Genomic DNA, 112,489 nt, shown 5'->3' with positions numbered 1-112,489 from the left:
TTCGGCCACCAGCAGGCGTATCACGAGTGCCGTCCCCCCTGTGTCATCGTCCGCGCCCGCCCCCCGTACCGCCAGCCCACACTACTCCGCGCCAGTGGATCACCGGGGTCGACTATCGGCCAAACCAATGCAGCAGAGTAAGAGTTCGGCCGGTGCCGTCACCGAGTACGCCTCGAGGGGGCCTCGACCGGGCGCTCCCACGCTGAGGCGCTTCCCATTCCCACGGATACCGAACGCTGAAGTGGAGAGGGTTTGATGCGAACCGTCAGGACTGCCCCTCATGCGGATACCGGCGGCGCCGGGGGGCACAGCAGAATTCTCGGAATCGGCGGATACCGCCCCCGGCGGGTGGTCGGCAACGCCGAGCTGTGCGAGGCGATCGACTCCACCGAGGAGTGGATCGAGACCCGCTCCGGGATCCGCGAACGCCGCTTCGCGGCGGCGGACGAGACGCTGCACTCGATGGCCGTCGCGGCCGCCGGGAAGGCCCTCGCCGCGGCCGGCGTCGACCCGATGCGGATCGACCTCGTCCTCCTCGCCAGCATGTCCCAACTCGACCAGACACCACCGCTGTCGGCGCGGGTCGCCCACGCACTCGGCGCCCGGGCGGCCGCGGCGATCGACCTGTCGGCCGCATGCGCCGGCTTCTGCCACGCCCTCGCCCTCGCCTCGGACGCGGTACGCGCGGGCAGCGCCCGGCACGTCCTGGTCATCGGCGCGGAGCGGATGACCGACATCGTGGAGCGCACCGACCGGGGCAGCGCCTTCCTCTTCGCGGACGGCGCCGGAGCCGTGGTCGTCGCAGGCGCGGACGCACCCGGCATCGGACCGGTCGTGCGGCGCGCGGACGGCGCCTACAGCGAGGCCCTGCGGATGACCGCCCCGTGGGGCGACAGCACGGGCGTGCGGCCCTGGATGAGGATGGACGGCCGCAGGATCTTCCGCTGGGCGATGGACGAGGTGGCGCCGGCGGCGGCCGAGGCGTTGCGGGCGGCGGGCGTGACACCCGACGGGCTCGGCGCCTTCGTCCCGCACCAGGCGAACCTGCGGATCATCGACCTCATGGCGGAGCGCCTGGGCCTGGGCTCCCGTACGGCGGTCGCCCGCGACGTCGTCCGGATGGGCAACACCTCCGCCGCCTCGATCCCCCTCGCCCTGGAGGCCCTGCTCGCCGAAGGACGGGCGGTCGGCGGCGACACGGCTCTCCTCGTCGGCTTCGGCGCCGGGCTCAACTACGCGGCCCAGGTGGTGGTCCTGCCGTGACCGAGAGGAACGCGACCGTACGTCCGACGGCGTCCGACAGCTTCCGCTCCGCGATGGCGCGCTGCGCGGCCGGAGTGGTGGTGGCGACCACCCGGGACGCGGCCGGCAGGCCGTGGGGGTTCACCGCCACCTCGTTCTGCTCCGTCTCCCTCGAACCGCCGCTGATCCTGGTGTGCGTGGCGCAGAGCGCCAGCGGTTACGGGGCGTTCATCGAGTGCGCTGAGTTCGCGGTGAGCGTCCTGCGCGAGGACCAACAAGAGGTCGCCACCCGCTTCGCCCGCAGCGGCGCCGACAAGTTCCTGCCCGCGCAGACCACGACAACTCCGGCGCTGCTACCGGCGGTTGCCGACGCACTGTGCGGGCTGGACTGCCGGGTGCACGCCCGGTACGAAGCGGGTGACCACCTGATCCTGGTGGGCCGGGTCACGGACGTACGCGTACGGAACGGCGCGCCCCTGATCCACCACGACCGCGCGTTCCGTACGCTGCGCCCCTAGGAACGGTGGAGCGCCCGTGCGTGCCACTCCTGGAGTGCGCGCACGGGCGCACCGTCCAGTGACCACCGGAGGGCGTCGATGCCTTGGACGGCGGCTGCGAGGGCCTGGACGGTGGTCAGGCACGGGACGCTGCGCGCCACCGCCGCGGTGCGGATTTCGTAGCCGTCGAGGCGGCCGCCGGTGCCGTAGGGGGTGTTGACGATGAGGTCGACCTGACCGTCGTGGATGAGCTGGACGATCGTCTTCTCACCGCCCGGGCCTTCACCCTCGGACTGCTTGCGCACGACGGTGGCGTTGATGCCGTTGCGCTTGAGGACCTCCGCGGTACCCGAGGTGGCGAGGAGTTCGAAGCCGTGAGCGACGAGCTCACGCGCCGGGAAGATCATCGAGCGCTTGTCACGGTTGGCGACCGAGATGAACGCACGCCCCTTCGTCGGCAGCGGGCCGTAGGCGCCTGCCTGGGACTTGGCGTAGGCGGTGCCGAAGACCGAGTCGATGCCCATGACCTCGCCGGTGGAGCGCATCTCCGGCCCGAGCACGGTGTCGACACCACGGCCGTGGATGTCGCGGAAGCGGCTCCAGGGCATCACCGCCTCCTTCACCGAGATCGGCGCGTCCAGCGGCAGCGTGCCGCCGTCGCCGTTCTTCGGCAGCAGGCCCTCCGCTCGCAGCTCGGCGATGGTGGCGCCCAGCGAGATGCGGGCGGCGGCCTTGGCGAGCGGCACCGCGGTCGCCTTCGAGGTGAAGGGGACCGTGCGCGAGGCGCGCGGGTTGGCCTCCAGGACGTAGAGGATGTCGCCTGCCATCGCGAACTGGATGTTGATCAGGCCGCGCACGCCGACGCCCTTGGCGATGGCCTCGGTGGAGGCGCGCAGGCGCTTGATGTCGTGGCCGCCGAGGGTGATGGGGGGCAGGGCGCAGGCGGAGTCGCCGGAGTGGATGCCGGCTTCCTCGATGTGCTCCATGACGCCGCCGAGGTAGAGCTCTTCGCCGTCGTAGAGGGCATCGACGTCGATCTCGATGGCGTCGTCCAGGAAACGGTCGACCAGGACCGGGCGGGTCGGGGAGATCTCGGTGGACTCCGCGATATACGCCTCAAGGCGGGTCTCGTCGTAGACGATCTCCATGCCGCGGCCGCCGAGCACGTACGAGGGGCGCACCAGCACGGGGTAGCCGATCTCGTCCGCGATGGCCTTCGCACCCGCGAAGGTGGTGGCGGTGCCGTGCTTGGGGGCGGGCAGCCCCGCCTCGGCCAGGACCTGGCCGAAGGCGCCGCGGTCCTCGGCGGCGTGGATGGCCTCCGGCGGGGTGCCGACGACCGGGACGCCGTTGTCCTTGAGCGCCTGGGCCAGGCCCAGCGGGGTCTGACCGCCCAGCTGCACCACCACGCCCGCGACGGGACCGGCCAGCGTCTCGGCGTGGACGATCTCCAGGACGTCTTCGAGGGTGAGCGGCTCGAAGTAGAGGCGGTCGGAGGTGTCGTAGTCGGTGGAGACGGTCTCCGGGTTGCAGTTGACCATCACCGTCTCGTAGCCCGCGTCGCTCAGCGCGAAGGAGGCGTGCACACAGGAGTAGTCGAACTCGATGCCCTGCCCGATACGGTTCGGGCCCGAGCCCAGGATGATCACCGCGGGCTTCTCGCGCGGTGCGACCTCGGACTCCTCGTCGTAGGAGGAGTAGAAGTACGGGGTCTTCGCGGCGAACTCGGCGGCGCAGGTGTCGACCGTCTTGTAGACGGGGCGCACCCCCAGGGCGTGGCGCACCTCGCGCACCACGTCCTCGCGCAGGCCCCGGATCTCGGCGATCTGGGCGTCCGAGAAGCCGTGCCGCTTGGCCTCGGCCAGCAGCTCGGGCTCCAGCTTGGCGGCGTCCGCGAGCCCGTCCGCGATCTCCTTGATCAGGAAGAGCTGGTCCACGAACCACGGGTCGATCTTCGTGGCGTCGAAGACCTCCTCGGGCGTGGCCCCGGCGCGGATGGCCTGCATGACCGTGTTGATCCGGCCGTCGGTCGGGCGCACCGCCTCTTCGAGAAGGAGCTTCTTGTCACCGGGCTCGCCGGTGAAGGTGAACTGCGAGCCCTTCTTCTCCAGCGAGCGCAGCGCCTTCTGCAAAGCCTCGGTGAAGTTCCGGCCGATCGCCATGGCCTCGCCCACCGACTTCATGGTGGTGGTCAGCGTGGAGTCGGCGGAGGGGAACTTCTCGAAGGCGAAGCGGGGGGCCTTGACCACGACGTAGTCGAGGGTCGGCTCGAAGGAGGCCGGGGTCTTCTCGGTGATGTCGTTCGGGATCTCGTCCAGCGTGTAACCCACGGCCAGCTTCGCCGCGATCTTCGCGATCGGGAAACCGGTCGCCTTCGAGGCGAGTGCGGAGGAGCGCGAGACACGCGGGTTCATCTCGATCACAATGATCCGGCCGTCATCCGGGTTCACCGCGAACTGGATGTTGCAGCCACCCGTATCCACACCCACCTCACGGATGATCGCGATACCGATGTCACGCAGCCGCTGATACTCACGGTCGGTCAGCGTCATCGACGGCGCCACCGTGATCGAATCACCCGTGTGCACACCCATCGGGTCGAAGTTCTCAATCGAACAGACGACCACGACGTTGTCGTGCTTGTCCCGCATCAGCTCCAGCTCGTACTCCTTCCAGCCGAGGATGGACTCCTCCAGGAGCACCTCGGTGGTCGGGGAGAGCGTGAGGCCCTGCCCGGCGATGCGGCGCAGCTCCTCCTCATCATGCGCGAAGCCGGAACCGGCGCCGCCCATCGTGAACGAGGGCCGCACCACGACGGGGTAGCCGCCGAGGGTCTCGACGCCCGCGATGACGTCGTCCATCGAGTGGCAGATCACCGAACGGGCCGACTCGCCGTAGCCGATCTTCGCCTTGACGGCCTCGACGACGCCCTTGAACAGGTCGCGGTCCTCACCCTTGTTGATCGCCTCGACGTTCGCGCCGATCAGCTCGACGCCGTACTTCTCCAGCACCCCCTGCTCGTGCATGGAGATCGCGGTGTTCAGCGCGGTCTGGCCGCCCAGCGTCGGCAGCAGCGCGTCGGGGCGCTCCTTCGCGATGATCTTCTCGACGAACTCCGGGGTGATCGGCTCGACATACGTGGCGTCGGCGATCTCCGGATCCGTCATGATCGTGGCCGGGTTGGAGTTGACCAGGATCACCCGCAGGCCCTCGGCCTTCAGCACACGGCAGGCCTGGGTGCCGGAGTAGTCGAACTCCGCTGCCTGGCCGATGACGATCGGGCCGGAGCCGATGACCAGGACGGACTGGATATCGGTGCGCTTAGGCACGGCGGTGGTTCCAGTAGGTCCGGACCGACGGGTCGGGCCTGCGCTTCAGGGGGTCGCGCAACAGCCGTACCGCCAGGCCGACCGGTGTGACGACCAGCAGATAGACGAGGGCGAGCAGCGTCGAGACGAACACCCGGTGTGCGGGAGCCATGGGGAGAACCCTTTCGTTCGGTCTTCTATCAGCGGAGTCCGTGAACCGTCGCGCGGAGTCGGTGAACCGTCAGTCCAGCGGGATCAGCTCGCGCCAGTCCTCCTTCTCGGACCACTCGGGCTGAGCGGTCTTCTCCAGCAGGAAGTCACCCATGGCCAAGGTGTCGATGTTGGTACGCATGAAGCACCGGTACGCGTCCTCCGGGGTGGCAACGATGGGCTCGCCCCGTACGTTGAAGGAGGTGTTGACCAGCACCGGGCACCCGGTCGTCGCGTGGAAGTCCCGCAGCAGCCGGTGCAGCCGCGCGTCCTGCTCGGCGGTGACCGTCTGGACCCGCGCCGAGTGGTCGACGTGGGTGACCGCCGGGATGGTGGAGCGGGGGATGCGGAGCCGGTCCAGGCCCTGGGCGGCTTCCGGCGCACTGTCCGGTTCGGCGGTGTGTACGCGCTGTTGTTCGGCGATGGGGGCGACGATCAGCATGTACGGGCTCGGCTGGTTCAACTGGAAGTAGTCCCGGGCGTGTTCGGCGAGCACGATGGGAGCGAACGGGCGGAAGGACTCCCGGAACTTGATCTTCTGGTTCATCACGGACTGCATCGCGGGGTTGCGCGGGTCGCCGAGGATGGAGCGTGCGCCGAGGGCTCGTGGGCCGAACTCCATGCGCCCCTGGAACCATCCGACCACCTTGCCCTCCGCCAACTGCTCGGCCACCCGGCGCGAGAGCTCGTCGGGGCTCAGCCGGGTGTGCGGGATCGCGAGGGCGTCGAGATACGCCTGGACGCGGTCGTTGTCGAAACCGGGGCCGAGGCGTGAACCGCGCATCGCATCACTTGAGGCGCGGGTCAGGGTCCGGTCCCGGGGCCTTCCGCGCTGGGCCAGCAGGGCCGCACCGAGCGCGCCGCCGGCGTCCCCCGCCGCGGGCTGCACCCATACCTCGTCGAAGATCTCGCGTTCCACGATGCGCCCGTTGGCCACGCAGTTCAGGGCCACCCCGCCCGCCATGCACAACCTGGACTCCCCCGTGAGCTCGCGGGCCGTCCGGGCCAGCTTGAGCATGATCTCCTCGGTGACCAGCTGCACCGACGCCGCGAGGTCGAACTCCCGCTGGGTGAGCGGCCCTTCGGGCTCGCGACGCGGCCCGCCGAACAGCTCCTCGAACGCCCGGCCCGTCATCACCTGCCCGTACAGGAACTCGAAGTAGCGGGTGTCGAGCCGGAACGAGCCGTCGTCCTTCACGTCGACGAGGTTCTCGCGGATCACTCCGGCGTGGACGGGCCTGCCGTACGGGGCGAGGCCCATCAGCTTGTACTCACCGGAGTCCACCTTGAATCCGCAGAAGTACGTGAACGCCGAGTACAGCATTCCGAGGGAGTGCGGGAAGGAGAGGTCGGCGACCGGTGCGACCAGGTCGCCCCGGCCGTGCCAGATGGACGTCGTGGTCCATTCGCCCACCCCGTCCACACAGAGCACGGCCGCCGACTCGTACGGGCTGGGCAGGAACGCCGAGGCCGCGTGGGACTCGTGGTGTTCGAAGGACTCGATCTCCGGTACGGGGCCGAGGCCCAGCCCCGCCAGCTGGTCCTTGACCGTGCTGATCGTCCGCATCTTCCAGCTCAGCCAGCCCGGCATGACGTCGCGGAAGGAGGTGAGGGAGCGCGGCGCGGTGCCCAAGTATGTGGCCAGTACCCGGCGGAACTTCCGGGAGGGGCGCTCGTAGTAGGCGATGCGGTCGAGGTCACCGAGGGTCAGCCCGCCCTCGTCCAGGCAGTAGCGCAGGGCGAGTTCGGGGAAGGCGGAGTCGTGGCGGCGTCGGCTGAAGCGCTCCTCCTGGGCCGCCGCAGTGATGCCGTCGCCGGTGACCAGGGCGGCGGCGCTGTCGTGGTAGAAGGCCGAAAGGCCCAGAACGGTGGTGGCCGGTGCGTTGGTGGCCATGCAGAGGTCAGCTCCTCATATCCGAGAGGTGCGGGTTGGACGGCGTGTGCGGTGGGCGCGGCGGCCGCGGAGCGTCGCGTACAGCTCGGCGGCCGTGCCATCGGGTGGGTTGAGCGAGCGATAGCCCACCCTGATCCGGTCCCAGACGGCCTCCTGCTGGCCGGGCCCGAGCACTGCGGGGAGATCGCCGAGATAGGCGTCGATGGCGTCGGCCGCCCAGGCCGAGTGGCCGGTGGCCACGTTGTCGATCGTGTTGTGCAGGTCCACGAACTGGGTGCTGAATCCGTGGTGGCGCAGCGCCACGCGCGCGTCGCGGTAGCTGCCGCCGACTCCGGAGAGCTCCATGGCGAGGTTCAGGCCGAGGATCTCCGGCATGAAGGTCTCGGGGAAGCGGGAGACGCTCAGCCAGAAGGCCGGCATGGCGAAGGCCTCGTCGCGGAATCCGGGCCAGGCGCTGAACTCCCGTGACGCGGTGGGCGGAAGGTCGATGCCCATGTCGCGCAGCAGCGCGCGGTAGATGCGCGGATGGTTGAGCTCCGACTCGCCGTTGCCGAGCTCGTCCCAGTAGGTACGGAAGAGGAAGTGGCCCGAGCGGGACGAGGCGTGCTGGTAGTCGGTGAACCCCTGGAGCCAGCCGCCGTCGATCATGATGAGCGGGGCGAGTTGGAGCGTCGAGTCGATGAGCTCCGCGCGGGTGGGCAGCACGGCCTCGCCCCGCCGGAAGCTCTCCGCGTGCCGGTCGTGCGCGCGGGCCAGCCACTCCCGTAACCCGTTCTCCGGGTCCCAGCGGGGCGGCAGCTGTTCCGGCGCGCGGTCCATGGCGTAGCGGGAGCGGGCGAGCCAGCGGGTCGCGTACCCGTGGGCGAAACCGCGCAGCTCGGCCGAGTCCTCGCGGCCGAGGAGGGCGCGGTAGGCCGCGCGGGCCGCGGCGGTGGTCAAGGAGCGCGGCGGCGCGGCTGGGAGCGCGGTCGCCCTCGCCGACTCGGCCGCGAGGTCGCTTCCCTGGGTGTGCCAGGAGTCCTGGGCGCGGTGCAGGTCCCGGTGGGTGGCGGACTCGGCACCCGGCAGCGGATGAAGGACCGATCCCTCCTCGGGCAGGAGGGCGATCCACCGGTGGAGCGTGGCGATCTCCTCCTCGGTGAAGATGCGGAACATCGGTCCCTTCGGTCCGATGAGCCGCCCGAGCAGAGGGCTCGCCTCCGGTTTTCCGGGGCGTACGAGACGGCTCTTGGCGAGCGCCGTCAGGAACGGCCGCGGCCCCGCTTCCACATCCGCGAACCACTCGGAGAGCGGGCGCCCGGCGAGTTTGAAGCGGGAGTGATAGACGGCGGCCTGCCGGGCCCGGGCGTGAATCAGCCGCCAGACCCCGTAGTCGGGGTGCCGGGACAGCGCCGCCTCGCGGTGCAACTCCTCGCTCCACAGCCGTATTTCGCGCTGGGCCCAGCGGAAGCCGCCGAGGAGCCGGCGTGTTGCGGCCTCGCCGCCGGCCGGCCCTTCGACGGCGTACCGGTCCTCCCGGTACGCGCGCGTCGCGGCAAGCGAGAGTTCGCGGCCGGAAGCCGCGGCGCCCGGGCGCGCACCGCCCATGTCGAGGGCGTCCCGCTCCACCCCCTCGGAGCCGCCCGCGTCCAGCGCCGCCGCGAGGGGCGGCAGCAGGCCCACGGCGCGCAGGCACAGGTCGGCCCCCAGGATCTCCGGCAGGAACGTGACGGGGCGTCGGCTCATGGCGAGCAGCAGCGCGGGCAGCCGGAAGCTGAAGCCCTCGATGTACTCGCTGCTCGCCAGTTGCACACCCGGCAGCTCCTCCACGATCCCGTGCCCGCGCAGCAGTGCGCGGTATTCACTGCCCCGGTCCGCCAGCGGACGGCCCGCGCCGACGTCGGACGCGTACAGCGAGAGCACTCTGAGGACCGGTTCCGTCTCGGAGTTGCCGGGAGCGGCGATCCACTGGAGCCAGGCTCCGGCGGAGAGGGCGAGCGGAGCGCAGTTGCGCAGGACGCGGCGCACGGTCTCCTGCTGCTCGGGCCCGGCGGGCCCGGAAGCACGGGCGGCCAGGACGCCGCGGAAGCGCTCGGCCTCCTGCGCGCTCCAGCGCCCGGCCGCCTCGATCAGCGTGGGCAGCTCCTGCCCGTGGTCCCCCGTGTCCCCGTCGTCCGCCGCCAGGGCCGTGCGTACGTGGCGGAGGTCGTCGGTGCCGAGCGACAGCGGGCCCTCGGGGGCAAGGGCGCGCAGATAGAGGCTGCGGTAGCGGGAAGACATGACGGTGGCAGACCTTCCCCTCAGAACATCGGGTAGATGGAACTGTCGTTGCGGCGCTTCTTCTTGCGTCGTTTGAACAGCGCGGCGAGCTTTCGGAGCATGGCTGATCACCTCGCTTTCGAGGGGGCGGGTGGGGACTGGTGCCGGGATTCAGCGGTCGAGCCCGAACTCGTCCTGGATGAGGCCGGTGACCACGCGGTTTCCCTCGTCGGTGAGGTGCGTCTGGTCGAGGAAGAGCCAGCGGTCGCGGTCCGGCGACGCGTTCAACGCCCGGGCGGCGTCCAGGAACGGCACCCCGCGCTGCTTGCAGGCGGCTTCCACCTGCTCGGCGTAGGCGGAGTGGACGGCGGGGTCGAGGATCTGCTTGAAGAGGTCCCACATCCGGGCGCGCTCGGTGTCGTTCTCCTCGATGAGGAGCCGCTCCTGCTCGGTGAGGCGCTTCCCGGTCCAGGACGCGGTGGGTTGGAGTACGTACCGGACCCGGGCGCCGGTCGGCGCGGCCAGTTCGAGGAGCCGGTCGAGATCGCGTGCCGTGTTGCGCAGCGCGATGGCGATCCGCTCCTCGGGGTCCGCGAGCTCCGGCTTCTCCTCCTCCACCACGCCGCCGCGGCCGATGCGGCGGGCCGCCTGGACCAGCTTTCCGCGTGCCCAGCCGGGCTGACCGCCCTGGTCCACGCCGGAGGAGCCGAGCTGGCGGAAGAATTCGCCGGAGAAGAAGAACTGCCCGTAACCGGAAGCGGCCATGGGCAGTCCCGCCACGACCAGGTTGTTGAGCCCGGAGAAGACGATGATGTCGCGAATGTCGGGGAGCAGATCGCGGTGCATCAGGAAGATCAGGAGTTCCTGGGCCGAATTGAAGGCGGGTGCCGCGAGATTGAGCCAGGTGGCCGAGGACGGCCCCTGCGAAAGCAGCGAGGAGAGGGTGGTGGCGTCGCTGGTGGCCCCGAAACCAAATGCCGGGGAGGCGCCGAGAAGGACGCTCACATCTCCCTTGGGCAGCGTTCCCCTCAGCGAGAACGACCCCGATTTCCCCGCCGACATACGGAAACCGCCCGCATCGGTGTTCACCACCGGGGAGCGGAAGTCGGGGCGGTTGAAGAACATGACGTACGGCATCCAGCGGATGTCACCCGTGGCGAATTCCTCGTAATGCCTCATGTGCGGAGTCAGCTTCTTCTGCTGTTCCACTGGTTCCCCTTAGAGCCGATGGGAGCCAACGGTGGGACCGAATACGTCCGGGCATTCGGTCCCACTAATTCCGTTCGCTCGGCTGTCGACTCTCGGGACCGGGGCTCGAGCACGGCTCGAAAGCCGTCGGAGCAGAGGTGGGCTCTTGCTGCAGCAGGGGGCATTCGGCCTCGAGGCGGAACCAGTCGCCCTCCACCGAGGTGCGCAGGCTGCCGCCGACGGCCTCCAGCCGAGCCGCCATGTTGTCGAGTCCGCTGCCCCGGCGCTCCGAGACAAGGGGCGCGCGCTCGGCGGACGCGCCGTCATTGGCGACACTGAGCCGGATCGTGCGGCCGCGCAGCGTGGAGTGGCGCTTGAGGTGGATGTGGCACTGCGATGCCTGGCTGTGCCGCAGCAGATTGGTGACGGCCTCGCGCAGTACGACGGCGAGCGCAGCGCTGACGCGGGGCTCCACCTTGTCGAACTCGCCCTGCACGCTCACCGTGAGCCCGGCGGAGTCCAGCACCCGGGAGGCGAGTTCGAGCTCCTTGGGCAGCAGCATTCTGCGGTTGCCGTGTACCACCGACCGGACCTCGGCGAGCGTTCTGCGGGTGATCTCCAGCGACTCGGAGAGCTCGCGCCTCGCCCGCTCGTCGTTGGTGCCGATCAGCCGGTACGAGAGCTCGCTCTTCAGGGTGATCGCGGAGAGGCTGTAGCTCAGTACGTCGTGCAGATCCTGGGTGAACCGCAGGCGCTCCTTCGACACCGCCACCCAAGCCGTCTCCGCACGCCGCCGGTGCAGATCGAAGACCAGATCCCCAAGTCTGCTCAGCGCGAAGGTGATCAGACCCACGGCACAGGTGGCCAGCGCCATGAAGAGGGTGGTGAGGAGGTCGTCCCCTTCCGCCAGCGCGATCAGGACGACGGCACCCGTGATGAGCCCGAAGAAGAGCCAGCCCATCCGGGGGCCGAGAATGACGGTCGCGGCGCCGGCCAGGAATCCGCACATGATGCCCGACTGACGGCCGGTCTGAACGGGCGCGAAGGCGATGAACGCCTGTATCCACAGTGTCCAGCACCCGTACCGGGCCCGTAACCGCTGGGTGTACGGACTGCAGTGGAGCATCTGTATCGCATAACAACAGACCATCAGCACGACGGAACTGTACGAATCGATTGAACTGTGGGACGTCTTCAGGAGGTTGGCCGTACCGATGGCCGCGAATCCCGCGTAGACCGCTGCCATCAGGTACACCGCATACCGGGGTGCCATCATCGCGGAACGGGGAGGTCGAGCGAGTTACCCGCCAACAGCTCGATGGATTTCTCCCGCATACCAACCATCTGGGTACCTCGCGCTTCTGGGGGGTGAGCAAAAAGACACGCGATCAAGACTCCTACCCGGGGCTGTTAAACGTAAAACCGGAATCTGTGCCGCGTACACATAGGTGGCTGAAACAGCGTGGGTACGGAGGGTGGGCCCCAGGGAGGCTCCACCGCGAGTGGAGGGTCCGCGCCTGTCATGCGTGGCATGCGTGCCATGCGTGTCGCGGGTGGGACGCGGGTCAGGCACGAGGAAGCGGAGCCGCCGCGGGAGGTGCGGGAATGGCTGATCCTCATGAACTCGACGTCAGCGCAAGGGACATGCTGCTGTCTGTCTTCGAGAGCGCGCGGAGCTCACTCGTGGCACGGGTGGGGAACCGCGATACGTCCGACTGGCCGTTGACGGCCCCTTCCCGCGCGGAGCCGCCCTCGCCGACCACGGGTGATCGGGCGGCCACGGGTGATCGGGGGCGGGCCGATGCCGATGTCGATGTCGATGTCGATGTCGATGTCGATGTCGATGTCGATGTCGATGTCGACGGTGTGCTCGTCGGAGGCCGGCCCTGGCGTCGACGTCGCTGACGCTTCCCGTCTCTCACGAGGGGTAGCCAAAACTCCCCGTCTGGCAGGCGACCCATCGAGCGTCGCCGGCAAGGTCATCGTCCGTGAACCTGACGGTGGACGACGGCCCCGTCAGACGCGTCCCGCCTGCCTGCGGGTGCTCAGGTGCTCAGGTGCTCAGGTGCTCAGGTGCTCAGGTCGGTGTCACCTCGCGGCACGACCGGTCGACCTCACCACCATGATCACCATGGCCACCACGTCCAATCACGATGACTCACAATCAAACGCACCAATCAGAGAACTGCTTCAGAACAACACAGTCAAGGGTCTCGACATCCCCTCTCCGTATTACGGCACAGACGGTGAGCCGCGAGCGCCTGAGTGAGCGACACATCCCATGTATGTCCGTCCAATTGGGCGCGCGGCGCCCCTTGACCGCCCGGTTCGATCGGGGCAAGCTCTTCCACGGCCCCAGCGAGCCGGGGCCGCACTATGCGGGCCGACGGCGACTCTCGCGGCATCCATCCAATGTATTGGTTCCAGGGTCGCCGCCCTCAGCGCCGGCGTCCCGCAGACAAGCGTTGCAGCGCGGCAGGCAGAAGCGAACAAAAGCAAACACGGCAGCAGAGACATGGGGGGCTTCTCGATGAGCGCGCCCTCACCGCCGGAACTGACCGTCCCGTGCGGAACGGGAGTCTCAACTGTCGAGCCAGCCCGACAGTCCGGAGTCCTGGGTGGGTCCCGGCCGGAGCGGCACGGCATGCCGAAGAGCCGAGCGGTTCGGCAGGCGGCCACCCGTCCGGCGGCGGCAGGCACACGCGTAGGCATCTCGCAGGTCGTGGCCACACGGGCTACAACGCCAACGACCCGACGATCAGCCACCGATTCACCACCGCGATCGTCAAGGGTGATTCCAACCGCTGGGAGACCTGCGGCGGCGACGCCCGGTCCGGCGACTGTCGACCTTCTGCGACGGCGCACGTCCCAACTCCGCCGGCTACGACCCGACGAAGAAACAGGGCGTCCCCCAACCGCCTCAACCCCTCAACCCCTCAACCCCTCAACCCCCAAGGAGACTTCGTGAACGACACGACAAAGGCCCCGCTTCGCCACCGGCAACGTCCAGAGACCGCTGGACGGCCGAACGCTCCAGCCGACTCAGAAAGCCGGCAGGGTGCCTACCGTCCCGACCGCAACCGCCTCCGTACGGCCCAGCGCCTGATCGCCGGCTCGGCGGCCGCAACCCTGGCGCTGCTGGGGCTGCTGACCGGCGGCACGGCCCAGGCCGCATCACCGACGCAGGCCGCGTCACCGACGCAGGCCACCCCGGCCGCGTCGGGCACCAGCCAGTTCCGCGGAGTGAACTGGGCAGATCCCAGGGACAACTTCATCACCGGCCCGAACCTCCCCGTCGACCTGTCGGAGTCGGACGACTACGCCACCGTGTACAAGAAGTCCACGGCCATCCTCAAGGGCTTCCAGAACCTGGGGGCCAACACCGTCCGCATGGGATTCAACGCGGCGACCACCTCGGGAGCATGGTGGGGCAGCTACACCGGGACGCTGGACGCGGCCACCGCGCTGGGGATGAAGGTCATCGTCGCGCCGTGGCTGCAGAACGGGAAGGTCAGCGACACCGCGTCCTTCTACCGGATGTGGGACACGATGATCAACAAGTACGGCGCGAAGAGCAACTTCTACTTCGACATCATGAACGAGCCCTGGGCGTACAACGCCACCGACCTGCCGAACTTCGAAGCCGATTGGCTGGCGCACTACCCCAGCCTCCCCCGTGACCACGTGATCGTCCCCGGCCAGTGGAGCGACGCGAGTCTGTGCGGCATCGGCGCCGACTCCCGGCTGTCCGGCACCCTGCTGTCCATCCACACGTACAGCATGTTCGGCGTCTCGCACAGCACCGAGGCCGACTGGGTCAAGGAGTTCACCAGCAACCTGTGCGGCTACGCCGACCGCGCGATAGTGACCGAGTTCGGCGACCCGATGAACACCGGCGTCGACTACAACGGCCCCAAGGACGGCAACAACAACAGATCCTTCCTCTACGCCGTCACCGACACCGCGCGCAGCCTCGGCATCGGTACCGTCCTGTGGACCGGCGTCAAGGAAGCCAACCAGACGCAGGGCCCGGGGCCCTGCGACAACGCCTCCTGCGCCATCACCTCCCTGAACGGCAGCGGCACCAACCTGTCCCTGACCGTCACCAACCAGTCCGGCCTCGACCGCCTCCAGTGGGCCTGGGGCACCGGCACCAACCCCGGCGGCGGAAGCGGCACGGGCAATGGCAAGGCACTGCGCGGCGTGGGCTCCAACCGCTGCCTGGACGTGCCCGGAGCGAGCACCACCAACGGCGTGCAGACCGAGATCTGGGACTGCAACAGCGGCACCAACCAGCAGTGGACCCAAACCTCCGCCAAGGAGCTGCGGGTCTACGGAAACAAGTGCCTGGACGCCGACGGCTACGGGACCTCACCGGGTACCAAGGTCGCCATCTGGGACTGCAATGGCGGCACCAACCAGCAGTGGAACCTGAACAGCGACGGCACCGTCACCGGCGTCCAGTCCGGGCTCTGCCTGGACGTCAAGGGCGCCTCCACCGCCAATGGCACCCTCGTCCAGCTGTGGACCTGCAACGGCGGCACCAACCAGAAGTGGAACCGACAGTAACGAGGAAGAAGTCGTGCCGGGGGTTCGGCGGAGCCCCCGGCAACTCCTCGGCCCCGCTCTGTTCTGCATTCGCGGCTTCCGGATCGGCGCCATCACTGCGCTCGGGCAGTTCATGGCGCCGCACCTTGCGGTTCCTGACCGGACAGCTGACAGCCAGGCGGCAGGAGATCGGGACGCGGTGGCGACGCCTGCCTGCCGGACGTCAGGCCCTGCTCGCCCTGGCCCACCTGCGGTGCGGCGACACCTACCCAACTGGCTGCCGGATTCGGCATCGGGATCGCGACCGCCTTCCGCTACATACGCGAGGCCGTCGACGTCCTGGCCGCCCTCGCCCCGTCCCTGGCCGAGGCGATGAGGACGATCCGCGCGAAGGCGTTCGTCATCCTCGACGGCACCCTGCTGCCGATCGACCGGATCGCCGCCGACGCCCCGTACTACTCCGGGAAGCACAAACGCCACGGCATGAACATCCAAGTCCTCACCGATCCGTTCGGACGCCTGCTCTGGGCCTCGCCGGCTCTGCCCGGCTCAACCCACGACCTGACCGCCGCTCGACACCACGGCATCATCGAAGCCCTCGCCGACGCGGGGCTCACATGCTGGGCGGACAAGGCGTACCAAGGAGCCGGCGGATCCGTCCGGGTACCGTTTCGGGGCCGCCGCCTCAAGCGATGGAAGCGCCGCCACAACGCCACCCACGCCACGATCCGCTGCCTCGGCAAGAAGCACGCCATGGCCACCATCAAGGGCTGGCGCCTCCTGCGGAAGCTCCGCTGCAGCACCAACCGAATCACCCGCGTCGTAAAGGCCGTCTTCGTCCTTCACCACGCATCAGCGTGAGGTTGAAAAACGCTCAAGGACTTCGCCTACCGCACCCGCTGCATGGAACTCATCGACGGCTCCGGCCTCAAGGCCCTGCTATGTATCGCCCAGCAGGACACGTGCCGGGTATTGGCTTGGCTGTCTGTTTCGGCGCCTGCGAGGAGGCCAGTCGGCAGGACTGCTGTGCTGGAGTCGCACCGCCAGTGACGAGCACCAGCAGCCCGCCGCCAGTTAGGAGGAAGATCACTCGGCCTCGCAGACAGCGAAGGTGTCCGCAACGAGACGGGCAGGGCTGCCCTCGACGACGCAGAGCGGGTGCTCAAGCCCGTGGGGGATGCACACACTGGCGGCGGGCTGCCATGTCGGCCAACGCATTTCGGTTACGCCGCAGATAGTGCTGGATCTGGTCCTCGGCGACGAGACCAGCAGGAGTCACGCATGGGGGCAAGCCCATGACGACGACCCGTGATCGTGGTGCGGCTGGCAGTCATAGCGTCCAGGAGCCCCGTGAGCAGGCAAGGCAGGGACGCTAACGTGCAGGGAGCAGAGGGCACTTGCGGACAGAGGGAACTCCTCGGGGCGGCAGCGGCACGGGCGGGCCGGCAGGAAGGAAGGAAGGAAGGAAGGAAAGAAGGGGGCTGGAGGGAAGACCGGTCAGCAGTGTCCACCGACCTGTGGTTCCCGGGGTGTTGTACGTTGACATGCCCCAGCCATTCGTTCCAATCCTGTGCGGCTTGTTCCCATCTGCCGTGAGCGAAGCCCGCAGCGTCACCACCAAAATCGCGAGAAGCCCCCTGGCAGCGGCAACAGGTCTGATGGGCCTTGTATGCGCAACCCCGGGTGATGGCTCGATGACGGTTTCGTCATCGAGCGCTGGCTCAGCCGTGATGGAAGCGTGCGACGTGCTCCGCGAGAACCCCGGAGACCTCCGACAGCTCCCCGGCAGCAGGCACTGGGTATTCCGTCGCATCGCCGCTCTCGAGAGCCCACTCGCTGCTGAAGCGGATCAGGTGGGTGGCCGGAATGAGGCTGGTGCGCAGCCACAGGGCGAACTGGGCGGCTTCGGTGGCGGTGGCGCCGGTGATGGTGATGACGGCGCTGTCCTCGACGGGGGTGTTGGCGACGCCTTCGATCCACACGCCGGGGGTGATCTCGATTTCGAAGTCGACGACGGCATTGTCGCGCAGGTGGCTGGTGCGGTACTTGGTGAACGCGTCGGGGAAGGAGACGGTGACGGCGTGGACGAAGCCTTCGACGGTCATGTGCCAGGCTGACGCGTCGTCCACGGGCGGGTGGAACAGGAAGGTGGTCCTGATGTCGTCGGGGGTGCTCAATTTTCCTGGTTCTCCCTCACGGCACGTAGCGTGCTGATCCATTGACGCCGTTCATGGCCATCATGCTCTGCCAGTAGCCGACGGCACTGCGGTCGTTGGTGACGATCTCCAGGCCGCGTATCTGGGCGTTGCGCGGGTCGGCGAGGGCCGCCTTGTAGCGGAACAGCTCCCGTTCGTCGGAGCCGTACATGCCGTCGACGCGCGGGTCGAACTTCAGCTTGCCCTGCTGGTCCGCCTTGGGCGGGGTGGCCAGAGTCTTGTCGACCTCGTCGAGGCTGCGGAAGGTCTTGCGGCAGTCGGGCTCGCGCACGTGTTTGGCCTCGACCGCGTACCCGTCAAGGGGGCGTAGCCCGTCGGCCATCAGGCCGCGCCCGCTGCGGCCGGTGGCCGAGGCGGGCAGCGGCAGCTCGCGCTCCGGATATCCGGCCACCCGTAACTGGTAGGCGTTGTCGGGGTTGCCCGGCCCGCCACCGCCGGCGAAGCCTCCAGCGTTCAACGAGAGCATGTAGGCACGGAAGCTCGCCTGTTCGGCGGGGGTCAACAGGCGCGTGGTGCCGGGAACAGGAGGGAGCGGGTCGCGCGTCAGGGTCGGATCGACCGCACTCCCCAGGGGCAGCAGGCCCGGCATTTGCGTGTGGGAGGAGGCGAGCAGGAACGGCGCCGGCTCCGGGAAGGGAACCAGCGGCGCAAAAGGGAGGCCCGGCAGCCCCGGACGGGAGGCGTGCGGCAGTTTGATGCGGCCTTGGGCCGCATCGAGGGCGTGGGCGACGTCGCCGAGCTGGTGGACGTACGGGTCTGCGAGGACCGCGTCGTTCAAGCCGCCGTCGTAACCGTTGCCGCCGAACATCGGCTGGTGCCAGGGCATGTCGAAGGTGAACGGGTCACTCTTGTGCTGCGCGATCTTCTTTGTCGCCGACTCGACGTGCTCTGCGTAGCGGTCGCACGCCTTCGCCAGCTGCGTGCACGCCGCCACCAGATTGGCCACCAGCGGCTCGTCCTCCTGCGCGCGGGCGGGCGGACACCCCAAGCCCACCGAGTTCTTGAAGTAGGTGTGGAAGGATTCGGCGGCCAGCCCTGAGTGCGCCTTGCTCGCGGTCGAAGCGTATGCCTGCGCGTCCTCCAGGAACCGCAGCGCGAGCTTGGCCGCGTGCCGCCAAGATGCGGCGACGTCGCGCAGCTTCTGCGGCGAGCCGCGGAACCGGTCGCTGTGCCCGCCCGGCGCGTACCGGTCGTACCACGCGGTCTTCCCCACCACCTCGGGCAGCTCCTGGCCCAGCCCGAGGAAGTTCTCCGAGCACTCGGCACCCGGGTCACCGAAGCCGTCCGTGAGATCCGCCTGCCCTCCAAGCAGCTCCGCCACGGCGTGGTCGGTCGCCATGAACTCCCGGGCGTTGCGCAGCAGACCACGGCCCGTGGCGCCGAGCACATAGGCGCTGAAGCCAAGTTGGTCGAGGGTCGTGGCGGCGGCCTGCCGGTAGACCTTCGCGAAGTGGTGACCCGCCGCGTCATCCCCGGCCATCCCCTGCTGGCGGTCCAGTTCATGCCGCAGGGCAATCGCGGTGCCACGCGAGCCCGTCATGGTCTCGACCAGGCCCATCGCGCCGCGGATCATCCCGCCAGCGATCACCCGCAGCTCTGGCGCAAGTCCCGACACCCGGCATCCCTCCCCCAACGCGGCGCCCCCTCAGCCTGGCCGACTGATGCAGGAGACACACGTGAGAGTCCAGCCGGAATCAGGACCCCGCAGCCATAGCTGCGCTGTCTACCGTGTGATCAAGGCGTACTGGCGCGCCACGGCCGGCGTCTGTCAGAAGGCCGTACAACGGGAGCGAAGCCAAAGCAGCGCGCAGGAGAACTTGCGCGGGCGGGCAGCGCCGTATGCGTTGGCAGAGTCGGGGCTGCCCCGCATCCCCGTGGCGGCCAGAATTGCCGCATACTGGCATGCCGCGAGCAGCTACCAACGGGCGGCGGGGATAGAAGGAGGCCTTGGTCGTCAACGCCGGGGGTGGGGCGGTTCACGGAGCAGGTTGACGACGGTCCAGCGGTGTCGACGCCGGGGGACGCGGCGACTGACCCAGCGGCTGGCGGTCTTGGGGTCGACCGTGCAGCCTTCGGCAGATCAGGCTGCTGCCCACTGGGCCCGACTGTCGCCGCGCAGAAGCGTGTCGACTCGGTGCGTCAGCTGCGCGGCTGCGGCTCGCTGGCCTCGGTCCGCGCGGCGGATGTATGAGCCGAAGGTGTGGAGGTCGCGGATCTGGCACAAGCCCGGCAGTCCGTCCCAGGTTCGAATGTCGTAGCCGTACCGGGCACTGAAGCTGTCGAGTTCGCTCTCGGTGCGCCCGAAGCGGACGCCTTGAAACGTGTTGGCGAGGTCGATCTCGCGAGGGCCGAACGCTGCTTCGTCCCCGTCGCCGAGCCGCGCCAAGGCTCCGTCCCACAAGGTGTGGCCTGGGTAGGCGTCGCTGTGGAGAAGGCCCTGTCCCAGAACGAAGTCGAGGTTCTGATAGGCGTCGAGCAGCTCATGGACCCGTTGGGTCAGCCATTCCTTCTGGCTGGTTGGAAGGGCAGTGGTCTCGGCGAGGGTACGGCGCAGTGAGCGTTTTCAGCGTGGCCACTGAGCGTTTTCAGCTTCGCCACTCCAGGGTGACGCCGTGACCCTCGCTTGAGCCTGGAAGCTCCTCGGCTGGGCACGCCAGGCACAGTGGGTTGTCTGTGAAAAGTCGCGGGCGGTCACTTCGCTGACAGGCCGGTCCTGCGCTTCGGGGCGGAAGACGGTCGTGGGGAGGGACGGGCCGCATGCTCGAAGTACCATCCCTGCAAGGTTCTCCGGCCGGTACTTCCCAACCTCCGCAGTGGCGTAGTCGGACGGAGACATCCCTGTAGAGAGGGCAGAGAGCGATGAGTGTGGCTGAGAGTTGGTCGCGTGTGATGAGTCTTCTTCGGGAGCACGCGCCGACCGATCACGCGGATCTGCCAGGGCCGGCCCCGGAACAGATGATCGCGGCAGCCGAGAAACGGATGGGGATCTCCCTGCATGGGGACCTGCGGACGTGGCTGCTTCTGAACAATCTGGATCTTCCCGAGGAAGACGTCGACGACGACGTCGCCTGCTGCGGTTACGCCGGGTTCCCTGACGAGGGGAGCTTCTTTCTGGGCATCCGGGCGATAGAGAAGCTCTACGCGAATCACCCCTTGTCCGGTGGGGGCGAATGGCGCGAGGAGTGGATCCCGTTCCAGTCGGACCGGGACGGCTGGATGGGACAGTTCATCGACACGAGGGACGGACGTATCGGCAGATGGTTCGTGGGTGCGCCCACGGTCACCGGCGAGTACACGTCACTGGCTCACTACTTCGACTCCGTGGCGGAGACGCTGACGAGGATCGGCGCGGGGGACTATCCGGTCTGTTCCGTTGCCGAAGGGCGACTTGTCTGGTCGTGAGACGGATTCCAACTGGATGACGGCCATTGCCAATCCGTCCTCACCCTGGAACGGCAATGAGATGCATCAGCGTTGCCGTTCCAGGGTGAGGACGGCTGCGGCGATGACGGTCATCCGGTTGGGGCTGCAGCGGGCGGGCGCAGGATCTGCCAGGACTTGAGTCGCGCGATGCTTCGTTCGACCGGTGCTCGTGCCGCTGACAGGGCTCGGTTGATCGTCTGCTGGGTTGTGGTGAGGTCCTGGCCGGGAAGCCGTCTGATGGGCGTGGTCACCCAGGGGCCGGCCCCGATGTAGGCGCGGTCAGCGAGCACGGGGACGCCCTGGCGTTCGCAGATCCGGATGATGCGATGGGTGCGGGCCGCGGTCAGGTCATGGGTGCGGCCGGGCAGCGCGGGCGAGACCCACAGCAGGTTGCCTGTGGGATCGGCGACGACCTGCACGTTCACGCCGTGGCGGCGGTGCTTCTGGGAGTAGTCGGTCCGGCTGTCGCCGACGCGGTCGCACTCGGCGAGCGTCCCGTCGAGCAGGACGTGATCCGGATCCGTCTCGCGCAGGACCCGCAGCAGTCCGGGTGCCCGGCAGGACAGGTGGTTGACGACGGCCGTGACGTAGGCGTGGGCGGTCCCGACGGATATGCCGAAGCCGGCGGCGATCTGCGCGAGCGTCTCGTGCCGGCGCAGGTAGACCAGGCCGACGAGGGCGCGCTGGTGGGGCGGCAGCTTGCAGCGTCGGTCACCCTCACGGGTAACGATGAGCATCGATACCCACTCGACCAGAGCGTGCGGCAGGTCGAGTGCGGCAGGACGGGGGACCAACGGGGTTCCTGTGTTGATGAGTTGAGACGTCGAGCACTTCTCTCAGCGGCACGGGAGCCTCGTGAGTTGCGGGACGCTGGCCCGTCACCCGATCAGTGGCCACTCTGAAAGAGCTCAGTTACTCACCCAAGAAGCTTGGGTTCTTCTAGAGAACAGAAATCCGTTGCCTGGAGCGGGCATTGCCTCTCCAGGCAACATTGAGTCCAAGCGCAGAAGGTAATCAAACGGCAGCCATACGTGACCTCCGGACCACTTCGGAACCTTCCCCCGGACCAGTCACGGACCAAGAAGTTGGAAATCGCTCAAAGCCGAGTGGGCGAACCTGGTCGGCGGCTGCTGGATGCGCCGGCGAAGCAGCTCACTGAACCACCGGTGCTCGCTGCCGACGTGCCGCGTGAGGTCCCCGAGAGTCCAGCCGGGGCAGGTCGGCACCGGCGTGGAGGGTCGGCTCCCGTGACCGTGGCGACGAATGCGGCGGTCTCGGCTGCGAAGGCCGCTCCGTGCTGGGCGGGGTTCATGACTGCGCCCTTCCTCTGATGAGGCTGCCCCAGCTGGCGATACTCAAGGCCTACGAGGTGTGGAGCACTGTGCTGCCCTTGGCAGCCGTGACGCGATAGCCGTCGGAGTCATAGGCGAAGCCGTGACGGTTCGGGCAAGTCATCCCGGCCCTCGTTGTCGGCGGGTCGCGTGCGGTGCAGGTCGTCGAGCCTCCAGCCGGTGCCCAGGCCGCCCACAGCGCCCCGCTGCCTTGCTTGGGACACGAGTCGGCGGCATCCGCTGAACTGCGGCCGTACCTCTGGTCACGCGCTATCGGCCGACCCGTGGCCCGGCGGGTGCCGGTTCGGCGAGAGCGAGGCCGGTCCGGTCGAGCGGGCGTACTCGGTGGGAGTCTGACCGTAGTGCTTCTTGAAGGCTCGGGTGAAGTGACTGCCGTCCGCGAACTGCCAGTGTGCGGCGAGTTCCGAAATGCTCAGGCGCCCTGACGGCGAGACAAGGGCGAGCCGGGCCTCATGCAGTCGCCGGTGGCGGATGTAGGTGCTCACCTGCTCCCCCACCGCGGCGAATGCCCGGTGCAGCGTGCGGACGGAGACGTTGAGTTCACGCGCAAGCATCGCCGGAGAAAGTTCGGGATCAGCGAGCCGACGGTCGGCGAGGTCCTTGGCTGCCTGGGTGAGCGCGGGAGCCAACCGGGGCTCTACGTCGTCGAACCGGCCCTTCACCACCGCCTTGGTCAGCTCGATCAGGGTACCTTGGGCAGCTGCCACACCGGCCGGGCCGAGGTCGGCCACGGTCATGTGGATCATGTCTGCAAGGGCCGTCAGCAAGCGCACCTCGGCCGAGTCCGCCGGCCCGGTGATGACCCGGTTCCCGAGCAGGGGTTTGAGCTCGCCGGGGGGCAGGACGAGGAACTTCGCCGTGAGGTGCACCGTCGTCTCGAAGGCCGTCAGGCGCCCGAGGTGCCGGACGAGGAACTGCCCGGCCGACACGGTCTGGTCGCCGGAGCCGGACGGGCCGCCCAGAGTCCATACGCCGCTCCGCACGACATACATGGCAACCAGATCCTGATCGCCGCCCGGGACGTCCGCGGTCCGGGTTGCCGACGCGGCGTGGAGATCGGCGATCGCCGCGCCATGCACCTTGGCAACCTTGCCCTTGACCCGGAAGTCACCGATCGTGTCCGGGCTGAAGGCCGGCAGTTGGAAGACATCGTCGCCGACCTGCGTCTGCCACCCGCGCCGGAAAACGTCGAGTCCCCGCGGTGCGGAATCCGGGGCGGTCGAGTCCACTGCGAACACCCCGCGCGCGCCGTCGACCTCCGCTCCAGTACCGTGCATCCCTCTGCGATCCTCTCGTCTTCATTGCTTCAACGCCGTCCTGTGGTGGTCGTGTTCCGCAGGACGCCGCCATGACCCATGTGGACACCGTGCCAATCTTCCTATAGACGGCTCGCATTGCAGCGGCCGGGAGGCAAAGCTGATGCTTCTGATTCGGCGAGATGAACGACGCGACCCCTGACGATCAGGTCGCAGCCTGATCGTCAGGGGTCGCACTCGCGCTCGGTCCTCCCCCATGGGCTCGCGCCGGGGACGTCTTCGCCGCCTCGATCGGACCTTTCGCCGGAGGTAACGGTTAGTGGCCGGCGCGCAATTCGCCGTGTGGGCCGATGGCGTCGGCCACGCCCAGGCAGGTGCTGCCCCGGAGGCACCGAGTTCGTAGTGCACAGACCCGGTGTCGACGGAACGGACCGTGAGCGCGACCTCGTAGTTGCCCGGGTAGGTCACTCACCGAGCCGCAGCCGAATCCGGGCGTCTTCCGGCCGGCGGGCCATGCCGATCGACCTGCCAAGCCGTGTCGGCCAAGATCATCCTGTCGCGGTCGTGTCCCACCGGGAACCCATCCGTGCCGGTGCCGGTGCCGGTCACCTGCAGGTTGCGCGGCTCGACGGTCAGCGGGCGATCGAGATCGCGAAGGGGGTGAATCCGATGGACCGGATGACGTGCGGTACGAACAGTATCGCGGCCTCCGTGGCGCGGGCGGTCTGGATCCCGCCGAGGTCGGTGATCCATTCCTTGCGCCAGCCGAGGTCGATGAGCAGTTCAAGGACGGTCCGCTTGGCCTCCGGTTCCTCGCCGGAGAGGAAGGCGGTTGGCGTCTGGGTGAGCGTGGCCGGGGCGGTCATCACCGGGAAGAGCATGGTGTTGAGCGTCTTGACGACGTGCGTTTCGGGAAGCGCTGCCTGGAGTTGCTCGGCGAGGCTTGAACCGGAGTAGATCAGGGCGGCGGGCAGTCCGTCCGGTCCGTCGACGGTGGCGTTGGAGACGTCCACGAGGATCTTGCCGTGCAGCTCTTCGCGCAGGGCGGCGAGACGTTCCAGGGAGCCGGCGCCCGGGGTGGCGTTGATGACGATCCGGGCCGCCCGGGCGGCATCGGCGGCGGCGCCCGGCGCGCGGTCCGCGACGGTCACCTCGTGCCCTGCCAGGGTGAGGGCTTTCGCCAGGTTGCCGCCGACGCGGCCGTTTCCGAGAACTGCGATCGTGGTCATGATGTTCTGGTCCTTGCGTGGGTGTGGTTGTGGTGTGCGTGGTCAGCGGGAGAGCGTGGCAACGGCCTCGGCGTGGACGCCGGGCGCGGCGGCCAGGAAGCTCTCGCTCTGCGGGGTCCAGGGGCGGCCCTCGGCGTCGGAGATCTGTCCGCCGGCCTCGGTGACGAGCAGCGCGCCGGGCAGCAGGTCCGCTCGGGCGCCGGCGAACTGCCAGAAGGCGTCGATGCGGCCGGCGGCCACGTTCGTGAGGTGCAGGGTCGCGGGCACGGAGGTGCGGACGACGAGCGCGTCGAAGAGCATCGCGGTGATCGAGGAGCCGACGCGCCGTACGACCCTCTCGTCCTCGTCCGGCCGGGCCTGGCTGGTGGCCACGATGCTCAAGGCCAGGTCCGCGGTCGGGGAGACGCGCAGCGGCCGGCCGTCAAGGTAGGCGCCGGCGCCGGTGAGCGCGGTGTAGGTCTCGCCGGTCAGCGGCAGGTGGACCGCGGTGAGCACCGGCTGGTTCTCACGCACGAGGGTCGCGGTCACCGCCCACTCCGGCAGCGCGTGCAGGTGGTTGACGTTGCCTTCGGCCGGGTCCACGACCCACCACTCGCCGGGCGGCAGCGCCCCGCCGTCCAGCTCGTCCTCCACCCAGCCGGCCTCCGGGCGCAGGCTCGTGAGGCGGGGGCGCAGGATGTCCAGGGCCGTGTCGTCATTGACGGCGAGCGCACGCATCAGCTCGTCACGGGTCTCGTAACGGACCACATCGCCGAAACGCTCGCGCAGCGCCGCACCGGCGGCGCGCACGGCGGTCGCGGTGCGGTCGAGCAGGTCGGCGTCGGAGGTGACGACGTCAGTGGTCTGAAGCGTTTCGGACATGGTGGTGCTCCTGTCTGAGGAGGGGTGATGAGCCCGGTCGGGGTCGCGTTCGACGGACGACGGACGACGGACGACGGACGACGGACGACGGGGGGATGAAGCGCGTTGTGGAAGCGCCGTGGGCGCGGAAGAAGGCTCAGTCGATCAGTTCGGCGGCCCGTTCGGCGATGGCGTAAACGGTCGCGTTGGTGTTGGCCGAGGGGATGGACGGCATCACCGAGGCATCGGCGACCCGCAGTCCGGCTATTCCGTGCACGCGAAGGTTCGCAGGGTCGACGACGGCATCGGCGTCGGTTCCCATGCGGCAGGTGCCGGTGAAGTGGAAGTAGGGGCCGGTGGCCTTGCGGATGAACTCGTCCACAGATTCGCCGCTCGTCCCGGAGCCCGGCACCGCTTCCTGCTTGCGCCACTCGGCGAACGCGTCGGCCTCGCCGATGCGGCGTGCCACTTCCAGGCCCTTGCGCATGACCTCCAGGTCACGTTCGTCGCTCAGATAGCCAGGGTCGACGACGGGAGCACTGGCGGGATGGGCGTCCGCCAGGCGCACGGTGCCGCTGCTGTGCGGAGCCATCGCGGAGAAGGCTATGGAGTAGCCGGCGGCCGGCGGCCGGCCCCAAGCCGACGGGAGCGGTGCGGCGACGATGTAGACCTGAAGGTCCGGCCGGGCCGCGGCGGGATCGCTGAACAGCAGGCCCATCATTTCGGCCGGCGGGTTGGCAGGAACGAACGGTACGGGCTGGTCGGCCTCGTACACCACACCCGCCATCGGATGGTCCTGCAGATGGGATCCCACTCCCGGCAGGTCGGCGACGACGTCGATACCGTGTTCCTCAAGGTGCTGGGCCGGGCCGATCCCTGACAGCATCAGGAGGTGCGCGGAACCGATGGCGCCTGCGGTCAATATGACCTCGGCGCTGTCGATGGACAGGTGCTCCCCACCGATGGTGTACTCGACGCCGGTGCAGCGGCCCGCGGTGGTGCGCAGCCGCTGCACGGTCGCGTCCGTGACGACGTCCAGGTTCGGCCGGTCGAGGAACGGACGGATGTAGGCGTCGGCCGCGCTCTGGCGGGCGCCGCCGGGCAGATTCATGTCACTCCACCCGAACCCGGTCTCCAGCCCGCTGCCGATGTCATCGGCGCGTGCGAACCCAGCCTCCACTGCGGCGTCGACGCCCGCCGTGGCCAGGGGATGGGGTTCCGGGACCGGGGCGACCGCGACCGGCCCGTCCGTGCCCCGCACGGAGGCATCACGACTGCGAGTGCTCTCGCTGCGGCGGAAATAAGGCAGCAGATCGTCGAAACCCCAGCCCGGAGCACCGAGGCCGGGCCATTCGTCGTAACCGGACCGGTGCCCCCGCAGGTGGTAGAGGCCGTTGATGCTCGATGATCCGCCGAGCGCCTTACCGCGCAGCACGTCAGCGGCCCTGCCTGTACCGGCCTGCACGGTCGAGGCGCCCAGCCAGAGGGGTGACGGGTCAAACCCCAGGAACCCCCAAGGAGATGCCATCGCCTCGGTTGCGTCCCGGGCTCCCGCCTCCAGCAACAACACCCGCACGCCCGGGCGTTCCGAAAGCCGGGAGGCAATCACGCACCCCGCCGTCCCCGCTCCCACCACGACATAGTCATAAGGACTCTTGCCCATCATGTCTCCGCTTCCCACGGCAGCACTGTCCGACCACCGGGTTTCAGGAAAAGGCTCCTCGACGATCAAAGAGCTGATTGCTTGCACGAACTAAAGGGGCCGAGAAGTCCGAGCTCGGCGCGCAGAAGGCGTGGAACCGGCTGATCAGCAGCGAGCGGGCTCCAGTGGAGCGGGGCTGTCCGCAGGCAGGCCGCGCGCGCTGCTGGTGCTGACGGACACCGAGGTGGCCCGGCGGCAAACGATCACCTTGATCCGACGGGCCTGGGAGCGCCCGGTCCGGCCATTGCCGATCACCCCGTTGGGGATGTCCATGCCGGCGCCGGTGCCTGCGATGACGGCCTTCCGGCTGGACTTCTCTTGTTTCACGCGTTTCTTGTCCTTGGTGTGTACCCGTCCTGGAACAGCCCGGGTTTCCCTTCTGCCGTCGAATCTTAGGAATACGGACACGGCGCGTACTTGAACCTCCGCGACGTTCGTTCGGAACCTCAGCGCCATACGTGTGGCGAGACAGTCGGCGTCACACAGCACTGGGTCAGGCTGCTCGTACACGCCGACCGACTTCTTGCCCTGCCACCGGTGGCCGCCCTTTCCCACCGACGGCCGCGTGAACCTGGGTCGGCAGCAAGGACGTTAGGCGGCCGCAGTTCCGGCCACGGCGGGCCCGTGGCATCGGGGATGGGCGCCGATCCTCACGTCCGTCCACCGGGAGATCGACCTCTGGCAGCAGGTCGACGAGAACATCGGCCCGGAAGCCACCCTCCGCCTGCTCTCCTGCACGGCTCCCACACCGAGTCGATCGGCGAGTGGTGGGGCTCCGGCTGGTACGAGACGATGGTCCGCCGCGCGGTTGTCCGCGCGGCGGACGACGGAAGCCTCCCAGCAATCATTCCGAGAACTTCCCGGCCCACCCCACGCCAGGAGCGCCCGGGCAAAGATCCGGACCAGCTCCGGACCAGCCCAGACCAGGGGGCGCATCAACTGACGTTTCCGCCGGTCGCCATGGGTGTGCCTCCCGTACCACCAGCAGACGAAGAAACTGCTGACACTGATGGCCTGCTTGGCTCCAAGTCCAACGGCGAAACCCAGGGGCGGCCAATCGCCCAAGCTGGAGGTCAACTCTCGCTGGGCGTTGCGCATCGGCGGCAGGTAGACATGCCGCCAGCGTCCCCACGCCGCCTTGGCCCACTCCGGCGCACGATCCGTACCGAATGTCGAGTTCTACGCTGCGTAGTCAGCACGAAGTCAGCACGGGATAGGTGATCAGGGGTGCTGACATGCGCTTTCAGGTCAGCACCAAACCAGCACGGGAGTCAGCACCGGGCCCGCAAAACACATCGAACAGTGCAACTCAGACAGCCCTCTGTCGCCGTTCACAATGGCCCTCGAACCAGCACCGATGCGCCTCTCATAGTGCCCCCACGCACACCCACCCCCAGAACTATGGCGTCCCACCACATACGCCCCTGACCTGCCCATTCCTACGGTGTGGCGACACGCAAACGTCCCCGTCGCACACCAGGAAGTGGTGCAGATGTCCTCCCCCGCGACCGCTCCCCCACCCCCCGCCAGCCTCCCCCGCATCGTCGCCGCCAGCCTCATCGGGACGACCATCGAGTGGTACGACTTCTTCCTCTACGGGTCGGCCGCCGCGCTCGTCTTCAACAAGCTGTTCTTTCCCGGTTCCGACCCGCTCGTCGGCACACTGCTCTCGTTCCTGACGTACGCCGTCGGGTTCGCCGCCCGGCCGCTCGGGGCTTTGGTCTTCGGGCACTTCGGGGACCGGGTCGGGCGTAAGAAGCTGCTCGTGCTGAGTCTGCTCATGATGGGCGGGGCGACCTTCTCCATCGGGCTGCTGCCGACGCACGCCACGGTCGGCTCCGCCGCGCCCGTGCTGCTCACGGCCCTGCGGCTGGTGCAGGGGTTCGCGCTCGGCGGGGAGTGGGGCGGGGCCGTCCTGCTGGTGTCGGAGCACGGGGACGCGCGGCGGCGCGGGTTCTGGGCCTCCTGGCCGCAGACCGGCGCGCCGGCCGGGCAGTTGCTCGCCACCGGTGTGCTCTCGGCGCTCACCGCGCTGCTGTCCGATGACGCCTTCCTCTCGTGGGGGTGGCGGGTGCCGTTCCTGCTGTCGGGCGTGCTGGTGCTCGTCGGGCTGTGGATACGGCTGTCGGTCGATGAATCACCGCTGTTCAAGGCCGCGTTGGAGCGTGCGGAGGCGCGTCGGGCCGCCGAGCCCGACCGGGTGGCGGAGAAGCTGCCGCTCGTCGCGGTCCTGCGCGACCACTGGCGCGACGTGCTGGTCGCGATGGGTGCCCGTATGGCGGAGAACATCAGCTATTACGTGATCACCGCGTTCATCCTCGTGTACGCGACGACCTCGGCCGGGATGGCCAAGCAGACCGCGCTCAACGCCGTACTGATCGCCTCCGCCGTGCACTTCGCGGTGATCCCCGCCTGGGGCGCGCTCTCCGACCGGGTCGGGCGGCGGCCCGTCTATCTGATCGGCGCGGTGGGTGTGGGCGCATGGATGTTCCCCTTCTTCTCGCTGATCGACACGGGCGACTTCGGCAACCTCGTCCTCGCCGTCACCGTGGGACTGGTCTTCCACGGGGCGATGTACGCACCGCAAGCGGCCTTCTTCACCGAGATGTTCGCGACCCGGATGCGCTACTCGGGAGCCTCGATCGGCGCCCAGTTCGCCTCGGTCGCCGCCGGCGCGCCCGCCCCGCTCATCGCCACCGCCCTCCTGTCCGACTACGACAGCTCCACCCCCATCGCCCTCTATGTCATCGCGGCCGCCCTGCTCACGGTGATCGCCCTCATCTGCGCGCGGGAGACCCGCCACCGCGACCTGTCGGACGTGGACGCCGAGAACAGCCCCCAGGACTCGGTCAGCGTCTGACGGCCGCCGAAATCAGATGGAGCCGCAGCGCCAGCTGGATCTCCAGTGCTCGGGCCGGACACTGCCAGTCCGGCCCGAGCAGCCTGCCTATCCGCTCCAGCCGTTGGGCCACCGTGTTCACATGGACGTGCAGGTCGTCCTTGGTGCGCGCCGGGCTCATCCCGCTCGCGAAGTACGCGTCGAGGGTGCGCACCAGGTCGGTGCCGCGCCTTTCGTCGTACGCCACGACCGCGCCGAGCGTCCGCTCGACGAAGCCCTCGATGTCCCGGGTGTCGGCCAGGAGCAGCCCGAGGAAGCCGAGGTCCGGGGCGGCCGCGCCCTCGCCGGGGCGGCCGAGCAGCCGCAGCGCCTCCAGGCAGCGGCGCGCCTCCGCGTACGCCTCGGCTATCTCGCCGGGCCGGGCCGCCGGGGCGTCGACGGGGGCTGACGCGCCCACCGTGACCCGCTCGTGCAGGGCGCCGCCGAGTTGCTTGGCCAGCTGGCGGGCGACCTCGGCCGGGGTGTCGGCGGGGCCCAGCGGCAACAGCAACACCGTCCCGCCGTCGCGGGTGGCGGCCAGGCCGTGCCGGGTCGCCGCCAGATGCGCGGCGGCCGAGCCCATCCGCTGGCGGTCGGCGGTCTGGCGCTCCGCCGTGCCGTCCTCGGGGCTCTCGATGCGGGCGGCGAGCACCACGTGCGGCGCGTCGAGGTCGGCCCGCAGCCGGGCGGCCCGGTCGCGCAGCAGCCGGGGGTCGCGGCCCGGCGCGTCCAGCAGGTCGTCCAGCAGCTCGCCGCGCACGCGCTGTTCGGCCTCGCCCGCCGAGCGCCGGGCGAGCAGCAGCAGTGAGGTGACCATCGCGGCCCGCTCCAGGGTGCGGCGGTCCACCGGGTCGAGCGCCGGGTGGCCGCGCAGCACCAGCGCGCCCAGCACCTCGCCGCCCGCCGCGACCGTGGCCACCCAGTTCCTTCCGTCGCGGACCGCGTGGCCGTCCGTGCCCGTCAGCTCCAGGGCGGCGAAGGCCGCCGAGTCCGCGTCGGCGAACTCGACCGTTCCGTCCAGGACTTCGGAGACCGCGCTCGCCACGTCGTGCACCCCGCCGCCGCGCAGCACCAGTTCGGTGAGGCGGTCGTGGACCTCGGAGGCGCGCTCCAGGACCGCGCTGTGGTCCCGGATGATCTCGTTGGCCCGCTCCAGCTCGGCCAGCGCCGACCGGGTCTCGGCAAGCAGGTTGGCGGTGTCGATGGCGACGGCGGCGTGCGCGGCGAAGGAGCCGAGCAGGGCGATCTCCTCGCGCGCGAAGACCCTGCTGTGCCGGTCGGCGGCGAACAGCACGCCGATCACGCTGCTGCCGAGCATCAGCGGTACGCCGAGGATCGCCACCAGGCCCTCGTCGCGCACTCCGGTGTCGATGGTCCGGGTGTGCTGGAAGCGCTCGTCGTCGAAGTAGCTCGACGTCACGTATGGCCGCGCGGTCTGGGCGACCAGGCCGCCGAGGCCTTCGCCCATGCCGAGCCGCAGCTGCTGGAAGCGGGCGGCCACCGACCCCTCGGTGACGCGCATGTACGTGTCCCCCGCCACCGGGTCGTTGAGGCTGAGGTAGGCGACCTCGGTGCCCAGCAGGGAACGCGCGCGCTGCACGATCGCCCGCAGCACCGCGTCCAGGTCGCGCAGCCCCGCGAGGTCGTGGGCGGTCTCGAAGAGCGCGGACAGCTCGGCCTCCCTGCGCCGTCTGCCCTCCAGGTCGGCGCGGACCCGCAGGGCGAGCTGCCGGGCGGACTCCAGGACGGCCAGCGCCTCGGGTCCGGCGCCGTCGGCACGGGCGAGCAGCGCGGGCCGGTCGTACGCCTCGGCCGCCGCGCCGCGCGCCAGAAGCTCCAGGTAGGGAGCCTCCGCGTACTCGGTGGACTGCGGGTGATCGTGGGACATGTTCACAGGGATACCTGCCGTACGGGCGGCCGCGCCAGCCCTGTGGACAACTGTTGGCAGGCGCCGGTCAAGGAGTGGGGGGTGTGGTGGTGGTGCGGCGGCGGGCACCGGCCCGGGTGCGCCGGGGCGGGCGCGGGTGCGCGGTCCGTCAGTCGACGGTCGGCCATCGAGCGGCCGTCCAGGTATGGGGCCACGTCAGTGCGCGGTCCAGCCGCCGTCCAGGGCGAGCGAGATGCCGGTGATGAAGGAGGCCTGCGGGGCGCAGAGGTAGGCGACGGCCTCGGCGACCTCGTCCGGCTCGACCAGCCGTTTGAGCGCCGAGTCCTTGAGGAGCACCTCGTTCAGGACGCGCTCCTCGGGGATGCCGTGGGCGGCGGCCTGGTCGGCGATCTGCCGCTCGACGAGCGGGGTGCGGACGTAGCCGGGGCTGACGCAGTTCGAGGTGACGCCGTGCGGGGCGCCTTCCAGGGCGGCCGTCTTGGAGAGCCCTTCGAGGCCGTGCTTGGCCGCGACATAGGCCGACTTGTACGGGGAGGCCCGCAGTCCGTGCACCGAGGAGATGTTGACGATGCGGCCCCAGCCCTGCCCGTACATGTGCGGCAGCGACCCTCTGATCAGCCGGAACGGCGCTTCCAGCATCACCGTGAGCACGGTGTGGAACACCTCGGGCGGGAACTCCTCGATGGGGCGCACGAGTTGCAGCCCCGCGTTGTTCACCAGGACATCGGTCCCGGTGGCGGCCTGCTCGGCGGCTTCGAGGTCGGTCAGGTCCAGGACCAGCGGTTCTACGGAACCGGCGAGGCCCGCGCTCAGTCCGGCCAGGGCGTCAAGGCCTTCGGCGTCCCGGTCGACGGCCCGCACCTTGGCGCCGGCGGCCGCCAGGCGCAGGGCGCAGGCCCGGCCGATGCCGCCTGCGGCCCCGGTGACCAGGGCGGTGCGGCCGCCCAGGTCGAGGTCGACGGACAGGGGGACGGGACCAGGTGTGGTGGGCGTGGTCATGTTCTCGACCCTAGGCAGTGCGGCCGCCCACCACCCATGTGGTCCGGGCCCACACTTCAGTGCTCGGTCATAGGCGCGAACCATGTCGGTTCATCGGTCAGCGCCTGTTTGATCCGGAAGAGCGCGAACTCGTCCAGGGCGGGCAGCGCGTCGACGGAGAACCAGCCGACCTCCAGGGACTCGTCGTCGTTGACGCGCGCCTCGCCGCCGACGGCCCGGCACTTGAGGCAGATGTCCATGAACTGGCAGCGGTCGCCGTTGGGGTAGGTGACCGGCCGCAGGGCGTCCACCAGGACGACCCTCTCCACGACGCACCGCACGGCGGTCTCTTCGTACACCTCCCGCACAGCCGTCTCGGCGGGCTGTTCACCGGGCTCCGGGATTCCGCCGACGATCGACCACTCGCCGGTGTCCACGCGCCGCGCGAGCAGCACCCGGCCCTCGTCGTCGAAGACGACCGCGCTGACGCCCGGCAGGTACAGCAGCTGATGGCCGGCCGAGGCACGGATCTCGCGGATGAAGTCTGGTGTCGCCATGCCCTCGACCCTAACGAGACTCGGCCCTAACGGGACTCGGCGGCGTCGGTCCGCGGTTCACGACGCGCGCGTACGGTACGGCTCACCGCCCAGCCGAGGCCCGCCGCCGCGAGCGCCACCAGGGCCCATTCGGGCGCGGGGCCCAGCCGGGTCGCCGGGGTCTCGGAGGAGCGCAGCGGCACCTTGGCGACGAGCGAGTCGGGCGTGAACATCCTGGTCTTCTGGACGACTTCCCCGTCGGGCATGATCACCGCACTGACCCCGCTGGTCACCGGGACGGTGACGGTCCGGCTGTGCTCGACCGCGCGCACCCGCGACATGGCGAGCTGCTGGTAGGTCATCTCGCTGCGGTCGAAGGTCGCGTTGTTGCTCGGTACGGAGATGATCTGCGCGCCATGGGTGACGGTGTCGCGCACGGCCCAGTCGAACGCCGCCTCGTAACACGTGGCGATGCCCACCTTGGTGCCCGCCATGTCGAACACGCCGGGCTTGGTGCCGCGACTGAAGTCCTGGCGGACCATGGAGACGTACCCCGGACCGAACTGCTTGATGAGTCCGCGCAGCGGGATGTACTCGCCGAAGGGCTGGATCTGCCGCTTGTCGTAGGTGGCACCGGGGCCCGTCTTCGGGTCCCACAGCACCTGCTCGTTGAAGAGCTGTCCGTCGGGGCGCTCGACGACCGCGCCGACCGAGACGGGCGCGCCGATCGCCTTCGCGGCCCGGTCGATGTCGGTGTACGCCTGGGCGTCGGTGTACGGGTCGACGTCCGAGGAGTTCTCCGGCCAGAGCACGAAGTCGGGCTTGGCGGCCTTGCCCGCCTTGACCCGGTCGGCGAGCCGCAGGGTCTCGCGTACGTGGTAGTCGAGGACCGCGCGGCGCTGCTCGTTGAAGTCCAGGCCCAGGCGCGGCACATTGCCCTGGATCACGGCGACCGTGGCGGTGCCGTTCTCGGCGGCGTCGCTGACCAGCGGGGTGGCGGCGAAGGCGGCGACGAGCGGGGCGAGCAGGGTGACCAGGGCGGTTGCCGCGGCCGCCTTGCATACGACGCCGGTGGCGCGCAGGCGCAGTGCCTGGCGCACACACTCGTACAGTCCGAACCCGCAGAGCACGACGGCGAAGCCGAGGGCGGGCGTGCCGCCCAGGGCGGCGAGCGGCAGGAACACGCCGTCCGCCTGGCCGAAGGCGATCTTGCCCCAGGGAAAGCCGCCGAACGGCACGCGCGCGCGTGCCGCCTCGGAGGTGATCCACATCGCCGCGGCCCACACCGGCCACCCGGGCAGCCGCGAGACCACCGCGATCCCGGCGCCCGCGGCGGCGACCCCGATCGCCTCGATGGCCGCGAGGGCCAGCCACGGGCCGGGGCCGACCTCCACGCCGGTCCAGACGAGCAGCGGCAGCAGGAAGCCGAGCCCGAAGAGGTAGCCGAGGCCGAAGCCGGACTTCCAGGTCCGCCCCCGCACACACCAGCCGAAGAGCGCGAAGCCGGGCACCACCAGCCACCACAGGGGCCGGGGCGGGAAGCTCAGGTACAGGAGCACACCGGACAGCGCGGCCGTGGCGGGCCGGACGAGCCGGTGCAGCAGCCGACGGCCGCGCGAGGCGGTGGCGGGCTGCGGTTCGAGCTGTTCTGGCTCGGCTGTGGGGGTGGTGGTCGTGCTCACCCGGCGGAGTCTACGGGCGCGAGCTGTGTCTGCGTCAGGCCAGTTCGTACAGTAACCGTCCATATGCGCACGATCACCGTCGATGTGCGCCCGACGACTACTACCGCGCGCGTACGGGCAGCGGACCGCGCCCCCGGCCGAAACCCCAGCCGGAACGTTTCCGCACGATCTGTACCCAGATCGCGCCCCGCGCCACTACGGTGTGCGCAGTCCGTCAGACGGCCGGGGGGCGGGGATGAGCGCACTGACAGGCCGGTCCGCCGCACCCGAGCGCCGGGCCGGGCCGGATCTCGTCGGCGTCCTGGTACTGGGCGCCTGCGCGGGCTGGTCCCTGGTCGCGGCGGCCGGGCGGGAGGCCCGGCCGGAGGGTGTGCTCCTCGCGGTGCTCGCGGTGGCCGCCGGGTACGCGCTTGGCCGCATCAGCGGCAGCCTGGTGCCCGTGGCGGCGGCGAGCTGCGCCGCGATGGCGGGCCTTCTCCTCGCGTACGCCTCCAAGGACGGCGTTCCCGGCGCCACGGTGGACCCGCTGCCGGGGCACATCGGCGTCTCGGCCGCGCTGCCCGCGCTCGCCGCCGGCGCGGCCTGCTGCGGCGCCTGGGCGGCCCGTACGGCGGCGGCCCGCCTCGCGCTGCGGCTGCTCGCCGTGGGGTGCGCGGGCACGGCTCTGGCGCTCGGCTCGGCGGCGGGCTGCGCGGCCGCGCTCGGCGTACTGCTGTGCTCTCTGGCGGCGGCCCGGATGCGGCACCGGACGGTGGGCCTCGCGGGCCTCGCGGCAGTCGCCGCGCTCGTGGCCGTCGGGTCGGTCGCCGTGGCCGAGCACGTGCTGCCCGACGGGCTCACCGTCTCCCTGGAGGGCCAGCTGACGCCGGAGCGCGTGCTGCTGTGGCGGGACGCGGTGGATCTGACCGAGGACCATCCCCTGCGCGGAACCGGGCCCGACCGTTTCGGCAGCCTCAGCCCGGTGGCGCGGCAGTCCCCGGTCGCCGCCGGCAAGCCGCACTCCGCCCTGCTCCAGCAGGCGTCCGAGCAGGGCGCGGTGGGGGCCACGCTGTTGGGGGCCACCTATGCCTGGCTCCTGTACGCGCTGTGGCGTTCACCCCGGCCCACCCCGGTGGTACTCACGGGAGGCGCGGCGCTCACCGCGCTGGCCGCGTTCGCCTGCGTCGGCAACGCGCTGAGCTTCACCCCGGTGACGATGGGCGCGGGCCTGCTGGCGGGCCTGGCCACCGCGCGGCCGCCCGCGGACGGGCGCCGGGAGGCGGAGCGGAATGTGGACGTCGCCCACGCGCGGGGGTGAGGTGAGACGTACGCGCGCGTAGGCGACGAAAGTGGGCCGTTCGTCGTACGCGCGCGGGGGTGAGGTTCCCGTTCGCGTACGTAGGGTCTCGTTCGCGTACGTACGGATAGAGGGGAGGCGGCGAGCGTCCTCCGGAGGGGTCAGGCCTCGGCGTGCTCGGCGGCGCCCAGCAGGCGCAGGCGGTCGCGGATGACGCGGACCGCCGCCTCGGCGTCGTCCACCGTCACGGTGAAGACACGGCCGTCGCCGAGCCGCAGCACCAAGCCCTCGCCCCGGCGTACGACGACCGCGGTGCCCTTCTCGGGGCGCCAGCGGTAGCCCCAGCCGCCCCACTGGCGCGGGGTGACGCGCGGCGCGAAGTCCGCGCCCACCACGTCGTCGAGCGCGATCCGGCGGCGCGGCAGGCCGATGTGGCCGCAGCGCACTTCGAGGCAGTCGTCGTCGACCTTGACGGCCACATGGACGAAGGCGAGCGTTCCGTAGATCACCAGGAGCCCGGCGGCCACGCAGCCGATCACCGACATGAGCAGCGGGGCGACGCCGGACGTCCAATTGGAGTCCACGGCCAGCTCGACGCCGAGCGCCACGCACGCCGCGCCTGCCGCGGCGAGCAGCCACTGGACTCGATTGGTCGCGCGACCGGTCCAGATCGCCGGCCGGGGGGCGGGCGCCGGGGCACCACGGTCGTGCGCCGGAGGCTCGGGGGGAAGTTCCCTCATGCTCAGCAGAGTACTCAGAATCCACAGAACCGGCAGTGATCCCACGCTCAGTGACCGGGGCCCCGGGTCGGTGAACGTTCAGTGAGCGGGGGTGACTGCCTGTAGCAGCAGGCCTTCCGGGTAGCCCAGCGCGGTGTCCGGAAGGGCGGCGGTCCGGCCGTTGAGCAGCACGGTCACACCCCCGGTGGGGGCCGCGTCGGGGGCGGCTTCCAGGCCGCTCCGGCGCAGCGCCTGGGCGGCGACCGCCGACGCGCTGCCATAGAGGGCGGGCGCGGCCAGACCGGGCTGCCGCACCGCGGCCCGCACCCGCTCGGTGACCAGTTCGTAATGGGTGCAACCCAGGACGACGCCCCTTACATCCTGGGGGGTCCGCTCAGCCGCCGCGGCGATGGCCAGCTCGATGGCGGGCTCGTCGCCGTGCTCGATCGCGTCCGCAAGGCCGGGACAGGGCACCTCGGTGACCTCGACGCCGTCGCCGAACTCACGGATCAGCCCGCGCTGGTAGGGGCTGCCGGTGGTGGCCGGGGTGGCCCAGATGGCGACGGGTCCGCCACTGGCGGCGGCCGGCTTGATCGCCGGTACGGTCCCGATCACGGGGATCCGCGGCTCCAGTTCGGCACGCAGCGCCGCAAGCGCGTGCACAGAGGCGGTGTTGCACGCCACGATCAAGGCGTCCGGACGGAGCTCGGCGGCGGCGCGTGCCACGGCGAGCGCGCGCTCGGTGATCTCCTCGGGCGTATGAGGGCCCCACGGCATGGTGTCCGGGGCGGAGGAGAGGACGAGGTCGGCGTCCGGCCGCAGCCGGCGCACGACGGCGGCCGCCGCCAGCAGGCCGATTCCGGAGTCCATAAGCGCGATCTTCACCCGGTCACCATAGTCGACCGCCCTTGCGCACCGGCTCAGGTGGTGCAGACTGCGGCGGATGAGCGCCCTCGCATGGATCGCCGTGGTGTCACTGGCCTGCTGGCTCTGGCTGCTGCTCGGACAGGGCTTCTTCTGGCGCACCGACCAGCGTCTGCCCGCCCGTTCCGCCCCGGCGGACTGGCCGTACGTCGCCGTCGTCGTACCGGCCAGGGACGAGGCCGAGGTACTGCCGCGCAGCCTGCCCACCCTGCTCGCCCAGGACTATCCGGGCGAGGCGGAGATCTTCCTGGTCGACGACGGGAGTTCGGACGGCACGGGTGAGCTGGCACGGGCGCTGGCCGCGCGGGAGGAGTGCGCGCTGCCGCTGACGGTGGTCCACCCGGGCGAGCCGGAGCCCGGCTGGACCGGGAAGCTGTGGGCCCTGCGCCGGGGAATCGCGCTGGCCCGGGTGGGCGGGCCCGAGTATCTGCTGCTCACCGACGCCGACATCGCCCATGAGCCTGACAGCCTGCGGGAGTTGGTGGCCGCGGCCCGGTCCAACGGGCTCGACCTGGTGTCGCAGATGGCGCGGCTGCGCGTGGCGAGCGGCTGGGAGCGGCTGGTGGTGCCGGCCTTCGTCTACTTCTTCGCGCAGCTGTACCCCTTCCGCTGGATCAACCGGCCAGGGGCGCGCACGGCGGCGGCCGCGGGCGGATGCGTCCTGCTGCGGACGGACGCCGCCGAGCGGGCGCGGATTCCGGAGTCGGTGCGCCAGGCGGTCATCGACGACGTGTCGGTGGCGCGCGCGGTAAGCCGCTCGGGCGGGCGGATCTGGCTGGGGCTCGCGGAGCGCGTCGACAGCGTGCGCCCCTATCCGCGCCTAGCCGACCTGTGGCGCATGATCGCGCGCAGTGCGTACGCCCAGCTGAGGCACAGCCCAGCCCTGCTGCTCGGTACGGTCGGGGGGCTCGCGCTCATCTACCTCGCGCCCCCGGCCGCGCTCTTCGCCGGGATGGCGGGGAGGGACGCCGTCGCGGCCTGGGCGGGCGGGCTCGCGTGGCTGGTGATGGCCGGGACGTACGTACCGATGCTGCGGTACTACCGGCAGCCGCTGCTGCTCGCCCCGCTACTGCCGTTCACCGCGCTGCTGTACCTGCTGATGACGGTGGACTCCGCGGTCCAGCACTACCGGGGGCGTGGGGCCGCGTGGAAGGGGCGCACGTATGCGCGCCCAGAGGCCACACCGGAACAGTGAGCCGGGTCGGGCCGGGCCGCCGCGTCAGCCGCACCTGCACCCGCACCGGCACCGGCACCGGCACCCGGCCTCGTCGCCCTCACCGCGCCCGCCCGAACCGCGCCCACGCGCGCGTCACTTGCGGCCCGGCGTCCAGTTCATGCCCCATCCGTACGCCTGGTCGATGGTGCGCTGCGGGCTGACGCCGCGCGCGGGGACCAGATAGCGGGCTTCGCGCTGGACGACGAGGTCGCCCCCGTTGTTGGTGAGCAGCGCGAGGGCGCAGACCGTGGAGGGCACGGTGCACTCGTCGAGCGAGAAGTCGATCGCCGCCCCGTGCTGCGGCTGGAGGGTGACCGTGGCGTGCAGGTCGGCGAAGCTGCGCGCGCCCTCATAGATCGTCACGAAGATCAGCACGCGGCGGAGCTGGTCCTTGTGGTCGAGGTTGACCGTGAGGTTCTCGCCGGACGCGAGGGCGCCGGTGCGGTCGTCGCCGTCGAGGTGGATGTACGGGGGCCGGCTGAGCGAGCCGAAGGCGTTGCCGAGTGCCTGGACGACGCCCTTGCGGCCGTCCGCGAGCTCATAGAGGGCGCACAGGTCGAGGTCGAGGTCGGCGTGGTTGGCGACGGCCCGGCCGAGCTTGGCGCCCCAGCCGCTGAACTGCTTGCGCATCTGCCAGTTGAGGTTGACCCGTAGTGCCCCCGAGCTGCCGCCCTGCTTGGCCAGCGACACCGTGGGAGCCGCCTTGGTCAGGGTCACTTTGGACAGGCGTACGGGGGCGGGCGCGGGCGGCGCGGCCGGAGGCGGCGGGACCGCGGCCTGAACCGGAGCCGCAGCCGGTACCGGCGCTGGAGCCGGAGCCGCAGCCGGTACCGGCGCTGGAGCCGGAGCCGGTGCCGGAGCCGGTGCCTGGTACGCGGCCGACGGCCCCGCCGGAGCTGCCGCGCCCGGCCGGTCGACCGTGATCCCGAAGTCCGTCGCCAGCCCTTCGAGTCCCGAGTCGTACCCCTGGCCCACGGCGCGGAACTTCCACGCGCCCTGGCGCCGGTAGAGCTCGCCCAGGATGAACGCCGTCTCCACGCTCGCGTCCGCGCTGTCGAACCGGGCGAGCTCCGCGCCGCTCGCCGCGTCGAGGACCCGGACGCACAGGCCGCGGACGCGGCCAAACGTTCCGCCATCGGCGGAGGCGGCGAGGACCACGCGCTCCACGTCGGGCTCCACGCGCGCGAGGTCGACGAAGAGCGTGTCCGTGACGCCCTCGGCCGAGCTCTGCTTGCCCTCGTGCCGCACCGCGCCGGAGGCGTGCGCCGGCTGGTTGTAGAAGACGAAGTCCGCGTCGGAGCGGACCTTCCCGGTAGCCGACGCGATCAAGAGGGCGGAGGCGTCCGCGTCCGGCACCCCGGGACCGGAACGCCAGGCCAATTCGACGCGTACGGCCGGCGCCGGCACCGGAACGTTGGACCCTTTAAGCATGGACATGCTCGCCCCCATCGCGAGTCGGGGTGCCGGAAGACTTTCCGCACCGTCAACCTAAACCCCGGCAGACGTTCCGGCACCCGCCGGTAACCCCTCCCGAGCTCGGCCTTTACAGGATCCGTACGCTCCCGGGCGACCGATTTTCCCATGTTCGCTCGCATTGGGGATGGGCGGTCACTCCGAACCCGTAAAACAACCCTCTTATCGGGCTCCCCAACGACCACATCGTGGGCTTAACTTATGTGCCATGACCTCCCCCCGCTCCACCTATGGCGGCGGTTACTACTCCGCGCCGTCCTTCCCGGACACCCCCATCTACGACTCCCTCGTCGCAGAGCGGGGCACGCCTCAGATCGCCCCGATCCGAGTGCCTTCCCTGTACGACACCGGGAACAGCTATCTTCCGGCCCTTCCGGCCGCGCTCCCGGCGCTGCCCTCCGGCCCCTCTCAGCAGCCCGCCTACGCGTCCTCGTACGGCTACCAGCAGGCGCCGCAGCCGATGCCGCTCCAGCAGGCGCCCGCGCCCTACATCCCGCAGCAGACCGGCGTCCCGCGCGGCTACCCGGGCCCGCAGGCCCAGCAGCAGCGCCCGATGGGCCCGACCGGCTACGAGGCGATGCGCCCCGCGGCCCCCCGCCCCGCGCCCGCCCCGACGCCGTACGACGGCTACAACCAGCCGTACCAGAACACGGGGTACTGAGGGGAACCGAGCGGAGCGGTCCGCCGCTCCCCCGCGTTCGACCGGATGTCCGAGGCGGCTGGCAGGATTGACTCATGGAGAGTCCGATTCAGCCCGCCGTGCGCCAGATCAACGTCTACCCCGTCAAGTCGGTCGGGGGGTACCGACTCGACGAGGTGCCGGTCGAGCCCTGGGGGCCGGCCGGCGACCGCCGCTGGATGGTCGTCGACGCGGCCGGAAAGGCCGTGACCCAACGCGAGCAGGCGCGGCTCGCGTTGGCCGCCGCCCGTGCGCTGCCGGACGGCTCCGTCCGGCTGTCCGCGCCCGGCCGGGAGGATCTGACCGTCGCCGTGCCCGAGCCGATCGGCGCGAGCGCGGTGACGCTCTTCGGCAAGAAGGTCGAGGCGATAGCGGCCGACGAGGCCGCGCACGCGTGGTTCAGCGACCACCTCGGGGTGGAGGTCCGGCTGGTCCACCTCGACGATCCCGCGACCCGGCGCCCGATCGACCCGGACTTCGCGCTGCCGGGCGAGACGGTGAGCTTCGCCGACGGCTTCCCGCTGCTGGTCGCCACCACGGCCTCCCTGGACGCGCTGAACTCGCTGATCGCGCAGGGCGATCGGCCGCACGAGGGCCCGTTGCCGATGAACCGGTTCCGCCCCAATGTCGTCGTCGACGGCACCGAGGCGTGGGCCGAGGACCACTGGTCGCGGATCGCGATCGGCGAGGTCGTCTTCCGGGTCGCCAAGCCCTGCGGGCGCTGTGTCATCACCACCACGGACCAGGCGAGCGCCGAGCGCGGCCGCGAGCCGCTGCGCACCCTGGCCCGCCACCGCCGCTTCGGCACGCAGCTGGTGTTCGGACAGAACGTCGTCCCGGAGCGCCCCGGCGTCATCCGCACCGGTGATCCCGTGCGCGTTCTCGCGTAAGCCGCCCGTCCGCGGGAACTCGTGGGGACAGCGGACGCGTTGTGCGGGAGGGGGCTCGGGTGACGTTGCTCTCTCTTGGGCCCGCTCGCGCGTAGGGCGCACCGCACGGGGCCAGGACGCAAGCGGAAGGGGGTGCGATTCAGTGCGATCCGCAGTGGGGGTGTGGCGTTGGCGGCACAACCCCTTACGCCGCCGTACGGATCTCGTGGAGGCATGGGTGGCGCTGGCCGCCCTGGTCCTGATGGTGCTGGCCGCGCCGGTGCTGGGCGGTGTGTGCGGTGCGGTCACGGACCGCGCGCTGCATCGCACGGTGACCAGGGAGCAGCGCGAGCGCCACGCGACGACGGCCGTGGTGGTCCAGCAGGCGCATGAGCGCAGTGCGCTCGCCGATGCCGAAGGAGTGGGCGGCCGCGAGGGCCGGATCCGGGTCGTGGCCAACTGGACGGCGTACGACGGCACTCTTCACACGGGAACGGTCGCCGCCCCCAGGCGAGCGGCTCCCGCGGGCTCCACCTTCCGGATATGGACGGACGACCGGGGCAGGCGCACGAGCCGCCCCCTGGACTCCACCACCGCGCACGCCCACGCGGTGTTCGCCGGTCTCGGCACGGCCGTGGCGACGGCCGGCCTCGTCGAGGGCATACGAAGGCTGGTCGTATGGCGCCTGGTGCGACGGCGGTATGCCCGTCTCGACCACGCCTGGGCCGGATACGGTCCGGACTGGGGCCGTGCGGGAGCAGGCAGCTGACCGGTCAACTCACCGGCCCCGCGCGCGCTACGGTGGACCATCAGTCGCACGTACAGCGTTCGCACGCACGAGGTGGGGGCACAGCAGCGCCATGGCTCAGGGCACGGTCCAGGTAACCCACACCGGCACTTCGAGGTGGCGGCGCCGCACCGGTGAATACGCCTCGCTCGCCGCTGCCCTGGAGGCCGCCACGGACGGCGACGTCCTCACCGTCGCGCCCGGCACCTACCGCGAGAACCTGGTCCTGCGGCGGGCCGTGACCCTGCGCGGCCCGGAGGGGTCGGCGGGGTCCGTGCGGATCGCCCCGGTCGACGGCGTGCCGCTGACCGTGCGCGCCTCCGCCACCGTCCAGGACCTCCAGCTGGAGGGGCAGGACGCGGCGGCGCCCGCCCTGCTGATCGAGGACGGCGCGCCCGAGCTGTGCGATCTGCGGGTGGTGACCCGTTCGGCGGTCGGCATCGAGGTGCGGGGCGCGGCCCGGCCCACGGTCCGCCGCTGCACGGTGGACAACCCGGGCGGCGTCGGCATCGGCGTACTGGACGGCGCGGGCGGGCTGTTCGAGGAGTGCGAGGTGGTCGCGGCCGGCCAGTCGGGCGTCTCGGTCCGCGCGGGCGCCCACCCCCGTCTGGAGCGCTGCCGGGTGCACCACGCCTCGGGCGCGGGGCTCTCGGTGACCGGCGAGGGCACCGGCCTCGAGGCACTGGGCTGCGAGGTGTACGAGATCAGGGGCGCCGGCGTGCAGATCGCCGCGCGCGCCACCGCCCACCTCACCGACTGCACGGTGCACCGCACCTCGGCGGACGGGGTCACGCTCGACACGGACGCGGTGCTCACGCTCGCCGACTGCGACATCCACGACATCCCCGAGAACGCGGTGGACCTGCGCTCCCGGTCGGTCCTGACCCTCACCCGCTCGGCGGTGCGCAGCTTCGGCCGCAACGGTCTGTCGGTGTGGGACCCGGGCACCCGGGTGGACGCCAACCAGTGCGAGATCCACGACAGTACGGGCGACTACCCGGCGGTGTGGGTCAGCGACGGCGCCACGGCGGTCCTGGAGGCCTGCCGCGTCCACGACGTTCCGGACGCGTTGTTCGTCCTGGACCGGGGCTCGCGCGCCGACGTCATCGACAGCGACATCTCGCAGGTGCGCAACACCGCCGTGTCGGTGAGCGACGGCGCCACCGCGCAGCTCGACGACTGCCGGATCAGGGAGGTCTCCACCGGCGCCTGGTTCCGCGACCACGGAAGCGGCGGCACACTCGCCAACTGCACCATCGACGCGGCACAGACCGGCGTGATCGTCACCAAGGGCGCCGACCCCCGCATCGAGCGCTGTACGGTCACGGCGCCCGCCGAGGCCGGGTTCTACGTCTCGGCCGAGGGCCGGGGCACCTTCCACGGCTGCCGGGTGACCGGCAGCGGAGGCTATGGCTTCCATGTGGTGGACGGCTGCCGCACGACGCTGATCCGCTGCCGTACGGAGCGCTGCGCGCGCGGTGGGTACGAGTTCGGCGAGGACGGGCCGGTGGCCGAGGACTGCACCAGCGACGAGAGCGGTGTGCGCCCCGGATCGCCGGAGCCGGCCGCCGTCCAGACCGCCACCCAGACCATGGGCCTGCTCTCCACGGTCCCGGGACAGCGTCCCACCGAAGTCGCGGCGACGTCCGTCGAGGAGCCCGCCCGCTCCTCGCAGGACGTCCTGGGCGAACTGGACGCGCTGGTGGGCCTGGAGAGCGTCAAGCGCGAGGTGCGGGCGCTCACCGACATGATCGAGGTGGGCCGCAAGCGGCAGCGGGCCGGCCTCAAGGCCGCCTCGGTCCGCCGCCATCTGGTCTTCACCGGCTCCCCCGGCACCGGCAAGACCACGGTCGCCCGGCTCTACGGGGAGATCCTGGCGTCGCTCGGGGTCCTGGAGCGCGGGCACCTCGTCGAGGTGTCCCGGGTGGACCTGGTGGGCGAGCACATCGGGTCGACGGCGATCCGCACCCAGGAGGCGTTCGACCGGGCGCGCGGCGGAGTGCTGTTCATCGACGAGGCGTACGCGCTGTCGCCCGAGGACTCCGGCCGGGACTTCGGACGGGAGGCGATCGACACCCTGGTGAAGCTGATGGAGGACCACCGCGAGGCGGTGGTGGTGATCGTCGCGGGGTACACGGCGGAGATGGAACGCTTTCTCAGGGTCAACCCCGGGGTGGCGTCCCGTTTCTCACGGACCATCACCTTCAGCGACTACGACCCGGACGAGCTGCTGCGGATCGTGGAGCAGCAGGCGGAGGAGCACGAGTACCGGCTGGGGAGCGGGACGGCCGAGGCGCTCCTGAAGTACTTCACGGCGCTGCCCAAAGGCCCGGCGTTCGGCAACGGCCGCACCGCGCGCCAGACGTTCGAGTCGATGGTGGAGCGGCACGCGGGCCGGGTCGCCCAGTTCGCCGACGCGAGCCCGGACGATCTGAGCCTTCTCTACGCGGACGACCTGCCCGAACTCCCCTGAGGGGCAAGCTGGCTGACGAGACGTCAGCGCTGGTGCGGAAGTGCCGGTGACAGTTCGTCCAGAAGTGCGGTGCGCTCCTCGGCGAAGACCGGGTCGGCCTGATAGTCCGAATGGGCCAGGATCGGTGCGGGCAGCGGCTGCCGCTTCGTACGTCCGAAGGCGAGCGGGTCGAGGAGCGGGCCCCGGTCCACGTTCGTGCCCGGCAGCACCGGACCGCCGATCGGGTCGGTGGCCCGCCACAGGTTGCGCCAGCAGTGCAGTCCCTGGTGGAGGGCGGTCAGCTGCGGGCGTCCGAAGTACGCGGGGAACCAGCGCCCGTACAGCCGCTCCAGGGGCGAGCCGTAGGTGAGCAGCGCGACGCTGCGGCGGGTGCGGGCGGGCAGCTGCCACACGGCGGCGGCCGCGAGGACGCTGCCCTGGGAGTGGCCGGAGATGACCAGGCGGCCGCCGACGGTCCGCCCGATCCAGGTGTTCATGCGCCAGGCGAGGTCCGGCACGGCCCGCTCGGCGTAGCAGGGCGGGGCGAACGGATGGGCCGCGCGCGGCCAGAAGGTGCCCACGTCCCACAGGATGCCGATGGTGCGCCGGGCCGAGGCGTCCTTGTAGGCGCGCCGCCCCCAGGTGACGAAGAGCAGGAAGCCGAGGCCGGTGAACCAGGAGCCGAGCGCCTGGACGGTGTCGGCGGTGGAGGCGACCACTCCGGGCGCGTCGGCCGCCGCCCGCCCGGGGACCTTCCCGGTGGCCCAGGAGCCCGCGAGCGCGCCCGCCCCGAGCAGCAGGGTGGCGGCGCCGACGATGCCGAGGAAGGCGGGCGCGCGGTCGGTGAGCCCGGCCATCGCGCGGGCGGTGGCGATCCGCCGGGAGCGGACGGGGTCCGGGCGCTCGCCCGGGTAGTCCGCGAGCAGCCCCGGCTCCCCGGCGCGCGCGGTGCGCCAGATGCGGAAGGCGAAGTAGGCGACGGCCGGGACGAGGAGCGCGAGCAGGGCCGGGATCACCGAGGCCTGCCAGGTGAGCAGGGGCGGCGGGCCCTGGAAGACGTCGCGGGCCGTGCCCGGCGTGCCGGAGCCGTCCAGCCAGTCGGCCACGCGCTGGGCGACCCCGCCGGTCATCACTCCGCCGAGCGCGCACGCCAGGAGCGCGACGGCGGGGCCACCGAGGCCGGTCAGCGCGGTGCGGGAGTCGTGTGCGCGGCGCCGCAGCAGGAGCGCGACCCCGGCGAGCAGGACGACCAGGAGGCCCTGGGCGAGGGCGATGATCCCGAAGGTGCGGTCGCCCGGGAGCGTGGAGCGCGAGGCCCAGCCGGGCCGGTCCCATGACGCGTACACCAACGACAGGGCGAGCAGCCCGAGGGCGGCGGCTGGCAGGAACGTGATGACGGCCCGGTCCAGGTGCTCGTCGAGGCGCGACTCGGTGCGGCCCCGGCCGCACACCACGCCCACCACGACGACCGCCCCCACGAGGAGAGTGGCCGTCAGGAGTTGGCCCAGGACGTCGAGCGGGGTGCTCGCGCCGGCCCGGTCGTGGCCGGCGGCGGCGCTGGTGACGGCCGCGGCGACGGTGAGGAACCCGGCGGCGGTGTGCGCGGCGCGCAGCCGGGCGACCAGGCGCCGCCCGTACCAGAAGCCGGGGCGGCTCAGGGCGGGTGCGTCCGGCTCGTCGTCGTCCCCGGCGGCGCCGAGCGGCTGCTGGGACTCGTACGCGCTCCAGGTGCGGTTGGACAGGTACCAGAGCAGTCCGGTCAGGGCGGCGGGGACCAGCGCGGCCAGCGCGAGGCGGCGGCCGGGCGGGCTCCACCAGCCGTGCCGCTCGGGCGACAGGAAGCCGAGCCAGGACTTCCTGTCGGCACAGCTCGCCGAGCCCGCGCACTGCCAGGCGGCCAGATCGAGCGCGACCTCGCAGGCGGCGGCGATGAGCAGCACGGTCAGACTGAGCGCGACGAGCCGGACCAGCATCCCGTAGAGCCGCACGGGGCGCGCGGCGTCGCGGGCGGGCGGGCGCATCCAGTGCGCGAGGTTGACCACCATGAACGGCAGGAGCAGCAGCCACAGGGCGCGGGCGCCGTTGCCGGAGGTGAGGTTGGCCCAGCAGTACGCCTCGGGCACGGGCCGGTCGCGGTAACGCTCCGGGTGGTCCTCGGCGTCGGCGTCCTCGGTGCGGCGGAAGACGGCGGCGGTCTCGTCCCCGGTGACCCGCACCGTACGCGGGTCGTCGAGCATGGACTGCGGGGTGGCACCACCGACGCCGTGGACGAGCAGTTCGAGCGCGGGCCCGCCGTCGTCGGCGGCCGGTGTGGCACGGGACACTTCTGTGACTCGCTCTCATGATGGGAGGATCGGCGGCGTGACACGGCGGGGCGGTCGTGCGGATCGCGGATCGTGCGGGTCGGGCGTCGGGTCGTGCGCGGCCGGGGACCCGGGCGCGCGGGTCCCCGTGTCCGGGTTCTTCAGGATCTCGGATCGGGGGGCGGAGTGCGGTGTCCTCACGGAAACTCCCCGTGACAGGATTCGGGTGTACGGCGATGACATGCACGGCGACGCGGAAGGACCGACCCGGCAGTGAGCGACAATCAGAATCTGCTCGCGGAGCAGCGTCGCGCCCTGATCCTCGACGAGGTCAGACGGCGTGGCGGTGTCCGGGTCAATGAGCTCACCCGGAAGCTCAACGTCTCGGACATGACGGTGCGCCGGGACCTGGACGCGCTGGCCCGCCAGGGCGTCATCGAGAAGGTGCACGGCGGGGCGGTGCCGGTGGTCGAGGCCTCCACGCACGAGCCCGGCTTCGAGGCCAAGTCCGGCCTGGAGCTGAGCGCCAAGGAGGACATCGCGCGCGCGGCGGCCGCGATGGCCGTGCCGGGCAGCGCCATCGCGCTCTCGGGCGGTACGACGACGTACGCCCTGGCGCACCGGCTCCTCGACGTGCCGGATCTGACGGTGGTGACCAACTCGGTGCGGGTCGCGGACGTCTTCCACGCGGCGCAGCGGGCCGCGGGCGCCGGCGGGACCCGGCCGGGGGCGGCGACCGTGGTGCTCACCGGCGGCGTGCGCACGCCGTCGGACTCGCTCGTGGGGCCGGTCGCGGACCAGGCGATCCGCTCGCTCCACTTCGACGTGCTCTTCCTCGGGGTGCACGGCATCTCGGTGGAGGCGGGTCTGTCCACGCCGAACCTGGCGGAGGCGGAGACCAACCGCCGGTTCGTGCAGTCCGCTCGGCGGGTCGTGGTGGTCGCGGACCACACCAAGTGGGGGACGGTGGGGCTGAGTTCGTTCGCCTCGCTGGACGAGGTGCACACGCTGGTGACGGACTCGGGGCTGTCCGACGCGGCGCGCGAGGAGATGGCCGAGCATCTGCCGGGGCTGCTGGTGGCGGGCGAGGGCGACTCCGCCGAGGCGGACGTGGCACCCGCCGAAGACATCTGACGGACCGCCAGTTAGGGTGTGCGGGCTCGCTGTTGCCCTCTTGTGCGCACTGTTGGCTGTTCGCGCTCATCACTGCCCGCTCGTGCTCATTGTTGGCTGTTCGCGCTCACCGCTGCCCGCTCGTGCCCGTTCACACCGACCGCTGGAGGTGCGGCCCGATGGCTCGCCGACTCCGTCCCGTGGAGCTCGACTTCGTCGAGACCGCTCCACTGCGCCTGGTCTTCGCCGCCGACGCGGCCGCTCCGGCGGACGCCCTCTACCGCGCACTGGCCGTCGAGACCGAGGCCTGGTCCGAGTGGTTCGCGGCGGTGACGCACGCGCGGGCCACCGACGGCGGCCGGGAGATACGGCTGAAGGGCGGCACCCGGTTCGAGGAGACGGTGATGGCCGCCGAGCCCTCCGCGCGCTACGCCTACCGGGTCGACGTCACCAACGCCCCCGGCCCGCACGCCCTGGTGGAGGAGTGGCGGCTCACCCCGACCGCCCAGGGCACCCGGGTGCAGTGGACCTTCGCGGCCGCGGGCGGCGCGCCCTTCCGGTTCGCGCTGCGGATGGGCCGGGCGGGCCTGGGGAGGGCGTTCCGCGACGCGGTGACGACGCTGGACCGCCGGCTGGCCGCGCCCGGCACCGGGCCGACGGCAGCGGCCTCCTGATCCGGGCGACCTGGACCAACTGCCCGCACCCGCACCCCCTATCACCCGCGCCCGCGCTCTTGCGCCCGGCTGGCCGCTTCCAGCCGCACGCCCCGCGGCCGACCGTCCTACTCCGGCCACACTCCGTTGGCCAGGAACGCGTCGATCGCCGCCGTGTACGGCGCGATGTCCAGCCCCTGTTCGGCCAGCCAGGCGTCGGAGTAGTACTTGTCGAGGTAGCGGTCGCCCGGATCGCAGAGCAGGGTGACGACGCTGCCGGTGCGCCCGGCGGCCACCATCTCGGAGATGATCTTCAGGGCGGACCAGAGGCCGGTGCCGGTGGAGCCGCCCGCCTTGCGGCCGATGGCCGCTTCCAGGGCGCGCACGGCCGCGATGCTCGCCGCGTCCGGGACCTTCATCATCCGGTCGATGGCGCCGGGCAGGAAGCTCGGCTCCATCCGGGGCCGGCCGATGCCCTCGATGCGCGAGCCGCAGTCGCTGGTGGCGTGGGCGTCGCCGCGGGTCCAGCCGTCGAAGAAACAGGAGTTCTCCGGGTCCGGGACGCAGATGCGCGTGTCGAACTGCATGTAGTGCACATAGCGGGCGATGGTCGCCGAGGTGCCGCCGGTCCCGGCGGTGGCGACGATCCACGCGGGCTCCGGGTAGCGCTCCAGCCTCAGCTGCTGGTAAATCGATTCGGCGATGTTGTTGTTGCCGCGCCAGTCGGTGGCCCGCTCCGCGTACGTGAACTGGTCCATGTAGTGCCCGCCGGTCTCGGCGGCGAGCGCGGCGGACTCCTCGTACATCTTCATCGAGTCGTCGACGAAGTGGCACTGACCGCCGTGGAATTCGATCAGGCGGCACTTCTCGGCGCTGGTGGTGCGCGGCATGACGGCGATGAACGGCACGCCGATGAGCTTGGCGAAGTACGCCTCGGAGACGGCGGTCGAGCCGCTGGACGCCTCGATGACGGGCTTGCCGGGACGGATCCAGCCGTTGCACAGCCCGTACAGGAAGAGCGAGCGGGCGAGCCGGTGCTTGAGGCTGCCGGTGGGGTGGGTGGACTCGTCCTTGAGGTAGAGGTCGATCCCCCACCGCTCGGGCAGCGGGAAGCGCAGCAGATGCGTGTCGGCGGAGCGGTTGGCGTCGGCCTGGACCTTGCGCACGGCGTCCTTGAGCCACGCCCGGTAGGCCGCGTCGCTGCGGTCCACGTCGATGGTCTCCATGCCACTCCTCCATGTCTGGCCCGCCCCGGGGGCGAAGGCGCACGGGGCTGGAAATGTCGTGAAGCGTGTCGCCGAAGTCGGCTGGAAAACCACGGCTCCGTCACTTGACAATACCGCCCTCACCTGCACAAACATTCCCTTTGAGGATCCATAGGAGTGGCTTGTGGGACGCCTGCGCGGCAGCGTACGGCGGCGGGTGACGGCCGATCCTCCTCGCGCCCTGGTGCGCAGGGCCATCGTTGTGCAGACTGCCCAGCAGGAACGGTACGAAGGGGGCACAGCGGCCATGAGCGAGCCCGAGTTCAGCGCCAGGGGCGTGCGGATCGAACGCTGGACGCGTTCGCTGACCAGGGCGGGACAAGTCCTGATCAAGGACGGCCGGCTCGCCCTGCTCACCAGCAACGGGCGGGAGATCGACAGCGCGCCGCTGCGCGCGGTCAGCGCGGGCAAGCCGCTGCTGCCCTGGGCCGCCAAGGCCGACCGGACCGTGGCGAAGATCAACGGCCATCGCTACCGGCTGACCATGGGCCAGCAGGGCGGCAGGCCGCGCGGCGCGGAGCTCGCCCAGCGCTTCCTGCAGGCGGTGCGCCCCACGGGTGAGCCGCGCGGCTGAGGGGCTGGTGGGGCGCGAGTTGCGGAGCGCCGACCCCTGCGCCACCCTGGTCTCACATCACTCAGGGTTTACCGGCGGTCACGCTGCGATCCAGCCCGCCGGACCAGAAAGCTTCTTCCGGACCTCAATCGGGGAGTCGCAGCCGTGATCAGCCAGTCGAGCAGGCATTGCACGGTGGAGCTCCAGGCCCTGCCGTCGCGGATCGGGCAAGTCCGCAGAATCGTTTCAGCGCAGTTGCGTTACTGGCATCTCGATCCTCTGATAGACGAGGCGGCGCTGGGCGTCACCGAGTTGCTGACCAACGTCCACCGGCACGCCCAGCCGGACAAGCTCTGCACCGTGGAGATCGAGCTGTTGCGCGACCGCCTCACGGTGTCCGTCCACGACCACGACCCGCGGATGCCCACGGTCCGCAGCACCGACCCCTTCGCCACCAACGGCCGCGGCCTCGCGATGATCGCGGCGGTCAGCGAGAGCTGGGGAGTGCGCCCGCAGGGCGCCGCAGGCAAGACCGTGTGGTTCACGCTCCCCGCGCCGCCGGCGAGCCCGGCCTACGGGACGGCGGCCGCCCCCAAGGCAGCCGGCCCGTGCCTGCACAAGCGGCCCGCCCTGGTGCGCGCCGAGGGCCGCGGAGGCCATCCGCGCACCCCCGCCCGCCTGCCGGCAGCGGGCTGACCGGACACCCGGGCTCCCGTGGCCGTTCGGCGGTCATGCCGCTCCGTCCTTGCGGCGGCCGAACTCCTCGTCCAGGACGGAGAGCCGGCGCCAGTACTCGTCCTCGTCGATCTCACCGGCGGCGAAGCGGCGGCCGAGCACGGCGAGCGGCGAGCGCTCGTCGAGCGGGGGGCTCTCGTCGTAGGGCCGGCGTCCGGCGAAGGGCGGCCGCCAGGGGCCGCGCCGTCCGCGCCAGACCGTGCGCCGCAGCACGGTCACGACCGTGAGGATCACGGCCGCCCAGATCACCGGGAAGAACAGGATCCAGGGTCCGGGTCCGTCGTAGGCCAGCGTGTTCATCGTGCTCAGCTCCTCGGTCGAAGTGGTCTCGTGGTGCTTTCGAGAGTCCCGCCGTGGGGTGCTCCGGGGCGTCGTACAGGCAGCGGCACTTGACGTACCTCCCAGGGAGTAGATCGGGCGCGGGCGACTGCTCTGGATTCTGTACTTACCAGTATGTACAGTAAGGATCATGAGCACCTCAGAGCGTCTGATCGAGGCCACCCGGGAGCTGCTGTGGGAGCGGGGCTACGTCGGCACCAGCCCCAAGGCGATCCAGCATCAGGCGGGCGCGGGCCAGGGCAGCATGTACCACCACTTCACCGGCAAGCCGGACCTGGCGCTCACCGCCATCCGGCGCACCGCCGAGGAGCTGCGCGCGAGCGCCGAGGCATCCTTCGGGGCCGAGGGCACGGCGTACGAGCGGATCCGCGGCTATCTGCTGCGCGAGCGCGACGTCCTGCGCGGCTGCCCGGTGGGCCGGCTGACCATGGACCCGGACGTCATCGCGAACGACGAGCTGCGCGCGCCCGTGACCGAGACGATCGACTGGTTGCGCGGGCGGCTCTCCGAGATCGTCCAAGAGGGCCTGGACGCGGGCGAGTTCACCGCCCCCCTGGTGCCCGAGGAGATCGCTGCGGCGGTGGTCGCGACCGTTCAGGGCGGCTATGTGCTGGCCCGCGCGTCCGGCTCGCCCGCCGCCTTCGACGCGGGGGTGCGCGGTCTGCTCGCCCTGCTCGCACCCCGTACCGCCTGACCGCCACCACGAGTCGAGGAACACCCATGCACGTCAACCGTCAGCGCCCCGCCAGTGTGCGGGGCCCGGCCGAGCACTTCACGGGCACGGTCTGGCTGGACGAGATCGCTACGCCCCCGGCCCCGTCCCGGCTGCGGATGTTCAGCGTCCACTTCACTCCCGGCGCGCACACCGCCTGGCACCGCCACCCGCACGGCCAGGTCCTCCACGTGACCGAGGGCGAGGGCCTGGTGCAACGCCGGGGCGGTCCCGTCGAGCCGATCCGGGCCGGCGACACCGTCTGGATCGAGCCGGACGAATGGCACTGGCACGGCGCCGGGCCGCACACGTTCATGACCCATCTGGCGGTCGTCGAGGCGGCACAGGACGGCACCGCGGTCGACTGGGACCGCCATGTCGACGCCGACGCCTACCCGTCGCCCACTTCCTGAGGAGTACGTTCCGTGCACGCCCTGCAGTACGAGATCACCCTGCCCGCCGACTACGACATGGACATCATCCGCACCCGCGTCGCCACCCGCGGCCATCTCCTCGACGACTTCCCCGGCCTCGGCCTCAAGGCGTATCTGATCCGCGAGCGCGGCGCCGCCTCGCCGGTGAACGCCTATGCGCCCTTCTACCTCTGGAACACGCCCGAGGGCATGAACTCCTTCCTCTGGGGCCCCGGCTTCCAGGGCATTGTGGACGACTTCGGCCGCCCGGAGGTCCAGCACTGGATGGGTCTCGCGTACGAGGAGGGGCCGGCGGCCGGGGCCGCACCGCTCTGCGCGACGCGTGAGCGCCTCGCGGTGCCGGACGGGAGACGGCCCGCCGACTTCGTGGCCGAGCAGGTGGAGCAGTGGACGGCCGCCCCCGGGACGGTGGCGAGCGCACTGGCCGCCGACCCGCGCCGTTGGGAGCTGCTGCGCTTCACGCTCTGGGAGCAGGAGGCCCCGAGTGCGCCCGGCGACCGCTTCCAGGTGCTGCACCTGTCCGCGCCGGAGCGCGGCGAGCTGTCCCGGGGACGGCACTGGTGAGTGGGCTGCCCGTGGTCCGTACCGTGCTCGGCGATGTGCCCGCCGACCGGCTCGGCGTGGTGGACGCCCATGACCACCTCTTCATCCGCAGCCCGCTGCTGCCGGGCCAGGAGCTCGACGACGCCGGGGAGGCCGCCGCCCGGCTCAGCGCCTTCCGCGACCTCGGGGGCGGCACGGTGGTGCAGTGGACTCCGTACGGCATGGGCCGCCGGGCGGATCAACTGGCCGCGCTGTCACGGGAGTCGGGCGTCCGGATCGTGGCCGCCACGGGGCTGCACCAGGCGGTCCACTACGCGCCCGAGCTGCTCGGCTCCGTACGCGACTCGCTCGCCGAGCTGTTCGTGCGCGAGATCACCGAGGGCGTGGAGGGCGGCGGTGGAGTACGGGCCGGTCTGATCAAGGTCGCCGGCGGGTTCCACGGGCTCGACGCGCACGCCCGGCTCACGATGCGCGCGGCCGCCGAGGCCCATCACCGCACGGGAGCGGCCGTCGCCGTGCATCTGGAACTCGGAACCGGCGCCCTGGACGTCCTCGACCTGCTCTGCGGGGAACTGGAGGTCGCGCCGGACCGGGTGATCCTCGGCCACCTCAACCGCTCCCCCGACTTCACCGTCCACCGGCAGGCCGCCGCCGCGGGCGCCTATCTGGGCTTCGACGGGCCGTCCCGGGCCAACCACGCCACCGACTGGCGGATGCCCGAGGCCTTGAAGGCGCTGGCCGACGCCGGGTTCGCGGACCGGCTGCTGCTCGGCGGGGACACGGTCACCCCGGACACACCGGGCATGCCGTTCCTGCTGCGCCGGGTGCGGCCGGGGCTCGAACTCGCCCTGGGCGAGGAGCTGGTGGAGCGGATCCTGGTGGGGAATCCGCCAGGGGCGTTCGGGCTGCGCCGGTAGACCGCGGGCCGGGTGGCGCCGCGCCGGTGGGCCGTGCGCCGGAAGGCGCGGCGCCGGTGGGCCGTGCGCCCGGTGGCGCTGCGCCGATGGGCCCTCGGCCGGGCGGGCGCCCGTCAGCCCAGCGCCGCCAGTGGGTCGTCCAGCACCGGCTGCCAGGCCAGTTCCGCCGCGCCGACCAGGCTGTTGTGGTCGAGCGAACAGGCCAGGATCGGCACGCCGCCGCTGCGCCCCCACAGGCTGCGGTCGGCCACGACGGCCCGCAGCCGGTCGGGGTCGGCTTCGAGCAGGGCCTTGTGGAGGCCGCCGAGGATGATCCGGTCCGGGTTGAGGATGTTGACGAGCCCGGCAAGGCCGAGGCCGAGCCGGTCGATGAGCTCCTGGGCCGCCCCGCGTACGGACACGTCGTCGTACTCCGTGCGCAGCAGCTCGCGGGACTGCTCCAGGAGCGAGACCTCGGGGCCCGGGTCGCGGCCCGCCGCCACCAGGAAGGCGAGCGGGTCGGTCTCCACGTCGAGGCAGCCCCGGCCGCCGCAGTAGCAGGGGCGGCCCTCCGGGCTGACGGTGAGGTGGCCGACCTCCAGGGCGAGGCCCGAACTCCCGGTGTGCAGACGGCCGTCGAGGACGAGGGCGCCGCCGACGCCCCGGTGCCCGGTGGCCACGCAGAGCAGGTGCTGCGCGCCGCGCCCGGCGCCATGGCGGTGCTCGGCGAGGGCGGCGAGGTTGACGTCGTTGCCGGTGAAGGCGGGGCCTTCGATGCCCGCGGCCCGTACCTGCTCGGCGAAGATCTCGCGCACCGGCGCGCCCGCGGGCCAGGCCAGGTGCAGCGGGTTGAGCGCGGTGCCGTCGGGTTCGGCGACCGCCGACGGCACGGCGAGGCCCGCGCCGACGCAGCGCAGCCCGCTGCCGCGCAGCAGTTCGGCGCCCGCTTCGACGACCTCGCCCAGCACCTGCGCCGGGTCGGCGGAGACGGTGACGCAGCCGGGTGCGGTGGCGACCGTCCGGCCGCCCAGACCCACCAGCGCGGCGCGGAATCCGTCGGCGTGCACCTGGGCGGCGAGGGCGACGGGGCCCGAGTCGTTGACCGCGAGGCGGTGCGAGGGGCGGCCCTGGGAACCGGCGGCGGCGCCGGGGCGGGAGTCGACCTGGATGAGGCCGAGCGCTTCGAGTTCGGCGGCGACCGCTCCGGCCGTGGCCCGGGTGACGCCCAGCTCGGCGGTGAGGACGGCGCGGGTGGGCGCGCGGCCGGTGTGGACCAGTTCGAGCGCGGGGCCGAGTGCCCCACGGCCCCTGTCCAGCCTCGTCTTGGTGTGCGTCGCCTTGCCGTTCATGGGGGCGAGTCTCCCATGATCCAGGACGGACGCATGCCCTCCGCCTGCGGCCCCCGTTCACCCGCCGCCCACCCGGCGGTCGTCGCGCGGTACGAAGGCAGGGCGGCGAATGGGTTGTCCGCAGGGGGCACCGACCCCTATTCTGAGTTTGTGCCGCTACTAAACAAAGTGCGGACGGCCCTGCCTGCGGGACCCGGCGCGCACACCTCCGCGCCCTCCCTGCTCCGCCTCCGCACCGCTCTGACCGTGTTCTTCGCCCTCGACGGATTCCTCTTCGCCGGCTGGGTGGTCCGCATCCCGGCCATCAAGCAGCAGACCGGCTCCTCGGCCGGTGACCTCGGCCTCGCCCTGCTCGGCGTCTCGGCGGGCGCCGTGGTGACGATGGTCTTCACCGGCCGGCTCTGCCGGCGCTTCGGCAGCCACCCCGTGACCGTGGCCTGCGCCGCGCTGATGGCGCTGGCCATCGCGCTGCCGCCGCAGACGCGCTCGGCGCTCTCGCTGGGAGCGGTCCTGCTGCTCTTCGGCGCCGCGTACGGCGGGATCAACGTGGCCATGAACAGCGCGGCCGTCGATCTGGTCGCCGCCCTGCGGCGCCCGGTGATGCCCAGCTTCCACGCCGCGTTCAGCCTCGGCGGAATGCTCGGCGCGGGTGTCGGCGCGCTGGTGGCGGGCGGCCTCTCCCCCACCGCGCACCTGCTCGCGCTGACCGGGTTCGGCCTGCTGGTGACCGCCCTGGCCGGGCCGGTCCTGCTCCGCCACCCAGTCCCGGCGCACACCGCGACCCCGCACGCCCAGGGGCGGCGCCCCGACGGCCGGGCCCGCCGACTGGTGCTCCTGTTCGGCGTGATCGCGCTCTGCACGGCGTACGGGGAAGGGGCCATGGCCGACTGGGGCGCGCTCCACCTGGAGCAGGACCTCGACGCGGCGCCCGGCGTCGCGGCCATCGGCTACTCCCTGTTCGCCCTGGCCATGACGGCAGGCCGGCTCAGCGGCACCCTCCTGCTCGAACGCCTGGGCCAGACCCGGGCGCTGGTCGCGGGCGGCACGACGGCCACGGCCGGGATGCTGCTCGGCGCGCTCGCGCCGACGGCGTGGCTCGCGCTCGCCGGTTTCGCGGTGACGGGTCTGGGCCTCGCCAACATCTTCCCGGTCGCGGTGGCCCGCGCGGGCGCGCTGGCCGGACCCGGCGGAGTCGCCGCCGCGTCGACCCTCGGCTACGGCGGCATGCTGCTCGGCCCGCCCGCGATCGGCTTCCTGGCCCAGTGGTCCTCCCTGCCCGTCGCCCTGACGACGGTGGCCGCACTGTCGGCGGCGGCGGCCGTGATCGCGTACGGCTCGCGGCGCGCGACGGCGGGGGCGTGAGGGACGAACCTGAGCGGCCGAGCTTGGGGGGGACGAACCTGAGGGGACGAGGCCGACGGGACGAACCTGAGGGGGCGAGCCTGACGCGGGAGGGGTGCGCAGGGAGGCAGACCGGGACGGGGCGTGGCGGAAGGGCGTACACGCCGGTTCTGCGCGCCCCTGAGCGCCGGTACGTGGACATGATCACCACGCCCGCCGCGCCCCTGGCAGAATCCCGACATGGACACCGCTGAACTCATCAACACCCTCGATCGCGAGGGCCGGTTGCTGGCTGAGGCCGCCGGAGCGGCGGGCTCCGACGCCCCCGTGCCGACCTGCCCCGGCTGGCAGGTACGGGATCTGCTGCGGCACACCGGCACCGTGCACCGCTGGGCGACCACGTACATCACCGAGGGCCACACCGCCTTCCACCCCAGCGGTGCGGAGCCCGACCTGGACGGCGACGAGCTCCTCGACTGGTTCCGCGAGGGCCATCGCGCGCTCGTCGACGCGCTGACCGGGGCACCGAAGGACCTGGAGTGCTGGCAGTTCATGCCCGCCCCCTCCCCGCTGGCGTTCTGGGCCCGCCGCCAGGCGCACGAGACGGCGGTCCACCGGGTGGACGCGGAGTCGGCCCGGGGCGGCCGTCTCACCACGCCGGAACCGGACTTCGCCGTCGACGGCATCGACGAACTGCTCCTCGCCTTCCACGCCCGGGAGAAGAGCCGGGTGCGCACGCGCACGCCGCGCACCCTTCGCGTACGGGCGACGGACAGGGGCGCGGTGTGGACCGTGCACCTGTCGGACGGGGTGCCGCGCACGGTCCGGGACGACGACGGCCCCGCCGACTGCGAGCTGAGCGGCCCCGCGCACGAGGTGTATCTGACGCTGTGGAACCGACGGCCGCTCTCGTCCGTTGCCCTTGCGGGCGACGCGTCGCTCGCCGAGCTGTGGCGGGCGAATTCGGCGATCACCTGGAGTTAGGCAGCGGAGTCAGGCACCCGGAGTCAGGCGCCCTGACTCCGGCGCCTGGAGTTCGGCGCCTGGAGCCAGGTCCCGCGGTTCTACGAGGGCCGGTCCGCCAGCATCCGGGAGAGCACCGCGCGTTGCAGCGGTCGCACCTCGGCGTGGCGCGCCCGGCCCTTGTCCGTGATCATGACCCGGACGCCGCGCCGGTCCTCGCTGCACATCCCACGGGTGACCAGGCCCTCCTTCTCCAGCCTGCCGATCAGGCGGGAGAGGGCGCTCTGGCTCAGATGGACGCGCGAGGCGAGCTCCTGGACGCGGTACGCGGTACCGCCGTCCTCCGCACACCCCTCCACCAGCACGTCGAGCACCTCGAAGTCGCTCGCTCCGATGCCGTACCGATGCAGCTCGCGATCGAGCTCGCACGTCGTGCGCGCATGCACCGCGAGGATGCCGCGCCACTCGTCCACGAGCATGCGCTCGGACTTCTTCGCCGCCATGACCGCACGTTAGCAGAGATGACGCTCTTTGTTGCGCTGTAATTAAATGCACTTGCACTCGATGCATGCGCATGTAGTCTGCTCCGCATGACCTCTCCGCTCAACGTCCAGTCCACTCAGGAGCGTTGGAGCCCGCGACTGTGGGGCACCTTGCTGGTGCTGTGCGCCGCGATGTTCCTGGACGCGCTCGACGTCTCCATGGTCGGCGTCGCCCTGCCCTCGATCGCGACCGATCTGCACCTTTCCACCTCGACGCTCCAGTGGATCGTCAGCGGCTACATCCTGGGCTACGGCGGCCTGCTGCTCCTCGGCGGCCGCGCGGCCGACCTGATGGGCCGCCGTCAGGTGTTCCTCATCGCGCTCGGCGTCTTCGCGCTGGCCTCGCTGCTCGGCGGCCTCGTCGACTCCGGGCCGCTGCTGATCGCCAGCCGCTTCATCAAGGGCCTCAGCGCCGCGTTCACCGCGCCCGCCGGCCTCTCGATCATCACCACGACGTTCAAGGAGGGCCCGCAGCGCAACCGCGCGCTCTCCATCTACACCACCTGCGCCGCCACCGGCTTCTCCATGGGCCTGGTCCTGTCCGGCCTGCTCACCGAGCTGAGCTGGCGCTGGACCATGCTTCTCCCGGCGCCGGTCGCCGTGATCGCCCTGGTCGCGGGCCTCAAGCTCATCCCGCGCAGCGCACGCGGCGAGGGCAAGCGCCACTACGACATCCCCGGCGCCATCACCGGCACCGGCTCGATGCTGCTCCTCGTCTACACCGTCGTCCAGGCCCCCGAGGCCGGCTGGGCCTCCGCCCGTACGCTGCTCTCGTTCCTCGCCGTCGCCGTGCTGCTCACCGTCTTCGTACGGATCGAGCAGCGCACCGCGAGCCCGCTCATCCGGCTCGGCGTGCTGCGCTCCGGCACCCAGGTCCGCACCCAGCTGGGCGCCGCCGCCTTCTTCGGCTCGTACGTCGGCTTCCAGTTCATGGTCACGCAGTACATGCAGTCGGTGCTCGAATGGACCGCGCTCCAGACCGCGCTGGCGTTCCTGCCCGCCGGTGTGCTCGTCGCCCTCTCCTCGACGATGATCGGATCGGTCGTCGACCGCTTCGGCACCCCGCGCATCCTCGCCATCGGCTTCGCGGCTCTGGTCCTCGCGTACGCGCTGTTCCTGCGCATCAGCCTCACCCCGCAGTACGCCGCGGTCATCCTGCCGTCGATGCTGCTGCTCGGCGCGGCCTGCGCGCTGGTCTTCCCCTCGCTCAACATCCAGGCCACCACCGGTGTGGACGACAGCGAGCAGGGCATGGTCTCGGGTCTGCTCAACACCTCGATCCAGGTGGGCGGCGCGATCTTCCTGGCCGTGGTGACGGCCGTGATCACCGCGGGCGACCGGGGTGACTCGCCGCAGGACCTGCTCGACAGCTTCCGGCCGGGTCTGATCGTGGTGACGGGCATCGCGCTCGCCGGTCTCCTCATCACCCTGACCGGGCTGCGCACCAAGACCGACCGGCAGACGCTGGTCGTCGCGGCATCGGCCCAGGAAGCGGCCGCCGCACCGGAGCCCGCGAAGGTCGCCGTCCGCGACTGACGCCTCCACGGGGGAAGGGTGCGGCCGACGGGTGCTTCTTGCCCGTCGGCCGTATCTGCACGGAGACTGCCCCCATGGGAAACCGGAGCCAGGGCGAACGCGACGCCCTCACCGTCGAGATCATGTACGCCGTGGTGACCGCGTCGCTGGCCGCCGCGCTCGCCTTCGGAGCGGTCGCCGGTCCTGTCTTCCTCTTCGAACTGCGCCATCCCGCACGGGGGTTGCTGCTCCTGGCCGGGTCGGCCGCCGCCGTGCTCGCCTTCGTCAGCAGGACGGTGCACGTCCTGTGGCGCTTCTCGTACGCGGGCGACGAAGCCCACCGTCAGCCGAGCCAGCCGGGCCGCACCAGGCCCGACTCATAGGCCAGCACCACCAGTTGGGCCCGGTCGCGGGCGCCCAGCTTGACCATCGTGCGGCTGACGTGGGTCTTGGCGGTGAGCGGGCTGACGACCAGGCGGCGCGCGATCTCCTCGTTGGTGAGCCCGATCCCGACCAGGGCCATCACCTCCCGCTCCCGCTCGGTCAGTCCGCCCAGGCTCTCGGCCGTGGCCGGTTCCTTGGAACGGGCGGCGAACTCGGCGATCAGCCGCCGGGTCACCCCGGGCGAGAGCAGCGCGTCCCCGTCCACCACGGCCCGCACCGCCCGCAGCAGCTCCGCCGGCTCGGTGTCCTTGACCAGGAATCCGGAGGCCCCGGCGCGGATCGCCTCGAAGACGTACTCGTCGAGCTCGAAGGTGGTCAGCATCACCACCTTCACCCCGTCCAGCTCCCCCTCGCCGGTGATCCGCCGGGTGGCGGCGAGCCCGTCGAGGGTGGGCATGCGGATGTCCATCAGCACGACGTCCGGCCGCAGTTCGCGCACCAGGCGCACGGCCTCCTCGCCGTCGGCGGCCTCGCCCGCGACCTCGATGTCCGGCTGGGCATCGAGCAGCGCCCGGAAACCGGCCCGGACGAGCAACTGGTCGTCGGCCAGCACTACGCGGATCACGGGGTCTCCCTCGGTACGGCGGGTGCGGTGCGGGTGAGCGGGAGCCGGGCGACCACCCGGAAGCCGCCGTCCGGGCGCGGGCCCGCGTCGATGATGCCACCGAGCGCGGCGGCCCGCTCCCGCATGCCGATCAGGCCGTTGCCGCTGCCGCCCGCGTCCCCGGGGCCGGCCGGCCCGTCGTCGTCCACGCGCAGTTCGAGCCCGTCCGGCGCGTAGTCGAGCACCACGCGCGCGGTACGGGAGCCGGAGTGGCGCACCACGTTGGTCAGCGCCTCCTGGACGATGCGGAAGGCGGCGAGATCCGCCCCCGGCGGGAGCGGCCGGGGCGAGCCGGTCACCGCGGTCTCGACGGTGAGCCCGGCCGCCGCGGCCTGTTCGACGAGCTCGGGCAGCCGGTCCAGGCCCGGCGCGGGCGAGCGGGGCGCGTCGCCCGGGGTGCGCAGGGTGTCGAGCACCTGGCGCACCTCGCCCAGCGCCTCCTTGCTGGCGGACTTGATGGTGGTCAGCGCGGTACGGGCCTGCTCCGGGTCGGAGTCGAGCAGCGCCAGGCCCACGCCTGCCTGGACGTTGATGACCGAGATGCTGTGCGCCAGTACGTCGTGCAGCTCGCGCGCGATCCGCAGCCGCTCCTCGTCGGCGCGCCGCCGGGCGGCGGCGGCCCGCTCGGCCCCCGCCCTGGCCCACTGCTCCCTGCGGACGCGGGTGAGCTCGGCGATCGCCACGATGGCCAGCACCCAGGCGGCGACGGCCAGTTCCTGCCCCCAGGGCGCGGGCCGGTCGCCGCCCGGGGGCAGCCAGCGGTAGAGCCAGTGGGCGACCAGGACATGGCCGAGCCAGAGCATGCCGACCGCCGACCAGGCGGCCCGGCGGTGCCCGGCGACGATCGCCGCGAAACAGCCGACGGCGACCGCGAGGAAGATCGGGCCGTACGGGTATCCGGCGCCGAGGTAGACCATGGCGGCGCCCGCCGAGCCGAACGCGGCGAGCACGGGGTGGCGGCGGCGCAGCAGCAGCACCGCGCAGCTCGCGAGGAGCAGCAGCCGGGCGGAGACGTCGAGCGAGGCGCGGTCGGTCTGGTTGTGCGCGGCGAACGTGGAGCCGCCCAGCACGACCGCGGTCAGCACGAGGGTGGAGGGCCACGGCAGCCGCGAACGCCCCCGGGGATCCACGCCGCCGCCCGCGCCCGGGCCCCACATCCGCGCCCAGGGCGGGAGCGGGGGCGGGGGCGGGCCCTGTCGCGCCCAGGGGGGACCGTCGCAGCGGGCGGGGCGCGCTGACTGCTGCTCTTCCATACCGGCCACGCTAGCCCCGGGCGCGGCGCCCGGGCGTCAGCCGTGCGTGGTGATCACGGCTACTCCCCGGGGAGTACCAGGCCCACCGATGCGGCCAGCCCGGCGGCCGCGTGCGCGAAGAAGGCGTCCCGCTCCTCGACGACGCGGTGGAACTGGCCGAACAGCTCGAACGAGATCAGCCCGAAGAGCTGCGCCCACGCCGCGACCAGCGCGGGGCCGACCGCCGGGGGCAGCCCGGGCGCGAAGTCGGCGGCCATCCGCTCGGCCTCCGCCCGCAGCTCGGGGGCGAGCCGGGGCACGGCGATGCCCCTGGCCCGGTGCGCCTCGCGGACGATCCCGATGAGCACGAGCCCGACGCGCGAGGCGGGGCCGATGGTGGCCTCGGGCGCGGTGTACCCGGGCACGGGCGAGCCGTAGATCAACGCGTACTCGTGCGGGTGGGCCAGCGCCCAGGCCCGTACCGCCTGGCAGACGGCGACCCAGCGCTCGGCGGTCGCGGTGGCGGGCGCGGCCTGCGCGAGCGCCCGCTCGGCGGCCTCGCCCACGGCGTCGTAGGCGTCCACGATCAGCGCGGTCAGCAGGTCGTCGCGGCTCGGGAAGTAGCGGTAGAGGGCGGAGGAGACCATGCCGAGCTCGCGGGCGACGGCGCGCAGCGACAGCTTCGAGGCGCCTTCGGCGGCGAGCTGTCTTCTCGCCTCGTCCTTGATGACCGCGGTGATCTCGGTACGCGCGCGGGCTCGGGCGCCCTGGACGGTGCTCATGGGGACATTGTGCCACTGCCGAGAGCAGTGCCCTGGAACGAGAGCATTGATCCGGCCGACGAGCCCCAGAAAAATTCGAGAGCACTGCTCTTGCTTTGGAGCAGCAGTCGCGTGCACACTGCTCTCAAGCGAGAGCAGTGCTCTCGAAGCCATCGCAGTCACCGCAGGGAGCCCTCGATGTCGTCGCAGCCGTACTACCTCCAGGCCAGCAGCTTCGCCGTCAAGATGAACAGCGTCATCGGCTGGCTCGCCCGCCACGGCGTGAGCCTGGCCGGCACCGCCGAGCTCTCGGTGCGCGGCCGCAAGAGCGGCCAGATGCAGCGCGTGCCGGTCAACCCGCACACGTACGAGGGCGCGCAGTACCTCATCTCGGCCCGCGGGCACTCCCAGTGGGTGCGCAACATGCGGGCGGCGGGCGGCGGCGAGCTGCGGATCGGCCGCAAGCTGCGTACCTTCACCGCCGTGGAGGTCCCGGACAGCGAGAAGACCGCCGTCCTGCGCACCTACCTGGAGCGCTGGGGGTGGGAGGTGAACCAGTACTTCCAGGGCGTCACCGCGAAGTCGAGCGACGACGAACTGCTCGCCGCCGCGCCCGACCACCCGGTGTTCCGCATAACCGTCGACGCCTGAGCGGGGCCCCGGCCTCCGGGACCCCCGCCACCCGGCACCGAGCCCCACCGGACAGGCCCTAGGAGCGGCGGTCCACCATGTCCAGGACCCGCCGCGCCATCGGGTGCGTACGCACCATGCCGGCCAGGGTCGTCGAGCCACGGGTGATGTCCGCGAAGGCCTTCCAGGCCGGGCGGAAGCCGGTGATCGCGGCGTGCAGCATCGTCGGGCGCTTCTCGAAGAGCGTCAGCATCCGGCGGCCGACGCCCATCTCGACGCCGAGGCCCGCCTTGACGGCGAAGGCGTAGTTCAGCGCCTGGCGGCGGGCGTCCACCGCATCCTGGGACTCCGCGATCCGCACCGCCCACTCGCCCGCGAGGCGCCCGGAGCGCAGCGCGAACGAGATGCCCTCCCGGGTCCACGGCTCCAGCAGCCCCGCCGCGTCCCCGCACACCAGGACCCTGCCGCGCGAGAGCGGCGAGTCGTCGCTGCGGCAACGGGTCAGATGGCCCGACGAAATCGCGGGCTCGAAGCCGGCCAGGCCGAGCCGGGCGATGAAGTCCTCCAGGTACCGCTTGGTCCCGGCGCCCTCGCCACGCGCCGAGATCACCCCGACCGTGAGGGTGTCGCCCTTGGGGAAGACCCAGCCGTAACTCCCCGGCATCGGCCCCCAGTCGATGAGCACCCGGCCCGCCCAGTCCTCGGCCACCGTCGCGGGCACCGGGATCTCCGCCTCCAGGCCGAGGTCCACCTGGTCGAGCTTGACGCCGACATGGGCTCCTATCCGGCTCGCGCTGCCGTCCGCGCCGACGACCGCGCGCGCGAGGACGGTCTCGCCGCCGGCCAGGACGACCGCCACCGTGCGCCGGTCGGGCACGGCCGAGCCGTGCTGCTCGACGCGCTGGACGGTCACTCCGGTGCGCAGCTCGGCGCCCGCCTTCTGGGCCGTCTCGACCAGGGCGGCGTCGAACTCCGGCCGGTTGATCAGGCCGAAGAGCATCTGCCGGGAGCGGCGGGTGCGCGTCAGTCTGCCGTTGAGGGAGAAGGTGACCGCGTGCACCCGCTCCTTCAGGGGGAGTTCGAACCCGGGCGGCAGGGCGTCCCGCGACGGTCCGATGATGCCGCCGCCGCACGTCTTGTAGCGGGGAAGTTCGGCCTTCTCCAGGAGGAGCACCCGCCGGCCCGCGACCGCCGCCGCGTAGGCCGCCGAGGCCCCCGCGGGTCCGGCGCCGACCACGACGACATCCCACACCGACGAGGCCTGCGGCTCGTCGTGCTGCGTCCCGGCATCTGCGTTCTCGCTGCTCACGATGGGCTTCTGCTCCTGATCCGACCCGTGGTCAAGCTGACGACGGCATCCTACGGCGCGGTGGCCCCGACCCACCCTGTGGGAGGATCGGGCCCACCTTCGTCATACATTCACGTGCACTTGCGTACACGTACACGTACATCAACGTCGCACCCACGAGGAGCGTGCCCATGACCGTCAATCCGATCGCCGAGACCGTCGCCTCACTGATGCCCCGCGCACAGGCGGAGCTCACGGAACTGGTGGCGTTCCGTTCGGTGGCGGACGAGGCGGTGGCGCCGAGGAGCGAGTGCGAGGCGGCCGCCGCCTGGGTGGCCGGGGCGCTGCGCGACGAGGGCTTCCAGGACGTGGCCCTGCTCGACACCCCGGACGGCTCCCAGTCGGTCTACGGCTACCTGCCCGGCCCCGCGGACGCGCCCACCGTGCTGCTGTACGCGCACTACGACGTACAGCCGATGCTGGACGAGTCCGCGTGGCTGAGCCCGCCGTTCGAGCTGACCGAGCGCGACGGCCGCTGGTACGGACGCGGGGCCGCCGACTGCAAGGGCGGCTTCATCATGCACCTGCTGGCGCTGCGTGCCCTGAAGGCGAACGGCGGCGTCCCGGTCTCGGTGAAGGTGATCGTCGAGGGCTCCGAGGAGCAGGGCACCGGCGGCCTGGAGCGGTACGCCGAGACGCACCCCGAGCTGCTGACGGCCGACGCGATCGTCATCGGCGACACCGGCAACTTCCGGGTCGGCCTTCCGACGGTCACCGCGACCCTGCGCGGCATGACGATGATCCGGGTGCGCGTCGACACCCTCGAAGGCAACCTGCACTCGGGCCAGTTCGGCGGCGCCGCGCCCGACGCGCTGGCCGCGCTCATCCGCGTACTGGACTCGCTGCGCGACGAGAACGGGCAGACGGCCGTCGAGGGGCTGCCCGCCGACGCCTCGTGGGAGGGGCTGCAGTACCCGGAGGGCGAGTTCCGCAAGGACGCCAAGGTCCTGGACGGGGTGGGGCTGCCCGGCACCGGCACGGTCGCGGACCGCATCTGGGCGCGTCCGGCCGTCACCGTGATCGGGATCGACTGCCACCCGGTGGCGGGCGCGACCCCGTCCATCCCGGCCAGCGCGCGGGCGCAGATCAGCCTGCGGGTGCCGCCGGGTGTGGACGCGGCCGAGGCGACCAAGCTGCTGTTCGCGCACATCGAGAAGCACACGCCGTGGAACGCGCGGGTCTCCTTCGAGCAGGTCGGCCAGGGCCAGCCGTTCCGCGCGGACATCACCAGCCCCGCGTACACCTCGATGGCCGAGGCGATGCGGATCGCGTACCCGGGCGAGGAGATGCAGTCCTCCGGCATGGGCGGCTCGATCCCGCTCTGCAACACCCTCGCCGCGCTCTACCCGCACGCCGAGATCCTGCTGATCGGGCTGAGCGAGCCGGAGGCGCAGATCCACGCGGTGAACGAGAGCGTGTCGCCGCAGGAGCTGGAGCGGCTCTCGGTGGCCGAGGCGCACTTCCTGGTCAACTATGCGCGCTCCAAGCAGGCCTGACGAAACGTCACGCCTCCTCCTGGGGGTGTGACGGATCCCTCACGCTCTCGGCGGAATCGCGCAGAGCGTAGATCCATGCGGCGGACGCCGTCGCCGCCATACGTTCGCCGCATGGATCTCGTACAAGTCACTCCCGAACTGCACATGTTCCGCTTCCCGATCGGCCAGGCGTATCTGTGGCGCGACGGGGACGAGCTGACCCTGGTGGACGCGGGCGACATCAACGCCGCCGCACCGATGGAGAAGGCGATCGTCGGTCTCGGCCTCGACCCGGCCGCCATCCGCCGGATCGTCATCACCCACGGCCACCGCGACCACTACGGCGCGGCCGGGGAGCTGGCCGAGCGGTACGGAGCCGAGGTGATCGCCCACCGGCTCGACGCGCCGGTGATCCGGGGCGAGCGGCCGGTTCCGGAGCCGGATCTGCTGGAGTGGGAACTTCCGCTGTACGAGCACGCGTTGACGGTGCCGGAGGCACCCCCGACGCGGGTCGACCGCGAGGTCGAGGACGGCGAAGTGCTCGACTTCGGCGGCGGCGCGGTGGTGGTCCACTCCCCCGGCCACACCGACGGCTCGATCGGCGTCCATCTGCCGCGCCACGGCGTGCTCTTCACCGGCGACTGCGTGGCCGGGGTCGGCCAGGTGATGCTGGGCGTCTTCAACGTGGACCGCGCCCAGGCGCAGGCCTCCTTCCGCCGTCTCGCCGCGCTCGCCCCGTCGGTGGCGTGCTTCGGGCACGGGGACCCGCTGACGCGGGACACGGCGAAGGTGCTGCGGGAGACGGCGGAACAGGGCTGACGCGCGACGGCCTCAGCCCACCGGCACCGCGCCTCAGCCCACCGGCACTCCGCCTCAGCCCACGGGCACCCCCGCCTCCAGGTTGAGCACCGTCGACTTCTCCCGGGCCCGCAGTGCCCACCGCAGCCGTTCGTAACGGGCGGGCGGCAGCAGCCGGGACGCCTCCTCCTCCCCGACGAACCGCCAGTCGCGCAGCTCGGAGCCGGGCAGCAGGACCTTCCCGGCTCCGGCGCTGTCGAGCCGGCCGCCGTCGAAGAGCAGCCGCAGCCCGCCGTAGCCGGGCGGGGCGGGAGGCTCCCAGTCGACGACGAGGAGGCGGGGCACCCGGTCGAGCCGTATCCCTATCTCCTCCTCGACCTCGCGCATGCCCGCCCGGGCGGGCGCCTCGCCGCGCTCCACCACACCGCCGGGGAACTCCCAGCCCGGCTTGTACGTCGGGTCCACCAGCAGCACCCGGTCGCTCTCGTCGAAGAGCAGCACCCCGGCGGCAAGTGTCTCGGCGGTCGGCTCCGGGGTCTGGACGATCTCGCTGACGGGCGCGGCCCCGGTGCGTACGGCCTCGGCGATGCGCTCGGCGGTCTCGCGCGGGGTGAGGGCGCCGTTGTCGACGGCGTGGGCGTCGCCGGCCAGCCAGCCGAGGGCCGCCTGGTAGGGCTCGATGTGTTCGTACGCCCACTGGCGGCAGCGCTCGCTGGCCTCGGGGTCGTCGGGGACTTCGACCCGGTCGGCGATCCGGCCGCGCAGGATCGTTTCCTCATGGGTCAGGAGCACATGCCGCACCGGTATGCGACGGGCGGCGAGGCCGCCGAAGATCTCGTCGCGGTACTCCTGCCGCAGCAGCGTCATGGGCACCACGAGCACCCCGCCGACCTCGGCGAGCAGCGCGGCCGCGCCCTCCACCACCAGCCGCCGCCAGCTGGGCAGGTCCTGGTAGTCGCCGACCTCCGCGAGGCGCTTCTGCGGAAGCAGGTGCCTCAGGACGGCGCCGATCACCTCGGGGTCGTACAACGTGCTGTTCGGGATCAGGTCGACCAGTTCACGCGCGGTGCTCGTCTTGCCCGCGCCGAACGCACCGTTGATCCAGACGATCACGGTTTCCCCCCTCTTCCATAGCCCCCAGTGGATTGCCCGCAACAGAGTGCCACGGAAACGCCGGGGCGGAACCGGGCGCCCTGATCTTGTCCACAACTGTGGCGACGCTGTTGCACGTTGCGCGAGCCTTTCCGGCCGCGCGACGCGTCCTTGTCCATGAGCACCGGCCACGGGGGGCCGTAACGCATCTGATGGGAACATCGTTGTGCGAGTGCCGGAAGAGAGTGAGGGGGTGCGACGGATGCGTCGTACTGTGCTGGAGCGCTTTCCCGCGGGCGGCCCGCGCGGCAGCTGGCCCGCCGAGGAGTTCGCGCGCGAGCGCCGCGACGAGGGCGTGCCGGCGGAGGTCGTGATGGACCTGGAGTCGGACGCGTTCCTGGTGGTCGTGCGCCAGTACACGCCGGAGGCGGTCCACTGAGCCCCGCCCCCGGCCGCGCCGCCGACTACCGGTAGAAGACCGCCACACCCCGGTGGTGCGAGCAGGCGCCCCGGTGGTGGGCCGCGTACGAGTACGTGCCGTCGTTGCAGAGCGCGGTGGCACCACCGTGGTTGTCGCTGCCACCGGTACCGCCCGAGTCGTCCGAACCGTCCGAACCCCCGGACGAGCTGGAACCGCCGGACGAGCCCGAGCCACCTGTGTCGCCCGATCCGGCCACATCGCCCGAGCCGCCGGACGCGGTTCCTCCGCCGCCCGTACCGCCGCTGTCCGGCGCGGTCGTGAGCGACAGCAGCGGGGCGGGATCGCTGGGCGTGGGGGTGGGGGTCGGGGTGGGAGTCGGCGTGGGTGTCGGGCTCTCGCTGGTCGCGAGGGCCGCCGGGGCCGGTGACGACTGGCTGGGTACGGCCGTCTCCCCCGCCCTGCCGTCCCCGGAGCCGCCGCCGCAGCCGGTCAGGGCGAGCGCCGCGGCCGCGACGAATCCGGCGGCGAGGGTGGAGATACGTGCGCGATTCATGTGGCCCCCTGGGTGATGAGACGGCCATCTCATCGCTGCGGAGGGTCACCGATGGCGGTAGTTGCGCATTCGTTACCGCATGGATTCAGCCACTTGCCCGACACTTGTTCGCTTTGCGTACGGACGTGCGCTCTACCCCTTGCTCGACCCCAGCGTCAGCCCCGCGATGAAGTGTCTCTGGAGCAACAGGAACACCAGCAGTGTCGGCAGAGCCACGATGACCGAGCCCGCCGCCAGCAGGTTGTAGTCGGTGAAGAACTGGCCGCGCAGGTTGTTCAGGGCCGAGGTGACCGGGAGTTTGTCGCCGTCGGACATGAAGACCAGGGCCCACAGGAAGTCGTTGTACATCCAGGTGAACTGGAGCGTGGCCAGGGCCGCCAGGGCCGGGCGGCACAGGGGCAGAGTGATGCGCCAGTACTGGGTCCACACGCCCGCGCCGTCGACGATCGCCGCCTCCAGGATCTCCTGCGGGAGGGTGCGCATGAAATTGGCCAGGACGAAGACGCAGAAGCCGATCTGGAACCCGATGTGGACCAGGATGACGGCCCAGTACGAATCGAACATCGTCATCGAGTCGGACATCCAGTACGGCAGCGGGATGCGGTTGAACAGCACGTACAACGGGGTGACGATCACCTGTTGGGGCAGCAGGTTCCCCGCCGTGAACAGCATCAGCAGCACGATGCCGCCGCGCAGCTTGAGGCGGGAGACCGCGAAGGCCACGAACGAGGCCAGGAACAGCGTCACCAGTACGCCCGGCACCGCGATGATCAGCGTGTTGACGAAGTACTTCGTCATGCCGGAGTCGCTGAAGGCCTGCTGGTAGTAGTCGAAGGAGAGGTGCTTGGGGAGCGAGAAGTAGCCGTACTCGGCCGTCTCGTCGTACGGGCGCAGCGACGCGTACACCGCGAGCAGCAGCGGGGCGAGGAAGGCCAGCGAGACGGCCATCAGGAAGGCGTGCACGCCCAGGCGTCCGGGGCGGACACGGCGGCGCCGGGCCGGGGGCGGCGCGGGCCGGGCGGTCACGGGGGCGACGGGGGCGGTGTCCACGGTCATCTGCTCTTCTCCCCTCGGATCTCCTGAACCAGGTACGTCACGACGAACCCAAGGGAGACGGTCAGCAGCACGACGGCGATGGCGGAGCCGAAGCCGATGCGGCTGGCCTCGCCGATGATGTTGTCGGTGACGAGCACGGAGAGCACCTCGAGCCCGTTGCGGCCGTGGTTGACCGCGTACACGATGTCGAAGGCCCGCAGCGACTCGATGACGGTGATCACGCCCACGATCACGTTGACCGGGCGCAGGGTCGGCAGCACGACCCGGAAGAACGTCTGGGCCTCCCCGGCGCCGTCGATCGCCGCCGCTTCCTTGAGCGTGGGGTCCACTGCCTTCAGCCCGGCCAGGTAGAGGATCATCACATAGCCCGTGTGCCGCCAGGCCGCCGCCAGAAGGATCATCCAGATGTTGAGGTCCGGGTCGCCCAGCCAGTCGGTCGGGTTCTCCTTGTCGCCGATGAGCGCGTTCAGAGCGCCCTGGTCGCGGGAGAAGACCAGTTGGGCGATGAAGCCGACGACGGCGAGCGACAGCACGACCGGCATGTAGAGCGTCGACTGGTAGAAGCGGCTGAAGCGGACGCCCCGGTCGATCAGTACGGCGAGCAGCAGCCCGAACGGGACGGCGACGAAGCCGAGGAAGGCCAGCCACATCAGGTTGTGGCGGACCGCCGGCCAGAAGGGCGGGTAGTTGGTGAAGATGTTGGTGTAGTTCTCCGTACCGACCCACTTGATGTCGCCGATCCCGTCCCAGCTGGTGAAGGAGAGGACGACGGAGGCGAGGGTCGGGCCCCACACGATGGCGAGGTCGAGCAGGACGGGTATGCCCAGCAGCACGCCGAGGACGACGAGATCGCGTGCGGTGAACCGCCGCGGCCCTCGTCGTCCGGCGCGCCGTGCGGAGATGAGCGCCACGGCTGAGTACTCCAAGTCGGTGCGGGGGCGGGCCGGTTGGCGGACGTCCGGCGTCAGTCCGCGGCGAAGATCGTCTTCCTCTGCCGCTCGATGTCGTTGACCAGCCCGTCCACGTCGTTCGGGTTGCCGATGAACTTCTGCAGTGCCGGGATCATCACGGTGGAGGAGAAGTCCGGCCGGGTGTCGCGGTCCATGAACTGCGAGATCTGCTTGGCACCGGAGATCAGCTCCACGGACTTCTTCTGGAGCGCACTGTACTTGGAGGTGTCCGCACCGCTGTTGACCGCGATGTTGTTGGGGTCACTGGCGAGGTAGATGTCCTCGGCCTTCGGGGTCGCGAGCCACTTCAGGAAGTCCTTGGCGCTCTCCATGTTCTTCGCGTTCTTCAGGTTCTTGGAGTTCTTGGCGAGCAGGAACCCGTCGATGGGCGCCTCGACCGCGTCCAGACCGTGCTCCGGGTTGATGACGGGGAAGGGGAAGAAGTCGATGTCGTCCTGCTCGGACACCGGGAACTGCTGCCCCGCGTGGGGCAGTCCGAACACCGCCATGCCCGCCTCCTTCTTCTGCAGGCTCTGCGCGGCCTCCTGCCAGGTGCGGCCGTTGGCGCCCTTCTGGCAGTACGGCAGGATCCGGCGCCAGGTGTCGAAGACCTCCTTGACCCGCTTGTCCGTCCACGCCTCCTTGCCGGCCATCAGGTCGCGGTGGAAGTCGTAACCGTTACTGCGCATGTTGATGTAGTCGAACGTGCCCATCACGGGCCAGCCGTCCTTGTCGCAGAACGCGATCGGTACGAGCTTGTCCTTCTGCATCTGCTTGGCGAGCGCGATGTACTCGTCGAGCGTCTTGGGCGCCTGGTACCCGTGCTGCTGGAAGACGCTTTTGCGGTGGAAGACGGCCCATGGGTAGTAGTAATACGGCGTGAGGTACTGCTTGCCGTCCTCGCCCGTCGACTGCGCCTTCAGCGCCGGCGAGAAGCCCTGGAAGTTCTGCCACAGGTCGCTGATGTCGTGCAGCAGCCCCTTCTTGGCGAAGAACTGCATGCGGTTCCCGGCGAACCACATGAAGACGTCGTCGGGCTTGCCCTGGAGATAGCGGTTGATGTTCTCCTGGAAGGTGTTGTGGTCGACGGTGTTGACCTTGACCGTGCGGCCTTCCTTGGACTGCTGCCCGTACGCCTTGAAGGCCTCCGCGAACGCCTTCTTCGGCACCGCGTCCGACGAGTTGGAGCCCAGCCGGATCGTCTTGGCGTCGCCTCCGGGCCCGCTGTCGCAGGCGGAGAGCAGCGAGGGGAGGGTGACCGCCCCGGCGCCGAATGCGGCGCTCCGCAGGAGACCGCGCCGGGACATCCGATGTCCCGTCACGCTGCCGGGCACGGCAGGACTTCTGAACGATGACTGCGCCATGTTCCCCCTCCTCCAGGGTGCAACCCAACACAACCGAACGCGTGGCTTGGATCACACCCTCAAGTGATGGGGACGTCAAGGGTTTTGACGCGACCCCGGGTAACCGTTACCAGTTCTATTCCAACAGAGTCCAACAAGCTCTACCGCAAACGCGCGTCGCCGGATCAGGGGCAGAAAGGCGCACCGAATCGGTTCATCCGCCTTGGATCCGGAGGAAGGTGACGATGGGTCAGCTTCCTGTACGTACCACTCGGCGAGGAGTCGTCGGAGCGCCGGCCGCCGCGGCGGCGGCGCCGACCAGGCCCGCGTCCGTGCCCATCAGAGCCGGGGCGACCTTGAGGCCCTGGACGAAGGAGAGCGTGGCGTAGTCCTGGAGGGCGCGGCGCAGCGGCGCGAAGAGGATGTCGCCCGCTCCGGCCACTCCCCCGCCGATCACCGCGATCTCGATCTCCGTCAGGGTCGCGGTGGCCGCGATGCCCGCCGCCAGCGCCTGCGCGGCCCGCTCGAACGAGGCCAGCGCGACCGGGTGCCCGGCCCGGGCGGCGGCGGCCACGGCGGCGGCCGAGGTGTCACCGTCGGGCCCCGGCGTCCAGCCGCCCTCCAGCGCGCGGCGGGCGATGTTCGGGCCGCTGGCGATCCGCTCCACACAGCCGCGCGCCCCGCACGGACAGGCGTCGCCGTCCAGGTCGACGCTGATGTGGCCGATGTGGCCCGCGTTGCCGGTGGGGCCCGGGTGGAGCCGGCCGCCGAGGACGAGACCTCCGCCGACGCCGGTGGAGACGACCATGCACAGCGCGTTGTCGTAGCCGCGGGCCGCGCCCAGCCAATGCTCGGCGGCCGTCATCGCCACACCGTCGCCGACGAGCTCTACGGGGAGCCCGCCGGTCGCCGTCCGCACCCGCGCCACCAGCGGAAACCCGCGCCAGCCGGGGATGTTGACCGGGCTGACCGTGCCGTTGGACGCGTCGACCGGGCCCGCGCTGCCGATCCCCAGCGCCGTGACCCGCCCCCACAGCGCGGATCCGGCCAGCTCCGCGAGGACCTCGTCGACGGCTCGCGCCACCGTCTCGCCGTCCTCCCGGGCGGGGGTCGCCCGCTGGGTCCGTACGAGCAGTCGGCCACCGGGGTCCACCAGCGCTCCGGCGATCTTGGTGCCGCCGATGTCGAGCGCGGCGACGAGGTCGGTCTGCATCGGTGTCGGATCTCCTGGTGGGCGAGGGTGCCAAGCTGGTCGGATGAACAGTCTCCATTCACCTGACAACGTTGTCCAGGGCCTATGCTCGACGCCACACCACGATCCCCACGGATCCGCCCCGGACATCCCGCGCACCGCGCCCCGGGCCCGCTGAGCCCCGACGACGACAGGACACCGCACGTGGCCGAGAACGCCCGCCGCCATGAGCCCCGCTACGGCATCCGGCCCACCATGAAGGATGTCGCCGCCCGCGCCGGTGTAGGGCTGAAGACGGTCTCCCGGGTGGTCAACGGCGAGGCCGGGGTCACCCCGGACACCGAGCGCCGCGTCACGGAGGCCATCGAAGCCCTGGGGTTCCGCCGCAATGACAGCGCGCGGGTGCTGCGCAAGGGGCGCACCGCCTCCATCGGGCTCGTCCTGGAGGATCTGGCCGACCCGTTCTACGGGCCGCTCAGCCGCGCGATCGAGGAGGTCGCCCGGGCGCACGGGGCGCTGCTGATCAACGGCTCCAGCGCCGAGGACGCCGACCGCGAGCAAGAGCTGGTGCTGGCCTTCTGCGCCCGCCGGGTCGACGGGCTGATCGTGATCCCGGCGGGCGGCGACCACCGTTATCTGGAGCCCGAGATAAAGGCCGGGGTCGCGACCGTGTTCGTGGACCGTCCGGCCGGGCGGATCGACGCCGACGCGGTGCTCTCCGACAGCTTCGGCGGCGCGCGCGAGGGCGTCGCGCACCTGGTGGCGCACGGCCACCGCAGGATCGGCTTCATCGGCGACCAGCCGCGCATCCACACCGCCACCGAGCGGCTGCGCGGCTATCGGGCGGCGATGGAGGACGCCGGGCTGCCGGTCGCGGACGCGTGGGTGGCGCTCGGCTCCACCGAGCCGGAGCGCGTGCGCGCGGCGGCCGAGGAGATGCTGAGCGGCCCCGAGCCGGTCACCGCGATCTTCGCGGGCAACAACCGGGTGACCGTGACGGCGGTACGGGTCCTGGCGGGCCGGGAGCGCCCGGTCGCCCTGGTCGGCTTCGACGACATCGAGCTCGCCGATCTGCTCGGCATCACCGTCATCTCGCAGGACTCCGCGACGCTCGGCCGCACGGCGGCGGAACGGCTCTTCCGACGCCTCGACGGCGTCGACGAGGCCCCCGCGCGCGTGGTGCTGCCGACCACGCTCATCGCGCGGGGGTCGGGCGAGATCCCCCCGCCCGCCGACAGCTAGTGTCCCGATTTCGAGATTCTGCGTCACCGATCGTGTTATCGGCGGTCCGCTAGCCAGCGGCTTGGTGCTGGACGCACCTCACGTGGTGTCGCGGAAACTCAAGACCGGCTCACTAGCCCCCGCTCAGCACACCGGCAGCCCCGGCACCGGTGCGTTGTTGGCGCCGCCCTTGAGGTAGACCACGCTCACGTAGACGTTGGTGTTTCCGCTGTCGTCGTCGGTGCGGGCCCAGTACGTGTTGGTCCACTTCCCGTACGTCTCGCGGCGGCCCAGGTCGACCTGGCAGTAGAAGTAGTTGGTGCCCGCGTTGAGGACGCCCATCTCGCCGCCGTCGTGCCGGTAGCTCTTCGCGGTGCGCCACACCTGGCAGTCGAACTTGCCCGCGCCGATGGAGTGGCAGGGCGGGGCGGGCGTGGAGCCCGTGCCGCCGCCCGCGGTGCCTGCGGCGCCGCCCGGGGTCGCGGTGGCGTAGCCGCCCGTCGGGGCCTTGCCGGGGGTGGTGCCGCCCTTGTCACCCCCGGCGGGCTTGCCGTCCTTGCCGTCCTTGGCGGGGCGGGTCGCGCCGGGTGAGGCGGAGGTGCGGGCCCGGTCGCCGGTCGGGCCGGGGCTCGCGGCGCTGGGCCCGCCGCCGTCCCACGCGCCGCCCGTGCCGTCCTGGGCTCCGGACGCCGACGGACTCGCGCTGCTCGCCGAGCCGACGGCCTGTTGCCGGGCGCCGTCGTCGTCGCCGGTGCCCACCAGGGCGTACGTGACTCCGGCGCCCGTGAGGACGACGGCCGCGACGCCCGCCGCCACCATGCCCCGGGCCCTGCCGCGCCCCGGGGACGGGTCGACGGCCGCCGTCGGCTGCTGGGTGACCACCGGGCCGAAGCCCTGCGGCCGGTGCGGCAGCACGTCCCGTACGGTCGCCTCGCGCGGCGGTGCGACAGGCTGCGGCGCGGGCACGGGCGGCGCCTGCGGCGGCGGCGCGAGGCCGGGGTCCCGGCCCTCGGCCACCGCGGCCAGCATCCGGGCCGCCGTGTCCGCGTCGGGGCGGCGGGCCGGGTCCTTGTGCATCAGCTCGCGCAGGACGGGCCCGAGCGCCCCCGCCCGTACCGGCTCGGCCAGCGGCTCGGCCACGATCGCGGAGAGCGTCGACCAGGTGGAGGTGCGGCGGAACGGCGAGGAGCCCTCCACCGCCGCGTACAGCGTGGCGCCGAGCGCCCAGACGTCGGAGGCGGGGCCGGGGTCCTGGCCCTGGGCGCGCTCGGGCGCCAGGTAGTCGAGGGAGCCGACCAGTTCGCCGCTGCGGGTCAGATGCGTGGCCGCGCCGTCGCCCGGGTCCTCCATGGCGGCGATGCCGAAGTCGGTGAGCACCACCCGGCCGCCGGACTCCAGGAGGATGTTGCCGGGCTTCACATCGCGGTGCAGCACGCCCGCGCGGTGGGCCGCGCCCAACGCCTCCAGGACCCGGGCGCCGATGGCGGCCGCCTCGCGCGCGTCCAGCGCGCCGCGCGCGGCCAGTACGCCGTCGAGCGAGGGTCCCTCGACGAGCTCCATCACGATGACCGGCCGGCCCTCGTGCTCGGTGACGTCGTGGACGGCGACCACTCCGGGGTGACGCACGCGCGCGGCGGCGCGGGCCTCGCGCTGCATGCGCAGCCGGAGGTCGCCCAGCTCGGGCGCGGACGCGTCCGTGTACGTCCGCAGTTCCTTGACCGCGACCTCGCGGCCCAGCACCTCGTCGACGGCGCGCCACACGACGCCCATGCCGCCCCTGCCCAGCTGTTCGACCAGCAGGTACCGCCCCGCGAGCCGGTCGTTCTCCCCCGAAGACACCGCTGCCCCGTTCCCTGTGGTGATGGTGGTCGCGTCCAGGGTAAGGGGCAGCGGTGACAGCGCCCCGGCTACGGGGTGGTGACGGTCAGGGCCGCGCGGCGCGGGGAGGCGAAGCCGTCGAGGTCGGCGCGGGTGAGGCCGGTGAGGCGGGCGACCTCCTCGTTGTCGAGGGCGCCGCAGTCCAGGCCGCGCAGCAGGAACCCGCTGAGCGCCTTGGCGGTGGCGGGCTCGTCCATCACGTCGCCGCCCGCCTTGGCCACATAGGCGGCCAGGCGCGCCGCGGCCTGTTCCAGGCCCTCGCGGTAGAAGGCGTACACCGCCGCGTACCGGGTGGGCAGGTGGCCCGGGTGCATGTCCCAGCCCTGGTAGTAGGCGCGGGCCAGGGCCCGGCGGGTGAGGCCGTAGTGGAGCCGCCAGGCCTCGTGGACGTGGGCGGTGGAGCCGATCGGCAGGACGTTGGTGGAGCCGTCGGAGACCCGTACGCCGGTGCCCGCGGCGGCGACCTGCATCACGGCCTTGGCGTGGTCGGCGGCGGGGTGGTCGCTGGCCTGGTAGGCGGCGGAGACGCCCACGCAGGCGCTGTAGTCGAAGGTGCCGTAGTGCAGGCCGGTCGCGCGGCCCTCGGCGGCGTCGATCATGCGGGCCACGGCGGCGGTGCCGTCGGCGGCCAGGATGGACTGGCTGGTCTCGATCTGGATCTCGAAGCCGAGCCGCCCGGCGGGCAGGCCGTGGGCCTTCTCGAAGGCCTCCAGGAGCCGGACGAAGGCGGAGACCTGCTCGGGGTAGGTGACCTTCGGCAGGGTCAGGACGAGCCCGTCGGGCAGGCCGCCGTGCTCCATCAGGCCGGTGAGGAAGACGTCGGTGGTGCGGATGCCGCGGTCGCGTACCGCCGCCTCCATGCACTTCATACGGATGCCCATGTACGGGGCGGCGGTGCCCTTCGCGTACGCCTCGGCGATCAGGCGGGCGGCGCGGGCGGCGGCCGCGTCCTCCTCGGCGTCCGGGCGCGGGCCGTAGCCGTCCTCGAAGTCCACGCGCAGGTCTTCCACCGGCTCGCGCTCCAGCTTGGCGCGCACTCGCTCGTACACGGGCGCGGCGAGCTCGCCGGCGATGCCGAGGACCTTCGCGAAGGAGACGGCGTCCGGGGCGTGCTCGTCGAGGGCGGCGAGCGCCTGGTCGCCCCAGCCGCGCAGGGTGTCGGCGTCGAAGAGGTCACCGGGTACGTAGACGGTGTGCACGGGCTGGCGGGTGCCGGGGTCGCCCGGGTAGCGGCGGGCGAGCTCCTCGTCCACGGCCACCAGCGAGGCGCTGATCTCCTCGCTGACCGCGCCCGCGAGGCTCGTCGCCACCTTCTCCTGCTGACCCATCCTGCACCCTCCGCACGTTCAGTTTTTCACTGACTGTTTTCCACTGGCCGGAATCATCGATCCGCATAGCAGAATTTAGTTATGGGCTTCCTTCGCGTCAATGGTTGCCCGAAACGGCCGGGGGCCGCGCGGTGAAGATCACCACGCGGCCCCCGGGGCACAACGAACGAGCAGGTCAGCCCTTGCGCGTCTGAACCTCTTCGGTCAGCTGCGGCACGACGTCGAAAAGGTCGCCCACGACGCCGTAGTCGACGAGGTCGAAGATCGGAGCCTCGGCGTCCTTGTTGATGGCGACGATGGTCTTCGAGGTCTGCATACCGGCGCGGTGCTGGATGGCACCGGAGATGCCGGACGCGATGTAGAGCTGCGGCGAGACCGACTTGCCGGTCTGGCCGACCTGGTTGGAGTGCGGGTACCAGCCGGCGTCGACGGCGGCGCGGGAGGCGCCGACGGCGGCACCGAGCGAGTCGGCAAGCGCCTCGATGATCGCGAAGTTCTCGGCGCCGTTGACGCCACGGCCACCGGAGACCACGATCGCGGCCTCGGTCAGCTCGGGGCGGCCGGTCGACTCGCGCGGGGTGCGGGAGACGACCTTGGTGCCGGTGGCCTGCGCGGAGAAGGTGACGGCCAGGGCCTCGACGGCGCCCGCGGCCGGGGCGGCCTCCACGGCGGCCGAGTTCGGCTTGACCGTGATGACCGGGGTGCCCTTGGAGACGCGCGACTTGGTGGTGTACGAGGCGGCGAAGGCCGACTGCGTGGCCACCGGGCCGTTGTCGCCGGCCTCCAGGTCGACGGCGTCGGTGATGATGCCGGAGCCGATGCGGAGCGCGAGGCGGGCCGCGATCTCCTTGCCCTCGGCGGAGGACGGGACGAGCACGGCGGCCGGGGACACCGCTTCGTACGCGGCCTGGAGCGCGTCCACCTTCGGCACGACGAGGTAGTCGGCGAACTCGGGGGCGTCGGCGGTCAGTACGCGGGTCGCGCCGTGCTCGGCGAGGGCGGGCGCGGTGGCCTCGGCGCCGGCACCGAGGGCGACCGCGACCGGCTCGCCGATGCGGCGAGCCAGCGTCAGCAGCTCCAGGGTCGGCTTGCGGACGGCACCGTCGACGTGGTCGACGTAGACGAGAACTTCAGCCATGGGACTCAATCTCCTGCGAAGTACGAAGAATCTGGGGGCGGTTGGGCGCTGAGTCTGTCGACGAGCCCTAGATGAACTTCTGGCTCGCGAGGAACTCGGCCAGCTGCTTGCCGCCCTCGCCCTCGTCCTTGACGATCGTGCCGGCGGTACGGGCCGGACGCTCGGCGGCCGAGTCGACCGCGGTCCAGGCGCCCTCCAGGCCGACCTCGTCGGCGTCGAGGTCCAGGTCGCCCAGGTCCAGCGACTCCACCGGCTTCTTCTTGGCGGCCATGATGCCCTTGAAGGACGGGTAGCGGGCCTCGCCCGACTGGTCCGTCACGGACACGACGGCCGGCAGGGACGCCTCCAGCTGCTCCGACGCGGTGTCGCCGTCGCGGCGGCCCTTGACGACGCCGCCCTCGACCGAGACCTCGGAGAGCAGCGTGACCTGCGGAACGTTCAGACGCTCGGCGAGCAGCGCCGGCAGCACGCCCATGGTGCCGTCGGTCGAGGCCATGCCGCAGACGACCAGGTCGTAACCGGTCTTCTCGATGGCCTTGGCGAGCACCAGCGAGGTGCCGACGACGTCGGTGCCGTGCAGGTCGTCGTCCTCGACGTGGACGGCCTTGTCGGCACCCATGGAGAGCGCCTTGCGCAGCGCGTCCTTGGCGTCCTCGGGGCCGACGGTCAGCACGGTGATCTCCGCGTCATCCGCCTCGTCGGCGATCTGCAGCGCCTGCTCGACCGCGTACTCGTCGAGTTCCGAAAGGAGGCCGTCGACGTCGTCGCGGTCGACGGTCAGGTCATCGGCGAAGTGCCGGTCGCCGGTGGCGTCGGGCACGTACTTCACACAGACAACGATCCTCAAGCTCACGCCGGCTCTCCTACTGCATCGTCATTTCTGGGCTGCCTTGTTGCACGCAGCATAGGCGCCTGATGGGGCGGTTTCCGGTCGGGGCGACCGACGCTCCGAACGAAATATTACTCGCCAGTACACCCACTGTGTTCCCCGTAAGCAAGCGCTTTGAACTGTGACGTTGCCAACGCTGAGTAACCGGTGAGTACGGAGACGATTCAGTCACGCAACGCGTTGAAGCGACCCTGGTGGTAGAGGAGCGGACGGCCCGCGCCGGCGGGCTCGCCGAAGACCGCCTCGCCGACCACGATGCGGTGGTCCCCGGCCGGGATGCGCGCGACGACCCGGCACACCAGCCAGGCGAGGACGCCGTCGAGGACCGGGACGCCCTCGGGGCCCGGTTGCCAGCGGGTGGCACCGCCGAAGCGGTCGGCGCCGCTGCGGGCGAAGGTCGCGGCGAGGTCTTCCTGGTGTTCGCCGAGTATGTGGACGCCGACGTGCTCGGCCTCGGAGACGACGGGCCAGCTGGAGGAGCCGGTGCCGATGCCGAAGGAGAGCAACGGGGGCTCGGCGGCGACCGAGTTGAGGGAGGTGGCGGTGAAGCCCACGGGCCGGCCGTCACGCTGCGCGGTGATCACCGCCACACCGGCGGCGTGCTGGCGGAAGACCGCGCGGAACAACTGGGAGGAGGCGGGGCGTGCGGTGCCGAGGTCGGGGGAAGCCGTCATGGAGTTGTCCTTCTGCGGTGGCTGCGAGGGGGCTGTGGGCTGCTCAGCAGCTCGGACAGCGCGCACTTGCGTTGCGGGCGAGGTCCACGGGGACGCGCCCGAAGAGAAGGATTCTGGTCGGCACATCGTCAGATTGACGATTGCCGGTGGCCGCAGTCAAGTGCCTTCTACGATGTGGGAGATCCATCACGGCCCGCTCCACCCCGTTCACACCGCCTCCCCCAGCGCCGCGATCACATCGGCCCGGCGCGGCTGCCCGGCGGCGCGGCGCACGATCCGGCCGGCACGGTCCAGGACCAGGACGGTCGGCGTGGCCCGGATGTCCAGGGCGCGCACCAGCGCCAGGTGCTCCTCGGCGTCGATCTCCACGTGCGCGACCCCCTCCACCATCGCGGCAACGTCCGCCAGGGTGCGCCGAGTTGCCCGGCAGGGCTGGCAGAACGCACTGGAGAACTGCACCAGGGTCGCCCGCTCACCCAGCTCCGTGCCCAACTGGGCTGCTCCCAGCCTCGGCCCGTCCTCGCGCACCGCGCTCCCTCTCCTCGATCCGTCGTACCGCCTGTTCAGCGCCGAAAGCCGCCCGGAAGATTCCCCGCCCGCGCCGACCTGGGCACACGTGATGAGAATCTCCCCGTCCCAAGGCCCCAGGACTGGCCAGCACGGCGCGTATCGGGCACGATCTGCCCAATGCCGAAAACCTACGGCTGCGTAACTTCCACCGGGAGAACCCTCCCCGGGAACAGAAGGGTCACCTCCAGATGGCAGAACTCGTCTATCGGCCGGTCGTCGGCGCCGCCCTCACGATGTTCAAGGCGCTCGACCTGAAGATCGACACCCAGGGTTCGGAGAACATCCCGCGCTCCGGCGGTGCGGTGCTCGTCAGCAACCACATCAGCTATCTGGACTTCATCTTCACCGGGCTCGCCGCCCTGCCACAGAAGCGCCTGGTGCGCTTCATGGCCAAGGACTCGGTCTTTCGGCACAAGATCTCGGGCCCGCTGATGCGCGGCATGAAGCACATCCCGGTGGACCGCAAGCAGGGCGAGGACGCGTACGCGCACGCCCTGGACTCGCTGCGCTCCGGCGAGATCGTCGGTGTCTTCCCCGAGGCGACCATCTCGCAGTCGTTCACGCTGAAGAGCTTCAAGTCGGGCGCGGCCCGGCTCGCCCAGGAGGCCGGGGTCCCGCTGATCCCGATGGCGCTGTGGGGCACCCAGCGGGTGTGGACCAAGGGCCGTCCGCGCAACTTCAAGCGCAGCCACATCCCCGTCACCATCCGGGTCGGCGAGCCGGTCGAGGCCCCCGCCGACCAGTACGCGGGAGCCATCACCCGGCGGCTGCGCGAGCGGTGCCAGGAGCTCCTGGAAGCCGCCCAGCGCGCCTATCCCGTACGTCCCAAGGACGCCTCGGACACCTGGTGGATCCCGGCGCACCTCGGCGGCACCGCGCCCACGCCCGAAGAGGTGCGCGAGCGCGAGGCCAGCCGCTGAGTCCGCGCGGCGCCCGCTGAATCGTCACGCCCCGGCGGCGACCGGGGCGTGAACGGTGAGCCGCGCCCCGGGGCTCACCTTCTCCAGGAGCTCGGCGAGCTCCGCCGCCGCCTCTTCCAGGCCGCTGTAGGGGGCCATGCCCTCCAGCAGGAAGAGCGCGTTCACGGACTCCTCGGTGAGCCGGGTCCGCACGCCCTGACGCCAGTTCCAGCGGCGGCAGGTCACGCCTTCGTCGTCGCACCACACCACTTCGCCCGCGTCCGGGTGCTCGACGGCCGCCTCGCCGCCCGCGACGGTGGCGAACGGCTCGTCGCCGGTGGCCCGCACCAGCCGCATCGAGCCCGCGATGCGGTCGGCGTCCTCGCCGCCGACCGGGACGAGGTGGGCGACGCTGATCGCGTTGTAGACGTCGACGAGCCGGTTGACGCGCGGCAGACCGCCGTCGGCGAGCGCGCGCCTCGCCAGCGCCTCGGCCGAGTTGCGGGTGCGCGAGGGCTTGGCGCCGAAGGCGGTGTACGCCTCCCGCCAGGCGACCATGTGCGGGTCCTCGTGCGGGGCGAGCGGGCCCAGCCGCTCGCGCAGCCGCCGGGCGGCCTCGTCGAGCAGCGCCGAACTCACCCCGTCGCTGGGCCCGTTGACGAGTCCGCGGGCCTCCACGGCGACATGGGTGAAGCCGGGCGCGAGCGCGCGTACCTCGTCGGACACGGTGAGCGTGAGCGTCATGGTCGGTCGTGCCTCACAGTTCGGTCGGGAGCGTCCGCCAGAGGGACGGACGGTCGGGCGCGGCCTTCAGAGCGGCCGGCAGCACCGGATGCGGTACATCATAGAGTACCGGATAGTCCACCTCACTGAACTGTGGCCGCACCTTCCAGGCCCGCCGGGTGACGCGGGGGTCGCATACGAAAGCGGCCGACCGTCAGCCAATGGCTTGACGATCGACCGCATACGTATACGCATTCAGCCCGTGGGGCAGTTAGCGGGACATCTCTTCCTTGAGCGCCGTGAGGAAGCCGTCCACGTCGTCCTCGGTGGTGTCGTACGAGCACATCCAGCGGACGTCGCCGGCCGCCTCGTCCCAGAAGTAGAACCGGTAGCGCTTCTGCAGCCGCTCGCTCACGTCGTGCGGCAGCCGGGCGAAGACCGCGTTCGCCTGGACCGGGTAGAGGATCTCGACCCCGTCGACCGAGCGGACACCCTCGGCGAGGCGCTGGGCCATCGCGTTGGCGTGCCGCGCGTTGCGCAGCCACAGGTCCTTGGCGAGCAACGCCTCCAACTGCACCGAGACGAACCGCATCTTGGAGGCGAGCTGCATCGACATCTTGCGGATGTGCTTCATCCGGCGCACCGCGTCCGGGTTGAGCACGACGACGGCCTCGCCGAAGAGCATGCCGTTCTTGGTGCCGCCGTACGAGAGCACGTCGACGCCCACGGCGTTGGTGAACGCGCGCATCGGCACGTTCAGGGACGCGGCCGCGTTGGCTATCCGGGCGCCGTCCAGGTGCACCTTCATGCCGTGCTGGTGCGCGTGGTCGCAGATCGCGCGGATCTCGTCCGGCGTGTAGACCGTGCCCAGTTCGGTGTTCTGGGCGAGCGAGACGACCTGCGGCATGGCGCGGTGCTCGTCCTCCCAGCCCCAGGCCTGCCGGTCGATGAGCTCGGGGGTGAGCTTGCCGTCCGGCGTCTGCACGGTGAGCAGCTTCAGGCCCGCCATGCGCTCCGGTGCGCCGCCCTCGTCCACGTTGATGTGCGCGGACTCGGCGCAGATCACCGAGCCCCAGCGGTCGGTCAGCGCCTGGAGGGCGACGACGTTGGCGCCCGTCCCGTTGAAGACCGGGAACGCCTCGGCGCTCGCGCCGAAGTGGCTGTGGATGACGCGCTGGAGGTGGTCGGTGTAGTCGTCCTCTCCATAGGCGACCTGGTGTCCGCCGTTGGCGAGGGCGATGGCGGCCAGGACCTCGGGGTGCACGCCCGCGTAGTTGTCGCTGGCGAAGCCGCGCACCTCGGGGTCGTGGTGCCGTCGCGCGTCCGTCTTCATGGCTTGGGGGTCAGCCACAGGCGCTGTCCATTCACTTCCACGGCGGGCCGGTCCCAGACTCCGGCGATGGCCTCGGCCAGCTCCTTGACGTCGGTGAAGCCCGCGAACTTCGCATTCGGGCGCTCGGCGCGCATCGCGTCGTGCACCAGTGCCTTGATCACCAGGATGACGGCGGCGGCGTTCGGCCCGTCCTCGCCCCCCGCCTTGCGGAAGGCGTCGGCGAGCGCGAGGGTCCACGCCTCGGCCGCGGCCTTGCCCGCGTTGTACGCGGCGTTGTTCGCGGTCGGCTTGTGCGCCCCGGACTGGCTCACCAGCACGTAACGGCCGCGGTCGCTGCGCAGCAGCCCGTCGTGGAAGGCGAGCGAGGTGTGCTGCACGGTCTTGATGAGCAGCTTCTCCAGCAGCTCCCAGTCGGCGAGGTCGGTCTCCGGGAAGGAGGCGCTGCCGCGCCAGCCGCCCACGAGGTGGACCAGCCCGTCGATCCGGCCGAACTCCTTCTCGGTCCTGGCCGCCCACTCACGGGTGGCGTCCAGGTCGAGCAGGTCGACGGTGTCACCCACCACGGTCGCCCCGCCGTGGGCGTAGCGCGCCGCGTCGACGGCCTCGGCCAGCCGTGCCGGGTCCGCGTCGGACGCCACCACGGTGGCACCCGCCTCGGCGAGCCTGAGCAGGGCGGCGCGGCCCGCGGGGCCCGCCGCCCCGGCCACCGCGATCACGGCGCCGCTCAGCGGCCCGTTGCCATTCCCGTTGCCGTTCATGATCGTCTCCTCCGCACGAGTGCTCACGCGGCAGCTCGCTCGGCGTTCGCCGCGGTGATCCCCTTGGTGGAGGCAATCACGTCCTTCAGCTTCTTGGCGAGCGCCTCATAGAACATGCTCAGGGGAAACTCGTCCGCGAGCACGTCGTCGACCAGTTTGCGCGGCGGCAGCGAGAGGTCCAGGGCCTCCGGGCCCTTGGCCCAGCGGGATCCCGGGTGCGGCGCGAGGTAGGTGGAGACCAGGTCGTACGCGGCGAACCAGTGCACCAGCTTCGGGCGGTCGATGCCGTCCCGGTAGAGCTTCTCGATCTCGGCGCAGAGCTCGTTGGTGACCCGGGGGGCCTGCTCCCAGTCGATGTGCAGCTTGTTGTCGGTCCAGCGCACCACGTCGTGCTTGTGCAGGTACGCGAAGAGCAGCTGGCCGCCGAGGCCGTCGTAGTTGCGGTTGCGGTCGCCGGAGACGGGGAAGCGGAACATCCGGTCGAAGAGCACCGCGTACTGCACGTCGCGGCCGTGCTGGTTGCCCTCGGCCTCCAGCTTCACGGCCTCCTTGAAGGCGGTGAGGTCGCAGCGCAGCTCCTCCAGGCCGTACATCCAGAACGGCTGGCGCTGCTTGATCATGAAGGGGTCGAAGGGCAGGTCGCCGTGGCTGTGGGTGCGGTCGTGGACCATGTCCCAGAGCACGAAGGCCTTCTCGCAGCGCTCCTGGTCGCCGACCATCTCCCGGATGTCCTCGGGCAGTTCGAGGCCGAGGATCTCGACGGACGCCTCGGTGACGCGGCGGAAGCGGGCGGCCTCGCGGTCGCAGAAGATGCCGCCCCAGGTGAACCGCTCGGGCGCCTCGCGCACGGCGATGGTCTCGGGGAAGAGGACGGCCGAGTGGGTGTCGTACCCGGCGGTGAAGTCCTCGAAGGCGATGCCGCAGAAGAGCGGGTTGTCGTAGCGGGTGGCCTCCAGCTCGGCCAGCCAGTCCGGCCACACCATGCGCAGCACGACCGCTTCGAGGTTGCGGTCCGGGTTGCCGTTCTGCGTGTACATGGGGAAGACGACCAGACGCTGCAGCCCGTCGGCGCGGTCCGCGGCCGGGTGGAAGGCGAGCAGCGAGTCCAGGAAGTCCGGCACGTCGAAGGCGCTGTCAGCCCACTTGCGCAGGTCCGCGACGAGCGCGCGGTGGTACGCGGCGTCGTGCGGCAGCAGCGGCGAGAGCTCCTCGACCGCGCCCGCGATCCGCTCGACCACGGCCTCGGCGGCGGCGCGGGTGGGCGCGCCCTCGGCGTCGAAGTCGATGGACCCGTCCTTGGACTGCCAGGGCCGGAACTCCTCGACGGAATTCTTGAGCACGGTCCAGGCAGGGTGCTCGACCACCGGCCGGCCGGCGGTCACGCCCTCGGCCACCACGTCCTGCACAAGAATTTCCGTCATGTCACTTCCTCCACAGGAGAACCTCGCGTCAAGACACCGTATCCGTGTTCGGTTACCCCGCTCAAGAGGGATCTCAGGAAATTATCCTGTGCTCCGTCACACTGGCCGCTGTTCTTCCTGTGGAGCTCCGCCGGGGCGCTCGGTTCTGCCACGGCGCAGACGTAGTGCTCCCCCGCGTCAAGGGGCCGGGGACTCGCCCACCTCCGGGTGACCCACGAGGCCCCCGCACGCCCTGCGGCAACCGGGCGGACGCCTCCACTGCCCCGCGCGAGCCGGGGTCCAACGCGCGTCGCGGCCGTTAGGCTGCGGCACTGCCGCGTGCGCACGGGACTGCCCGCGCGCGGAAACCGCCGTCGACGGAAGCGAGGCCTGTCTTGACGTTCCTCACCATCGGTCATCGCGGGGTCATGGGTGTCGAGCCGGAGAACACCCTGCGTTCCTTCGTCCGCGCCGAACGCTCGGGCATGGACGTCATCGAACTGGATCTGCACCTCAGCAAGGACGGCGCGCTCGTCGTGCTGCACGACGCCGAGGTGGACCGCACCACGGACGGAAAGGGGCCGGTGGCCGACAAGACGGTCGCCGAGCTGCGGGAGCTCGACGCGGGTCAGGGCGAGCGCATCCCGCTGTTCGAGGAGGTCCTGGACGCGGTCGCCTCACCGCTCCAGGCCGAGATCAAGGACGTCAGGGCCGCCGACGAGCTCGCGCGCATCATCCACGCGCGCGATGTCGTCGGCCGGGTCACGGTCTCCTCGTTCCACGACGAGGCGCTCACGCGGATGTCCTCGCTGGTGCCGGGGGTACGGACGGTCCTGGTCGCGAGCCGCTGGGACACCGACATCGTGGACCGGGCCACGGCCGTGGGAGCGCACGCCCTCTCGCTCGACATCCGCCGGCTCACGCTGGAGGACGTCGAACGGGCGCACGCCCTGTCCGTACAGGTCATCGGCTGGGTGGTGAACACCCAGGACCATCTGCGGCTGGTGCGGGCACTGGGCCTGGACGGCGCGACGACCGACTACCCGGAGATCCGCCGCACGGGCCGCTTCACCGCGTGAGAACACCGGTCCGACAGCGCCCGCGAAGGCGCTAGGTGTATTGATCACGAGCGTTGTCAACGCGGGACCGGACCCACCGGGCAGGCCCTAGACCAGCTCCTTCACCAGCAGCTCGAAGGCGAGGTCCGCGCGCTGCGGGATGCCGAAGCGCTCGTCGCCGTACGGGAAGGGCGTCATCTTTCCCGTACGGCGGTAGCCGCGCCGCTCGTACCAGGCGATCAGCTCGTCCCGCACCGAGATCACCGTCATATGCATCTCCGTGACGCCCCACGCCTCGCGCGCGCTGCGCTCCGCCTCGGAGATGATCTCCTTGCCGAGGCCGCCGCCCTGGAGGTCGGGGCGGACCGCGAACATCCCGAAGTAGGCGGCGTGGCCGCGGTGTTCGAGCTGACAGCAGGCGACGATCCGGCCGTCCCGCTCCACCGTGAGCAGCCGGCTGCCGGGCGTCGTGATCACCTGGCGCACCCCCTCGGGGTCGGTGCGCTGCCCTTCGAGGATGTCCGCCTCGGTGGTCCAGCCGGCCCGGCTGGAGTCCCCGCGGTACGCCGACTCGATGAGCGGCACCAGCTCCTCGACATCGGCCTCGGTGGCGTCCCGGTAGCTCAGCTCCCCGGCGCGGGTGGTGTCCATGGCGAACGTTCTCCCAACTGCATCGTGACGTGGCGGGCGCACCCCGAGCCTAACCCCGCCCCTAAGCTGCGTCGGCATGGTGCATGTGCTGAGCAGCAGGACCCTCCTGCGCCCCACCGACCCCGACCGCTCCCGCGCCTTCTACGGCGGCCAGTTGGGGCTCGCGGTCTACCGCGAGTTCGGCACCGGGCCGGAGCGCGGCACGGTCTACTTCCTCGGCGGCGGCTTCCTTGAGCTGTCCGGCCGCGCCGAGGCGCCTCCCGCGCCCGGTCTGCGGCTGTGGCTCCAGGTGGCGGACGCGGCCCAGGCGTACGAGGAGCTGACCGGGCGCGGCGTCGAGGTCCTGCGGCCTCCGGTGCGCGAGCCGTGGGGGCTGATCGAGATGTGGCTCCAGGACCCGGACGGAGTGCGGATCGCCGTGGTCGAGGTGCCCGCCGACCATCCGCTGCGCTTTCGCCCCTGACATCCGCTCCTGGCCTCCTGCACGGCGAGCTCACCGGCACGCGTGCCGCTCGCGCGCCCCCTTGTGTGTCCTTGCGCCCGCGTGCGCGACAGCCCGTACGGGAATCGACTCCTCGGCGGGGCGACATGTCGAGCGGGGAGGTGTGCCATGCACGGAACCGCGCTGTCCGGCTGGCTGCTCGTGGCGGTGTGCGCGGCCACCGGCGCGTACTGCGTCTTACGGCTGCGCAGCGACTGCGCACGGGCGCGCAGTTCCGCCGGGGGCGAGGCGGTGATGGGCTTCGGCATGGCCGCGATGGCCGTCCCGGCGGCGTTCGCGACCCCGCCGCCTTGGATCTTCGCGGTGTACGCGGGGGTCTTCGGGGCGGCGGCCCTGCGGGCGGGCTGGCTCGCCCGCACGCGCGCGAACGGCGGCGCCCACCATCTGCACCATGTGATCGGTTCCCTCGCCATGGTCTACATGGCGCTGGCCATGAGCGCCCCGGGCGGCCACGCGGCGCACGGGGGCCACGCGGGGCCCGCGGGCGGGATCCCGCTGGTCACCGGCGCGCTGCTCGTCTACTACGTGGGCTATGTGCTCACGACGGGTGTGCGGCTGCTGCCCGCGGCGGGCCCGGCACCCGACGGCGGCCCGGCCGGCTGGGGCGCGCGGCCCGAACTGACGCTGGCGTGCCGGTTGTCGATGGGGATCGCGATGCTGGCGATGCTGCTCGCCCTGTGACGTCCGTCCCGGGCGCGCCCGGGGTCCCACCGTTCGCGCTATCTCCACCCCGCGACGGCCGTTGACCGCTCGTGATCAAAAAGTGGCGTGCGTCACTTGGCGTGCGAGGCCGTACCTATGGGGAGGGCCCCGCTCATAGGCTGAAGCCATGATGGTCTCCCTCGCGCTGCTGGCGCTCGGCGTCGTGTCCGCCGTGGTGGCCCCGCGGCTGTTCGCGCGCGCCCACTGGGCCGAGCGCGAGCCGGTGGTGGCGCTGTGGGTCTGGCAGTGCGTGGTGGCGGCGGTCCTGCTGTGCTTCACGCTGGCGATGGTCTTCAGCGCGGCGGCGGCCTGGCAGACGGTACGGGGGCAGGTGTTCGCGGCCGCCCCGCGCGCGGTGATCGACGCGTACGCGCTCGGCCCGTACGGCCCGTGGTCGGCGGCGCTGGCGGTCCTGCTCTTCTGCGGCGGCGCCTGGACGGCCGCGATGCTCACCCGGGAGGTCCGCGACGGGCGGGCGCGGCGCCTGGCGCGGCGTTCGGAGCTGCTGGTGCGCGCGCCGCTGCTGCCCGGCGAGGAGCCGGGCGGGGCGCCGCTGGTGGTCCTGGAGGCTCAGCGCCCGGACGCCTGGTGGCTGCCCGGCCCGAGCCCCCAACTGGTCATCACCACCGCGGCACTTCGGCGCCTGAAGGGCCGCCAGCTCGATGCCATGCTCGCCCATGAGCAGGGCCACGCGCGCGCCCGCCACCACTGGCTGCTGAACTGCTCGGCCGCGCTGGCCAACGGGTTCCCGAAGATCCCGGTGTTCGCGGCCTTCCGCGACGAGATGCACCGGCTGGTCGAGCTGGCCGCGGACGACGTCGCCTCGCGGCGGTACGGGCGGCTGACGATCGCGCTCGCCCTGGTGGAACTCAACGAGGACCGGGGGCTGTTCGGCCCCTGCCCGTCCCCGCACGACGAGGTCCCGCAGCGGGTGAAGCGCCTGCTCGCCGCCTCGCCCCGGCTCACCGCGGGCCACCGGCTCCGGCTGACGGCGGCGGCCGCCCTGGTCCCGGTCGTCCCACTGCTGGTGGCCTTCGTCCCGGGCCTGCGCGCCCTGGGCTAGCCCCCCCGGGGAACGACCCGTCGGCGCCTCAGCGAGGATCGAGTCCATGACCGTCGCACCCCGGCCGACACGCGCCCCCGCAACCGCCACCGGTCCGGCCCGCGCGGGCGCCGCCCTGGTGGCCCTCTCCGGCCTTCTGCTGGCCCTTGTGGCGGGCGAGTGGGGCCCGCTGATGTCCCTGGACCGTACGGTCGCCCACGGGCTCCACAGGAGAGCTGTGGCCGAGCGGGGGCTCACCCACGTCAACCGGGTGCTCACCGACTGGGTCTGGGACACCTGGACGATGCGCGCCCTGCTGGCCGTGGTGGTCCTCGCCCTCCTCGTATGCGGCGAACGGCGCCTGGCGCTGTGGGCGGCGGCGACGAGCGCGCTGGGCACGTTCGTCCAGCAGAGCATGAAGGCGGCGCTCGGGCGGGAGCGGCCGAGTTGGCCGGATCCCGTCGATTCCGCGTCCTACGCGGCCTTTCCTTCGGGTCACGCGCTCACCGTGACGGTGACATTCGGACTCCTGCTGTGGCTGTCCGTCGCCCGCGGCGCCCGCCCGGCGGTGCGGCGGGCGGTGGCGGCGGTCGGCGCGCTCTCGGTGCTCGGGATGGGCTTCACCCGGATCTATCTCGGCGTCCACTGGCTCTCGGACGTGGTCGGCGGCTGGCTGATCGGCGCGGCGCTGGTGACCCTGTCGGCGGCGGCGTACGGGCGATGGGGCGCGAACCGGCCGCGCCCGGCCGAGGGGGCTTGAACCGGCCAGGGGCGGCGGGGAAGGATCGCGGCCATGGCGATCAAGGGTGTGCTGTTCGACTTCTCCGGGACGCTGTTCCGGATCGAGTCCACACGGGACTGGCTCCGCGCCGTCCTCGACGAGAGGGAGATGACGCTCCCCGAGGAGCAACTCACGCGGTACGCCGATGAGTTGACCGAGGCGGGCGCGCTGCCCGGCGGTGCGGACCCGGCGCACCTGCCGCCGCACCTGGCGGAGCTGTGGGCGACCCGCGACCGCAGCGCCGAGCTCCACCGGGCCGCGTACACGGGGCTCGCGAAGAGGGTGACATTGCCAGATCCGCAGTTGTACACCGCGCTCTACGAACGGCACATGTCCCCCGCCGCCTGGCGCCCCTACCCCGACGCTCCGGCGGTCCTGACCGGGCTGCGGGAGCGGGGCGCGCGCGTGGCGGTGGTGAGCAACATCGGCTGGGACCTGCGGCCGGTCTTCCGCGCGCACGGCCTGGACGGCCTGGTGGACGCGTATGTCCTGTCGTCCGAGCACGGGGTGCAGAAGCCGGACGCGCGGCTGTTCCGGGCGGCCTGCGAGGCGATCGGGCGGGAGCCGGGCGAGGTGCTGATGGTGGGCGACGACCGCCGGGCGGACGGCGGCGCGGCGGCACTCGGCTGCGCCGTCCACTTCGTGGACCATCTGCCGGTCGAGGAGCGGCCGGCCGGGCTGAGCCCCGTCCTGGACGTGGTCGATCGGGACGCGGAGCGGGCCACCAATGGGCCGCCCCTCCTGGGTGATCCCCCGCGTCACCCAGAAAGGGCAGCAAATCCGCAGGCCAGAACCCCCAGGTGGGGTTCCCGCGTACGGTGACCTGAGTATATTGGCTCAGAGCCAGTCAACGCAGGAGTTACAGCATGTCCCCGCGCAGCGCATCGGTCAATGAAGAGTTGCGCCGACGTTCCCGTGAACGGCTGCTCCAGGCGACAGTGGAGCTGGTGGCGGAGCGCGGCTACGAGGCGACCACCCTCGGCGACATCGCCGACCGGGCCGGATCGGCACGCGGTCTGGTCTCGTACTACTTCCCGGGCAAGCGCCAGCTGCTCCAGTCGGCCGTCCACCGGGTCATGCACCTGACCCTCCAGGCGGGCCTGGAGCAGGAGCCGCGGACCGACGACGGCCGGGAGCGGCTGGCCCGCGCCATCGACGCCATACTGAGCCTCACCAAGGTCCACCCCGTGCTGATGCGCGCCCACATGGCCGGGATCCTCCAGGCCGAGGGGTTCGTGCACTGCCCCGAGCAGCAGCGCCTGTCCTGGCTGCTGCGGGACACCATGGAGCGGTACGGCTCGGCGGACGTGGAAGCCGAGTACCCGATGCTGCGCGCGCTCCTGATGGGCGCGGTCTTCGCGGCGCTGCTGCCCGGCGCGCCCATGGAGGTGCCCCGGCTGCGGGCGGAGCTGTTCCAGCGCTTCGGGCTCGACTGGGAGCTCGGAAACCCGCCGCCGCAGGGGAAACCGCTGCCCGTCCCCTGACGCCGCGCGCGCCCCGGTGCGATGCTGGAGTCCCCTGGTGGGATCCTCCTGCGGGAAGGGAGCACCCTTCGTGCTGCGCATCGCCGTCGTCGGTTCCGGGCCGAGCGGGGTCTACACCGCCCAGTCCCTGGTCACCCAGGGCTCGGTGCCGGGGCTGCGGGTCGACGTCCTGGACCGGCTGCCCTGCCCGTACGGGCTGGTGCGGTACGGGGTGGCGCCCGACCACGAGAAGATCAAGTCGCTCCAGAACAACCTGCGGACCGTCCTGGAGGACGAGCGGATCAACTTCCTCGGACACGTCGAGATCGGACCCGGGGGCATCGCTCCGGAGCGGCTGCTGCGGCTCTACCACGCGGTGGTGTACTGCGTGGGCGCCTCCACCGACCGCCGGCTGGGCATTCCCGGCGAGGACCTGCCGGGCAGCTGCTCGGCCACCGCCTTCGTCTCCTGGTACAGCGCCCACCCCGACGCCGCGGCGGCCGGCTTCTCCCTCGACTGGCTCAACGCCCGCTCGGCCGTCGTCATCGGCGCGGGCAACGTGGCGGTCGACGTGGCCCGCATCCTGTCGCGCGGCGCCGACGAGCTGCGCCCCACTGACGTGCCGCACGCGGCGCTGGGCGCGCTCGCGGCGAGCCGGGTGCGCGAGGTGCACATGGCCGCCCGGCGCGGCCCCTCGCAGGCGAAGTTCACCACGAAGGAGCTGCGCGAACTGGGCTCGCTGCCGGGCGCCGAAGCCATGGTGGACGCCGCCGAACTGGCCCTGGATCCGGCCTATGTGGACCCCTCCGCGCTGCCCGCCGCCGTACGCCGCAACATCGAGGTGCTGCGCGGCTGGGCGGCGGCGGACCGCGCGCCGCGCGCCGTGGAGCGCGTGCTGCGGCTGCGGTTCTTCCTGCGCCCGGTGGAGATCCTGGAGCGGGACGGGCGGGTGGGCGGCGTCCGGTTCGAGCACACCGCCCCGGACGGCGCCGGGGGCGTGCGCGGCACCGGCACGTACGAGGAGATCGAGGCCCAGCTGGTGCTACGGGCGGTCGGCTATCTGGGCGTGCCGCTGGCGGGCCTGCCCTTCGACCCGACGTCGGGGACGGTCCCGAACGCGGCCGGCCGCGTCCTGCGCGACGGCGTCCCGTCGCCCGGCGAGTACGTGGCGGGGTGGATCAAGCGCGGCCCCACGGGCGTCATCGGTACCAACCGCCCGTGCGCCAAGGAGACGGTGACCTCGCTCCTCGAAGACGCGGAAGCCCTCTCCCGGCGGCCCCTCGAGGGCGAACCGGTCGACGCCATGCGGGAGGCGGGGCTGCGGCCCGTCCAGTGGCGGGGCTGGCAGGACATCGAGCGGGCGGAGGCGGAGCTGGGGCGCTCGCTGGGCCGGGGCCCGGTGAAGATCGACGACTGGGCCGGGCTGCTGGCGGCGGCGCTGGGGGCGGGCGAGGGGTGAGGGGGCGCCGGGCCGGGCGTCGAGCGGGGCTGGGGCGCGCGACGGCCGAGCGGTGGCCCGGACACGGCGACGGGTGAGCGGGGCTCGACAGGCTCGGCTGGGCGGCGCCGAGCCGCCGACATCCGGGATCAGCCGTGGTTCCTGACTCAGCCGCCGAGTCCGGGCGGCGCCGTCGAGTCCGCGCTCAGCCGCGCCCCCTGCAGCGCCGCCGCTTCCAGGATCCGGTCGAACAGCCCGGGGAAGAGCTCCTCCAGGTCCGTGCGGCGCAGGCCGTTCATCTTGGCGGTGCCCCGGTAGGTCTGCTGGATGACGCCGTTCTCGCGCAGCACGCGGAAGTGGTGCGTGGTCGTGGACTTGGTGACAGGCAGGTCGAAGTACGAGCAGGAGAGCTCGCCGTCGGCGGCCGCCAGCTCACGGACCACCCGCAGCCGGATGGGGTCGGAGAGCGCGTGCAGCACCCCCTCCAGGCGGATCTCGTCGCGCGCCGGGTGATCGAGTTCGCGCTTGCTCGTCGCTGTGGCCACCCGTCCATTGTACGAGAGCCTTCGTAGTTTGACACCTTCCGTACTACGATGCCTATCGTACAAAACGAGCCCGGCGCCGCCCAGTGGCGCCGCAGCGTCCTGAATGGAGTCTGCCCGTGCCTGCCGTGTCTGCTGCTGGTGCCCTGTTCGAGCCGTACACCCTGCGGTCGGTGACCTTCCCGAACCGGATCTGGATGTCGCCGATGTGCCAGTACAGCGCGGAGGTGTTCGGTCCGAACGCGGGCGTCGCGAACGACTGGCACTTCGCGCACTACGCGGCCCGCGCGGCCGGTGGCACAGGCCTGATCCTCGTCGAGGCGACCGCCGTCAGCCCCGAGGGCCGCATCTCCCCGGCCGACCTCGGCATCTGGAACGACACCCAGGTGGAGGCGCTCCGCCGGATCACCGCGTTCCTGAAGGCGCAGGGCACGACCCCAGGAATCCAGATAGCTCACGCAGGCCGCAAGGCATCCACCGACCGCCCCTGGCTCGGCGGCGCGCCGATCGCCCCCGGGGACGCGGAGGGCTGGCAGCCGGTCGGCCCGAGCCCGGTGCCCTTCAGCGGCAAGCACACCGTACCGACTGAGCTGACGATCGATCAGATCAGGGAGGTCGTCGGCCAGTTCGCGGACGCGGCCCGCCGGGCGCTGGAGGCGGGTTTCAAGGTCGTCGAGATCCACGGCGCCCACGGCTATCTGATCGGCGAGTTCCTCTCCCCGCACTCCAACAAGCGCACCGACGCGTACGGCGGCTCCTTCGGGAACCGCACCCGCTTCGCGCTCGAAGTCGTCGACGCGGTGCGGGCGGTGTGGCCCGAGGAACTCCCGCTGTTCTTCCGGATCTCGGCCACGGACTGGCTGGAGGAGGGCGGCTGGAACGGCGACGACACCGTCCGCCTCGCCGCGCTGCTCAAGGAGCACGGCGTGGACCTCCTGGACGTGTCCACCGGCGGCAACGCGAAGGGGGTACGCATTCCGGTCGCACCCGGCTACCAGGTGCCGTTCGCGGCCCGGGTACGCGACGAGACCACGCTGCCCGTCGCCACCGTCGGCCTGATCACCGACCCGGCCCAGGCCGAGAAGATCCTGGCCAACGGCGAGGCCGACGCGATCCTGCTCGGCCGCGAACTCCTCCGCAACCCGTCCTGGGCGCGGCAGGCGGCGCGTGAGCTGGGCGGGGAGGTACGGGTGCCGGACCAGTACGGCTGGGCGATCTGAACCCGACCGCGTTCACCCCAGCTCGAAGGGCCCACTCACCCCGGTGAACGGGCCCCTCGCCGTGTCCCCGTGGTTCGCGAGGCGGTAGCGGCCCGTCGGGGTGTCAGGGGGTGCGTTCCAGACGATCGTGGCGATCGACGTCGAGCCGCCCGAGCGGGCCCAGCGAAAGGTGGTCGACCAGTCGCCGTCGTTCGCGATCCGCGTCCATTCCGCGCCCGTCCACCGCTCGACCGACAGGTAACTGCCGCCTCGGCGCAGGTTGTTGGACGGGTGGGCGGCGACGAAGGAGGCCGTGGCGCGGCGGCCGATGAGGGCGAAGGACAGCAGGGCGCCGAAGGCGTGCCCGGGGTGGGGTGCGTCGGTGCCGCGGTGGCGGTGTGTGCGGCGTACGGGGACGGGGGGCTCCGGGACGCCTCTGGGGACCGGCGTGCCGTCGCGCAGGGCGGTCGCCAGGCGGGCCACCGTCTGGCAGAGCGCGGGCAGCTCCCAGCGCCCGAAGAGCGTGCTGCCGCCCTCGTACTCCTGGGCGTCGTACTCCTCGGGCGTCGTCACGTAGTGGATGTAGCCGTTGCTGTACCCGGCGACCAGGACGTCCTCCAGCTCCGCGCCGAGGATGTCCGCGGCGGTGCGGCGCAGCCGCAGTCCGGCCACGATCGTCACCTCGCCGGGTATGCCGATCAGGTACAGCGGCCCTATGCGCAGCAACTGGACGGGCGCGCGCTCCTGGACCATGGGCAGCACCCGGTTGACGGGCCCGGCGGGCAGCGCGAGCGCCTTGGGATACTGGGCGTCGCGCAGCCCCGGCGCGAACGGGTAGACGAGCCGCCGCGAGAGTGCGTCCCACAAGGGGTTGGCGCCGGGCCGGAAGCCCTTGAAGCCGCGGCCGTCGACCCAGGCGCCCGCGAAGGCCGGCGCGCCGCCCACGGGGGGCGAGGTCCGGTGCGTACGGCCGTCACCGGTGAACTCGGGGCCGACCTCGACGGCGGACAGGTGCACGTACGTAGTACGTGAGTCGACGGCGCCGGACACCTCCGCGCCGCGCAGCGCCGCCGCGGCCTCGTACTGGCGGGTGCCGATGATCCGGGTGTTCTCGAACTGGTCGGCGGTCGGGCCGGTGCCCGGCGCCAGGCCCAGGTTGGGCGACATGTCACCGGCGTTGGTCTGGGCGAACGCGGTCACCAGCTCCGGTGCCGTGGACGCAAGATGGTCGACGCCCGCCAGCCGCTCCCAGTGGCGGGCGGCGTAGCCCTTGTTGTCGGCGCTGATCAGCCGGTTGCGGTTGGTCATGCTGGTGTTGTGGGTGGCGAACCAGTTGACCGCGCCCACCAGCCTGCCCTCCCGCTCCAGGGCGAGCAGCGTGGTCTGCGGGTCGACGCCTTCGGGGAAGTGCGCCCGGTCGGCGGCCGGGTTGCGGTCGAAGGCCCGCCGGGAGCGGTTGACGCTGGCGTCGGACAGCTCGCCGTGCGCGAGCCGCAGGGTGGTCGGCGCGAGGTCCGCCACGGCCGCCAGGGCCGCCTCGGTGATGCCGTCGGTGATCGCCTTGAAGGTCCGCTCGCGGAATCCGCCGGTGTTGCTGTTGTAGAGCGCGTGGTGGAAGTAGCCGCCGGGGCCGCAGTGGGTGTGGGTGGCGGTGAGCATGACGTTGGACGCGTCGTACCCCTCGGGCAGCCGCCGCAGCACCTCGCGGACGACGCTGTCGGCCATCAGCGGCAGTTCGCACACCACCAGGAGTGCCTTGCCGCGCCCCGCCCGGTCGGCGAAGGCGAAGGCGCGGGCGCGCTGGCGGGTGTGGATGCCCGCCGTGCGCTGGTCGGCCTTGCCGTAGCCGAGCATCCCGCACTCGGCGGCCTCGCCGGTGATGTCGGCGGTCCCCCGCCCGGCCAGGAACCCGGTGGCACCCTCGGTCATGCTCGCTCCGCTCTCGTACGGACGGGCGCCGTACGGACAGGCCTCGTACCGACGGATCTCGTACGGGTGAATCCCGGGCAGGTGGCGCCACAGATGCCCCCGAGGGTCGCGCGAGGCGTTCCCACGCGCTCCGACCTGCGCGGACGCGCACTGCGGGGGCCACTGTCAGTGGTCGGGTGCAGACTGGCCACTATCCGGGACAACGGCGTTTTGGAGGGGTCGCGATGATCGACGTACTGCTCACTGTGGGGACGCGCAAGGGACTGTTCATCGGCCGCAGGCACGGCGGCGACGGGCGGTGGCGGTTCGAGGGGCCGCACTTCAATGCCCAGGCGGTCTATTCGATCGCGATCGACACCCGGCGCACGGCTCCCCGGCTGCTCGTCGGCGGCGACAGCGCGCACTGGGGACCCTCCGTCTTCCGCTCGGACGACCTGGGCGAGACCTGGGTGGAGCCACCCCAACCGGCCGTGAAGTTCCCCGAGTTCACCGGCAGGTCGCTGGAGCGAGTATGGCAGCTGCACCCGGCGGGCCCCGAGGCGCCCGACGTGGTCTACGCGGGGACGGAGCCGGCCGCGCTCTTCCGCTCCGAGGACGGCGGCGAGAGCTTCGCCCTGGTGCGCCCGCTGTGGGAGCACCCGACGCGCTCGCAGTGGGTGCCCGGAGGTGGCGGCGAGGGCCTGCACACCATCGTCACCGACCCCCGGGACGCCCGGGCGGTGACGGTCGCAGTGTCCACGGCCGGGGTCTTCCGCACCCGGGACGGCGGCGAGAGCTGGGCACCCGCCAACAAGGGCGTGTCGGCGGTCTTCCTGCCCGACCAGCACCCCGAGTTCGGCCAGTGCGTGCACAAGATCGCCCAGGACGCGGCGGACCCGGACCGGCTGTTCCTGCAGAACCACTGGGGGGTCTACCGCAGCGACGACGGCGGCGAGCGGTGGCAGGACATCGGCGAGGGCCTGCCGTCCACGTTCGGGTTCGCCGCCGCGACCCACCCCCGCCGCCCGGACACCGCGTATGTCTTCCCGATCACGGCCGACTCGGACCGGGTCCCGGCCGAGAACAAGTGCCGCGTCTACCGGACCGGGGACGGGGGCCGCACCTGGGAGCCGCTGTCGGCCGGACTGCCGTCGGAGGCGCACTACGGCACGGTGCTGCGCGACGCCCTGTGCACCGACGACGCCGACCCGGCGGGCGTGTACTTCGGAAACCGCAACGGCGAGGTGTACGGGAGCGCGGACGACGGGGACACCTGGCAGCTGCTCGCCTCGCACCTGCCCGATGTCCTGTGCGTACGGGCGGCGGTGATCCGCCAGTAGAGTGACGGCCGTGGCAGCACGACCGTTGAAAGAGATCGTCGAGCCCGGGTGGGCGGACGCTCTGGAGCCCGTGGCCGGACGGATCGCCTCGATGGGCGACTTCCTCCGTCAGGAGATCGCCCAGGGGCGCACCTACCTCCCGGCCGGACAGCACGTGCTGCGGGCCTTCCAGCAGCCGTTCCAGGACGTACGGGTCCTGATCGTGGGCCAGGACCCCTATCCGACGCCGGGGCACGCCGTGGGGCTCTCCTTCTCGGTCGCCCCGGAGGTGCGTCCGCTGCCGGGCAGCCTGGAGAACATCTTCCGCGAGATGCACACCGACCTGGGGCTGCCCAGGCCCTCCAACGGCGACCTGACTCCCTGGACGCGGCAGGGCGTCCTGCTCCTCAACAGGGCGCTGACCACCGCGCCGCGCAAGCCCGCCGCGCACCGTGGCAAGGGCTGGGAGGAGGTGACCGAGCAGGCCATCCGCGCGCTCACCGCGCGCGGGACCCCGCTGGTCTCGGTGCTGTGGGGGCGCGACGCCCGCAATCTGCGCCCACTGCTCGGTGAGCTTCCGGCGATCGAGTCCGCGCACCCCTCGCCCATGTCGGCGGACCGGGGCTTCTTCGGGTCGCGGCCGTTCAGCCGCGCCAACGACCTCCTGGTCCGGCAGGGCGCGCAGCCGGTCGACTGGCGCCTGCCGTGACCGCCGGCGCCGGCGCTTGGGTGCTCGGGGTCGACTCGGGCGGGTCCGGGGTGCGCTTCGCGCTCGCCCGGGCCGAACCGGGCGCCCCGGCCGAGGTGTTGGCGTCCGACGAGCCGGTACGGACCGGCCCCGCCGGGATCGACGCCGGGCAGCTGCTCGGGCACCTGGTGCCCGCCGCACGGGAGTTGCTGGGCCGGACCGGCGCGGACCGGGTGGCGGCGGTGGCCGTGGGCGCCGCCGGGATGGCCTCGCTCGGCGACGGCCTGCGGGCCGAGCTGCCCGCGGCGCTCTCCGGCGCGCTCGGGGTGCGGCGCCTCGCGCTGGCCGCCGACGGCGTGACGGCGTACGCGGGAGCGCTCGGCCAGCGGCCCGGGGCGGTGGTCGCCGCCGGCACCGGAATGATCGCGCTCGGCACGGATCTGACGCGGTGGCGGCGGGCCGACGGCTGGGGCCATCTGCTCGGCGACTGCGGCGGCGGGGCCTGGATCGGCCGCGCGGGGCTGGAAGCGGCGATGCGCGCCCACGACGGCCGCCGCGGCGGCTCGGCCGCGCTGCGCGAGCGGGCCGAGGCGCTGTTCGGCCCGGCGCCGGAGCTGCCCGGGCTGCTGTATCCGCGCACCGACCGGCCCGCGGTGCTGGCGTCGTTCGCGCCCGAGGTGGCGCGCTGCGCCGCGTCCGACCCGGTCGCGGCGTCGATCCTGCGGGAGGCGGCCCGGAACATCGCGGAGTCGGCGGCCGCGGTGTGCCCCGACGGGGCCGCCGGGAGTCCCGACGCCGGTCCGGCCGAGAGCCACGACGCCGGTGCGGCCGAGGGCCTCGACGCTCACGGAGCCGCGAGCGAAAGTGTGAGCGAATGCGAAGTGGCGCTCACCGGCGGGCTGTTCCACATCGGTGACGCCTTGCTCGTCCCCGTACGGGAGGAGCTCGCGGCCCTGGCGCCGCACGCCCGGACGGTCCCGGCGGCGGGAGATCCGCTCGCCGGAGCCCTGGTCATCGCCTCCGCGCTGGCGCGCGAGGAGCTGCGACTGCCGCACCATCCACGCATGTTGTGCGTCACGACAGAGCGGGACGGTTGAGGACAATGTCACTCAGGGGATAAATACGGACAGATACCGCTCACCTGACCCCTCCCCGAACAGCCGCGCACGCAAAGCCAGTAGCATGCGGCGCCATGAGCTCCCCCACTGGGCCCGCATCCGGCCTGCCTGTACGAATGCCGCGACCCCGCCAGCCAGGGCGGCACCGCCGCCCGGAACCGGTGGTCGCTCCCGAGGGCGCGCCCGCGCTCGTCCTCGCCGTTCCCGGTACTCCTTCCCCCGCCGTGCGCGCCCTGGCGGAGGAAGTCATCAGCATCGCGCGCTCCGAGCTGCCCGGCCTCGACGCCCGGATCGGCTACCTGGACGCCGACGCCGCGTCTGTGGAGTTCCCCCCGCTCGACGCCGTGCTCGCGCACACCGCCGCCGAGCGCACCGCCCGCTACGAGCAGGCCCGTGCCGCCGGCCATGACGTGGCCGCGCCCGACGGCCCCGTCGCCGTCGTCGTGCCGCTGCTCGCGGGCCCCGACAGCGCGCTGATCCGCCGGGTGCGCCAGGCCGTCATGGACAGCCGCGCCGCCGCCGAGCTGACCGACGTCCTCGGCCCGCACCCGCTGCTCGCCGAGGCCCTGCACGTGCGCCTGTCGGAGGCCGGTCTGGCCCGCGCCGACCGCGCCCGGCTGTTCACGGTCGCCACGGCCGCCGACGGCATCATCCTGGCGACGGTCGGCGGCGAGGAGGCCGTACAGGCCGCCGGGATCACCGGCATGCTGCTGGCCGCCCGCCTCGCCGTGCCCGTGATGGCCGCCGCGCTCGACCAGGAGGGCTCCATCGCCGCCATGGCCGAGCAGCTGCGCGGCTCCGGCTCGGTGCAGCTCGCGGTCGCCCCGTATCTGATCGGCCCCGAGGTCGCGGACGGGCTGCTCGACGCCGCCGCCAAGGAGGCCGACTGCCTGGCCGCCGAGCCGCTGGGCGCCTACCCGGCGATCGGCAAGCTCGTGCTGTCGCAGTACGCGGCCGCGCTGGGCATAACGCCGCAGCCGCAGGGCTCCCCGGTGCACTGACGTACCCGGCACTCGTACGCGTACACGTGACGCGAAAGGGCCCGCACCCGGTGACGGTGCGGGCCCTTCGCGTGCAGGTGTACGCGGCTCACGTGCAGCTGTACACGGCTCACCTGTGGGGCTGCGCGGCTCAGCCGAAGACGACGCACGAGGCCGCGGGGGCGGGCACGGAGCCTGCCCGGCGCGGGATGCCGCTCTCCTCGTAGAGGTCGAACCAGGTGACGTCGCCGGAGCGCTCATTGGCCGCGTAGAGGCGCCGGCCCGCGGGGTCGAGGGTCAGATGGCGCGGCCAGCGCCCGCCGCAGTCCACGGTGGCCACCAGGACGGCGTGCTCGCCGTCGGGGTCGAGCGCGAGCGTCGCGATGGAGTCGTGGCCCCGGTTGGCGACCCAGAGGAACCGTCCGTCGCGCGCGACGACGATCTCCGAGGGGAACGTCTCGGTCGTCACGCCGTCGTGGATCACACGGGTCTCCCCCAGCGGCTCCAGGGTGCCCGTGGCGGCGTCCCAGCGGCAGACCACGAGGGTGGGCGCCAGCTCGTTCAGGACGTACGCGTGGCGGCCGTCGGGGTGGAAGGCCAGGTGGCGGGGGCCGGTGCCGGGGCGCAGCGCGGTCTCGCCGTGCGGGCGCAGGACGCCGGTCGCCGGGTCGAGGACGCAGACGCGTACGGAGTCGGTGCCGAGGTCGACGCTCAGCAGCCAGCGCCCGCTCGGGTCGGGCAGCACCTGGTGGGCGTGCGGGCCGCTCTGCCGCTTGGGGTCGGGGCCGGAGCCGTGGTGCTTGAGGACGTACGCGGAGGAGCCCGGGCGCCCGTCGGGGCGCAGCGGGAGCGTGGTGACGCTGCCCGAGGTGTAGTTGGCGGTCACCAGGTGGCCGGCGGCGAGCGCGAGGTGGGTGGGGGCGGCGCCGTCCACCGGCACGGGCTCGCCGAGCAGGACCGGGGCGCCGCCGGTGACGTCGAAGGCGGCGGCCGCGCCGTGCTCGCTCTCGCCGACCGCGTAGAGCACGGCGGCGTCGGGCGACAGGGCCAGGAACGAGGGGTCGGGGAGGGCGTCGGTGGCGCCGGTCGGGGTGAGCGCGCCCGTCACCGCGTCCACGGCGGCGACGGTCACGCCCCTCCCGCCGGCCGTGGTGAACGACCCGATGAATGCCCGCCCGGCGCTGCTCTCGGCCACCGTGCCACCCCTCTCCGCGCGACTGTGCGCACCGGGCTGGGGCCGGGCGCCGACTGCGGCGACGGTAGCAGGCGGTCTAGACCAACTGGCGCGTGGCGCGGGCGGCTCGCCGTGCCGCGGGTCCTGGGACGCGCCCCCGGGCAGCGGTGGCGAGCCAGGACGCGGCACGGCAGGGCCGCGGTGGCCGGGCAGGAGGCCGGTCCGCGGGCCGAGCGGCGCGCAGACGCGTGCCGGCGACGGGCTGATCGGCGCGGCGGCATGAACCTGCAACGGGCCGACCACCGCTGGGACGGAACCAGCAACGCGCCCACCGGTGCGAAGACGTGAACCAGCGACGTGCTGACCGGCGCGAAGACGTGAACCAGCGACGTGCCACCGGTGAGGAGACGCGTGCCGGCGCCCTCGGGGCCCGGTCAGGCCGGGAGGGCCGGGGCTCTCGGCGACGTGCGCAGCGGCGTGGCCAGGGCGGCCAGGGCGTGCTCCAGGGCATGCAGATGGCGCAGGGCCGCCTCGGCCGCCGGGTGGTGGTGCGGGCCGGGCTCAAGCGCGGACGCCGGTGCCGCCGTCGCCGCGCCACCGCGCGCCGCCGGGGTGACCAGGGCCTCCACCGCCGCCTCGACCCGGCGGCACGCCGCCGTCAGCCGGGCGTCGTGGGAGGCGGCCGGGTCGGCGGCCACGGCGGCCAGGCCGCGTACCTCGCGGGCGCAGTCGTCCAGCAGGGCGATGATCTGCCGGGCGCGCGACCTGCGGCCGTGCAGCGGGCTGAGCGGGTGGACCAGCGGCGCCAGCGCGAGGCGGACGCGGCCGAGCAGCAGCTCCAGCTCGGCGGCGTGCGGTGCGGGGTCCGCACCGTCGTCCCCGGCGAGGCGACGGGTGGCCGCGCTGGTGCAGCCGCGTACGCAGTGCAGCGCCCGCTCGATCCAGGCGTCGGTCGCCGCGTGCGTGGTGACCGGCAGGACCAGCGCGACGGCGAGCGCCGCGCCGAGCGCGCCCACCACGGTCTCCTCGAAGCGCAACAGCAGCAGCCCGGGGTGGAGCACGCCGAGCAGCCCGTACAGCAGTCCGGCCATGACGGTGACGAAGAACATCATCCAGCTGTACGACGGCGCCGCCGTGTAGAAGATCCCGAAGACACAGACCGCGACCAGCGCGGCCGTCGGCGCGGGCGCGCCGTGCAGCGGCAGGGCGACGAGCAGACCGGCGGCGATGCCCGCGACCGTGCCGAGGACCCGCCGGAAGCCGCGGACCAGGGTCTCGCCCCGCGACGCGGTGTTCACGAAGATCCACCAGGCCGTGCCGACGGCCCAGTACCAGCGCTCGTGCGAGAGGAACTGGCCCGCCGCTACCGCGATGGCGCAGGCCACCGTCGCCTGGAATGCCTGGCGGGTGGTGGGCCGGGCCAGTCCCCGGCCGCTGAGCGGGGCCGGGGCGGGCGGCGGCGGGGTGCGCCGCTCGATGCACCACACACCGAAGCGGACCAGCGCCGAGGCGGCGATCGCCAGCGCGATCGCCCCGTACAGCTCGGGCAGCTGCGCCGGGACGGCGTGCAGGAACTGGGTGGTGAAGAACATCATGAAGCCGAAGATGCCGAGCGCGTGGCCGCGCGGGCCCCAGCGCCGGGCGTAGACCCCGGCGAAGACCACGGCGAGCCAGGCGGTGTCGCGCGGCAGCGGGGCGCCGTGCAGCGTCGTGGCCAGGGCGAGCACCGGGAATCCCACCGCCGACAGGAGTGCGGTGGTGAGCGCCTGGCCCCGGACGGTGGCGTCGCCGACGGTGAAGAGCGCGAGGAGCGCGGCGAGGCCCGCGGTGATGGAGGCGGGCAGGGACATGCCGCAGAGCTCGGCGGCGGTGACGGCCAGGGCGATGCCCAGGACGGCCCGTACGGAGACCCTCAGTCGCAACAGCCCCGGATCCGGAGCCACAAACATCCTCTTCACGGCGGTCGCCGCGCCCCCCTTCGCTGGAGCAGAACCCTCGTCGGCTTGCCGGTGCGCGGGCGCACGAGGACCCGGGCATGGCAAAGGCGCCGCGGTCCGGGACCGGCGTCGTCGCCGCCCGGCGCTGCGCAGCGCCATCTACTTGCTACATACAGAGGAAAGCATCCGCGGTGACACTGGCTCAACCGGGCTTGTTTCGACTGGACCATTGGTACAGTTGAATCGCGTACGGCAGGACCAGGAAGGGGCCAACGGACCATGGCGGTGGACGCGCTCGACACCCGAATCCTGCGGCTCCTCATCGAGCGGCCGCGCACGAGCGTGCGGGAGTACGCACGGCTGCTCGGCATCGCGCGCGGCACGCTCCAGGCGCGGCTCGACCGCCTGGAGCGCGACGGAGTGATCACCGGGACGGGCCCGTTCCTCTCCCCCGCCGCCCTCGGCCACCCGGTCCTGGCCTTCGTCCACGTCGAGGTCACCCAGGGCCATCTCAACGAGGTGGGCGACGCCCTCGCGGCCGTACCGGAGATCGTCGAGGCCTTCTCGATCACCGGCGGCGGCGATCTGCTGACCCGGGTCGTGGCCCGCGACGCCGGTCATCTCGAAGACGTCATCCAGCGCCTGATCCAGCTCCCGGGCGTGGTGCGCACCCGCACCGAGGTGGCCCTGCGCGAACGGGTGCCGCACCGGCTGCTGCCGCTGGTGGAGGCGGTGGGGCGGGCTGCCGCAGCACCGCAGGAGACCGGCACGGGCACGCATTCCCGGTGACCGGTCGTGACGTGACGGATCGTGACGTTACCGATCGGGCGTGAGGGGCCGGCGTGACGGCCCGTCGGATCTGACCCACCGGATCTGGGCCGTCGGATTGGCCCCCCGCCGAAGACAGGTCTACGTTCGAGGACATCGGCGTGCGCACGCCCTACTTTGGGAGACATCTGACATGGCAAAGATCCTTTTCGTGATGACCGGCGCCGACCACTGGACGCTCGCCGACGGCAGCAAGCACCCGACCGGCTTCTGGGCGGAGGAGGCCGTGGCCCCGTACGAGGTGTTCACCGGCGCGGGCCACGAGATCGTCGTCGCCACGCCCGGCGGGGTCGTCCCGCCCGTCGACAAGGGCAGCCTCGCCGCCGAGGTCAACGGCGGCCAGGAGAACGCCGACCGCGTCGCCAAGACGCTGGCCTCGATTGATGAGCTCCGCAAGCCCGTGAAGCTGGAGGAGGTCGACCTCGACGCGTACGACGCCGTGTTCTACCCCGGCGGCCACGGGCCGATGGAGGACCTGTCGGTCGACGCCGACTCCGGCAGGCTGCTGACCGAGGCGCTCGCCTCGGGCAAGCCGCTCGGCGTGGTGTGCCACGCCCCGGCCGCGCTGCTCGCCGCGACGGGCAAGGACGGCTCCAACGCGTTCGCGGGCTACCGGCTGACCGGCTTCACCAACGCCGAGGAGACCCAGGCGGGCCTCGCGGACAAGGCGAAGTGGCTGCTCCAGGACCGGCTGGTCGAGCTCGGCGCCGACTTCCAGGAGGGCGAGCCGTGGGCCCCGCACGTGGTCACCGACCGCAATCTGGTGACCGGGCAGAACCCGTCGTCCGCCGGTCCGCTGGCCGCCGAGCTCCTGAAGCGGCTGGCCGCCTGACACCCGGGGGCTTCGCCGCTTCCCGCTCCGAGTTGCGTACCGCCCGGGAGCCGGAAGGCTTGGAGGCGACGCCCGTACGGCATCGGAGCACCGCCATCCGGCTCAGCAAGGGGACAGATCCATGCAGGACCTCGCAGCGCTCGCCGAGGAGCACCTGGCCAAGGCACACCTCGCCTCGCACGGCCGCAGCGCCCATCTCATCGTGCACGACGGCGCGCTGCGGCAGAGCGTGATCGCGCTGACCTCGGACTCCGAGCTCGACGAGCACAACGCGCCGATCTCGGCCAGCCTCCAGGTGCTGCGCGGCCATGTCCGGCTGACGTCGAACAGCGGCAACAAGGAGCTCCGCGCGGGCGAACTCTGCGAGATCCCCAACGAACGCCACGGCCTGCTCGCCCTGGAGGACTCGGTGGTGCTCCTGACGGCCGTCACCGCCGTGGAGTAGCCGCCAGGTCGCTCGGTGAGCGGGGCGGCGGTCCCCCGCGCGGTCCCGCTCCCCCGCCCACCCGGGTCACCACGAAGGCGGCCGGCGTCAGCACCCACGCCGCCACCGCGACCCACAGCAGCACCACGCCCAGCGTGTGCAGCCCCCTGACGTGCGGGGCGGCTCCGGTGGACAGGCAGGCCACCGCCGTCATCCCCAGCGGGAAGACGCTCGCCCAGCGCCGTACGTCGTAGTACGGCCGGGGCCGGACCACCTCCGCCGTCAGCAGGATGGCGTACCAGGCGAGAGCGAGGCCGAGCAGGACCAGGGTGGCCGTGCGCAGGGCCTGGTGGGCGCCCCCGGTCCACAGCGGGCACGCGGTCAGCTTCGAGCCGGCCAGAAGGTGGCGGCGAGAACCAGCCACACCGCGCCGGCCAGCGCCGGCGCCGCGCGCGAGAAGGTCTCGTGGCCGACGAGGTGCGGGCCGACGGAGAGGATGCCGGTCGCCATGACGGCGGAACCGGCCGCCGGGGGGAGTTCGGCCCACCAGGGGCCGGGAGGACGGGTCACCGTGTCATCGGTACGCGGCGGCCGCCAGGCCCGCCACTCGGACGCGCCAACGGGACGACCGGGGGCCCGCGCGGCTTGGTCCAGACCTATTGACGGAAGGTCTGGACCACCTTACGGTGTGGCGCAGCCTGACCCGGCGCGCCGCAGCCTCACCCGGTGAGCCGCTGTCGGGCCCGGTACGTCGACTGCCGGGCCCGGTACGTCGCAGCCTCACCCGGTGCGGCCGCCGACCCGTACCGCAACCGGACCCCGTACGTCTCCAGGTTCCCCACAACCCAGGAGGTACCCCCATGCTCGGTCGGATGTTACGTCTCGCGGGAGCCGGCCTGGCGCTGGCCCTCGCCGCGCAGTTGCCCGCCGCGGCAGCGCCCGCCGCACCCCAGGGCGACACCTGCGCGGTCAAGTCGAAGCCCACGGGCAAGGTGCTCCAGGGCTACTGGGAGAACTGGGACGGCTCCTCCAACGGCGTCCATCCGCCGTTCGGCTGGACCCCGATCACCGACTCCCGTATCGCCGCGCACGGTTACAACGTCCTCAACGCGGCGTTCCCGGTCATCCGCTCCGACGGCACCGCGCTGTGGGAGGACGGGATGGACGCGACCGTGAAGGTCGCGACCCCGGCGGAGATGTGCGCGGCCAAGGCGGCCGGGCAGACGGTCCTGCTGTCCATCGGCGGGGCGGCGGCCGGGATCGACCTCAACTCCAGCGCGGTCGCGGACAGGTTCGTGGCGACGGTCGTGCCCATCCTCAAGACGTACAACTTCGACGGCATCGACATCGACCTCGAGACCGGTCTGGTCGGTAGCGGAAACATCGGCCAACTCTCCACGTCCCAGGCGAACCTGGTCCGCATCATCGACGGCGTCCTCGCCCGGATGCCGTCGAACTTCGGGCTCACGATGGCTCCGGAGACGGCGTACGTCACGGGCGGCAGCGTCACGTACGGGTCGATCTGGGGCGCGTATCTGCCCATCGTGAAGAAGTACGCCGACAACGGCCGGCTGTGGTGGCTGAACATGCAGTACTACAACGGCAGCATGTACGGCTGCTCCGGCGACTCGTACGCGGCGGGCACCGTCCAGGGCTTCACCGCGCAGACCGACTGCCTCAACAAGGGCCTGGTCGTCCAGGGCACCACCGTCAGGGTCCCCTACGACAAGCAGGTCCCGGGCCTGCCCGCACAGCCGGGCGCCGGGGGCGGCCATATGACGCCGGGCCTGGTCTCACAGGCATGGCAGCACTACGGCGGTGCGCTCAAGGGCCTGATGACCTGGTCGGTCAACTGGGACGGGTCGAAGAACTGGACCTTCGGCACCAACGTGAAGGCGCTGCAAGGGCGCTGACCACGGCCGGCCCGGACCTCCGGCGCTTCCCGGTCCTTGACGCCGGACCGCCGGCGCGCATCGTGGGAAGATGACGGCCGCCGCCGACGACTCGAACGTCGGCGGCGGCCGTACGGATCCTGCATCCGTCCCTCCCTGGTCGGCCGGTTGCAGGATCCAGGAACCCCCGGGCCGGTTCACCGCGGCGCGTGGGAGTTGACCACGGCGGGACCCCGGCAAAGGGGCGGACAGGGTTGGCCTCATCACAGCACCCGAGGTCTGGGGGCCATCACACCCAGGGACAGGGGGCGCGCACTGCTCGGCGAGACACGCTTCGCGGAGCGAGGTGCGGGGCTTCTCGAAGCCCGATGGGTCGAGCGTAGGCGAGAGCCGCGCCCGGCGATACCCCGCCGAGCGCCGATATCCGGACGAAATCCGGCGCGGTCGGCGGAGGTGTCGTCGAGCCTGGGCTCACCACGAAACGTGCAGGCCGGACGGCTCGGCCGCGCCGCTGCCGGGCACCGCCTCCGCAGTAGGCTGAAAATGTGGCCCGTCAGGCGGCGCCGTCAGGCGGCACAGACGGAAGCGCGTAGTGTGCGGACCGAGTCCGTGGGCGTGTCGCCCGGGCGGGACCCGGCCGCTGCGGAACGGGGACCGGTGATCAGCGACGGCATGGCCGACGTGCTGCGGTCGCTCCGCGCGGGCCGTGGCGGCGACCCCGCCCGACTGTGCGCCCAGGCGCTGGGCGCCGCCGGGGTAGCGGTCTCGCTCCTGGTGGGGGACGGGCGGATGGCCGAGCCCGTCTGGTGTTATCCCGAGGTCAGCGCGAGGTTCGAGGACCTCCAGTTCACGCTGGGCGAGGGCCCGGGGCCCGAGGCGGTCCGCCTCGGCACCCCCGTCCTCCAGCCCGACTTCGACACCGTTCGCACCGACCGCTGGCCGGCCCTGCTGCCCGCCGCCCGCGAGCTGCGGGTGCACGGGGTGTGCTGCTTCCCGCTGGGCATCGGAGCCATCCGTACCGGCGTCCTGACGGTGCTGTGCACCGAGGAGCGGCGGCTGTCGGACCAGCAGTACGCCGACGCCGTCGCGCTGGCCACCGCGCTGACCGGTGCCTTCCTCAGCGGGGACGCGCACAACGGCGACCGGAGCCTGGACGGCAGGCGCACCGGACTCGGCACGGCTCCTTGAGCTGTTCGCCCTCCAGCACGACCAGGGCCCCTGTGTCGAGTGCTACGGCTCCGGCGCGGCCCGCACCAACATCGACCTGACCAGTCACGCGGCCGCCACCTCCTGGCCCCGCTTCGCCCTGCGGGCCCAGGAGACCGGCTATGTGGCCACGCACGCGCTGCCGCTGCGGCTGCGCAGCCGGATCGTCGGGGCGCTGAACCTCTTCCAGACGACGCCCCGGCGGCTCGGCGACGACGACGTGGCCCTCGCCCAGGCGCTCGCGGACGTGGCGACCATCGCGATCCTCCAACAGCGCACGCTGGAGCAGTCGCACGTCGAGAACAGCCAGCTGGAGAACGCGCTCACCAGCCGCATCCTCATAGAGCAGGTCAAGGGCGTGCTGGCGGAGCGGTGGGGCACCTCGGTGGACGACGCGTTCGCCGCGTTCCGCACGTACGCGCGCTCCCGCCATCTGCGGCTGTCGGAGCTGGCCGGGCGGATCGTCGCGGGCTCCTTCGACACGTCGACGATTCCCGCCCCCACCGTGGAACAAGCCGCGCGGCTAGGGCCTGTCCGGTGGGTCAGGTCGGGACGCCCGCGTCGAGCGCGGACAGGTCCGAAGCCGCCCGAGCACACATTTTCCGCCACCGCACACCAGTGTCCGAAAACCTGCACACCTCATGCGCAGACCGGTCACCGCCGCACACCCACGTCCACAGGTCCGCACAGGATTCGGGGCTTTTGGTGAGGGAGTGTCCGAGTTGCCGCGGACAGGGCCATGGGCAAAGGGAATTCATCAGGTGAAGCTCGTGAAGAAGATGCCACCGAACCATGAACGCCCCTGCACGCATCGGTAATTGATGACCCGAAAAACCCCTGATCAGAGGCGGTGCGATTGGCTGTGCACGGCGTCGGCGTGCTTTGATCCTGCCCCATGCGGAGCCCCCCTGACGGGCCATCTCCGCACGGAAATCCCCCCACGCCATTCCCCCCAACACGAAGGGCAGTTTCCTCATGAACAACACCCCCCAGGTCGAGACCCGCGAGATCTCCGACGCCGACCTCGACAACGTGTCCGGCGGCCTCGTCGGCACCGCGCTCGGCAACGTGACCGGCACCGCCGACTCGCTCCTCCCGGTCTCGGGCATCGTGGGCTCGGTCACGGGTCTGGTCCAGTCGGCCACCGGTGTGAACACCGGCGTCGTCACCGGCCTGGCGTCCGGCCTCGTCGCCGGTCTCTGAGACTGCGCGTGAGCCCCGGAACCCGCTCGGTTCCGGGGCTCCCCCGCATCCGTTCCAGGAAAAGCCAGGTAAGGCCGGGCAAGGTCAGCCAGGCCAGGTGAGGGCAGAGCACCCGTGCAATTTCGTCAACAGGCCC

At 71.8% G+C, this 112,489-nt stretch carries 105 protein-coding genes and 4 pseudogenes (2 of these 109 cut by a window edge); 52 read left to right on the top strand and 57 right to left on the bottom strand.

Annotated elements, in window-relative coordinates; translation table 11 throughout:
* Positions 1–24 carry the start of a response regulator transcription factor gene (locus tag AB0G17_RS16660; protein ID WP_361382191.1) on the bottom strand. The gene continues 582 nt to the left of window position 1, outside the view, so the window shows 24 of its 606 coding nt (coding positions 1–24); the start codon lies at positions 22–24; the stop codon falls past the left edge of the window.
* Positions 25–255: 231 nt separating this feature from the next.
* On the opposite strand from AB0G17_RS16660, the gene AB0G17_RS16655 reads away from it, so the two are divergent.
* Both AB0G17_RS16655 and AB0G17_RS16650 read left to right on the top strand, forming a co-directional pair.
* Positions 256–1,263 carry a beta-ketoacyl-ACP synthase 3 gene (locus AB0G17_RS16655; protein ID WP_361382188.1) on the top strand — a complete coding sequence of 336 codons (1,008 nt, stop codon included), beginning with the start codon at positions 256–258 and terminating at the stop codon, positions 1,261–1,263.
* Positions 1,260–1,760 (top strand): flavin reductase family protein, encoded by a 501-nt coding sequence (locus AB0G17_RS16650; RefSeq protein ID WP_361382185.1) that lies wholly within the window; start codon positions 1,260–1,262, stop codon positions 1,758–1,760. The genes AB0G17_RS16655 and AB0G17_RS16650 overlap by 4 nt, the downstream gene beginning before the upstream one ends.
* On the opposite strand, the gene carB is transcribed toward AB0G17_RS16650, so the two are convergent.
* The 6 genes from carB to AB0G17_RS16620 form a co-directional block, all read right to left on the bottom strand.
* Positions 1,757–5,068 carry a carbamoyl-phosphate synthase large subunit gene (gene carB / locus AB0G17_RS16645; RefSeq protein ID WP_361382182.1) on the bottom strand — a complete coding sequence of 1,104 codons (3,312 nt, stop codon included), beginning with the start codon at positions 5,066–5,068 and terminating at the stop codon, positions 1,757–1,759. The two genes, AB0G17_RS16650 and carB, sit on opposite strands and share 4 nt — an antisense overlap.
* Complete coding sequence (locus tag AB0G17_RS16640; RefSeq protein ID WP_361382179.1) at positions 5,061–5,219, bottom strand: hypothetical protein; 159 nt, start codon at positions 5,217–5,219, stop codon at positions 5,061–5,063. The genes carB and AB0G17_RS16640 overlap by 8 nt, the downstream gene beginning before the upstream one ends.
* Positions 5,220–5,288: 69 nt before the next feature.
* Positions 5,289–7,151 carry a carbamoyltransferase gene (locus tag AB0G17_RS16635; protein WP_361382177.1) on the bottom strand — a complete coding sequence of 621 codons (1,863 nt, stop codon included), beginning with the start codon at positions 7,149–7,151 and terminating at the stop codon, positions 5,289–5,291.
* A 15-nt stretch (positions 7,152–7,166) separates the two neighbouring features.
* A complete protein-coding gene (locus AB0G17_RS16630; protein WP_361382174.1) occupies positions 7,167–9,410 on the bottom strand; it encodes an iron-containing redox enzyme family protein in 2,244 nt (747 codons plus the stop codon).
* Between the two features lie 150 nt (positions 9,411–9,560).
* Complete coding sequence (locus AB0G17_RS16625) at positions 9,561–10,598, bottom strand: SGNH/GDSL hydrolase family protein (protein ID WP_361382171.1); 1,038 nt, start codon at positions 10,596–10,598, stop codon at positions 9,561–9,563.
* 64 nt (positions 10,599–10,662) lie between these two features.
* Entirely contained in the window at positions 10,663–11,703 is a 1,041-nt protein-coding gene (locus AB0G17_RS16620; protein WP_361382168.1) for a histidine kinase, read from the bottom strand.
* Between the two features lie 479 nt (positions 11,704–12,182).
* Between AB0G17_RS16620 and AB0G17_RS16615 the strand changes: the two genes are divergently transcribed.
* The 3 genes and pseudogenes from AB0G17_RS16615 to AB0G17_RS16605 all read left to right on the top strand — a co-directional run bounded on the left by AB0G17_RS16615 (position 12,183) and on the right by AB0G17_RS16605 (position 15,986).
* Positions 12,183–12,482 carry a hypothetical protein gene (locus AB0G17_RS16615; protein ID WP_361382165.1) on the top strand — a complete coding sequence of 100 codons (300 nt, stop codon included), beginning with the start codon at positions 12,183–12,185 and terminating at the stop codon, positions 12,480–12,482.
* Positions 12,483–13,541: 1,059 nt separating this feature from the next.
* Positions 13,542–15,146: a ricin-type beta-trefoil lectin domain protein gene (locus AB0G17_RS16610; RefSeq protein WP_361382162.1), complete on the top strand. Its 1,605-nt coding sequence runs from the start codon at positions 13,542–13,544 to the stop codon at positions 15,144–15,146.
* A gap of 125 nt (positions 15,147–15,271) precedes the next feature.
* A pseudogene (locus AB0G17_RS16605) lies at positions 15,272–15,986 on the top strand (transposase family protein).
* Between the two features lie 860 nt (positions 15,987–16,846).
* Here the strand turns inward: AB0G17_RS16605 and AB0G17_RS16600 are convergent.
* The 3 genes from AB0G17_RS16600 to AB0G17_RS16590 form a co-directional block, all read right to left on the bottom strand.
* Complete coding sequence (locus AB0G17_RS16600; protein ID WP_361382159.1) at positions 16,847–17,302, bottom strand: hypothetical protein; 456 nt, start codon at positions 17,300–17,302, stop codon at positions 16,847–16,849.
* 16 nt (positions 17,303–17,318) lie between these two features.
* Positions 17,319–18,956, bottom strand: a complete 1,638-nt coding sequence (locus AB0G17_RS16595; protein ID WP_361382156.1) for a restriction endonuclease fold toxin-2 domain-containing protein — start codon at positions 18,954–18,956, stop codon at positions 17,319–17,321.
* A 465-nt stretch (positions 18,957–19,421) separates the two neighbouring features.
* Positions 19,422–19,727: a hypothetical protein gene (locus tag AB0G17_RS16590; RefSeq protein WP_361382153.1), complete on the bottom strand. Its 306-nt coding sequence runs from the start codon at positions 19,725–19,727 to the stop codon at positions 19,422–19,424.
* 473 nt (positions 19,728–20,200) lie between these two features.
* Between AB0G17_RS16590 and AB0G17_RS16585 the strand changes: the two genes are divergently transcribed.
* The gene (locus AB0G17_RS16585) at positions 20,201–20,743 is read left to right on the top strand and encodes an SMI1/KNR4 family protein (RefSeq protein ID WP_361382150.1); all 543 of its coding nucleotides are present in this window, start codon (positions 20,201–20,203) and stop codon (positions 20,741–20,743) included.
* 66 nt (positions 20,744–20,809) lie between these two features.
* Here the strand turns inward: AB0G17_RS16585 and AB0G17_RS16580 are convergent.
* The 7 genes and pseudogenes from AB0G17_RS16580 to AB0G17_RS16550 form a co-directional block, all read right to left on the bottom strand.
* Positions 20,810–21,558 (bottom strand): annotated as a pseudogene (locus AB0G17_RS16580) (transposase family protein).
* 276 nt (positions 21,559–21,834) lie between these two features.
* Positions 21,835–21,990 (bottom strand): maleylpyruvate isomerase N-terminal domain-containing protein, encoded by a 156-nt coding sequence (locus AB0G17_RS16575; protein ID WP_243879321.1) that lies wholly within the window; start codon positions 21,988–21,990, stop codon positions 21,835–21,837.
* A 368-nt stretch (positions 21,991–22,358) separates the two neighbouring features.
* Positions 22,359–23,345: a helix-turn-helix domain-containing protein gene (locus AB0G17_RS16570; protein ID WP_361382147.1), complete on the bottom strand. Its 987-nt coding sequence runs from the start codon at positions 23,343–23,345 to the stop codon at positions 22,359–22,361.
* Positions 23,346–24,004: 659 nt separating this feature from the next.
* Positions 24,005–24,601: an NAD(P)-binding domain-containing protein gene (locus tag AB0G17_RS16565; RefSeq protein WP_361382144.1), complete on the bottom strand. Its 597-nt coding sequence runs from the start codon at positions 24,599–24,601 to the stop codon at positions 24,005–24,007.
* A gap of 42 nt (positions 24,602–24,643) precedes the next feature.
* On the bottom strand, positions 24,644–25,462 hold the full coding sequence (locus AB0G17_RS16560) for a 3'(2'),5'-bisphosphate nucleotidase CysQ (protein ID WP_361382141.1): 819 nt from the start codon (positions 25,460–25,462) through the stop codon (positions 24,644–24,646).
* A 136-nt stretch (positions 25,463–25,598) separates the two neighbouring features.
* Positions 25,599–27,173, bottom strand: coding sequence for a GMC family oxidoreductase N-terminal domain-containing protein (locus tag AB0G17_RS16555; protein WP_361382138.1), 1,575 nt, complete (start codon positions 27,171–27,173; stop codon positions 25,599–25,601).
* 75 nt (positions 27,174–27,248) lie between these two features.
* Positions 27,249–27,653 carry a hypothetical protein gene (locus AB0G17_RS16550; protein WP_133898745.1) on the bottom strand — a complete coding sequence of 135 codons (405 nt, stop codon included), beginning with the start codon at positions 27,651–27,653 and terminating at the stop codon, positions 27,249–27,251.
* Between the two features lie 982 nt (positions 27,654–28,635).
* Between AB0G17_RS16550 and AB0G17_RS16545 the strand changes: the two genes are divergently transcribed.
* Positions 28,636–30,003 carry an MFS transporter gene (locus tag AB0G17_RS16545; RefSeq protein ID WP_361382135.1) on the top strand — a complete coding sequence of 456 codons (1,368 nt, stop codon included), beginning with the start codon at positions 28,636–28,638 and terminating at the stop codon, positions 30,001–30,003.
* Here AB0G17_RS16545 and AB0G17_RS16540 read toward each other — a convergent pair.
* The 4 genes from AB0G17_RS16540 to lnt all read right to left on the bottom strand — a co-directional run bounded on the left by AB0G17_RS16540 (position 29,993) and on the right by lnt (position 35,105).
* Positions 29,993–31,909, bottom strand: a complete 1,917-nt coding sequence (locus tag AB0G17_RS16540; protein ID WP_361382132.1) for a GAF domain-containing protein — start codon at positions 31,907–31,909, stop codon at positions 29,993–29,995. The genes AB0G17_RS16545 and AB0G17_RS16540 overlap by 11 nt on opposite strands.
* Positions 31,910–32,104: 195 nt before the next feature.
* A complete protein-coding gene (locus tag AB0G17_RS16535) occupies positions 32,105–32,908 on the bottom strand; it encodes a 3-hydroxybutyrate dehydrogenase (protein ID WP_361382129.1) in 804 nt (267 codons plus the stop codon).
* A 56-nt stretch (positions 32,909–32,964) separates the two neighbouring features.
* Positions 32,965–33,444: an NUDIX domain-containing protein gene (locus AB0G17_RS16530; protein ID WP_361382126.1), complete on the bottom strand. Its 480-nt coding sequence runs from the start codon at positions 33,442–33,444 to the stop codon at positions 32,965–32,967.
* Positions 33,445–33,470: 26 nt separating this feature from the next.
* Complete coding sequence (lnt, locus tag AB0G17_RS16525) at positions 33,471–35,105, bottom strand: apolipoprotein N-acyltransferase (RefSeq protein ID WP_361382123.1); 1,635 nt, start codon at positions 35,103–35,105, stop codon at positions 33,471–33,473.
* Positions 35,106–35,340: 235 nt separating this feature from the next.
* Here lnt and AB0G17_RS16520 point away from each other — a divergent pair, with 235 nt between their 5' ends.
* A complete protein-coding gene (locus AB0G17_RS16520) occupies positions 35,341–36,402 on the top strand; it encodes an O-antigen ligase family protein (protein ID WP_361382120.1) in 1,062 nt (353 codons plus the stop codon).
* 140 nt (positions 36,403–36,542) lie between these two features.
* On the opposite strand, the gene AB0G17_RS16515 is transcribed toward AB0G17_RS16520, so the two are convergent.
* Positions 36,543–37,121, bottom strand: coding sequence for a hypothetical protein (locus AB0G17_RS16515; RefSeq protein ID WP_361382117.1), 579 nt, complete (start codon positions 37,119–37,121; stop codon positions 36,543–36,545).
* A gap of 78 nt (positions 37,122–37,199) precedes the next feature.
* Positions 37,200–37,985: an aspartate/glutamate racemase family protein gene (locus AB0G17_RS16510; protein WP_361382114.1), complete on the bottom strand. Its 786-nt coding sequence runs from the start codon at positions 37,983–37,985 to the stop codon at positions 37,200–37,202.
* A gap of 58 nt (positions 37,986–38,043) precedes the next feature.
* On the opposite strand from AB0G17_RS16510, the gene AB0G17_RS16505 reads away from it, so the two are divergent.
* On the top strand, positions 38,044–39,219 hold the full coding sequence (locus tag AB0G17_RS16505) for a glycosyltransferase (RefSeq protein ID WP_361382111.1): 1,176 nt from the start codon (positions 38,044–38,046) through the stop codon (positions 39,217–39,219).
* A 114-nt stretch (positions 39,220–39,333) separates the two neighbouring features.
* On the opposite strand, the gene AB0G17_RS16500 is transcribed toward AB0G17_RS16505, so the two are convergent.
* Positions 39,334–40,677: a TerD family protein gene (locus tag AB0G17_RS16500; RefSeq protein WP_361382108.1), complete on the bottom strand. Its 1,344-nt coding sequence runs from the start codon at positions 40,675–40,677 to the stop codon at positions 39,334–39,336.
* A gap of 244 nt (positions 40,678–40,921) precedes the next feature.
* Here AB0G17_RS16500 and AB0G17_RS16495 point away from each other — a divergent pair, with 244 nt between their 5' ends.
* From AB0G17_RS16495 to AB0G17_RS16480, 4 genes are all read left to right on the top strand, one after another.
* Complete coding sequence (locus AB0G17_RS16495) at positions 40,922–41,374, top strand: DUF6643 family protein (RefSeq protein WP_361382105.1); 453 nt, start codon at positions 40,922–40,924, stop codon at positions 41,372–41,374.
* A 74-nt stretch (positions 41,375–41,448) separates the two neighbouring features.
* Positions 41,449–42,282, top strand: a complete 834-nt coding sequence (locus AB0G17_RS16490) for an MOSC N-terminal beta barrel domain-containing protein (RefSeq protein ID WP_361382102.1) — start codon at positions 41,449–41,451, stop codon at positions 42,280–42,282.
* A gap of 142 nt (positions 42,283–42,424) precedes the next feature.
* Positions 42,425–43,030 carry a hypothetical protein gene (locus tag AB0G17_RS16485; RefSeq protein ID WP_361382099.1) on the top strand — a complete coding sequence of 202 codons (606 nt, stop codon included), beginning with the start codon at positions 42,425–42,427 and terminating at the stop codon, positions 43,028–43,030.
* A 91-nt stretch (positions 43,031–43,121) separates the two neighbouring features.
* Positions 43,122–45,521, top strand: coding sequence for a right-handed parallel beta-helix repeat-containing protein (locus AB0G17_RS16480; RefSeq protein WP_361382096.1), 2,400 nt, complete (start codon positions 43,122–43,124; stop codon positions 45,519–45,521).
* A 23-nt stretch (positions 45,522–45,544) separates the two neighbouring features.
* Here AB0G17_RS16480 and AB0G17_RS16475 read toward each other — a convergent pair whose 3' ends face one another.
* Entirely contained in the window at positions 45,545–47,824 is a 2,280-nt protein-coding gene (locus AB0G17_RS16475; protein WP_361382093.1) for a hypothetical protein, read from the bottom strand.
* A 252-nt stretch (positions 47,825–48,076) separates the two neighbouring features.
* Here AB0G17_RS16475 and AB0G17_RS16470 point away from each other — a divergent pair, with 252 nt between their 5' ends.
* A complete protein-coding gene (locus tag AB0G17_RS16470; RefSeq protein WP_361382090.1) occupies positions 48,077–48,937 on the top strand; it encodes a DeoR/GlpR family DNA-binding transcription regulator in 861 nt (286 codons plus the stop codon).
* A gap of 158 nt (positions 48,938–49,095) precedes the next feature.
* Positions 49,096–49,590, top strand: a complete 495-nt coding sequence (locus AB0G17_RS16465; RefSeq protein WP_361382087.1) for an SRPBCC family protein — start codon at positions 49,096–49,098, stop codon at positions 49,588–49,590.
* Between the two features lie 107 nt (positions 49,591–49,697).
* On the opposite strand, the gene AB0G17_RS16460 is transcribed toward AB0G17_RS16465, so the two are convergent.
* Positions 49,698–50,795 (bottom strand): PLP-dependent cysteine synthase family protein, encoded by a 1,098-nt coding sequence (locus AB0G17_RS16460; protein ID WP_361382084.1) that lies wholly within the window; start codon positions 50,793–50,795, stop codon positions 49,698–49,700.
* Positions 50,796–51,081: 286 nt separating this feature from the next.
* Here AB0G17_RS16460 and AB0G17_RS16455 point away from each other — a divergent pair, with 286 nt between their 5' ends.
* A complete protein-coding gene (locus AB0G17_RS16455; RefSeq protein ID WP_361382081.1) occupies positions 51,082–51,408 on the top strand; it encodes a hypothetical protein in 327 nt (108 codons plus the stop codon).
* Between the two features lie 144 nt (positions 51,409–51,552).
* Positions 51,553–52,083, top strand: a complete 531-nt coding sequence (locus AB0G17_RS16450; RefSeq protein WP_361382078.1) for an ATP-binding protein — start codon at positions 51,553–51,555, stop codon at positions 52,081–52,083.
* Between the two features lie 33 nt (positions 52,084–52,116).
* On the opposite strand, the gene AB0G17_RS16445 is transcribed toward AB0G17_RS16450, so the two are convergent.
* Positions 52,117–52,422, bottom strand: coding sequence for an SHOCT domain-containing protein (locus AB0G17_RS16445; protein WP_361382075.1), 306 nt, complete (start codon positions 52,420–52,422; stop codon positions 52,117–52,119).
* A gap of 169 nt (positions 52,423–52,591) precedes the next feature.
* Between AB0G17_RS16445 and AB0G17_RS16440 the strand changes: the two genes are divergently transcribed.
* The 4 genes from AB0G17_RS16440 to AB0G17_RS16425 are packed head-to-tail and all read left to right on the top strand — an operon-like array spanning position 52,592 to position 55,067.
* Entirely contained in the window at positions 52,592–53,155 is a 564-nt protein-coding gene (locus AB0G17_RS16440) for a TetR/AcrR family transcriptional regulator (RefSeq protein WP_361382072.1), read from the top strand.
* Positions 53,156–53,181: 26 nt separating this feature from the next.
* Positions 53,182–53,586 carry a cupin domain-containing protein gene (locus AB0G17_RS16435; RefSeq protein WP_361382068.1) on the top strand — a complete coding sequence of 135 codons (405 nt, stop codon included), beginning with the start codon at positions 53,182–53,184 and terminating at the stop codon, positions 53,584–53,586.
* 12 nt (positions 53,587–53,598) lie between these two features.
* Positions 53,599–54,171 carry a DUF4865 family protein gene (locus tag AB0G17_RS16430; protein WP_361382065.1) on the top strand — a complete coding sequence of 191 codons (573 nt, stop codon included), beginning with the start codon at positions 53,599–53,601 and terminating at the stop codon, positions 54,169–54,171.
* Positions 54,165–55,067, top strand: coding sequence for a phosphotriesterase (locus AB0G17_RS16425; RefSeq protein ID WP_361382382.1), 903 nt, complete (start codon positions 54,165–54,167; stop codon positions 55,065–55,067). The genes AB0G17_RS16430 and AB0G17_RS16425 overlap by 7 nt, the downstream gene beginning before the upstream one ends.
* Positions 55,068–55,180: 113 nt before the next feature.
* Here the strand turns inward: AB0G17_RS16425 and AB0G17_RS16420 are convergent, their stop codons facing one another.
* Positions 55,181–56,395, bottom strand: coding sequence for an ROK family protein (locus AB0G17_RS16420; protein WP_361382062.1), 1,215 nt, complete (start codon positions 56,393–56,395; stop codon positions 55,181–55,183).
* Positions 56,396–56,545: 150 nt separating this feature from the next.
* Here AB0G17_RS16420 and AB0G17_RS16415 point away from each other — a divergent pair, with 150 nt between their 5' ends.
* Both AB0G17_RS16415 and AB0G17_RS16410 read left to right on the top strand, forming a co-directional pair.
* Positions 56,546–57,757 (top strand): MFS transporter, encoded by a 1,212-nt coding sequence (locus AB0G17_RS16415; protein ID WP_361382059.1) that lies wholly within the window; start codon positions 56,546–56,548, stop codon positions 57,755–57,757.
* A 219-nt stretch (positions 57,758–57,976) separates the two neighbouring features.
* Entirely contained in the window at positions 57,977–58,720 is a 744-nt protein-coding gene (locus tag AB0G17_RS16410) for a maleylpyruvate isomerase family mycothiol-dependent enzyme (protein ID WP_361382056.1), read from the top strand.
* Between the two features lie 80 nt (positions 58,721–58,800).
* Here AB0G17_RS16410 and AB0G17_RS16405 read toward each other — a convergent pair whose 3' ends face one another.
* Positions 58,801–59,202 carry a MarR family transcriptional regulator gene (locus tag AB0G17_RS16405; protein ID WP_361382053.1) on the bottom strand — a complete coding sequence of 134 codons (402 nt, stop codon included), beginning with the start codon at positions 59,200–59,202 and terminating at the stop codon, positions 58,801–58,803.
* Positions 59,203–59,289: 87 nt separating this feature from the next.
* On the opposite strand from AB0G17_RS16405, the gene AB0G17_RS16400 reads away from it, so the two are divergent.
* Together AB0G17_RS16400 and AB0G17_RS16395 are read left to right on the top strand one after the other, a co-directional pair.
* Positions 59,290–60,777, top strand: coding sequence for an MFS transporter (locus AB0G17_RS16400; RefSeq protein WP_361382050.1), 1,488 nt, complete (start codon positions 59,290–59,292; stop codon positions 60,775–60,777).
* Positions 60,778–60,851: 74 nt separating this feature from the next.
* Entirely contained in the window at positions 60,852–61,139 is a 288-nt protein-coding gene (locus AB0G17_RS16395) for a DUF6332 family protein (RefSeq protein ID WP_361382047.1), read from the top strand.
* Here AB0G17_RS16395 and AB0G17_RS16390 read toward each other — a convergent pair.
* The 3 genes from AB0G17_RS16390 to AB0G17_RS16380 form a co-directional block, all read right to left on the bottom strand.
* Positions 61,100–61,765: a response regulator transcription factor gene (locus tag AB0G17_RS16390; RefSeq protein ID WP_361382044.1), complete on the bottom strand. Its 666-nt coding sequence runs from the start codon at positions 61,763–61,765 to the stop codon at positions 61,100–61,102. The genes AB0G17_RS16395 and AB0G17_RS16390 overlap by 40 nt on opposite strands.
* A complete protein-coding gene (locus AB0G17_RS16385) occupies positions 61,762–62,961 on the bottom strand; it encodes a sensor histidine kinase (protein ID WP_361382379.1) in 1,200 nt (399 codons plus the stop codon). The genes AB0G17_RS16390 and AB0G17_RS16385 overlap by 4 nt, the downstream gene beginning before the upstream one ends.
* Before the next feature lie 155 nt (positions 62,962–63,116).
* Positions 63,117–63,818, bottom strand: a complete 702-nt coding sequence (locus tag AB0G17_RS16380) for a TetR/AcrR family transcriptional regulator (protein WP_361382041.1) — start codon at positions 63,816–63,818, stop codon at positions 63,117–63,119.
* A gap of 177 nt (positions 63,819–63,995) precedes the next feature.
* Between AB0G17_RS16380 and AB0G17_RS16375 the strand changes: the two genes are divergently transcribed.
* Entirely contained in the window at positions 63,996–64,448 is a 453-nt protein-coding gene (locus tag AB0G17_RS16375; RefSeq protein WP_361382038.1) for a nitroreductase family deazaflavin-dependent oxidoreductase, read from the top strand.
* Positions 64,449–64,506: 58 nt separating this feature from the next.
* Here the strand turns inward: AB0G17_RS16375 and AB0G17_RS16370 are convergent, their stop codons facing one another.
* Positions 64,507–65,736 carry a geranylgeranyl reductase family protein gene (locus tag AB0G17_RS16370; protein ID WP_361382035.1) on the bottom strand — a complete coding sequence of 410 codons (1,230 nt, stop codon included), beginning with the start codon at positions 65,734–65,736 and terminating at the stop codon, positions 64,507–64,509.
* A 170-nt stretch (positions 65,737–65,906) separates the two neighbouring features.
* Here AB0G17_RS16370 and AB0G17_RS16365 point away from each other — a divergent pair, with 170 nt between their 5' ends.
* Positions 65,907–67,271, top strand: a complete 1,365-nt coding sequence (locus tag AB0G17_RS16365) for a dipeptidase (RefSeq protein WP_361382032.1) — start codon at positions 65,907–65,909, stop codon at positions 67,269–67,271.
* A 111-nt stretch (positions 67,272–67,382) separates the two neighbouring features.
* Positions 67,383–68,069 carry an MBL fold metallo-hydrolase gene (locus AB0G17_RS16360; RefSeq protein WP_361382029.1) on the top strand — a complete coding sequence of 229 codons (687 nt, stop codon included), beginning with the start codon at positions 67,383–67,385 and terminating at the stop codon, positions 68,067–68,069.
* A 54-nt stretch (positions 68,070–68,123) separates the two neighbouring features.
* Here AB0G17_RS16360 and AB0G17_RS16355 read toward each other — a convergent pair whose 3' ends face one another.
* Entirely contained in the window at positions 68,124–69,161 is a 1,038-nt protein-coding gene (locus tag AB0G17_RS16355) for an NUDIX domain-containing protein (protein WP_361382026.1), read from the bottom strand.
* A gap of 241 nt (positions 69,162–69,402) precedes the next feature.
* Between AB0G17_RS16355 and AB0G17_RS16350 the strand changes: the two genes are divergently transcribed.
* On the top strand, positions 69,403–69,579 hold the full coding sequence (locus AB0G17_RS16350; protein ID WP_361382023.1) for a hypothetical protein: 177 nt from the start codon (positions 69,403–69,405) through the stop codon (positions 69,577–69,579).
* Between the two features lie 25 nt (positions 69,580–69,604).
* Here AB0G17_RS16350 and AB0G17_RS16345 read toward each other — a convergent pair whose 3' ends face one another.
* From AB0G17_RS16345 to AB0G17_RS16325, 5 genes are all read right to left on the bottom strand, one after another.
* Positions 69,605–70,114 carry a DUF3761 domain-containing protein gene (locus AB0G17_RS16345; protein ID WP_361382020.1) on the bottom strand — a complete coding sequence of 170 codons (510 nt, stop codon included), beginning with the start codon at positions 70,112–70,114 and terminating at the stop codon, positions 69,605–69,607.
* A 132-nt stretch (positions 70,115–70,246) separates the two neighbouring features.
* Positions 70,247–71,170: a carbohydrate ABC transporter permease gene (locus AB0G17_RS16340; RefSeq protein ID WP_361382017.1), complete on the bottom strand. Its 924-nt coding sequence runs from the start codon at positions 71,168–71,170 to the stop codon at positions 70,247–70,249.
* Complete coding sequence (locus AB0G17_RS16335; protein ID WP_361382014.1) at positions 71,167–72,081, bottom strand: sugar ABC transporter permease; 915 nt, start codon at positions 72,079–72,081, stop codon at positions 71,167–71,169. The genes AB0G17_RS16340 and AB0G17_RS16335 overlap by 4 nt, the downstream gene beginning before the upstream one ends.
* Positions 72,082–72,134: 53 nt before the next feature.
* Positions 72,135–73,427, bottom strand: a complete 1,293-nt coding sequence (locus tag AB0G17_RS16330; protein ID WP_361382376.1) for an ABC transporter substrate-binding protein — start codon at positions 73,425–73,427, stop codon at positions 72,135–72,137.
* Positions 73,428–73,713: 286 nt separating this feature from the next.
* Positions 73,714–74,676, bottom strand: a complete 963-nt coding sequence (locus AB0G17_RS16325) for an ROK family protein (RefSeq protein ID WP_361382011.1) — start codon at positions 74,674–74,676, stop codon at positions 73,714–73,716.
* 183 nt (positions 74,677–74,859) lie between these two features.
* Here AB0G17_RS16325 and AB0G17_RS16320 point away from each other — a divergent pair, with 183 nt between their 5' ends.
* A complete protein-coding gene (locus AB0G17_RS16320) occupies positions 74,860–75,897 on the top strand; it encodes a LacI family DNA-binding transcriptional regulator (protein ID WP_361382008.1) in 1,038 nt (345 codons plus the stop codon).
* Between the two features lie 123 nt (positions 75,898–76,020).
* Here AB0G17_RS16320 and AB0G17_RS16315 read toward each other — a convergent pair whose 3' ends face one another.
* From AB0G17_RS16315 to AB0G17_RS16290, 6 genes are all read right to left on the bottom strand, one after another.
* Positions 76,021–77,715 carry a serine/threonine-protein kinase gene (locus AB0G17_RS16315; RefSeq protein WP_361382005.1) on the bottom strand — a complete coding sequence of 565 codons (1,695 nt, stop codon included), beginning with the start codon at positions 77,713–77,715 and terminating at the stop codon, positions 76,021–76,023.
* A 68-nt stretch (positions 77,716–77,783) separates the two neighbouring features.
* Positions 77,784–79,082, bottom strand: a complete 1,299-nt coding sequence (locus AB0G17_RS16310; RefSeq protein ID WP_361382002.1) for an aldolase — start codon at positions 79,080–79,082, stop codon at positions 77,784–77,786.
* Positions 79,083–79,257: 175 nt separating this feature from the next.
* On the bottom strand, positions 79,258–80,220 hold the full coding sequence (locus AB0G17_RS16305; RefSeq protein WP_361381999.1) for an electron transfer flavoprotein subunit alpha/FixB family protein: 963 nt from the start codon (positions 80,218–80,220) through the stop codon (positions 79,258–79,260).
* A 67-nt stretch (positions 80,221–80,287) separates the two neighbouring features.
* On the bottom strand, positions 80,288–81,073 hold the full coding sequence (locus AB0G17_RS16300) for an electron transfer flavoprotein subunit beta/FixA family protein (RefSeq protein WP_361381996.1): 786 nt from the start codon (positions 81,071–81,073) through the stop codon (positions 80,288–80,290).
* Positions 81,074–81,273: 200 nt separating this feature from the next.
* Positions 81,274–81,783 carry a flavin reductase family protein gene (locus AB0G17_RS16295; RefSeq protein WP_361381993.1) on the bottom strand — a complete coding sequence of 170 codons (510 nt, stop codon included), beginning with the start codon at positions 81,781–81,783 and terminating at the stop codon, positions 81,274–81,276.
* A 207-nt stretch (positions 81,784–81,990) separates the two neighbouring features.
* A complete protein-coding gene (locus tag AB0G17_RS16290; RefSeq protein ID WP_361381990.1) occupies positions 81,991–82,311 on the bottom strand; it encodes a thioredoxin family protein in 321 nt (106 codons plus the stop codon).
* A 230-nt stretch (positions 82,312–82,541) separates the two neighbouring features.
* Between AB0G17_RS16290 and AB0G17_RS16285 the strand changes: the two genes are divergently transcribed.
* Positions 82,542–83,273, top strand: coding sequence for a lysophospholipid acyltransferase family protein (locus tag AB0G17_RS16285; RefSeq protein WP_361381987.1), 732 nt, complete (start codon positions 82,542–82,544; stop codon positions 83,271–83,273).
* Between the two features lie 24 nt (positions 83,274–83,297).
* Here the strand turns inward: AB0G17_RS16285 and AB0G17_RS16280 are convergent, their stop codons facing one another.
* From AB0G17_RS16280 to AB0G17_RS16260, 5 genes and pseudogenes are all read right to left on the bottom strand, one after another.
* Positions 83,298–83,996 carry a phenylalanine--tRNA ligase beta subunit-related protein gene (locus AB0G17_RS16280; RefSeq protein WP_361381984.1) on the bottom strand — a complete coding sequence of 233 codons (699 nt, stop codon included), beginning with the start codon at positions 83,994–83,996 and terminating at the stop codon, positions 83,298–83,300.
* Between the two features lie 13 nt (positions 83,997–84,009).
* Positions 84,010–84,132: pseudogene (locus AB0G17_RS16275) on the bottom strand (transglutaminase); the annotation flags it as partial.
* 114 nt (positions 84,133–84,246) lie between these two features.
* Positions 84,247–85,308 carry a low specificity L-threonine aldolase gene (locus AB0G17_RS16270; protein ID WP_361382373.1) on the bottom strand — a complete coding sequence of 354 codons (1,062 nt, stop codon included), beginning with the start codon at positions 85,306–85,308 and terminating at the stop codon, positions 84,247–84,249.
* A complete protein-coding gene (locus AB0G17_RS16265) occupies positions 85,305–86,066 on the bottom strand; it encodes an SDR family oxidoreductase (RefSeq protein WP_361381981.1) in 762 nt (253 codons plus the stop codon). Before AB0G17_RS16265 ends, AB0G17_RS16270 begins: the two co-directional genes overlap by 4 nt.
* Before the next feature lie 23 nt (positions 86,067–86,089).
* Positions 86,090–87,487: a DUF6421 family protein gene (locus AB0G17_RS16260; RefSeq protein ID WP_361381978.1), complete on the bottom strand. Its 1,398-nt coding sequence runs from the start codon at positions 87,485–87,487 to the stop codon at positions 86,090–86,092.
* A 374-nt stretch (positions 87,488–87,861) separates the two neighbouring features.
* Between AB0G17_RS16260 and AB0G17_RS16255 the strand changes: the two genes are divergently transcribed.
* On the top strand, positions 87,862–88,545 hold the full coding sequence (locus AB0G17_RS16255) for a glycerophosphodiester phosphodiesterase family protein (RefSeq protein WP_361381975.1): 684 nt from the start codon (positions 87,862–87,864) through the stop codon (positions 88,543–88,545).
* An 87-nt stretch (positions 88,546–88,632) separates the two neighbouring features.
* Here AB0G17_RS16255 and AB0G17_RS16250 read toward each other — a convergent pair whose 3' ends face one another.
* Positions 88,633–89,175, bottom strand: coding sequence for a GNAT family N-acetyltransferase (locus tag AB0G17_RS16250; protein WP_361381972.1), 543 nt, complete (start codon positions 89,173–89,175; stop codon positions 88,633–88,635).
* 76 nt (positions 89,176–89,251) lie between these two features.
* On the opposite strand from AB0G17_RS16250, the gene AB0G17_RS16245 reads away from it, so the two are divergent.
* From AB0G17_RS16245 to AB0G17_RS16215, 7 genes and pseudogenes are all read left to right on the top strand, one after another.
* Positions 89,252–89,638, top strand: a complete 387-nt coding sequence (locus AB0G17_RS16245) for a VOC family protein (protein ID WP_361381969.1) — start codon at positions 89,252–89,254, stop codon at positions 89,636–89,638.
* A 147-nt stretch (positions 89,639–89,785) separates the two neighbouring features.
* A complete protein-coding gene (locus AB0G17_RS16240) occupies positions 89,786–90,358 on the top strand; it encodes a DUF5134 domain-containing protein (protein ID WP_361381966.1) in 573 nt (190 codons plus the stop codon).
* A gap of 148 nt (positions 90,359–90,506) precedes the next feature.
* On the top strand, positions 90,507–91,442 hold the full coding sequence (locus AB0G17_RS16235) for a M56 family metallopeptidase (protein WP_361381963.1): 936 nt from the start codon (positions 90,507–90,509) through the stop codon (positions 91,440–91,442).
* A 46-nt stretch (positions 91,443–91,488) separates the two neighbouring features.
* Positions 91,489–92,181: a phosphatase PAP2 family protein gene (locus AB0G17_RS16230; RefSeq protein ID WP_361381960.1), complete on the top strand. Its 693-nt coding sequence runs from the start codon at positions 91,489–91,491 to the stop codon at positions 92,179–92,181.
* A 33-nt stretch (positions 92,182–92,214) separates the two neighbouring features.
* Positions 92,215–92,904, top strand: a pseudogene (locus tag AB0G17_RS16225) (HAD-IA family hydrolase); the annotation flags it as partial.
* Positions 92,905–93,068: 164 nt separating this feature from the next.
* Positions 93,069–93,686 (top strand): TetR/AcrR family transcriptional regulator, encoded by a 618-nt coding sequence (locus AB0G17_RS16220; RefSeq protein WP_361381957.1) that lies wholly within the window; start codon positions 93,069–93,071, stop codon positions 93,684–93,686.
* 70 nt (positions 93,687–93,756) lie between these two features.
* Positions 93,757–95,124: an FAD-dependent oxidoreductase gene (locus AB0G17_RS16215; RefSeq protein ID WP_361381954.1), complete on the top strand. Its 1,368-nt coding sequence runs from the start codon at positions 93,757–93,759 to the stop codon at positions 95,122–95,124.
* 146 nt (positions 95,125–95,270) lie between these two features.
* Here the strand turns inward: AB0G17_RS16215 and AB0G17_RS16210 are convergent, their stop codons facing one another.
* Positions 95,271–95,648 (bottom strand): helix-turn-helix domain-containing protein, encoded by a 378-nt coding sequence (locus AB0G17_RS16210; protein WP_361381951.1) that lies wholly within the window; start codon positions 95,646–95,648, stop codon positions 95,271–95,273.
* Between the two features lie 116 nt (positions 95,649–95,764).
* Between AB0G17_RS16210 and AB0G17_RS16205 the strand changes: the two genes are divergently transcribed.
* Positions 95,765–96,865, top strand: coding sequence for an NADH:flavin oxidoreductase/NADH oxidase (locus tag AB0G17_RS16205; RefSeq protein ID WP_361381948.1), 1,101 nt, complete (start codon positions 95,765–95,767; stop codon positions 96,863–96,865).
* 12 nt (positions 96,866–96,877) lie between these two features.
* Here AB0G17_RS16205 and AB0G17_RS16200 read toward each other — a convergent pair whose 3' ends face one another.
* Positions 96,878–98,773, bottom strand: coding sequence for a neutral/alkaline non-lysosomal ceramidase N-terminal domain-containing protein (locus AB0G17_RS16200; RefSeq protein ID WP_361381945.1), 1,896 nt, complete (start codon positions 98,771–98,773; stop codon positions 96,878–96,880).
* Between the two features lie 224 nt (positions 98,774–98,997).
* Here AB0G17_RS16200 and AB0G17_RS16195 point away from each other — a divergent pair, with 224 nt between their 5' ends.
* The 4 genes from AB0G17_RS16195 to AB0G17_RS16180 all read left to right on the top strand — a co-directional run bounded on the left by AB0G17_RS16195 (position 98,998) and on the right by AB0G17_RS16180 (position 102,878).
* The gene (locus AB0G17_RS16195; protein ID WP_361381942.1) at positions 98,998–100,092 is read left to right on the top strand and encodes an exo-alpha-sialidase; all 1,095 of its coding nucleotides are present in this window, start codon (positions 98,998–99,000) and stop codon (positions 100,090–100,092) included.
* Positions 100,093–100,102: 10 nt separating this feature from the next.
* Positions 100,103–100,780, top strand: a complete 678-nt coding sequence (locus tag AB0G17_RS16190) for a uracil-DNA glycosylase (RefSeq protein WP_101392222.1) — start codon at positions 100,103–100,105, stop codon at positions 100,778–100,780.
* Entirely contained in the window at positions 100,777–101,856 is a 1,080-nt protein-coding gene (locus tag AB0G17_RS16185) for a BadF/BadG/BcrA/BcrD ATPase family protein (protein WP_361381939.1), read from the top strand. Before AB0G17_RS16190 ends, AB0G17_RS16185 begins: the two co-directional genes overlap by 4 nt.
* A gap of 95 nt (positions 101,857–101,951) precedes the next feature.
* Positions 101,952–102,878, top strand: coding sequence for a hypothetical protein (locus tag AB0G17_RS16180; protein WP_361381936.1), 927 nt, complete (start codon positions 101,952–101,954; stop codon positions 102,876–102,878).
* Between the two features lie 130 nt (positions 102,879–103,008).
* Here the strand turns inward: AB0G17_RS16180 and AB0G17_RS16175 are convergent, their stop codons facing one another.
* Positions 103,009–104,052 (bottom strand): lactonase family protein, encoded by a 1,044-nt coding sequence (locus tag AB0G17_RS16175; protein ID WP_361381933.1) that lies wholly within the window; start codon positions 104,050–104,052, stop codon positions 103,009–103,011.
* 413 nt (positions 104,053–104,465) lie between these two features.
* Positions 104,466–105,980: an FUSC family protein gene (locus AB0G17_RS16170; protein WP_361382369.1), complete on the bottom strand. Its 1,515-nt coding sequence runs from the start codon at positions 105,978–105,980 to the stop codon at positions 104,466–104,468.
* Between the two features lie 267 nt (positions 105,981–106,247).
* Between AB0G17_RS16170 and AB0G17_RS16165 the strand changes: the two genes are divergently transcribed.
* The 3 genes from AB0G17_RS16165 (at position 106,248) to AB0G17_RS16155 (ending at position 108,073) form a co-directional block, all read left to right on the top strand.
* Positions 106,248–106,757 (top strand): Lrp/AsnC family transcriptional regulator, encoded by a 510-nt coding sequence (locus tag AB0G17_RS16165; RefSeq protein ID WP_361381930.1) that lies wholly within the window; start codon positions 106,248–106,250, stop codon positions 106,755–106,757.
* Between the two features lie 172 nt (positions 106,758–106,929).
* Positions 106,930–107,628 carry a type 1 glutamine amidotransferase domain-containing protein gene (locus AB0G17_RS16160; RefSeq protein WP_361381927.1) on the top strand — a complete coding sequence of 233 codons (699 nt, stop codon included), beginning with the start codon at positions 106,930–106,932 and terminating at the stop codon, positions 107,626–107,628.
* Between the two features lie 121 nt (positions 107,629–107,749).
* Complete coding sequence (locus AB0G17_RS16155; RefSeq protein ID WP_361381924.1) at positions 107,750–108,073, top strand: cupin; 324 nt, start codon at positions 107,750–107,752, stop codon at positions 108,071–108,073.
* On the opposite strand, the gene AB0G17_RS16150 is transcribed toward AB0G17_RS16155, so the two are convergent.
* Both AB0G17_RS16150 and AB0G17_RS16145 read right to left on the bottom strand, forming a co-directional pair.
* Complete coding sequence (locus tag AB0G17_RS16150; protein ID WP_361381921.1) at positions 108,057–108,476, bottom strand: hypothetical protein; 420 nt, start codon at positions 108,474–108,476, stop codon at positions 108,057–108,059. The two genes, AB0G17_RS16155 and AB0G17_RS16150, sit on opposite strands and share 17 nt — an antisense overlap.
* Positions 108,434–108,622 (bottom strand): hypothetical protein, encoded by a 189-nt coding sequence (locus AB0G17_RS16145; RefSeq protein WP_361381918.1) that lies wholly within the window; start codon positions 108,620–108,622, stop codon positions 108,434–108,436. Before AB0G17_RS16145 ends, AB0G17_RS16150 begins: the two co-directional genes overlap by 43 nt.
* A gap of 290 nt (positions 108,623–108,912) precedes the next feature.
* Here AB0G17_RS16145 and AB0G17_RS16140 point away from each other — a divergent pair, with 290 nt between their 5' ends.
* The 5 genes from AB0G17_RS16140 to AB0G17_RS16120 form a co-directional block, all read left to right on the top strand.
* Complete coding sequence (locus AB0G17_RS16140; RefSeq protein WP_361381915.1) at positions 108,913–109,965, top strand: chitinase; 1,053 nt, start codon at positions 108,913–108,915, stop codon at positions 109,963–109,965.
* A 573-nt stretch (positions 109,966–110,538) separates the two neighbouring features.
* Positions 110,539–111,132, top strand: coding sequence for a hypothetical protein (locus tag AB0G17_RS16135; RefSeq protein WP_361381912.1), 594 nt, complete (start codon positions 110,539–110,541; stop codon positions 111,130–111,132).
* A complete protein-coding gene (locus AB0G17_RS16130; protein ID WP_361381909.1) occupies positions 111,053–111,859 on the top strand; it encodes a GAF and ANTAR domain-containing protein in 807 nt (268 codons plus the stop codon). The genes AB0G17_RS16135 and AB0G17_RS16130 overlap by 80 nt, the downstream gene beginning before the upstream one ends.
* 266 nt (positions 111,860–112,125) lie before the next feature.
* Positions 112,126–112,353, top strand: a complete 228-nt coding sequence (locus AB0G17_RS16125; RefSeq protein WP_361381906.1) for a type A2 lantipeptide — start codon at positions 112,126–112,128, stop codon at positions 112,351–112,353.
* A gap of 114 nt (positions 112,354–112,467) precedes the next feature.
* Positions 112,468–112,489 carry the 5' end (the start) of an HlyD family efflux transporter periplasmic adaptor subunit gene (locus tag AB0G17_RS16120; RefSeq protein WP_361381903.1) on the top strand. It continues 785 nt past the right edge of the window, so the window shows 22 of its 807 coding nt (coding positions 1–22); the start codon lies at positions 112,468–112,470; its stop codon lies beyond the right edge, outside the window.

Origin of the sequence: Streptomyces sp. NPDC023838, from assembly GCF_040639555.1 — a bacterium.
GTDB lineage: Bacteria > Actinomycetota > Actinomycetes > Streptomycetales > Streptomycetaceae > Streptomyces.
This window is presented reverse-complemented; position numbering and strand designations above follow the sequence as displayed.

What these genes read in the sequence shown, in the direction of transcription:
- AB0G17_RS16655 (WP_361382188.1), top strand. Translation starts at nt 256, where the DNA reads ATGCGAACCGTCAGGACTGCCCCTCATGCGGATACCGGCGGCGCCGGG.
- AB0G17_RS16640 (WP_361382179.1), bottom strand. Translation starts at nt 5,219, where the DNA reads ATGGCTCCCGCACACCGGGTGTTCGTCTCGACGCTGCTCGCCCTCGTC.
- AB0G17_RS16635 (WP_361382177.1), bottom strand. Translation starts at nt 7,151, where the DNA reads ATGGCCACCAACGCACCGGCCACCACCGTTCTGGGCCTTTCGGCCTTC.
- AB0G17_RS16630 (WP_361382174.1), bottom strand. Translation starts at nt 9,410, where the DNA reads ATGTCTTCCCGCTACCGCAGCCTCTATCTGCGCGCCCTTGCCCCCGAG.
- AB0G17_RS16620 (WP_361382168.1), bottom strand. Translation starts at nt 11,703, where the DNA reads ATGCTCCACTGCAGTCCGTACACCCAGCGGTTACGGGCCCGGTACGGG.
- AB0G17_RS16615 (WP_361382165.1), top strand. Translation starts at nt 12,183, where the DNA reads ATGGCTGATCCTCATGAACTCGACGTCAGCGCAAGGGACATGCTGCTG.
- AB0G17_RS16585 (WP_361382150.1), top strand. Translation starts at nt 20,201, where the DNA reads ATGAGTGTGGCTGAGAGTTGGTCGCGTGTGATGAGTCTTCTTCGGGAG.
- AB0G17_RS16565 (WP_361382144.1), bottom strand. Translation starts at nt 24,601, where the DNA reads ATGACCACGATCGCAGTTCTCGGAAACGGCCGCGTCGGCGGCAACCTG.
- AB0G17_RS16560 (WP_361382141.1), bottom strand. Translation starts at nt 25,462, where the DNA reads ATGTCCGAAACGCTTCAGACCACTGACGTCGTCACCTCCGACGCCGAC.
- AB0G17_RS16545 (WP_361382135.1), top strand. Translation starts at nt 28,636, where the DNA reads ATGTCCTCCCCCGCGACCGCTCCCCCACCCCCCGCCAGCCTCCCCCGC.
- AB0G17_RS16540 (WP_361382132.1), bottom strand. Translation starts at nt 31,909, where the DNA reads ATGTCCCACGATCACCCGCAGTCCACCGAGTACGCGGAGGCTCCCTAC.
- AB0G17_RS16535 (WP_361382129.1), bottom strand. Translation starts at nt 32,908, where the DNA reads ATGACCACGCCCACCACACCTGGTCCCGTCCCCCTGTCCGTCGACCTC.
- AB0G17_RS16530 (WP_361382126.1), bottom strand. Translation starts at nt 33,444, where the DNA reads ATGGCGACACCAGACTTCATCCGCGAGATCCGTGCCTCGGCCGGCCAT.
- AB0G17_RS16520 (WP_361382120.1), top strand. Translation starts at nt 35,341, where the DNA reads ATGAGCGCACTGACAGGCCGGTCCGCCGCACCCGAGCGCCGGGCCGGG.
- AB0G17_RS16515 (WP_361382117.1), bottom strand. Translation starts at nt 37,121, where the DNA reads ATGAGGGAACTTCCCCCCGAGCCTCCGGCGCACGACCGTGGTGCCCCG.
- AB0G17_RS16505 (WP_361382111.1), top strand. Translation starts at nt 38,044, where the DNA reads ATGAGCGCCCTCGCATGGATCGCCGTGGTGTCACTGGCCTGCTGGCTC.
- AB0G17_RS16500 (WP_361382108.1), bottom strand. Translation starts at nt 40,677, where the DNA reads ATGTCCATGCTTAAAGGGTCCAACGTTCCGGTGCCGGCGCCGGCCGTA.
- AB0G17_RS16495 (WP_361382105.1), top strand. Translation starts at nt 40,922, where the DNA reads ATGACCTCCCCCCGCTCCACCTATGGCGGCGGTTACTACTCCGCGCCG.
- AB0G17_RS16490 (WP_361382102.1), top strand. Translation starts at nt 41,449, where the DNA reads ATGGAGAGTCCGATTCAGCCCGCCGTGCGCCAGATCAACGTCTACCCC.
- AB0G17_RS16480 (WP_361382096.1), top strand. Translation starts at nt 43,122, where the DNA reads ATGGCTCAGGGCACGGTCCAGGTAACCCACACCGGCACTTCGAGGTGG.
- AB0G17_RS16465 (WP_361382087.1), top strand. Translation starts at nt 49,096, where the DNA reads ATGGCTCGCCGACTCCGTCCCGTGGAGCTCGACTTCGTCGAGACCGCT.
- AB0G17_RS16460 (WP_361382084.1), bottom strand. Translation starts at nt 50,795, where the DNA reads ATGGAGACCATCGACGTGGACCGCAGCGACGCGGCCTACCGGGCGTGG.
- AB0G17_RS16455 (WP_361382081.1), top strand. Translation starts at nt 51,082, where the DNA reads ATGAGCGAGCCCGAGTTCAGCGCCAGGGGCGTGCGGATCGAACGCTGG.
- AB0G17_RS16445 (WP_361382075.1), bottom strand. Translation starts at nt 52,422, where the DNA reads ATGAACACGCTGGCCTACGACGGACCCGGACCCTGGATCCTGTTCTTC.
- AB0G17_RS16440 (WP_361382072.1), top strand. Translation starts at nt 52,592, where the DNA reads ATGAGCACCTCAGAGCGTCTGATCGAGGCCACCCGGGAGCTGCTGTGG.
- AB0G17_RS16435 (WP_361382068.1), top strand. Translation starts at nt 53,182, where the DNA reads ATGCACGTCAACCGTCAGCGCCCCGCCAGTGTGCGGGGCCCGGCCGAG.
- AB0G17_RS16420 (WP_361382062.1), bottom strand. Translation starts at nt 56,395, where the DNA reads ATGAACGGCAAGGCGACGCACACCAAGACGAGGCTGGACAGGGGCCGT.
- AB0G17_RS16410 (WP_361382056.1), top strand. Translation starts at nt 57,977, where the DNA reads ATGGACACCGCTGAACTCATCAACACCCTCGATCGCGAGGGCCGGTTG.
- AB0G17_RS16405 (WP_361382053.1), bottom strand. Translation starts at nt 59,202, where the DNA reads ATGGCGGCGAAGAAGTCCGAGCGCATGCTCGTGGACGAGTGGCGCGGC.
- AB0G17_RS16400 (WP_361382050.1), top strand. Translation starts at nt 59,290, where the DNA reads ATGACCTCTCCGCTCAACGTCCAGTCCACTCAGGAGCGTTGGAGCCCG.
- AB0G17_RS16395 (WP_361382047.1), top strand. Translation starts at nt 60,852, where the DNA reads ATGGGAAACCGGAGCCAGGGCGAACGCGACGCCCTCACCGTCGAGATC.
- AB0G17_RS16385 (WP_361382379.1), bottom strand. Translation starts at nt 62,961, where the DNA reads ATGTGGGGCCCGGGCGCGGGCGGCGGCGTGGATCCCCGGGGGCGTTCG.
- AB0G17_RS16380 (WP_361382041.1), bottom strand. Translation starts at nt 63,818, where the DNA reads ATGAGCACCGTCCAGGGCGCCCGAGCCCGCGCGCGTACCGAGATCACC.
- AB0G17_RS16375 (WP_361382038.1), top strand. Translation starts at nt 63,996, where the DNA reads ATGTCGTCGCAGCCGTACTACCTCCAGGCCAGCAGCTTCGCCGTCAAG.
- AB0G17_RS16365 (WP_361382032.1), top strand. Translation starts at nt 65,907, where the DNA reads ATGACCGTCAATCCGATCGCCGAGACCGTCGCCTCACTGATGCCCCGC.
- AB0G17_RS16360 (WP_361382029.1), top strand. Translation starts at nt 67,383, where the DNA reads ATGGATCTCGTACAAGTCACTCCCGAACTGCACATGTTCCGCTTCCCG.
- AB0G17_RS16350 (WP_361382023.1), top strand. Translation starts at nt 69,403, where the DNA reads ATGCGTCGTACTGTGCTGGAGCGCTTTCCCGCGGGCGGCCCGCGCGGC.
- AB0G17_RS16345 (WP_361382020.1), bottom strand. Translation starts at nt 70,114, where the DNA reads ATGAATCGCGCACGTATCTCCACCCTCGCCGCCGGATTCGTCGCGGCC.
- AB0G17_RS16340 (WP_361382017.1), bottom strand. Translation starts at nt 71,170, where the DNA reads ATGACCGTGGACACCGCCCCCGTCGCCCCCGTGACCGCCCGGCCCGCG.
- AB0G17_RS16330 (WP_361382376.1), bottom strand. Translation starts at nt 73,427, where the DNA reads ATGTCCCGGCGCGGTCTCCTGCGGAGCGCCGCATTCGGCGCCGGGGCG.
- AB0G17_RS16325 (WP_361382011.1), bottom strand. Translation starts at nt 74,676, where the DNA reads ATGCAGACCGACCTCGTCGCCGCGCTCGACATCGGCGGCACCAAGATC.
- AB0G17_RS16310 (WP_361382002.1), bottom strand. Translation starts at nt 79,082, where the DNA reads ATGGGTCAGCAGGAGAAGGTGGCGACGAGCCTCGCGGGCGCGGTCAGC.
- AB0G17_RS16305 (WP_361381999.1), bottom strand. Translation starts at nt 80,220, where the DNA reads ATGGCTGAAGTTCTCGTCTACGTCGACCACGTCGACGGTGCCGTCCGC.
- AB0G17_RS16295 (WP_361381993.1), bottom strand. Translation starts at nt 81,783, where the DNA reads ATGACGGCTTCCCCCGACCTCGGCACCGCACGCCCCGCCTCCTCCCAG.
- AB0G17_RS16285 (WP_361381987.1), top strand. Translation starts at nt 82,542, where the DNA reads ATGGCAGAACTCGTCTATCGGCCGGTCGTCGGCGCCGCCCTCACGATG.
- AB0G17_RS16280 (WP_361381984.1), bottom strand. Translation starts at nt 83,996, where the DNA reads ATGACGCTCACGCTCACCGTGTCCGACGAGGTACGCGCGCTCGCGCCC.
- AB0G17_RS16270 (WP_361382373.1), bottom strand. Translation starts at nt 85,308, where the DNA reads ATGAAGACGGACGCGCGACGGCACCACGACCCCGAGGTGCGCGGCTTC.
- AB0G17_RS16265 (WP_361381981.1), bottom strand. Translation starts at nt 86,066, where the DNA reads ATGAACGGCAACGGGAATGGCAACGGGCCGCTGAGCGGCGCCGTGATC.
- AB0G17_RS16260 (WP_361381978.1), bottom strand. Translation starts at nt 87,487, where the DNA reads ATGACGGAAATTCTTGTGCAGGACGTGGTGGCCGAGGGCGTGACCGCC.
- AB0G17_RS16250 (WP_361381972.1), bottom strand. Translation starts at nt 89,175, where the DNA reads ATGGACACCACCCGCGCCGGGGAGCTGAGCTACCGGGACGCCACCGAG.
- AB0G17_RS16245 (WP_361381969.1), top strand. Translation starts at nt 89,252, where the DNA reads ATGGTGCATGTGCTGAGCAGCAGGACCCTCCTGCGCCCCACCGACCCC.
- AB0G17_RS16240 (WP_361381966.1), top strand. Translation starts at nt 89,786, where the DNA reads ATGCACGGAACCGCGCTGTCCGGCTGGCTGCTCGTGGCGGTGTGCGCG.
- AB0G17_RS16235 (WP_361381963.1), top strand. Translation starts at nt 90,507, where the DNA reads ATGATGGTCTCCCTCGCGCTGCTGGCGCTCGGCGTCGTGTCCGCCGTG.
- AB0G17_RS16230 (WP_361381960.1), top strand. Translation starts at nt 91,489, where the DNA reads ATGACCGTCGCACCCCGGCCGACACGCGCCCCCGCAACCGCCACCGGT.
- AB0G17_RS16220 (WP_361381957.1), top strand. Translation starts at nt 93,069, where the DNA reads ATGTCCCCGCGCAGCGCATCGGTCAATGAAGAGTTGCGCCGACGTTCC.
- AB0G17_RS16200 (WP_361381945.1), bottom strand. Translation starts at nt 98,773, where the DNA reads ATGACCGAGGGTGCCACCGGGTTCCTGGCCGGGCGGGGGACCGCCGAC.
- AB0G17_RS16195 (WP_361381942.1), top strand. Translation starts at nt 98,998, where the DNA reads ATGATCGACGTACTGCTCACTGTGGGGACGCGCAAGGGACTGTTCATC.
- AB0G17_RS16180 (WP_361381936.1), top strand. Translation starts at nt 101,952, where the DNA reads ATGAGCTCCCCCACTGGGCCCGCATCCGGCCTGCCTGTACGAATGCCG.
- AB0G17_RS16170 (WP_361382369.1), bottom strand. Translation starts at nt 105,980, where the DNA reads ATGTTTGTGGCTCCGGATCCGGGGCTGTTGCGACTGAGGGTCTCCGTA.
- AB0G17_RS16165 (WP_361381930.1), top strand. Translation starts at nt 106,248, where the DNA reads ATGGCGGTGGACGCGCTCGACACCCGAATCCTGCGGCTCCTCATCGAG.
- AB0G17_RS16160 (WP_361381927.1), top strand. Translation starts at nt 106,930, where the DNA reads ATGGCAAAGATCCTTTTCGTGATGACCGGCGCCGACCACTGGACGCTC.
- AB0G17_RS16155 (WP_361381924.1), top strand. Translation starts at nt 107,750, where the DNA reads ATGCAGGACCTCGCAGCGCTCGCCGAGGAGCACCTGGCCAAGGCACAC.
- AB0G17_RS16140 (WP_361381915.1), top strand. Translation starts at nt 108,913, where the DNA reads ATGCTCGGTCGGATGTTACGTCTCGCGGGAGCCGGCCTGGCGCTGGCC.
- AB0G17_RS16125 (WP_361381906.1), top strand. Translation starts at nt 112,126, where the DNA reads ATGAACAACACCCCCCAGGTCGAGACCCGCGAGATCTCCGACGCCGAC.